Annotated in this window: 93 protein-coding genes and 6 pseudogenes (2 of these 99 cut by a window edge); 44 read left to right on the top strand and 55 right to left on the bottom strand. The window is 63.3% G+C overall.

Features of this window, described 5'->3' with window-relative positions; translation table 11 throughout:
* Positions 1 to 190, bottom strand: the 5' end (the start) of a protein-coding gene (locus K1X80_RS12100) for a CopD family copper resistance protein (protein ID WP_057959857.1). 254 nt of this gene lie to the left of the window's left edge; the window shows 190 of its 444 coding nt (coding positions 1–190); the start codon lies at positions 188 to 190; the stop codon falls past the left edge of the window.
* A 329-nt stretch (positions 191 to 519) separates the two neighbouring features.
* Here K1X80_RS12100 and K1X80_RS12095 point away from each other — a divergent pair, with 329 nt between their 5' ends.
* A complete protein-coding gene (locus tag K1X80_RS12095; RefSeq protein WP_057959858.1) occupies positions 520 to 1,125 on the top strand; it encodes an SCO family protein in 606 nt (201 codons plus the stop codon).
* Entirely contained in the window at positions 1,125 to 1,595 is a 471-nt protein-coding gene (locus K1X80_RS12090; RefSeq protein ID WP_057438666.1) for a copper chaperone PCu(A)C, read from the top strand. Before K1X80_RS12095 ends, K1X80_RS12090 begins: the two co-directional genes overlap by 1 nt.
* Before the next feature lie 995 nt (positions 1,596 to 2,590).
* On the opposite strand, the gene K1X80_RS12085 is transcribed toward K1X80_RS12090, so the two are convergent.
* The gene (locus K1X80_RS12085; RefSeq protein WP_057959859.1) at positions 2,591 to 2,920 is read right to left on the bottom strand and encodes a DHCW motif cupin fold protein; all 330 of its coding nucleotides are present in this window, start codon (positions 2,918 to 2,920) and stop codon (positions 2,591 to 2,593) included.
* A gap of 135 nt (positions 2,921 to 3,055) precedes the next feature.
* On the opposite strand from K1X80_RS12085, the gene K1X80_RS12080 reads away from it, so the two are divergent.
* Positions 3,056 to 3,550, top strand: a complete 495-nt coding sequence (locus K1X80_RS12080) for an HIT family protein (RefSeq protein ID WP_186626133.1) — start codon at positions 3,056 to 3,058, stop codon at positions 3,548 to 3,550.
* Here the strand turns inward: K1X80_RS12080 and K1X80_RS12075 are convergent.
* Entirely contained in the window at positions 3,531 to 4,001 is a 471-nt protein-coding gene (locus tag K1X80_RS12075) for a GNAT family N-acetyltransferase (protein ID WP_128593766.1), read from the bottom strand. The two genes, K1X80_RS12080 and K1X80_RS12075, sit on opposite strands and share 20 nt — an antisense overlap.
* Before the next feature lie 192 nt (positions 4,002 to 4,193).
* Here K1X80_RS12075 and K1X80_RS12070 point away from each other — a divergent pair, with 192 nt between their 5' ends.
* On the top strand, positions 4,194 to 4,526 hold the full coding sequence (locus K1X80_RS12070) for a hypothetical protein (protein WP_057438669.1): 333 nt from the start codon (positions 4,194 to 4,196) through the stop codon (positions 4,524 to 4,526).
* Here K1X80_RS12070 and K1X80_RS12065 read toward each other — a convergent pair.
* Positions 4,519 to 6,132 carry a hybrid sensor histidine kinase/response regulator gene (locus K1X80_RS12065; RefSeq protein ID WP_076964888.1) on the bottom strand — a complete coding sequence of 538 codons (1,614 nt, stop codon included), beginning with the start codon at positions 6,130 to 6,132 and terminating at the stop codon, positions 4,519 to 4,521. The two genes, K1X80_RS12070 and K1X80_RS12065, sit on opposite strands and share 8 nt — an antisense overlap.
* Positions 6,133 to 6,242: 110 nt before the next feature.
* Between K1X80_RS12065 and K1X80_RS12060 the strand changes: the two genes are divergently transcribed.
* From K1X80_RS12060 to K1X80_RS12045, 4 genes and pseudogenes are all read left to right on the top strand, one after another.
* Positions 6,243 to 6,845: a response regulator transcription factor gene (locus K1X80_RS12060; RefSeq protein ID WP_057438671.1), complete on the top strand. Its 603-nt coding sequence runs from the start codon at positions 6,243 to 6,245 to the stop codon at positions 6,843 to 6,845.
* Between the two features lie 28 nt (positions 6,846 to 6,873).
* Positions 6,874 to 7,101: pseudogene (locus K1X80_RS12055) on the top strand (ASCH domain-containing protein); the annotation flags it as partial.
* A 117-nt stretch (positions 7,102 to 7,218) separates the two neighbouring features.
* A complete protein-coding gene (locus K1X80_RS12050; protein WP_076964903.1) occupies positions 7,219 to 7,656 on the top strand; it encodes a GNAT family N-acetyltransferase in 438 nt (145 codons plus the stop codon).
* An 81-nt stretch (positions 7,657 to 7,737) separates the two neighbouring features.
* A complete protein-coding gene (locus tag K1X80_RS12045; protein WP_057438672.1) occupies positions 7,738 to 8,229 on the top strand; it encodes a GNAT family N-acetyltransferase in 492 nt (163 codons plus the stop codon).
* Between the two features lie 14 nt (positions 8,230 to 8,243).
* Here K1X80_RS12045 and K1X80_RS12040 read toward each other — a convergent pair whose 3' ends face one another.
* The 3 genes from K1X80_RS12040 to K1X80_RS12030 all read right to left on the bottom strand — a co-directional run bounded on the left by K1X80_RS12040 (position 8,244) and on the right by K1X80_RS12030 (position 11,663).
* Complete coding sequence (locus K1X80_RS12040) at positions 8,244 to 9,461, bottom strand: YgcG family protein (RefSeq protein WP_220172918.1); 1,218 nt, start codon at positions 9,459 to 9,461, stop codon at positions 8,244 to 8,246.
* 129 nt (positions 9,462 to 9,590) lie between these two features.
* Entirely contained in the window at positions 9,591 to 9,968 is a 378-nt protein-coding gene (locus K1X80_RS12035) for a type 1 fimbrial protein (RefSeq protein WP_057444725.1), read from the bottom strand.
* 129 nt (positions 9,969 to 10,097) lie between these two features.
* Positions 10,098 to 11,663 (bottom strand): murein L,D-transpeptidase, encoded by a 1,566-nt coding sequence (locus K1X80_RS12030; RefSeq protein WP_220172917.1) that lies wholly within the window; start codon positions 11,661 to 11,663, stop codon positions 10,098 to 10,100.
* Between the two features lie 37 nt (positions 11,664 to 11,700).
* On the opposite strand from K1X80_RS12030, the gene K1X80_RS12025 reads away from it, so the two are divergent.
* The 3 genes from K1X80_RS12025 to K1X80_RS12015 are packed head-to-tail and all read left to right on the top strand — an operon-like array spanning position 11,701 to position 13,516.
* Entirely contained in the window at positions 11,701 to 12,399 is a 699-nt protein-coding gene (locus tag K1X80_RS12025) for a murein L,D-transpeptidase catalytic domain family protein (RefSeq protein WP_057438675.1), read from the top strand.
* 44 nt (positions 12,400 to 12,443) lie between these two features.
* Positions 12,444 to 13,193 (top strand): creatininase family protein, encoded by a 750-nt coding sequence (locus K1X80_RS12020; RefSeq protein ID WP_057438676.1) that lies wholly within the window; start codon positions 12,444 to 12,446, stop codon positions 13,191 to 13,193.
* 47 nt (positions 13,194 to 13,240) lie between these two features.
* Positions 13,241 to 13,516: a hypothetical protein gene (locus K1X80_RS12015; RefSeq protein ID WP_057438677.1), complete on the top strand. Its 276-nt coding sequence runs from the start codon at positions 13,241 to 13,243 to the stop codon at positions 13,514 to 13,516.
* Here the strand turns inward: K1X80_RS12015 and yfcF are convergent.
* Positions 13,491 to 14,108 (bottom strand): glutathione transferase, encoded by a 618-nt coding sequence (yfcF, locus tag K1X80_RS12010; RefSeq protein ID WP_233093388.1) that lies wholly within the window; start codon positions 14,106 to 14,108, stop codon positions 13,491 to 13,493. The two genes, K1X80_RS12015 and yfcF, sit on opposite strands and share 26 nt — an antisense overlap.
* A 228-nt stretch (positions 14,109 to 14,336) precedes the next feature.
* On the opposite strand from yfcF, the gene K1X80_RS12005 reads away from it, so the two are divergent.
* Positions 14,337 to 15,659 carry a hypothetical protein gene (locus K1X80_RS12005; RefSeq protein ID WP_076964882.1) on the top strand — a complete coding sequence of 441 codons (1,323 nt, stop codon included), beginning with the start codon at positions 14,337 to 14,339 and terminating at the stop codon, positions 15,657 to 15,659.
* On the opposite strand, the gene K1X80_RS12000 is transcribed toward K1X80_RS12005, so the two are convergent.
* On the bottom strand, positions 15,656 to 16,201 hold the full coding sequence (locus tag K1X80_RS12000; protein ID WP_057438680.1) for a DUF924 family protein: 546 nt from the start codon (positions 16,199 to 16,201) through the stop codon (positions 15,656 to 15,658). The genes K1X80_RS12005 and K1X80_RS12000 overlap by 4 nt on opposite strands.
* Before the next feature lie 134 nt (positions 16,202 to 16,335).
* Between K1X80_RS12000 and K1X80_RS11995 the strand changes: the two genes are divergently transcribed.
* Complete coding sequence (locus K1X80_RS11995; protein WP_057959870.1) at positions 16,336 to 17,499, top strand: DUF1624 domain-containing protein; 1,164 nt, start codon at positions 16,336 to 16,338, stop codon at positions 17,497 to 17,499.
* A 537-nt stretch (positions 17,500 to 18,036) separates the two neighbouring features.
* Here K1X80_RS11995 and metE read toward each other — a convergent pair.
* On the bottom strand, positions 18,037 to 20,325 hold the full coding sequence (metE, locus tag K1X80_RS11990; protein WP_220172916.1) for a 5-methyltetrahydropteroyltriglutamate--homocysteine S-methyltransferase: 2,289 nt from the start codon (positions 20,323 to 20,325) through the stop codon (positions 18,037 to 18,039).
* Positions 20,326 to 20,444: 119 nt separating this feature from the next.
* Complete coding sequence (locus K1X80_RS11985; protein WP_076964783.1) at positions 20,445 to 21,218, bottom strand: M12 family metallopeptidase; 774 nt, start codon at positions 21,216 to 21,218, stop codon at positions 20,445 to 20,447.
* A gap of 285 nt (positions 21,219 to 21,503) precedes the next feature.
* On the opposite strand from K1X80_RS11985, the gene K1X80_RS11980 reads away from it, so the two are divergent.
* From K1X80_RS11980 to K1X80_RS11955, 6 genes are all read left to right on the top strand, one after another.
* Complete coding sequence (locus K1X80_RS11980; protein ID WP_057438683.1) at positions 21,504 to 22,601, top strand: carboxynorspermidine decarboxylase; 1,098 nt, start codon at positions 21,504 to 21,506, stop codon at positions 22,599 to 22,601.
* Positions 22,602 to 22,630: 29 nt separating this feature from the next.
* Positions 22,631 to 23,875, top strand: coding sequence for a saccharopine dehydrogenase family protein (locus K1X80_RS11975; protein WP_057438684.1), 1,245 nt, complete (start codon positions 22,631 to 22,633; stop codon positions 23,873 to 23,875).
* A 1,244-nt stretch (positions 23,876 to 25,119) separates the two neighbouring features.
* Positions 25,120 to 25,470, top strand: coding sequence for a DUF6124 family protein (locus K1X80_RS11970; RefSeq protein ID WP_057959872.1), 351 nt, complete (start codon positions 25,120 to 25,122; stop codon positions 25,468 to 25,470).
* Positions 25,471 to 25,592: 122 nt separating this feature from the next.
* Positions 25,593 to 26,099, top strand: a complete 507-nt coding sequence (locus tag K1X80_RS11965; RefSeq protein ID WP_220172915.1) for a sigma-70 family RNA polymerase sigma factor — start codon at positions 25,593 to 25,595, stop codon at positions 26,097 to 26,099.
* Complete coding sequence (locus tag K1X80_RS11960; protein ID WP_220172914.1) at positions 26,096 to 27,055, top strand: FecR domain-containing protein; 960 nt, start codon at positions 26,096 to 26,098, stop codon at positions 27,053 to 27,055. Before K1X80_RS11965 ends, K1X80_RS11960 begins: the two co-directional genes overlap by 4 nt.
* A 99-nt stretch (positions 27,056 to 27,154) precedes the next feature.
* Complete coding sequence (locus K1X80_RS11955) at positions 27,155 to 29,599, top strand: TonB-dependent receptor (RefSeq protein WP_076964781.1); 2,445 nt, start codon at positions 27,155 to 27,157, stop codon at positions 29,597 to 29,599.
* Between the two features lie 75 nt (positions 29,600 to 29,674).
* Here the strand turns inward: K1X80_RS11955 and K1X80_RS11950 are convergent, their stop codons facing one another.
* On the bottom strand, positions 29,675 to 30,859 hold the full coding sequence (locus K1X80_RS11950; RefSeq protein ID WP_220172913.1) for a sugar transporter: 1,185 nt from the start codon (positions 30,857 to 30,859) through the stop codon (positions 29,675 to 29,677).
* An 87-nt stretch (positions 30,860 to 30,946) separates the two neighbouring features.
* Positions 30,947 to 31,945: a bile acid:sodium symporter family protein gene (locus K1X80_RS11945; RefSeq protein WP_076964780.1), complete on the bottom strand. Its 999-nt coding sequence runs from the start codon at positions 31,943 to 31,945 to the stop codon at positions 30,947 to 30,949.
* Between the two features lie 84 nt (positions 31,946 to 32,029).
* Here K1X80_RS11945 and K1X80_RS11940 point away from each other — a divergent pair, with 84 nt between their 5' ends.
* Positions 32,030 to 32,818 (top strand): helix-turn-helix transcriptional regulator, encoded by a 789-nt coding sequence (locus K1X80_RS11940; protein WP_115127996.1) that lies wholly within the window; start codon positions 32,030 to 32,032, stop codon positions 32,816 to 32,818.
* Between the two features lie 685 nt (positions 32,819 to 33,503).
* Here the strand turns inward: K1X80_RS11940 and K1X80_RS11935 are convergent.
* Positions 33,504 to 34,532 carry a LacI family DNA-binding transcriptional regulator gene (locus K1X80_RS11935; RefSeq protein WP_198818367.1) on the bottom strand — a complete coding sequence of 343 codons (1,029 nt, stop codon included), beginning with the start codon at positions 34,530 to 34,532 and terminating at the stop codon, positions 33,504 to 33,506.
* 213 nt (positions 34,533 to 34,745) lie between these two features.
* Between K1X80_RS11935 and K1X80_RS11930 the strand changes: the two genes are divergently transcribed.
* Entirely contained in the window at positions 34,746 to 36,077 is a 1,332-nt protein-coding gene (locus tag K1X80_RS11930) for an MFS transporter (RefSeq protein ID WP_076964777.1), read from the top strand.
* 13 nt (positions 36,078 to 36,090) lie between these two features.
* Positions 36,091 to 37,446, top strand: a complete 1,356-nt coding sequence (locus tag K1X80_RS11925; RefSeq protein ID WP_220172912.1) for an amidase — start codon at positions 36,091 to 36,093, stop codon at positions 37,444 to 37,446.
* Positions 37,447 to 37,488: 42 nt separating this feature from the next.
* On the opposite strand, the pseudogene K1X80_RS11920 reads toward K1X80_RS11925, so the two are convergent.
* The 7 genes and pseudogenes from K1X80_RS11920 to K1X80_RS11890 all read right to left on the bottom strand — a co-directional run.
* Positions 37,489 to 38,706: pseudogene (locus tag K1X80_RS11920) on the bottom strand (Zn-dependent hydrolase); the annotation flags it as partial.
* A gap of 15 nt (positions 38,707 to 38,721) precedes the next feature.
* A complete protein-coding gene (locus K1X80_RS11915; protein WP_057438692.1) occupies positions 38,722 to 39,213 on the bottom strand; it encodes an L-2-amino-thiazoline-4-carboxylic acid hydrolase in 492 nt (163 codons plus the stop codon).
* 116 nt (positions 39,214 to 39,329) lie between these two features.
* Positions 39,330 to 40,469, bottom strand: coding sequence for a branched-chain amino acid ABC transporter substrate-binding protein (locus K1X80_RS11910; RefSeq protein WP_057959882.1), 1,140 nt, complete (start codon positions 40,467 to 40,469; stop codon positions 39,330 to 39,332).
* Between the two features lie 84 nt (positions 40,470 to 40,553).
* Positions 40,554 to 41,270, bottom strand: coding sequence for an ABC transporter ATP-binding protein (locus K1X80_RS11905; RefSeq protein WP_220172911.1), 717 nt, complete (start codon positions 41,268 to 41,270; stop codon positions 40,554 to 40,556).
* Complete coding sequence (locus K1X80_RS11900; protein ID WP_029292970.1) at positions 41,263 to 42,036, bottom strand: ABC transporter ATP-binding protein; 774 nt, start codon at positions 42,034 to 42,036, stop codon at positions 41,263 to 41,265. The genes K1X80_RS11905 and K1X80_RS11900 overlap by 8 nt, the downstream gene beginning before the upstream one ends.
* Positions 42,033 to 43,133 carry an ABC transporter permease subunit gene (locus tag K1X80_RS11895; RefSeq protein WP_057438695.1) on the bottom strand — a complete coding sequence of 367 codons (1,101 nt, stop codon included), beginning with the start codon at positions 43,131 to 43,133 and terminating at the stop codon, positions 42,033 to 42,035. Before K1X80_RS11895 ends, K1X80_RS11900 begins: the two co-directional genes overlap by 4 nt.
* Positions 43,130 to 44,077 (bottom strand): branched-chain amino acid ABC transporter permease, encoded by a 948-nt coding sequence (locus tag K1X80_RS11890; protein ID WP_057438696.1) that lies wholly within the window; start codon positions 44,075 to 44,077, stop codon positions 43,130 to 43,132. The genes K1X80_RS11895 and K1X80_RS11890 overlap by 4 nt, the downstream gene beginning before the upstream one ends.
* A gap of 198 nt (positions 44,078 to 44,275) precedes the next feature.
* Here K1X80_RS11890 and K1X80_RS11885 point away from each other — a divergent pair, with 198 nt between their 5' ends.
* The 4 genes from K1X80_RS11885 to K1X80_RS11870 all read left to right on the top strand — a co-directional run bounded on the left by K1X80_RS11885 (position 44,276) and on the right by K1X80_RS11870 (position 46,954).
* Positions 44,276 to 45,181, top strand: a complete 906-nt coding sequence (locus K1X80_RS11885) for a LysR substrate-binding domain-containing protein (RefSeq protein WP_057959883.1) — start codon at positions 44,276 to 44,278, stop codon at positions 45,179 to 45,181.
* A 229-nt stretch (positions 45,182 to 45,410) separates the two neighbouring features.
* The gene (locus K1X80_RS11880) at positions 45,411 to 45,863 is read left to right on the top strand and encodes a thiol-disulfide oxidoreductase DCC family protein (RefSeq protein WP_057959884.1); all 453 of its coding nucleotides are present in this window, start codon (positions 45,411 to 45,413) and stop codon (positions 45,861 to 45,863) included.
* Between the two features lie 67 nt (positions 45,864 to 45,930).
* The gene (locus K1X80_RS11875; protein WP_057959888.1) at positions 45,931 to 46,359 is read left to right on the top strand and encodes a hypothetical protein; all 429 of its coding nucleotides are present in this window, start codon (positions 45,931 to 45,933) and stop codon (positions 46,357 to 46,359) included.
* Between the two features lie 151 nt (positions 46,360 to 46,510).
* On the top strand, positions 46,511 to 46,954 hold the full coding sequence (locus tag K1X80_RS11870; RefSeq protein ID WP_057959889.1) for a hypothetical protein: 444 nt from the start codon (positions 46,511 to 46,513) through the stop codon (positions 46,952 to 46,954).
* 103 nt (positions 46,955 to 47,057) lie between these two features.
* Here K1X80_RS11870 and K1X80_RS11865 read toward each other — a convergent pair whose 3' ends face one another.
* The 11 genes and pseudogenes from K1X80_RS11865 to K1X80_RS11815 form a co-directional block, all read right to left on the bottom strand.
* Entirely contained in the window at positions 47,058 to 48,035 is a 978-nt protein-coding gene (locus K1X80_RS11865; RefSeq protein ID WP_057959890.1) for a LysR family transcriptional regulator, read from the bottom strand.
* Between the two features lie 51 nt (positions 48,036 to 48,086).
* Positions 48,087 to 49,015, bottom strand: a pseudogene (locus K1X80_RS11860) (peptidylprolyl isomerase).
* On the bottom strand, positions 49,012 to 49,488 hold the full coding sequence (locus tag K1X80_RS11855) for a YbjN domain-containing protein (protein WP_057959892.1): 477 nt from the start codon (positions 49,486 to 49,488) through the stop codon (positions 49,012 to 49,014). The pseudogene K1X80_RS11860 and the gene K1X80_RS11855 overlap by 4 nt, the downstream one beginning before the upstream one ends.
* A gap of 22 nt (positions 49,489 to 49,510) precedes the next feature.
* The gene (locus K1X80_RS11850; RefSeq protein ID WP_220172910.1) at positions 49,511 to 50,137 is read right to left on the bottom strand and encodes a DNA repair protein; all 627 of its coding nucleotides are present in this window, start codon (positions 50,135 to 50,137) and stop codon (positions 49,511 to 49,513) included.
* A gap of 17 nt (positions 50,138 to 50,154) precedes the next feature.
* Positions 50,155 to 51,846, bottom strand: a complete 1,692-nt coding sequence (locus tag K1X80_RS11845; RefSeq protein ID WP_076964767.1) for a putative porin — start codon at positions 51,844 to 51,846, stop codon at positions 50,155 to 50,157.
* A gap of 40 nt (positions 51,847 to 51,886) precedes the next feature.
* A pseudogene (locus K1X80_RS11840) lies at positions 51,887 to 52,588 on the bottom strand (energy transducer TonB).
* A complete protein-coding gene (locus K1X80_RS11835) occupies positions 52,585 to 53,004 on the bottom strand; it encodes a biopolymer transporter ExbD (protein WP_057438708.1) in 420 nt (139 codons plus the stop codon). The pseudogene K1X80_RS11840 and the gene K1X80_RS11835 overlap by 4 nt, the downstream one beginning before the upstream one ends.
* Before the next feature lie 11 nt (positions 53,005 to 53,015).
* Entirely contained in the window at positions 53,016 to 54,815 is a 1,800-nt protein-coding gene (locus K1X80_RS11830; protein WP_220172909.1) for a DUF2341 domain-containing protein, read from the bottom strand.
* 25 nt (positions 54,816 to 54,840) lie between these two features.
* The gene (locus K1X80_RS11825; RefSeq protein ID WP_057438710.1) at positions 54,841 to 56,430 is read right to left on the bottom strand and encodes a ShlB/FhaC/HecB family hemolysin secretion/activation protein; all 1,590 of its coding nucleotides are present in this window, start codon (positions 56,428 to 56,430) and stop codon (positions 54,841 to 54,843) included.
* A gap of 62 nt (positions 56,431 to 56,492) precedes the next feature.
* Positions 56,493 to 57,095, bottom strand: coding sequence for a transposase (locus K1X80_RS11820; RefSeq protein ID WP_057438711.1), 603 nt, complete (start codon positions 57,093 to 57,095; stop codon positions 56,493 to 56,495).
* A 1,054-nt stretch (positions 57,096 to 58,149) separates the two neighbouring features.
* Entirely contained in the window at positions 58,150 to 58,629 is a 480-nt protein-coding gene (locus K1X80_RS11815; RefSeq protein WP_057959148.1) for an Lrp/AsnC family transcriptional regulator, read from the bottom strand.
* 160 nt (positions 58,630 to 58,789) lie between these two features.
* Between K1X80_RS11815 and K1X80_RS11810 the strand changes: the two genes are divergently transcribed.
* From K1X80_RS11810 to K1X80_RS11795, 4 genes are all read left to right on the top strand, one after another.
* Positions 58,790 to 60,604 carry a tyrosinase family protein gene (locus K1X80_RS11810; RefSeq protein ID WP_220172908.1) on the top strand — a complete coding sequence of 605 codons (1,815 nt, stop codon included), beginning with the start codon at positions 58,790 to 58,792 and terminating at the stop codon, positions 60,602 to 60,604.
* The gene (locus K1X80_RS11805) at positions 60,601 to 62,334 is read left to right on the top strand and encodes a hypothetical protein (RefSeq protein WP_220172907.1); all 1,734 of its coding nucleotides are present in this window, start codon (positions 60,601 to 60,603) and stop codon (positions 62,332 to 62,334) included. Before K1X80_RS11810 ends, K1X80_RS11805 begins: the two co-directional genes overlap by 4 nt.
* A 71-nt stretch (positions 62,335 to 62,405) precedes the next feature.
* Complete coding sequence (locus K1X80_RS11800) at positions 62,406 to 64,004, top strand: hypothetical protein (protein WP_220172906.1); 1,599 nt, start codon at positions 62,406 to 62,408, stop codon at positions 64,002 to 64,004.
* Complete coding sequence (locus K1X80_RS11795; protein WP_220172905.1) at positions 64,001 to 64,822, top strand: hypothetical protein; 822 nt, start codon at positions 64,001 to 64,003, stop codon at positions 64,820 to 64,822. Before K1X80_RS11800 ends, K1X80_RS11795 begins: the two co-directional genes overlap by 4 nt.
* Before the next feature lie 989 nt (positions 64,823 to 65,811).
* On the opposite strand, the gene K1X80_RS11790 is transcribed toward K1X80_RS11795, so the two are convergent.
* The 9 genes from K1X80_RS11790 to gspG all read right to left on the bottom strand — a co-directional run bounded on the left by K1X80_RS11790 (position 65,812) and on the right by gspG (position 88,034).
* Entirely contained in the window at positions 65,812 to 78,123 is a 12,312-nt protein-coding gene (locus K1X80_RS11790) for a filamentous hemagglutinin family protein (RefSeq protein WP_220172904.1), read from the bottom strand.
* A 189-nt stretch (positions 78,124 to 78,312) separates the two neighbouring features.
* Positions 78,313 to 79,503, bottom strand: coding sequence for a substrate-binding domain-containing protein (locus tag K1X80_RS11785; protein ID WP_186626254.1), 1,191 nt, complete (start codon positions 79,501 to 79,503; stop codon positions 78,313 to 78,315).
* A gap of 484 nt (positions 79,504 to 79,987) precedes the next feature.
* Complete coding sequence (gene gspF, locus K1X80_RS11780; RefSeq protein ID WP_057445154.1) at positions 79,988 to 81,196, bottom strand: type II secretion system inner membrane protein GspF; 1,209 nt, start codon at positions 81,194 to 81,196, stop codon at positions 79,988 to 79,990.
* Positions 81,196 to 82,614, bottom strand: coding sequence for a type II secretion system ATPase GspE (gene gspE / locus K1X80_RS11775; protein WP_076964999.1), 1,419 nt, complete (start codon positions 82,612 to 82,614; stop codon positions 81,196 to 81,198). The genes gspF and gspE overlap by 1 nt, the downstream gene beginning before the upstream one ends.
* A gap of 130 nt (positions 82,615 to 82,744) precedes the next feature.
* Positions 82,745 to 85,027: a type II secretion system secretin GspD gene (gene gspD, locus K1X80_RS11770; RefSeq protein WP_057959141.1), complete on the bottom strand. Its 2,283-nt coding sequence runs from the start codon at positions 85,025 to 85,027 to the stop codon at positions 82,745 to 82,747.
* Complete coding sequence (gene gspM / locus K1X80_RS11765; RefSeq protein WP_057959140.1) at positions 85,024 to 85,551, bottom strand: type II secretion system protein GspM; 528 nt, start codon at positions 85,549 to 85,551, stop codon at positions 85,024 to 85,026. The genes gspD and gspM overlap by 4 nt, the downstream gene beginning before the upstream one ends.
* Positions 85,544 to 86,656, bottom strand: a complete 1,113-nt coding sequence (gene gspL, locus K1X80_RS11760) for a type II secretion system protein GspL (protein ID WP_057959139.1) — start codon at positions 86,654 to 86,656, stop codon at positions 85,544 to 85,546. The genes gspM and gspL overlap by 8 nt, the downstream gene beginning before the upstream one ends.
* Positions 86,653 to 87,576, bottom strand: a complete 924-nt coding sequence (gene gspK / locus K1X80_RS11755; RefSeq protein WP_159439761.1) for a type II secretion system minor pseudopilin GspK — start codon at positions 87,574 to 87,576, stop codon at positions 86,653 to 86,655. The genes gspL and gspK overlap by 4 nt, the downstream gene beginning before the upstream one ends.
* An 8-nt stretch (positions 87,577 to 87,584) precedes the next feature.
* Positions 87,585 to 88,034: a type II secretion system major pseudopilin GspG gene (gene gspG, locus K1X80_RS11750; RefSeq protein ID WP_057438719.1), complete on the bottom strand. Its 450-nt coding sequence runs from the start codon at positions 88,032 to 88,034 to the stop codon at positions 87,585 to 87,587.
* Between the two features lie 148 nt (positions 88,035 to 88,182).
* Between gspG and gspI the strand changes: the two genes are divergently transcribed.
* Positions 88,183 to 88,575: a type II secretion system minor pseudopilin GspI gene (gene gspI, locus K1X80_RS11745; RefSeq protein WP_057438720.1), complete on the top strand. Its 393-nt coding sequence runs from the start codon at positions 88,183 to 88,185 to the stop codon at positions 88,573 to 88,575.
* Here gspI and K1X80_RS11740 read toward each other — a convergent pair.
* A complete protein-coding gene (locus tag K1X80_RS11740; RefSeq protein WP_057438721.1) occupies positions 88,562 to 88,993 on the bottom strand; it encodes a type II secretion system protein N in 432 nt (143 codons plus the stop codon). The genes gspI and K1X80_RS11740 overlap by 14 nt on opposite strands.
* 90 nt (positions 88,994 to 89,083) lie before the next feature.
* Between K1X80_RS11740 and gspH the strand changes: the two genes are divergently transcribed.
* Together gspH and K1X80_RS11730 are read left to right on the top strand one after the other, a co-directional pair.
* A complete protein-coding gene (gene gspH / locus K1X80_RS11735; protein ID WP_057959136.1) occupies positions 89,084 to 89,545 on the top strand; it encodes a type II secretion system minor pseudopilin GspH in 462 nt (153 codons plus the stop codon).
* Positions 89,542 to 90,149 (top strand): annotated as a pseudogene (locus K1X80_RS11730) (type II secretion system protein GspJ). The gene gspH and the pseudogene K1X80_RS11730 overlap by 4 nt, the downstream one beginning before the upstream one ends.
* 31 nt (positions 90,150 to 90,180) lie before the next feature.
* Here the strand turns inward: K1X80_RS11730 and K1X80_RS11725 are convergent.
* From K1X80_RS11725 to K1X80_RS11715, 3 genes and pseudogenes are all read right to left on the bottom strand, one after another.
* A pseudogene (locus K1X80_RS11725) lies at positions 90,181 to 91,100 on the bottom strand (FecR family protein).
* A 36-nt stretch (positions 91,101 to 91,136) separates the two neighbouring features.
* The gene (locus K1X80_RS11720) at positions 91,137 to 91,682 is read right to left on the bottom strand and encodes an RNA polymerase sigma factor (protein ID WP_057438724.1); all 546 of its coding nucleotides are present in this window, start codon (positions 91,680 to 91,682) and stop codon (positions 91,137 to 91,139) included.
* Entirely contained in the window at positions 91,679 to 92,317 is a 639-nt protein-coding gene (locus tag K1X80_RS11715; RefSeq protein ID WP_057438740.1) for a secretin and TonB N-terminal domain-containing protein, read from the bottom strand. Before K1X80_RS11715 ends, K1X80_RS11720 begins: the two co-directional genes overlap by 4 nt.
* A 233-nt stretch (positions 92,318 to 92,550) precedes the next feature.
* On the opposite strand from K1X80_RS11715, the gene K1X80_RS11710 reads away from it, so the two are divergent.
* Positions 92,551 to 92,838, top strand: coding sequence for a hypothetical protein (locus K1X80_RS11710; RefSeq protein WP_057959133.1), 288 nt, complete (start codon positions 92,551 to 92,553; stop codon positions 92,836 to 92,838).
* Positions 92,839 to 92,850: 12 nt separating this feature from the next.
* Here the strand turns inward: K1X80_RS11710 and K1X80_RS11705 are convergent, their stop codons facing one another.
* On the bottom strand, positions 92,851 to 93,369 hold the full coding sequence (locus tag K1X80_RS11705; RefSeq protein WP_057959132.1) for a cysteine hydrolase family protein: 519 nt from the start codon (positions 93,367 to 93,369) through the stop codon (positions 92,851 to 92,853).
* Positions 93,370 to 93,718: 349 nt separating this feature from the next.
* Here K1X80_RS11705 and K1X80_RS11700 point away from each other — a divergent pair, with 349 nt between their 5' ends.
* From K1X80_RS11700 to K1X80_RS11680, 5 genes are all read left to right on the top strand, one after another.
* Complete coding sequence (locus K1X80_RS11700) at positions 93,719 to 94,438, top strand: response regulator transcription factor (protein ID WP_057959131.1); 720 nt, start codon at positions 93,719 to 93,721, stop codon at positions 94,436 to 94,438.
* The gene (locus K1X80_RS11695) at positions 94,435 to 95,775 is read left to right on the top strand and encodes a sensor histidine kinase (protein ID WP_169961366.1); all 1,341 of its coding nucleotides are present in this window, start codon (positions 94,435 to 94,437) and stop codon (positions 95,773 to 95,775) included. The genes K1X80_RS11700 and K1X80_RS11695 overlap by 4 nt, the downstream gene beginning before the upstream one ends.
* Positions 95,776 to 95,987: 212 nt before the next feature.
* Positions 95,988 to 96,275 carry a DUF3649 domain-containing protein gene (locus K1X80_RS11690; RefSeq protein WP_076964990.1) on the top strand — a complete coding sequence of 96 codons (288 nt, stop codon included), beginning with the start codon at positions 95,988 to 95,990 and terminating at the stop codon, positions 96,273 to 96,275.
* Positions 96,272 to 97,810, top strand: a complete 1,539-nt coding sequence (locus tag K1X80_RS11685; protein ID WP_216312634.1) for a PepSY domain-containing protein — start codon at positions 96,272 to 96,274, stop codon at positions 97,808 to 97,810. The genes K1X80_RS11690 and K1X80_RS11685 overlap by 4 nt, the downstream gene beginning before the upstream one ends.
* 1 nt (position 97,811) lies before the next feature.
* Complete coding sequence (locus tag K1X80_RS11680; protein ID WP_057438728.1) at positions 97,812 to 98,081, top strand: DUF3325 domain-containing protein; 270 nt, start codon at positions 97,812 to 97,814, stop codon at positions 98,079 to 98,081.
* A gap of 932 nt (positions 98,082 to 99,013) precedes the next feature.
* On the opposite strand, the gene K1X80_RS11675 is transcribed toward K1X80_RS11680, so the two are convergent.
* The 8 genes from K1X80_RS11675 to K1X80_RS11640 form a co-directional block, all read right to left on the bottom strand.
* Positions 99,014 to 100,081 (bottom strand): NAD(P)-dependent alcohol dehydrogenase, encoded by a 1,068-nt coding sequence (locus tag K1X80_RS11675; protein WP_057439040.1) that lies wholly within the window; start codon positions 100,079 to 100,081, stop codon positions 99,014 to 99,016.
* Positions 100,082 to 100,294: 213 nt separating this feature from the next.
* Entirely contained in the window at positions 100,295 to 100,801 is a 507-nt protein-coding gene (locus K1X80_RS11670) for a GNAT family N-acetyltransferase (RefSeq protein ID WP_057439041.1), read from the bottom strand.
* A gap of 59 nt (positions 100,802 to 100,860) precedes the next feature.
* On the bottom strand, positions 100,861 to 101,871 hold the full coding sequence (locus K1X80_RS11665) for a PLP-dependent cysteine synthase family protein (RefSeq protein ID WP_057439042.1): 1,011 nt from the start codon (positions 101,869 to 101,871) through the stop codon (positions 100,861 to 100,863).
* Positions 101,872 to 101,908: 37 nt separating this feature from the next.
* Entirely contained in the window at positions 101,909 to 103,030 is a 1,122-nt protein-coding gene (gene hisC, locus K1X80_RS11660; protein WP_220172903.1) for a histidinol-phosphate transaminase, read from the bottom strand.
* A gap of 14 nt (positions 103,031 to 103,044) precedes the next feature.
* Entirely contained in the window at positions 103,045 to 104,436 is a 1,392-nt protein-coding gene (locus K1X80_RS11655; protein WP_120732556.1) for an MATE family efflux transporter, read from the bottom strand.
* Positions 104,424 to 105,428: a hypothetical protein gene (locus K1X80_RS11650; protein WP_198792323.1), complete on the bottom strand. Its 1,005-nt coding sequence runs from the start codon at positions 105,426 to 105,428 to the stop codon at positions 104,424 to 104,426. The genes K1X80_RS11655 and K1X80_RS11650 overlap by 13 nt, the downstream gene beginning before the upstream one ends.
* Positions 105,429 to 105,457: 29 nt before the next feature.
* Entirely contained in the window at positions 105,458 to 106,804 is a 1,347-nt protein-coding gene (locus K1X80_RS11645; RefSeq protein WP_076965183.1) for an alanine racemase, read from the bottom strand.
* Between the two features lie 4 nt (positions 106,805 to 106,808).
* Positions 106,809 to 108,914, bottom strand: a complete 2,106-nt coding sequence (locus tag K1X80_RS11640) for a TonB-dependent siderophore receptor (RefSeq protein ID WP_159439762.1) — start codon at positions 108,912 to 108,914, stop codon at positions 106,809 to 106,811.
* 236 nt (positions 108,915 to 109,150) lie between these two features.
* Here K1X80_RS11640 and K1X80_RS11635 point away from each other — a divergent pair, with 236 nt between their 5' ends.
* Positions 109,151 to 109,519 carry a cupin domain-containing protein gene (locus K1X80_RS11635; RefSeq protein ID WP_057439047.1) on the top strand — a complete coding sequence of 123 codons (369 nt, stop codon included), beginning with the start codon at positions 109,151 to 109,153 and terminating at the stop codon, positions 109,517 to 109,519.
* On the opposite strand, the gene K1X80_RS11630 is transcribed toward K1X80_RS11635, so the two are convergent.
* Positions 109,516 to 110,079, bottom strand: coding sequence for a helix-turn-helix domain-containing protein (locus K1X80_RS11630; RefSeq protein WP_057959212.1), 564 nt, complete (start codon positions 110,077 to 110,079; stop codon positions 109,516 to 109,518). The genes K1X80_RS11635 and K1X80_RS11630 overlap by 4 nt on opposite strands.
* Before the next feature lie 92 nt (positions 110,080 to 110,171).
* Between K1X80_RS11630 and K1X80_RS11625 the strand changes: the two genes are divergently transcribed.
* From K1X80_RS11625 to K1X80_RS11610, 4 genes are all read left to right on the top strand, one after another.
* Positions 110,172 to 111,071 (top strand): DMT family transporter, encoded by a 900-nt coding sequence (locus tag K1X80_RS11625; protein ID WP_057959211.1) that lies wholly within the window; start codon positions 110,172 to 110,174, stop codon positions 111,069 to 111,071.
* A 130-nt stretch (positions 111,072 to 111,201) separates the two neighbouring features.
* Positions 111,202 to 114,129 carry a monovalent cation/H+ antiporter subunit A gene (locus tag K1X80_RS11620; RefSeq protein ID WP_057959210.1) on the top strand — a complete coding sequence of 976 codons (2,928 nt, stop codon included), beginning with the start codon at positions 111,202 to 111,204 and terminating at the stop codon, positions 114,127 to 114,129.
* A complete protein-coding gene (locus tag K1X80_RS11615; protein WP_005789164.1) occupies positions 114,129 to 114,473 on the top strand; it encodes a Na+/H+ antiporter subunit C in 345 nt (114 codons plus the stop codon). The genes K1X80_RS11620 and K1X80_RS11615 overlap by 1 nt, the downstream gene beginning before the upstream one ends.
* On the top strand, positions 114,470 to 115,343 hold the 5' portion of the coding sequence (locus K1X80_RS11610) for a monovalent cation/H+ antiporter subunit D (RefSeq protein WP_057959209.1). 809 nt of this gene lie beyond the right edge of the window; 874 of the gene's 1,683 nt are visible here — the first part of the coding sequence; the start codon lies at positions 114,470 to 114,472; its stop codon lies off the right edge, out of view. Before K1X80_RS11615 ends, K1X80_RS11610 begins: the two co-directional genes overlap by 4 nt.

Here is a 115,343-nt window from a genome sequence, read left to right as displayed (position 1 = left end):
CGAACAGCACCAGCAGCACCCATGGCATCAAGGCCCTGGCACGGTTGCCGATGCCCTGCTCCACCAGCAGCATGACGCGGGCCGGCAGTTGCTTGTGCACGCTGGCGAGGATCAGTACTTCAAAGAACACCGTGCCGATAAACATCAGCGCCGCGAACAGATGGGCCAGCAGAAACAGGAGATAGAGCATCAGCGCCTCACAGTGGGCCGGTCCGTATGGCGTGACTGTGCCCCAGGCCGGGGGGACGCTGCCTTGATGCGGGTCAAGAGCCCTGATAATCGTTGAAACATTTGCCCAAAGCCTTGTACGCCGGGCGTTTCAAGGCGTCTGCGACAGTGTGCCACAGACGCAATCGCCCCCTCGGCTGGTAAGGTGGCGACCGCCCCTGTGGCAGAACGTCGCAGATTATCAAGCGTGATCAACACCGGTAGACTACCCACCCTGCTTGTTCACCGCTTTTCAAAGCCTGACTGACCTGTTATGCGCAGCCGTCAGGCGCTTCACGGGACGCCCACTTCATGAATACGTTACTCACCCGCCGCAAGGTCCTCACCGGTATGGGCCTGCTGGGCCTGGGCCTGCTGAGCGGCTGTGACACCGGCCCCAAGCTGAATTTCAAGTACGGCAAGGATCTGAGCAACAAGATCATGGGCCGCACGTTCAAGCTCAAGAATACCGCCGGCGAAACCGTGACCCTGACTTCGTTTCGCGGCTTGATGCCGGTGGTGTTCTTCGGGTTCACCCAGTGCCCGGCCGTGTGCCCCACCACCCTGGCGCGCATGGCCCAGGCCAAGAAGCTGATGGGCCGCGACGGCGAAATCATGCAGGTGATCTTTATCACCCTGGACCCGGAACGCGATACGCCCGAAGTGCTCGACGCCTACGTCAAGGCCTTCGACCCCAGCTTCGAAGCGCTCTACGGCACGCCGGAAGAAATCGCCGTGGCCGCCAAGGAGTTCGGGATCTTTTATGAAAAGATCCCCGCAGGCGACACCTACACCCTGTCCCACACCGCCACCAGTTTTGTGTTCGACACCCGCAGCAACCTGCGCCTGGGCCTGTCGGCATCCCTTAACGCCAAAGAGTGCGCAGAAGACCTGCTCACCGTCATGGAGGTCTGCTAATGACTGCTGTCCACACCCTCAAGCGCATCGCCCTCGGCCTCTCCCTGCTGGGCCTCGCCGCCCACGCCAGCGCCCAGGTCCAGGTCAGCGATGCCTGGGCCCGCGCCACCGTACCGGGGCAGCATTCGAGCGGGGCATTCATGACCCTCACCGCCGACAGCGACAGCAAGCTGCTGAGCGTCAAGTCGCCGGTGGCCAAGGAAGTGCAGATTCATGAGATGAGCATGAAAGACGACGTCATGCGCATGGGCCCGGTGGATGCCGTGGCACTGCCGGCCGGCCAGGCGGTGAAGCTTGATCCCGAGGGTTATCACGTGATGCTGATGGGCCTGACGGGCCAGATCAAGGAAGGCGACCAGGTGCCGCTGACCCTGACGGTGGAAGATGCCAAGGGTGACAAGCAGACCCTCGAAATCCAGGCCCCGGCCCGCAGCCTGGGTAGTGCTGGCGGTCATCATATGAACCATTGATTCTGAGGGTGGGAGCTGGCTTGCTCGCGGTGGCCATCGGTATCCTCTTCTGGGTATGTGTACATATCCGTTGCTGCGGTTATGGCGGCTATTGGTTCCGCCCTTACGGCGGCTCACTTTTGGAAAAGAGCCCCAAAAGTAACCAAAAGGGCTCTTGCCCCACCACTCGGCACCTCGCCCAGGCTCGGTGTGCCCGTCATCCGACATTGATTTGGGGGGCCGCCGCGATGGGCCATCCATGGCCCAGCGCGGCTAACCCGGCGTCCTGCCGGGTTACCCCCCAAATCAATATCGGATGACGGCCAGCGTGGTTTAACGGGGCGCCTCAGATCAAAAGCAAAGCGAGGCGGCCTGACAGCCGACCTGATCGTCGAAGCGTGTGCGTACCCCTGTGGGAGCTGGCTTGCCTGCGATGACGGTGCATCAGCCAATAAATGTATTGGCTGATGCACCGCCATCGCAGGCAAGCCAGCTCCCACAGGGGGGGGGGAATGCAGCTTCGCGCTCTGGCATTGCTGTTGCTGTTGCTCTGCTTTTGATCTGGCTTTTGATCTTGATCTTAGGCGCCCCGTTAAACCACGATGGCCGCAGGCAGGTATTGCGCAGTGGGCACCCCGGCATGGATGCCGGGGTAGCCGCGACACGGCCAGGGATGGCCGATCGCGGCGGGCCCACGGAGCAATGCCTGACTGCGGGCATGCCGAGCCTAGGCGAGGCACCGAGTGGTGGGGCAAGAGCGCTTTGCTTACTTTGGCGCTCTTCCAAAGTGACCCGCCGTAAGGGCGGAACCCTAAGTGGCCATAACCGCAGCAACGGATATGTACACATACCCAGAAAAGGATACCGATGGCCACCGCGAACAAGCCAACTCCCACAGGGGATCTTTGCCGAGTGCAGAGCTTTGTGCCACACCGCCCATCAAATACGGGAGTTGTGCCGAGACACCAAACTCTGAAAACCCCACGATGGATCCATCTCAGCCGATGGACGACTAATCAATCCACAATAAACAGCCTGGCCCCGGTGGCTGTGCTCGACCGGTGCCCGTCCCTGTCGTTGCCCACCTGATAACTCATCCCCGCCGTCAGGGTGAACTGGCGGCCATCCTCCAGTTCAGTCTGCAACTCCCCCTCCAGGCACAACAACACATGACCGCGCCAACACCAGTGGTCAGCCAGGTAGCCAGGGCTGTATTCGACCATGCGCACGCGGGTGGTGCCGAAATGGCAGGTGCGCCATAGGGCGCTGCCGGTTTCGCCAGGGTGCAACTCTGGTTCGATGGTCGACCAGTCGGTGGTGCCAAAAGGGGTAGCCAGTAGATCCATGATTGCCTCAGCGTTAAAGCAAAGAGCAGGACAGTACCCACAAGACCCGCCCGTCGAAAGACACAGATCGCGCCCATTTCTGGGATACAGGGGGTTGCCTTTGGTATCCTGCCGGCCCGACCTAGGTGCCCGGCCATGCACATTGCTCCGTCCCATATCCTCCACGAAACCGAACACTGGCTGCTCAACCATCACCTGGCCTCGGCCCTGCCCGGTTATTTGATGCTGGGGGCCAAGACGCCAATCAGCTCGCTGGCTGACCTGCCCGACGCGGCCCTGGCGGAAATGGGTGGCCTACTGGCGAAAACCCAGCGGGTGATGGAAGTACAGCTCCAACCCAAGTGGCTATACATCAGCCGCTTTGGGCATATGCCCGGTTTCCCGCTGCATTTTCATTTGATCCCGGTCTATGACTGGGTCGAAACGCTGTTCTGGGAGGATGAGCGCTACCGGGTGCTGCAAGACTTCGGCACTGGCAGCGACGGGCAAGCGGCGACGGATGGGGCCGAACTCACCCTGTTTATCTGGCGCGAGTTCGGTGAGAACCCGACGCCACCCGCGACGGCCGGGCTCACGGTGCCGGACGTGATCGAGCGGCTGCGGGCGGCGTTCAAACAGTCAGGCGCTTGACCATCGGGATACACGCCAGCTCCAGCCCCGAAGGCGAATGATAGATGGACTGTTCGCAGCCTTCATAACCACGCCTGCGATAGAACTGCGCGGCATTCAACGTCGCGTCCAGCACCACCTCCTCAATCCCCAACTCCAGCGCCACTTGCTCCAGGTGCTCAAGCATCTGCCGGCCAAAACCGCGCCCGATAGAACCGGGCAGCACAAACAGCGCTCCCACTTCCCGGTGCGCCGGGTCAAGCATGCCCGTGGCGACCGGCTCGCCATCGACGCAGCCCAGGTAAAACGGCTTGGCCATTAGCGCGGTATAGCCGTCCTCGGCCGCGCCACGGGTCCAGGTCAGCATCTGTTCGGCGGTGTAGGCGCCGATGCATTGGCCGCGGATCGCCTGACGGCGAATGTCGAAGGCGATGGGGCCATCGTCGTCGGTGGCGCGTCTGATTTGCAGCATGCGAATCTCCCTGAATTCACTCTGTTTGCCGTGACCTCAAGGTGCCATTAGCACACTTGTGCTAATCGACCCCGCAGGCCCCCGGCGCTATATTCCCCGGTACTCCAATGCTCCCCGCCAGCACGTCGAACCCGCCGTGCAAGGGATCGTTGTGCGTTGAAAACACTAAAACAACCCCAAGGAAGACACGCCATGAAACTGCACTCCCCTGTCGCCCGCCTTGCCCTGTTGGGCGCCCTGATGCTCGGTGTTGCCGGTTGCAGCAATATCAAGCCCACCGAAGACCACCTCAAGACCCTCTCGGAAACCAACCTCGGCGAGCCGGTCAAGCGTGTCTCCAATGTCCGCAGCGACTCCATGACCACCTATTACATCGCCAGCACCGCCTCCGGTGACTACAACTGCTCCGTGCCCAGCGGTGCCAGCGGCGGGATGTTTGCAGTGGCCAGCTTTGGCATGATGAAACCCGCCGCCTACTGCCAACCCAAGGGCGCCCGGGGTAACGGGTTGACGCCGTTTAACTAGTAACCGGCCCCTGGCTGAGGTCGCGCAGGGTGCCCCGTAGTTCAGCGGGGCGCACTGGCTTGGACAAAATGGCGATCTGCCGGTCGTGCAGCGCCGCCTGGATCTTCTCCACCTCATGCCCGGTCAGAATCAGCGCCGGCACCGCCACGCCACGCTGTGCACGCAACCGGTCGATGCACTCGATACCGGTGGCGTGATTGCCCAGGTCATAGTCGGCGACGATGATGTCGCAATCGCTGACCAGGTTATGCCCGCTCGACTCCGCCTGCACCTGGCAGCCCCAACGCTCCAGCAATGCCTGGGTGGCCAGCAGCACGTTGTGGTCATCTTCCACCAGGCACACTTTCAAGCCGGTCAACAGCCCCGCCTGGCGTGCATCGTCGCGCACCGGGGGTTGATGGGGCGCGGTCGCCAGGTGCAACCCGCGCAGGCTGACGGACGTGCCATGGCCCACCCGGGAGCGCAGCACCACGTCCATGTCCATCAACTGCCCCAGACGCTTGACGATGGACAAGCCCAGGCCGACCCCTTCGACGTCCTTGTCGCGCAGGTGGCGGACGCGATAGAACTCCTCGAAGACCCGCGGCAGATGCTCCTCGGCAATCCCCCGGCCCTGGTCGTGAATCTCCACCCGCACCTCGCCGCCGCGCTGGCGCACGCCGATCAGTACCGGGCGCTGGCCGCCGTACTTGAAGCAATTGGAGAGCACGTTCTGCACCATCGTTGCCAACAGCGCCGGATCCACCCGCACCCAGTGGGCGCAGGGGCGCAGGCGCAGTTCTACGCCGGCCCAGCGTGCGGCTTCGGCGTTTTGCCGCAGCAGGTCGGCCAGCCACTCACCCAGATGCACCACCTGGTATTTGGGCAGCAGCCGGCCGTTATCCAGGGTGTAGAGATCGAGAATGGAGCGGAACAACTGCGAGACGTTGAGCAGCGAACGGTCGATATTGTCCACCAGCCGCCGCTCCTCATCGCCCAACCGCGCTTCACGCAGGCACGCCGTAAACAGGCCGATGGAGTGGATGGGCTGGCGCAGATCATGGCTGGCCTGGGCGAGGAAGCGCGACTTTTCCAGGTTGGCGGCGGTGGCCTCTTCAGACGCCTTGCGCGTGCGCTCCAGCAGCAGGTGGGCGTAGACCGGGATCACCGTGCTGGTAATCATCAGCATCAGCACCATAAAGGGCTGCGCCTGCCACAACGGGGTCAGCCGATACACAATCAGCAGCGCCAGCAACGCCAGGCCCGTGGCAATCGCCAGGTAGCGCGAGCCATAGCGCATGCCATTGCCCAGGTTGACCCAGACCATCACCGCATACAGCGGCAATGCCGCCTCGCCGCCGACTACCAGGCCGAACGAGGTGCCGGTGTAGTCGTGGATCATCCCGAAAACCCGTCGCGCCGGGTAATGCCCGGGCCAGCGTGCAATCACCTGACGCAGCACAACCGAGACCAGCAGAAACAGGCAAATATAAATAATCACCGGCACATAGCGGTCCATCGACTGCCCCGGCAAAAAGCCCAGCAGGCTGATGTACACAATGGCGCAGACGGCCACCACAATACGCAGGTTGGCTTGGTCCAGTTCGGCGTCTTTCACGAACTTCATGGGCAACGTCCTTGTACGGTCATCGTCTAAACTGTGCCCCCAGCAGGCAGGCGCTGAGCAGAGTGGTAAAGTAGCACGCCACACAACCTGGCCCCAGGGAGGAGCACACCATGACATGCCGGATCATCATCGCCGACGACCATCCCATGTTTCGCGAAGGCATGCTGCGCACCGTGCAACGCCTGCTGCCCGAGGCCCGCGTGGAACAGGCCGGCGATCTGGATACAGTGCTGCACCTGCTCAAGAGCGGCAGCGAAGTCGACACCCTGATCCTCGATTTGCGCTTCCCCGGCCTGACCTGTATCAGCCAGTTGGGCGAGCTGCGCCAGCAACTGCGGCGCACCACGCTAATCGTGGTGTCGATGGTCGATGACCCGGGGTTGATCGAACAGGTGATGGCGCTGGGCGCCGATGGTTTTATCGGCAAGAACATCGCCCCCGAAGAAATCGGCCAGGCCCTGCTCGCCATCCGCCAGGGCGAGGTGCTGGTCAAGTTCGCCCCCTCGGGGCTGTTGCCCCTGGACACCAACACCCTGACCGCGCGCCAGCAGGAGGTGTTGCGACTGATCGCCCAAGGCAAGACCAACAAGGAAATCGCCAAGGCCCTGGATATTTCGCCGTTTACCGTACGCATCCATGTGTCGGGGTTGTTGAGAAGTCTGAACGTGCCATCGCGGGCAGCGGCGGCAGTGAAGTACAACACCCCTCTTTAGGAGCAGCACCATCAAAGCCCTCTCCATCGTGCGCCCCAGCGGCAGCCGCATCGCCGCAGGCGAAAAAACCCTGGAAATACGCCGCTGGCAGCCACAACTGGAGCCGTCCCAGGACCTGCTGATTGTCGAGAACGGGCGCTTCCTGCATACCGATGGCGATGAAGATGAAACCGGCGTGGCCGTCGCCATCGTACGGGTAAAAGCAGTGCGTGCGTTCACCCCCGAGGACGTGCCAGCGGCCTGCGCCAGCTATTTCGAGGAAGGCTGGCTCGCCTGGGAACTGAGTGATGTACGGCCGCTCACCCGCCCCTTCACCGCCCTGGCGGCACGCGGGATCTACGACGTTGAATTCATGGATAACGGCGAGAACTGCATGAACAGCCCTATCAGAGTCGCCACCCCGGCAGATATCGACGCCATCTTCGACATTCGCACCAGCGTCAGGGAAAACCACCTGTCCCACGAGCAGTTGGCAGAAATGGGCATCACCCCCGATGCCATCCAACTAGCCATGCAGCAAGCGCCCTGCGTCTGGGTCGCCGAGGTGCAAGGTGTAGCGGTCGGGTTTGCCATGGCCGATATCGACGACGGCTGTGTATTTGCCGCCTTCATCCGCCCCGAATTCGAAGGCCGCGGGCTGGGCCGCAAACTGATGGAGCAGGCCGAAGCCTTGTTGTTCCAGCACCATCGACAGATCTGGCTGGAAACCGCCCAAGCGAGCCGGGCCAGTGGGTTTTACCAGCGCCTGGGCTGGGTGGAGGTTGAGCAATTGGCGGACGGGGATATTCGGATGGAGAAGCACCGGCAATAAGCCTGCCGCTGGGATTTTCGCCAGCGCACCGACCCCGCTATCATGCAGCCCCTCGTTCAATCGCCCAGCCCAGGAATCCCCATGCCCGCCCTCACCTTGCGCAACGCCACGCCGGCAGACGCCGCCCGCTGCTACGAGATCGAAATCAGCGCCTATGAGGGCGATGAAGCCGCGACCCTGGAGAAGATCGCCACGCGTATCGCCCTGTACCCGCAAGGCTTCCTGATTCTGGAAGCGGACGGTCAGGTAGTGGGCTTTATCAACGGCGGTTGCGCCCATGATGTGGTGATGTCGGATGAGGCCTTCAAGGAGTTGGTGGGGCACTCAGCGGATGCGCCGAATGTAGTGATCATGTCGGTGGTGGTGGACCCGGCGCACCAGGGCAAGGGCTACGCCACGCAATTGATGACAGCCTTTGTGCAGCGCATGCGCGGGATGGGCAAACAGACCATCCACTTGATGTGCAAGGAGCAGCATGTGCCGCTGTACACACGCATGGGTTACCAGTATGTGCAGCCCTCGGCGTCAGACCACGGCGGGATGGCTTGGCATGAAATGGTGATGACGCTCTGAGCCGGCACGGGGCCTCACCAGCTCCCTGAGGCCCCACCGCCGCCGCTGGAACCGCCGCCACCGGAAAACCCGCCACCGGAGCTTGAACTTGAGCTGGAGCTGGAGCTGGAGCTTGAACGGTCACTGGAACCGGAGCTCGACCCGCCCGTGCCCTGACCATAAATGAACAACGCCGCGAACGAGCTGATGGGCCAGGCGAACAACCAGCCATCAAGCCCCATCTCCAGCATGTACCCCGCCGCGCCATAGACCCCCAGCACCATCACCGATTGCACGCAAAAAACCAGCCGACTGTGTTTCCAGGCGGCTTTCATCACCGCGAACAGGATCAGGTACAGGCCCAGCACCGCCAGCGCGGCCAGCGGCCATGCCAGCCAGTTCATAAAGGACACTTCAGTCAGGTAGTGATCCACCAACCCCAGGCCGATGCTGTAGGTCATCAGCCCCACTACGCAATAAAACACCGCCTTGGCCTGCCATAACGCGCCAAACAGGGCCGCGCTGATCGACATACAAAACGGCAGCGCCAGCACATAGATCGGCCAGGCCTTGCCATTGATCGCGGCCAGTGCCGTCAGCAACACGGTCAGCACCAGGCCGGCAATCAGGCCGCGGCGCCAATGCAGCTTGCCCGAGGCCAGCAGCACCCCGCCGACGGCCCCCAGAATCAGCGCCAGCAACACCGCAGTTTCATCCACTGTTTCCCGGGTCTGGTCTACGGCCGGCAAGTCACCCCCCTCGACCAGCACGGTCAGGGCGTCCACGGCGCGCTGCACACCGCCAGCGTAATCGCCCTGGCGAAACGCCGGGTTCAGTTGCTCCTCGATAATCCGGTGGCTCAACAGGTCCGTGACCACCCCCTCCAGGCCGTAACCGACTTCGATCCGCACAGTGCGGTCGTCCTTGACCACCAGCAGCAAAATACCGTCGTCGATGCCCTTGCGCCCCAATTTCCAGGCGCGAAACAGTTGGGTGGTGAATGTTTCGAGGTCAGCGTCGCCCGTACTCGGCAGCAGCATCACGGCGATTTGCGCGCCTTTGCGTTGTTCGAGGTCTGCCAGTTGCTCAGTCAGACGCTGCTGGGTCGAGGTATCCAGGGTATGGGTCAGGTCGATCACCCGCTGGTTCAGCGGCACATTCTCCAATGCCGGCGGCGCCGTTTGCGCCACGGCCAGCGTGGTGAACACCATGACCAGCAGGCCCAAGACCGATTGCCGTATAAACTGCCCCATAGTTTGTTACCTGACGTTTCATCCTGAAGACGCCGACTTTACCTGATCAACCCGCGTTGAATCTCCAGGCTGACGCGAAAAGTTCGTGGCAACACGCCCCTACGAGCAGGACCTTCGACATCACGACAATCAGGGATAACTCAGCGTCACCAAGTAAGCCCCTGAACGCAAAGGTTTGCCTGCCGCATCGCTCAAGTTGTATTGCCGATCGAAGTAACGACCATCGCGCGTTTCAGTCACCATCTTGACCTTGACCACCGAGTGGTCCAAGGCACTGACGGTACGCACCGGCTCGACCCCCTGGGCGCTGACGTTGCTTGCGGGTACAAACTGCGGGCAACCACTCAGGGCCAATGTCGCCCCCGCCCCATCGCCCGTAGTGCATGTTGCCTCGACGATGCTGCCGCGGAAATGGATAACGCCGTGGCTCACGGGCGCCGCCTGGGCAGTGCCACTGACGAGCGCGAAAAACAGGCTGATACCGACTGCCAAATGTTGACTGCTCATATTGAACGCTCCTGGGTATGTACCCATCACGTCGGCAAGCTTGGTCGGTTTCTTGAGTGTTTGAGAAATGCCTGATGGTTAATTTTTCAAGGATGCCAACCGGGTCTCATATTGCGCCTCGCTGCGCACCTACAGGACCGCGCCCAGGGCCTTCAACAGCACGCCATCGCGGCCATAGATATCCGGCGCGTAAAGCAACGCCCCCTGGCTATCCACCTGCACCGTCCAGTACCCCAGCAACACCGGGACCGGCGTGGCCAGACGGAACTCATGGGTCAGCCCGGTCGCCAGCAATTCCTCGGTCCGCGCTTTTTCTGCCGGGTTCACCAGCAGATCGCGCAGCAGCATCGGCTGCTCCACCCGCACACACCCCGAGCTGAACGCCCGTGGCCCCTTGCTGAACAACGGTTGGCTGGGCGTATCGTGCAGGTACACGGAGAATGGATTGGGGAAGCGCATGACGATCTTGCCCAGCGGGTTGCGCGGGCCGGCGTCCTGGCGCAGGAGGATGTTGCCGGGGTGCGACCAGTCCACCTGCTCGGGCGACAGGGCGCGGCCTTCACTGTCGAGCACTTTGAGGTTCTGTTGGCGCAGGTACTCCGGGTTCAGGCGGATGGCCGGCAGTTTGTCCTCGCGCATGATGGTCGGCGGGATGGTCCAGGTAGGGTTGAGGGTCAGGCGTGTGATGCGCGACTTGAGCAGCGGCGTCTGCCGTTCGGCGCGGCCCACCTGCAGGCGGGTCTGCCACACGGGCACACCACCCTGGTAGACACTCAACTGCGCCGCCGCGACGTTGACCAGAATGCCATCCGGCTCCAGGTCCTGGGCCAGCCAGCGAAAACGTTCGAGGTTGACCCGCAGTTGCTCGCGGCGCACCGCCGGGCTGACGTTAAGCTCGGCCACCGTGCCCGGGCCGATCACCCCGTCGGCTTGCAGCGAATGGCTGGCCTGGAAGCGCTTCACCGCCGCCACCAGCTCATTGCCGTATTGATTGCCCTTGGGCACGCTCGCCAACTGGCCGCCACTGACCAGGCGTCGGGCCAGGGCCGGCACCCGTGGGTCTTCGCCACCGGGACGCAGCAATGGGCCGTCGGCAATCACACCCCACTGCGGCAAGGGTTGCAGGCGTTGGGTGGCATAGGCCGCGCGCAGGCTACGATACAGACCGGCTGAGGGCCGGGCCTGGTCGAACGCCGCCGGCATGTCCGCAAGCCCCGCGTTGGCCAGGGCCAGCACCGCAACGGCCGGATCCTCAGTTGGCGGCTGGGAATGCCACAGCGGCTCGTAATGGGCCTGCTGCAAACGGCCATAGTGCAAGTCATGCAGGGCCTGCAGGTAGTGCTGGCTGGTTGCGAAGTCGGTACACAGCACATTGCTGGTGGTTGCCACGTCGGGCAGCCGGTAGTGCGCCGGATCGAGGCCGTCGTCGGCCAGCAACAGCAACTGGCCCTGCAGGGCCGTTCGGCGATCGTCCAGCGACCACAGGGCAGCATTGCCTTGTTGCTGGTAAAAAGCCTGCAGCCGCAGCTCGGCCGGTGTATCCAGTTGGGTCGCCAAATCGGGGCAAACACTCGACAACTGCCCAAGTGCCAGCTGTACTGGGTTTGGCGGCTCGACTGGCAGTTCATCGGCCATGGCGACCAATGGTGCTACGAGCAAGCAAAGGCTCAAGTAACATGCGTGTTTTTTGAACAATGGCTTAGCTCCAATCTACGGCGGAGATGCTTGATAAATGCTGAATATTTACTGCCGACTCGGCCTGATCGCCGCCACCCTGGGCGCGTTCTGTACGGGTGCCTTCGCAGAGAATGCCAAACCTCATACCTTGTATAACAGCCTGGCGCGCTCGGCTCCAGAACTCAATCCCACTGTACTTAAAAGTGCCCTCAGCGCGATGCAGTGTGCTGTCAATAACGGCCAGGAACGCTCTGAACGCCTGGCCGTGATCGACTACTCGCAACCTTCGACCGCCCGTCGCCTGTGGATTTTCGATCTGCGGCAAAAAAAACTGGTGCTACGCGACCTGGTAGCCCACGGGCAAAAATCCGGGGAAAACTTCGCCACCCAGTTCTCCAACAGCGAAGGCAGCCATCAATCCAGCCTCGGGTTGTTCCGCACCCAGGAGAGCTACCAGGGCACCCATGGCTACTCGCTGCGCATGGACGGCCTGGAGCCGGGGTTCAATGACCAGGCCCGCGACCGTGCCATCGTGATCCACGCCGCCGACTACGTCAGCCCCTTGTGGAGCAAGCGTGAAGGCCGCATCGGCCGCAGCCAGGGCTGCCCCGCCGTGCGTCCGCAGGTGGCGCGCCAGGTGGTGGACAAACTCAAGGATGGCCAGTTCATGTTTTCCTGGTACCCCGACCAGCGCTGGCTGAAATCCTCGCCCTACCTCAATTGCAAGCCGCGCCAGATCGCCAGCGCCGGTTGAGGTAGTATCTGGAAGGCCGAGCCTGACCAGAGAGAGAACCTCCAATGCTTTTGCACCAGTCAACGTGGATCGAGATAAGCCAATTTCTCGACCGTAGCCGCACCGTGGTGATTCCTATCGGTTCCAATGAACAACATGGCCCTACCGGCCTGTTGGGCACCGATTGGATGTGCCCGGAAATCATTGCCCATCACGCGCAAAAAGACGCCGATATCCTGGTCGGCCCGACCTTCAATATCGGCATGGCCCAGCATCACCTTGGGTTCCCCGGCACCATCTCCCTGCGCCCGTCGACGTTTATCGCCGCCATCGGTGACTGGACCCGCTCCCTGGCGGCCCACGGCTTTGAGAAAATCCTGTTTCTCAATGGCCACGGCGGCAATATCGCCACCATCGAAGCCGCCTTTTCCGAACTGTACGCCGAGGCCAGCTTCGCCCGTCGCCCTGCCGGCTTTGCCTTGAAGCTGTGCAACTGGTGGGACCTGGAAGGTGTTGGCGAACTGGCGCGCGCGCAGTTCCCGACGGGGCATGGCACCCATGCCACCCCTTCCGAGATTGCGATTACCCAATGGGCTTATCCGGACTTGATCAAGACCGCCGACTATTCACCACAGATCGCGTCTTCCGGCCCGATCCGCGAGGCCCAGGATTTCCGCGCCCGCCACCCGGATGGCCGGATGGGTTCCGACCCGGCCCTGGCAACGCCTGAGAAAGGCGCTGAACTGGTGGTGCTGGCCGCCAAGGGCCTGGTGTCCGCAGTGGAGGCCTTCAGCCGCGAAGCCATGCCAAACTGACGGTTGCGACACCGGCACACAATAAAATCTATAAGAAGGACCTCTCCATGAAACCCCATCAGAAGACCTTTGATCGCATCCGCAACGCCGTTCTGCCAGAGTATCGCGAGCGCGTTGCCGACTATTTGATCGAGTACGAAAACGTCCTGCAGGACCCGACTGCCGATGCCGATCAGGCCAGCGCCGCCGCCCAGCAGTTGCGCGGCTACATACGCGGCCTGAACACCACCCGGGTGCTCGGCATGGAAGACTGGGAAGACCTCGACCGCCGGGTCGCGCAGGAATGGCCGCTGGGCGCTACAACGCCGGACGTGCCTGGTTGACCCAGGCCTGTACCGATGGCCGCTGCCACTGACGCTGGGCATATGCCACCAACCGCGCGGGCACCGGATCGCCATTGAGGATCAGCCGGTTGAGCATCACGGCCAGGTCCACATCGACAATCGACCATTGGCCAAACAGGTAATCGTCGCCCTCGGCCAACCATTGCTGCGCCGCCGCAATCAGCTTGTCGGCCGCCACCTGGGCCTGGGTTGATAACGGGCCATACTGGACCCCGCAAAACACCACCAGTGTGGAGCGTTCCTGGCGGATCGCCAGCAGGTCGCTGCGCAACCATGCCTGAATCTGCCGTGCCCGCGCACGTTGGCGCGGCTCCCTGGGATACACCGGCACCTGCGGGAACACATCCTCCAGGTACTCGGTAATCGCCGACGACTCGGACAAGGCAAACCCAGCCTGCTCCAGGGTCGGCACCCGCTGGGTCACGGACAGCCCGGTAAACACCGGCGACTGCTGCTCCAGCGCGTCAAGGTCGAGGGGGCGCACCTCGAACGGTAGGCCTTTTTCCCGCAGGGTCACAAACACCGACATTGCATACGGGCTGGTGAACAGGGCATCGACATATAAGCGCATCGGCAGGTCAGTCACGGTGGCATCTCCTTGGGTGAGCAGCCACGCTACGAGATGTGCAGCGATAAATACAATGTCGCTTTTTTATGGGGCCATTCCTGAAGGGAATAGCCGCTCAAAATGCAGGAACACCCCGTAAATGTGGGGGCTTTCCAGGGCTGGCGATTTAATGGCAACACCGCCGGCCTTGACTATTCTTCGCTGAGGCGACCGCCCGTCAAGGAGAACCCCATGCACGCTTTGCAACCCGCTTACCTGCTGGCAACCGTAACCCTGCTGAATCTCGGCGGCTGCGCAATCAGCAACCAAGGCGCTGTCGACTATCGCTATCACCGCCCCGGCGCGGTTGACGGTCCGCTAAGCGCCAAAAACATCTACGCCAGCGAGGCGAAACACCTGCTCAAAGCCGGCGACCCTATCGCCATTACCCTCAAGACCGTCTTTATCAAAGACCTGACCGAATGGACCAGCCCCTTGCGCCTGGCCCGCGGCGAGCCCGCCACCGGCGATATTGCGATTGTAGCCAGCACCTGTGAAAGCCCTTGCGACCGTAAACACGGCCCCGAAGGCATCCGTAGCTCCAAAGTCATCTTCTACTCCAATGACGTGCGCGAAAACCAATACCTGAACCTCTCCAACCTCAATAACGTCTACGGCCCGATGACTTACAACGGCAACCCCTTCAAGTTGGATATCTACATCATCGAGCTGGACGAGAGCGGCGCCCAGGTGCGGCAGATGCTCGGCAGCCTGGCCAGCCTGGGCAAGACCTTCTACCCGCCCGCGCATCCGGCAGCAAACGTGTTGTCGGCCCTGGCCGATACGTTTATTAAGGATGACCAGGACGACAATGCGTTTACCTACTCCTTCGACCTAGTGGGTATGAATACCCGTGTAGACCCCAAAAACCCCAAAACCGGCTACCTCGAGACCGGCGACTACGTACTGGTACGCACCGAAGACCGTGGTGCGGCGCCGCCGTGGGAGAGCCTGGTGTACAACAGCGCTCGCGCCCGTCTGGTGAAAAAGGATGGCACCTGCAACGCCAAGGAAGCACCCCGGGATGGCTGTGACTATCGAGACAACTCCTATGTAGTGCTGGAGGTGCGAAAAGCCGAGGGCGCGGTGGCCAACGACTCCCAGCAACTGGTATTTTCGGCCTTGAAAAGTCAGCTGGACGCCGATGCTGGAAGCCGCGAAATCACCGCCGATAAAATCGGCGCAATCAAAGCCAGCCTGGAAAGTGCCGAAACCCGCAGCGACACGAAAAACCACATAGCACTGGTCAAAGACAGCCCCCCAGGCTCCATGCAACGCAGAGCCGCCGCGCTGAACTTTGTCTCCTCCTGGTTCGACCCGGCCACAGTTATCACTGCGGCTGACAAAGCCTCGGTGATCAAGCAGGCCAATGAGCTATTCGGCACGTGCATGAACCTTTCCACCAGCCAAGTCGCCCAGTATCAGGACGAGGTGGCGAAACGCATGCTGAGCAACAAAGCCCAGTTTCTCTCCGCGTTGGAAGCCTGCCGACAACCCATCGCCGTCGCGCCCTAGCCAGAGAACCCACCACCGCTGAGGAACGCCTGCTCCTCCTCGGTCGTCACCCGGCCCAACGCCCCATTGCGATGGGGAAAGCGGCCGAATCTCTGGATGATCTCGGCATGCTCCTTAGCCCAGTGATAGGTGTCGGCATCCAGTTGTTTGTTTAGCGCCAGGGAGCGCTGCTGGTCCTCAGGGCTTTCGGAATGTTCGAAAGGCAAATAGCAAAACGCCCGCAATGCCGGGTCAATCAGCCGATCCATCCCGGCGTCGATCATACGTGCGGCATAAGCCCTGGCCAGTGGATCGGTCGCGAACATATGGGCGGTACCCCGGAAGGTGTTGCGCGGGTATTGATCGAGCAGGATCAGCAGCGCCAGCGCGCCTTCGGGCTCGTCCATCCAGTGTTCCAGTTCGCCCCTGGCTGCCTGGAAGTGCGCCTCGTGGAAGCGGGCGCCAAACTCGGCATCGAACTGTGGATCTTTCTTGAACCAGCGTGATGGGCCCGCCGCCATCCAGAATTGCACGACAGCCTTGATATCAACGGGGACGCTCATAAGTCACTCCAGGGTGGTCAAAGTCTGCGCCCTACCCTAGCACCTGCAGGGCCCGATTCCGACTGAGAAATCCACAGCTGCCGACCAATGTTATAAGATAACCGCCCCTACATTCCCGCCGGCGACCCTGCACCATGACCGACGCTGTTCCCGCTGCCCGTTTACGCCAACGTCTGCTCTCCATCGACGCCCTGCGCGGCCTGGTGATCCTGTTCATGTTGCTCGACCACGTGCGCGAGACGTTCCTGCTGCACCGCCAGGTCAGTGACCCGATGAACATCGACAGCACGGAGCCGGCGCTGTTTATCAGCCGCACCCTGGCCCACTTGTGTGCGCCGGTGTTTGTGTTGCTGACCGGCTTGTCGGCGTATCTGTACGGCGAAAAGTACCAAGGCCGTGGCGATGTTGCGGCGTTTCTGTTCAAGCGCGGGCTGTTCCTGGTGGTGCTGGAATTTACCCTGGTGAACTTCGCCTGGACCTTCCAACTGCCCCCCAGCGTGATCTATATGCAGGTGATCTGGGCCATCGGCGTGAGCATGATCGCCCTCGCCGCGCTGGTGTGGCTGCCCCGCCCGCTGCTGATCGGCCTGGCGCTGGTGATCATTGGCGGGCATAACCTGCTCGATGGCGTGCATTTCGCGGCGGGGTCGGCGTGGCATATTTCCTGGACGATCCTGCATGAGCGCAGCTGGATCGAGGTGAGCGACACCCTGCGCCTGCGCACGACCTACCCGGTGTTGCCGTGGATCGGGGTGATTGCCCTGGGTTACAGCCTCGGCCCGTGGTTTTCCGGGGCGATGCCGGCGGCGCGGCGTCAGCGGTATCTGTTGCTGGCGGGCATTTGCGCGCTGGTGGGCTTTGGGGTGCTGCGCGCGATCAATGGTTACGGTGAGGCGCCGTGGCACAACTATGACAGTCCGGTGCAGACCTGGATGAGCTTCTTCAACATCACCAAGTATCCGCCGTCATTGCTGTTCCTGGCGCTGACCCTGGGCGTGGGGCTGGTGTTGCTGCTGGCCTTTGAACGCGCCGGGCAGCGGCGCTGGATCGACATACTGGCGGTGTTCGGCGCGGCGCCGATGTTCTTCTACCTGCTGCACCTGTATGTGCTGAAGGTGTTGTACGTGATGGGTGTGGCGCTGTTTGGCCTGAATCAGGGGACGCACTTTGGGTTCGACAGCGTGGGGGCGGTGTGGCTGGTGGCGTTGTTACTGCCGCTGGCGTTGTACCTGCCCGTCCGCTGGTTTGCCCGGTTGAAGGCCCGGCGGCGGGATATAGCGTGGCTCAAATACCTCTGAGCACAAAGATCCACATGTGGGAACTGGTTTGCCTGGGATGGCGGTGGGTCAGTTGTCAGAAGTGGTGACTGGGCTGCCGCTATCGCGGGCAAGCCCGCTCCCACAGGGGATCCGCGCGTGGTAGAGAATTTGGGTATCGCCACAAATCAAATGTGGGAGCTGGCTTGCCTGCGATGGCGGTGGGTCAGTTGCCAGAAGTGGTGACTGGGCTGCCGCTATCGCGGGCAAGCCCGCTCCCACAGGGGGGTCTGCGCGTGGCAGAGAGTTTTGGTGCCGCCACAAATCAAATGTGGGAGCTGGCTTGCCTGCGATGGCGGTGGGTCAGTTGTCAGAAGTAGTGACTGGACTGCCGCTATCGCGGGCAAGCCCGCTCCCATAGGGGGGTCTGCGTGTGGTAGAGAATTTGAGTACCGCCACAATTCAAATGTGGGAGCTGGCTTGCCTGCGATGGCGGTGGGTCAGTTGTCAGAAGTAGTGACTGAACTGCCGCTATCGCGGGCAAGCCCGCTCCCACAATGGGATTTGTGTCAGCCGCAGTTACGCCCATTCAGCGCGCAATTGCCGGGCAGCTGTAACCATGTGAATCAACGCCGCTTCCGTCTCCGGCCAGGCGCGGGTCTTCAGGCCGCAGTCGGGGTTGACCCATAGGCGCTCGGCCGGGATGCGCTGGGCGGCTTTGCGCAGCAGGTTGGCCATTTCCGAGGCGTCGGGCACCCGGGGTGAGTGGATGTCGTAGACCCCCGGGCCGATGTCGTTCGGGTAAGCGAAGGCTTCGAACGCGTCCAGCAGTTCCATGTCCGAACGGGAAGTCTCGATGGTGATCACGTCGGCATCCATCGCCGCGATGGACTCGATCACGTCGTTGAATTCGCTGTAGCACATATGGGTATGGATCTGGGTTTCGTCACGCACACCCGAGGCGCACAGGCGGAACACTTCGGTGGCCCAGTCCAGGTAGTGCTGCCACTGGGCCCGGCGCAGGGGAAGGCCTTCACGGAACGCCGCTTCATCAATCTGTACGATCTTGATGCCCGCCGCTTCCAGGTCCACCACTTCGTCACGGATCGCCAGCGCCAGTTGCCGGGCCTGCACTTCGCGGCTCACGTCTTCGCGGGGGAATGACCACATCAGCATGGTCACCGGGCCGGTCAGCATGCCCTTCATGACCTTGTCGGTCAGGCCTTGGGCGTAGCGGATCCACTCCACGGTCATGGCTTTCGGGCGGCTCAGGTCGCCGAAGATCACCGCTGGTTTCACGCAGCGAGAGCCATAGCTCTGCACCCAGCCAAAGCGGGTAAATACATAGCCGTCCAACTGTTCGGCAAAGTACTCGACCATGTCGTTACGTTCGGCTTCACCGTGCACCAGCACGTCCAGGCCAAGGTTTTCCTGCACTTCAACGGCGTGCTTGATCTCGCTGTGCATCGCCTCGACATATTCGGCTTCGCTTAACTTGCCGGCCTTGAACGACTGGCGCGCCAGGCGGATCGACGCGGTCTGCGGGAACGAACCTATGGTGGTGGTCGGGAACAGCGGCAAGTCGAGGCCGGCGCGCTGCTGGGCGATGCGCTGGGCAAACCGCGACTGGCGCTGGCTGTCCTTGGCGGTGATAGCCGCCACGCGGGCCTGGACCGCCGGCTTGTGGATACGCGGCGAGGCACCGCGGGCCGCTTGCACGGCGCGGCTTTGGGCCAAGGCAGCAAGCACGTTCGGCGCTTCGGGCTGGTTGATGGCCTGGGTCAGCACCGCGACTTCTTCACACTTTTGTACGGCGAAGGCCAGCCAGCTTTTCAGCTCGGCGTCGAGCTTGTCTTCACGCCCCAGATCCACCGGGCTGTGCAGCAGCGAACAGGACGGCGCCACCCACAGGCGATCACCCAGGCGTTCATGGGCGTGCTGCAAGGTAGCCAGGGCATTTTCCAGGTCGCAGCGCCAGACGTTCCGCCCGTTGACCACCCCCAAGGACAGCACCTTATAGGCCGGCAGACGGTCGAGAATCGTCGGGTACTGGTCAGGTGCACGCACCAGGTCAATGTGCAGGCCATCGACCGGCAAGTTGGCCGCCAGGCCGAGGTTTTCTTCGAGCCCGCCAAAGTAAGTGGCGACCAGTTTTTTCAGCGGGTCACGCTGGATCAGGTTGTAGGCGCGTTCAAACGCGTTTTTCCAGTCCTGGGGCAGATCCAGCACCAGGATCGGCTCGTCGATCTGCACCCATTCCACGCCCAGGTCCGCCAGGCGCTGGAAGATCTGCCCGTACAGCGGCAGCAGGCGGTCGAGCAGGTCGAGCTTGTCGAAGTCACCGCCCTTGGCCTTGCCCAGCCACAGGTACGTCAGCGGCCCGATCACCACCGGCTTGACGGTGTGCCCCAGGTCGCGGGCCTCCTGGACTTCTTCGAACAATTGGTCCCAGCCCAGGTGGAACTGCTGGTCCGCGCTGAATTCAGGCACCAGGTAGTGGTAGTTGGTGTCGAACCACTTGGTCATTTCCTGGGCGTGGGCACCGCCGCAGCAGCTGTCGCTGACGCCACGGGCCATGGCAAACAGGGTCTTGAGGGTGGCATGCCCGTCAGCCGGGCGGAAACGCTCGGGGATCACACCAAACATCAGCGAGTGGGTCAGCACCTGGTCGTACCAGGCAAAATCCCCAGCCGGCAGCAACTCGATGCCGGCCTGTTTCTGCAAGTCCCAGTGGGTCTTCCGCAATTCACGGCCGACGGCGCGCAGACCGGCTTCGTCCAGCTCACCCTTCCAAAACGCTTCCTGCGCTTTTTTCAGTTCACGATCGCGTCCAATGCGCGGAAATCCAAGGGAATGAGCGACAGCCATGACAAAAACTCCAATGTGTTGGTATGGGAGCTATTGTCGGCAGCGGGTCATAATGAGACAAACTCATTTTACTGTAGATGATCACGAATATCGCTCATGATCGACCTGCCCCAGGCGTTTTATGGAGACGGCTGAACGTGACGGAAGTCCCACCAACTGGCAGAAACTGGTTTTTTCTTGACCTCGGGTGGATAGAGCGAGCGGACAAAGTTGATATCACCCTCGGAGAGCTCATTGTTGTCCCCAATAGCATCTCCACTGTTGAGCCAGGATGAATTGAAACCATAATGCATGATGGATTTACGATCATAGTCAGATGACACAACATCGGAAACCAACGGCCCAAAATTCGCTTTTAGTTCTTTCTCCCCACCTTTATCCATGTAGGTTTTCTTGACTTCGGACCAATTGATATCCAAATCATTGTTTTCGTGCTGATGTTCATGTTGCAACCCCAAAACATGACCGAACTCATGCTGGATCGTACCGGCGTTATAAGCATTCGGCCCACCCTTGAGGCCGATGACCATTGTAGGTTTGTCGGGCGGTACATAGAGCGAGCGGGTACCCAAGTACGAATGCCCACCGGAAATATCGTTGTCTGCGGCAATCCGGATATCCCCGTCGGCGGCGTCAGTGAACTCAAAGTGCAGATTGACGTGAGGCGCCCATTTGTTGATGTTGGCTTTGGTAAACTCTTCTTGCGCTTTACTCATGCCCATCAGGGAAATTCTTATGACTGAGTGTTGTGGCCATAACGCCGAAGCTGACGCCACCCCACGCTTTTGCCTGGAAGACGCAGCAACCTCCCCCTTGGCAGTTTGATCGGCGTTCTCGTTGGGCAGGTAGTCCGGTGGATAGACAGATAAGTGAGCGTTCAGTTGGACAGTCAAAGTCGTAGCTCCAGCAGCGATGTATTTCCCATTACGTCGTAATTCGGCGCTATAGGTTCCACTGGGGCCATGACAAGGGTTTACGCGTGACGATCAAGCGTGCGCCTGGCGACTAAACCACTGCCTGACCGCCTGGCCACAGGGTTATGGACCCATTTGCTGACCAATACCTGAGTGGCCTGTAGGCCCAAGCCTGCAAATTCCGCTGACTAACCTTTCGATCCTGAGCAAGTGCGGGCACAATGCCTGTCCTTTTTTGGCAGGCTCCGCCGCAGGCTCTGAAAAATGATCAAAACCCCGTATTACCTCATCGACAAACAGAAGCTTCTGGTCAACATGCAGAAGATCGCCTACGTGCGCGAGCAGTCCGGCGCCAAGGCGCTGCTGGCGCTCAAGTGCTTTGCCACCTGGTCGGTGTTCGACCTGATGCAGGAATACATGGACGGCACCACGTCCTCGTCGCTGTACGAGCTCAAGCTCGGTCGCCAGAAGTTCGAAGGTGAAGCCCACGCCTATAGCGTGGCCTGGGCCGACGATGAGATCGAGGAGATGCTCGACAACTGCGACAAGATCATCTTCAACTCCATCAGCCAACTGCAGCGCTTTGCCGAGCGCAGCGAGGGCAAGACCCGCGGCCTGCGCGTCAACCCGCAAGTGAGCAGCTCCGACTACCTGCTGGCTGACCCGGCGCGCCCCTTCAGCCGTCTGGGCGAGTGGGATCCGGTGAAGATCGAAGGCGTGATCGAGCAGATCTCCGGCTTCATGTTCCACAACAACTGCGAGAACGGTGACTTCAACCTGTTCGACCAGATGCTGAACACCATCGAAGAACGTTTCGGCGCACTGCTGCACAAGGTCAACTGGGTCAGCCTCGGCGGCGGCATCCACTTTACCGGCGAAGGCTATGCCATCGACGCGTTCTGCCAGCGCCTCAAGGCCTTCTCGCAGAAGTACGACGTGCAGGTGTACCTGGAACCCGGCGAAGCAGCGATCACCAACAGCGCCTCCCTGGAAGTGACCGTGCTCGACACTCTGTACAACGGCAAAAACCTCGCCGTGGTCGACAGCTCCATCGAAGCCCACCTGCTGGACCTGCTGATCTATCGCCTCAACGCCAAACTGGCGCCAAGCGATGGCGAACACACCTACATGGTGTGCGGCAAGTCGTGCCTGGCCGGTGATATCTTCGGCGAATATCAATTTGATCAGCCGCTGGCCATCGGCGATCGACTGTCGTTCATCGACACGGCAGGCTACACCATGGTCAAGAAAAACTGGTTCAACGGCCTGAAAATGCCGTCCATCGTAGTGAAACAACTCGACGGTACAGTCGAAGTGGTTCGTGAATTTGGTTACGACGACTACCTGTCCAGCCTTTCGTAAAGCGGACAGATAAAGGAGAGATAAAGCAATTGAAAAAGAACGTTCTTATCATTGGTGCAGGAGGTGTCGCCAAGGTGGTGGCCCACAAGTGCGCGCAGCACAACGACGAACTCGGTCGTATTGCTATCGCGTCGCGCAACATCTCCAAATGCCAGGCCATCATCGACAGCGTCAAGGCCAAGGGTAGCCTCAAGGTACCCGCGCAGATCCAGGCCTTTGCCCTGAACGCCCTGGACGTGGAAGCGACCAAGGCACTGATCCGCGAAACCGAATCGCAGATCGTCATCAACGTCGGCTCCGCCTTCCTCAACATGTCGGTACTGCGTGCCTGCATCGATACCGGCGTGGCTTACCTCGACACCGCCATCCACGAAGAGCCGGGCAAGGTCTGCGAGACCCCGCCGTGGTACGGCAACTACGAGTGGAACCACCTGGAGGAATGCAAGCAGAAGAACATCACTGCGATCCTCGGTGTGGGTTTTGACCCAGGAGTGGTCAACGCCTATGCGGCGCTGGCGCAACAACAGCATTTTGACCGCATTGATTCGATCGACATTCTCGACGTCAATGCCGGCAGCCACGGCAAATATTTCGCCACCAATTTCGACCCGGAAATCAACTTCCGCGAATTCACCGGGCAGGTGTGGAGCTGGCAGAACAGCCAGTGGACCAGCAACACGATGTTCGAAGTAAAACGTACCGACGACCTGCCGGTAGTGGGTTCACAGAACCTGTACCTGACCGGCCACGATGAAGTGCACTCGTTGTCGAAAAACCTCGACGTGCCCAACGTGCGGTTCTGGATGAGCTTCGGCGAACACTACATCAATGTGTTCACCGTACTGAACAACCTCGGCCTGCTCTCCGAGAAACCGGTCACCACCGCCGAAGGCCTGGAAGTGGTGCCTTTGAAACTGGTCAAGGCCGTGCTGCCTGACCCGTCCTCGCTGGCACCGGGCTACACCGGCAAGACCTGCATCGGCGACCTGGTCAAGGGCACCAAGGATGGCCAGCCACGCGAGCTGTTCATCTACAACGTGGCCGACCACGAAGACGCCTTTGCCGAAACCGAAAGCCAGGGCATCTCCTACACCGCCGGCGTACCACCGGTAGCCGCTGCGCTGCTGGTGGCCCGTGGCGAGTGGGACGTGCAACGCATGGCCAACGTTGAAGAACTGCCAGCCGAGCCGTTCCTCAAGGCACTGGACGTGATGGGTCTGCCGACCCGTATCAAGGACGAAAAAGGCGACCGCGCCTGGGATGCTATCGCCTGATAGCGTCTTGATTGACGGATCGCTCCCACGTCCTGTGGGAGCGATCAAAAACATTGCCCGGATCGTTGCATGGGCGGATATCAATGTTGCCAGTGCCTAAGCTATCGCAGGCAAGCCAGCTCCCACAGGGTTTATCGGTGTTTGCAGGATCTGCGCACATTCACGTGGGCGTCCTACAGCGAACTCGTCATGCCAGCTGGCCCAAATTAATGTGGGAGCTGTCGAGCCCCAGCGAGGCTGCGATGGCGGCAGTATTGCTGGCATTGATGCTGGCTGACCCACCGCTATCGTAGCCTCGCTAAAGCTCGACAACTCCCACAGGGTTTGTCGGTGTTTGCGGGATCTGCGCACCTTAATGCTGGCGTCCTACAGCGAACACGCAATGCCATCTGGCCCAAATCAATGTGGGAGCTGTCGAGCTCCAGCGAGGCTGCGATGGCGGCGGTACTGCTGGCATTGATGCTAGCTGACCCACCGCTATCGTAGCCTCGCTAAAGCTCGACAACTCCCACAGGGTTTATCGGTGTTTGCGAGATCTGCGTCTTTGAACGCTGGGGCTCTGGAGCGAGCACGCTATTAACGCTGCCCCAAAACAATGTGGGAGCTGTCGAGCCCCAGCGAGGCTGCGATGGCGGCGTTACTGCTGGCATTGATATTGGCTGACCCACCGCTATCGTAGCCTCGCTAAAGCTCGACAACTCCCACAGGGTTTATCGGTGTTTGTAGGATCTGCGCACCTTAATGCTGGCGTCCTACCGCGAACACGCAATGCCATCTGGCCCAAATCAATGTGGGAGCTGTCGAGCCCCAGCGAGGCTGCGATGGCGGCGGTACTGCTGGCATTGATGCTGGCTGACCCACCGCTATCGTAGCCTCGCTAAAGCTCGACAACTCCCACAGGGTTTATTGGTGTTTGCGGGATCTGCGCACCTTAACGCTGGCGCACCAGATGCTTCCTACATCCGTTTCAGGTTGTCCCTCGGAAAGGTGCTGACTAACCTTCCCGTTGCCGCTGCCAAATCAGCGGCCGGATTTGACCGTCCGACCAAACCAGTACGCTACAGCACCCCAGACCTATTTCAGGCGTTTTTCTTATGTCTGATGTATCGTGTCGCGGCAGCTGTGCGCGGGATACCTTCGGGTATGCCGGAATCACTGGTTTCCGGTCGGTCAACCCGCGTACAGCTGCCACCCTACTCGTTTGACCGCGAACGGTGGCAGCTCCACCTACCAGGAGCTTCACCATGATCAAACACAGCCCCAACCCCCCACCCAGCTACGATGCCAGTCTTCTGCGCGATGCGGCGGATCGTGCGATCAACCACTATCTGCACCCCGAGCCCCCCACCCCAACCGCTCAACCCAGCGACCCGGCGTCAGCAGCATTATTTACCGTGCGCACCGACCTGGACGCCGAAACCCTGCTGATCAATGCCTCGCAAGACCTGGCGTCGATCAACGTGATCGCCACGCACCTGGCCTTTGAAGTCGACGGTACGCACCGCAGCGTGGCGCTGGGCCTTTGCCGGATGCTCGAAGGCGTGCAGCTAATGGTCGACCAGGCGCTGGATGGCTGCGCACAACCGGCCCTGTAGAGCTGGAATGCCGTTTTATGTAGGAGCGAGCTCGCTCCTACAACTACCGCTTGTTGCACCCCCCCTCGCACAAAAGGTAATATTGAGAACGATTCACAATACCACCCTGAGAAAGTCGACCCGTGCAGTCACCTCCAATCCGCAAGCTGGGCTTCTTTTTCAACGACCATCACCGTTGGCTGCTGCAACATATCCAGCATCGCGTGCGTAACCATGCCGATGCCGAAGACACCGCCGCCGATACCTTCTGCCAGATGCTCGCCGCCCGGGTAGACCCCGACAGCATCGAGCAACCCCGGGCCTATTTCTCGACCATTGCACGCCGGCTGATTTTTGATCGTTACCGCCGCAGCCGTCTGGAAACCGCCTACCTGGAACGCCTGGCCGCTGCCCCCGAAGCCTTGGCGCCCTCCCCCGAAGACCAATTGCAACTGATCCAGGCCCTGGTCGCGATTGACCGTGCCCTCGACGGCTTGCCGCTGATCGTCAAGGCCACGTTCCTTTATAGCCAGCTGGACGGCATGAGCTACGTGGCGATTGCGCGCAAGTTGCAGTTGTCCGAGCGCACCGTCAGCCGCCACATGAAACAGGCCCTGCGCCAGTGCTACCTGGCCGAGCTGGCCCCGTGAGCAAGGCGCGCCTGGACCCGGTCAGCGAGCAGGCCATCGACTGGATGGTGCGCCTGCGCGCCGGCAAAACGGATGCGCGGATGCAGGAACGCTTCAATGCCTGGCTGGCCCTGGACCCGGCTCACGCCCAGGCCTGGGCCCGTTTGCAGGAGCGCCTGGGCGGCTCGTGGAACACCCTGCGCACCCTCGAAAAACGCCTGCCCGGTGAAGCGCGGCAAGTGCTGTTGCAGCACCATGGTTCGCGGCGTGACGTGCTGCGCGCCATCGGCGGCCTGGGACTGCTGGGCGGCGGCCTATGGCTGGCGGCGCGCAGCCCGCTGGGCGACAACCTGTTGGCCGACCTGCACACCGCGCGCGGCCAGCGCCAGACATTCACCCTGGCCGATGGCAGCCGCCTGAGCCTGAATGCGCAGAGCGCGGTGGATGTGCAATTCGACCCACACCAGCGCCTGATCATCCTGCGCCACGGCGAACTGGTGATTCAGGTGGCGGCCGACGCGCAACGGCCGCTGCGCGTGCGCACTGCCCAGGGCAGCATCCAGGCCCTCGGCACGCGCTTCCTGGTGAGCCAGGAACCGCAGGCTACACGGGTGGTGGTGCTGGAACACTCGGTGCAGGCGACCCTGCGCAACGGCGTGCAGCGCACCGTGCTGGAGGGCCAAGCCGTAATGCTGCAGGCCGATCGCATCGAGCCGCTGGCCGGCAACCAAGGCTTCCGGGCCGACTGGCTCGCCGGGCACCTGAGTGTGCTGGACGACTCCCTGGAACAGGTGGTCAACGCCCTGCGCCCGTACAGCCGTGGTTTTGTGCGCGTCGATCCTCAGGTGCGCGACTTGCGCGTGCAGGGGGTGTTCCCCCTCAACGACCCGCACCGCGCCTTCGGCGCCCTGGCCGAAACCCTGCCGATCCGGGTCGATCACTACAGCCCGTGGCTGACCCTGATTCGCGCCAAATAACCCGGCAACATTTTTTATGCAAATAACTCTTATTTGTGTCCGGTTTTCATTTTTCGTCCCACCTATCTCCTGACACGTCCACACCTTCAGGAGAATGCTGTGCTCAACCCTTGGCCCCACGCCCTTTCTGTCGCCGTTGCCCTGGCAACCCTGGCGAGCCCTGCCCTGGTGCAGGCGCAAAGCCTGTCTTTCAACCTGCCGGCCGGCCCGCTGGCGCAAACGCTGAACGCCATTGCCAGCCAGAGCGGGCGCATTGTGTCCCTGGACCCGGTGCTGGTGCAGGGCAAGCAGGCCAATGCCGTGATTGGCCAGATGCCGGCCGAACAGGCCATGGACCGTGCGTTGTCGGGCAGCGGCTTGCAGTTGCGCATCACCGAGCAAGGTAATTTCAGCGTCGAGCCTGCCACCGACACGGGCAGCGCGCTGCAATTGGGCGTGACCTCGATTGTCGAGCACAGCATCGACCCCACCACCACCGAAGGCAGCGGTTCCTACGCCGCACGCGCGGTGACAATCGGCAAGGGCACCCACACCCTCAAGGAAATCCCCCAGTCGATCACGGTGATGACCCGCAAGCAAATGGATGACCAGGACCTGGTCGACCTCAAGGACGCCGTCAACCACACCACCGGCCTGGTGGGCGTGCAAGGCGTGGGCAAAGGCATGATCATCACCTCCCGCGGCTTCCAGATCGACGACTGGCAGTACGACGGCGTGCCGATCCCGCGCAATACCTACGCCCTGGGCAACTGGGCGACCCAGGACATGATTTTCTTCGACCGCCTGGAAGTACTGCGCGGCGCCTCCGGCCTGCTGCAGGGCACCGGCAGCCCCGGTGGCGCAATCAACCTGGTACGCAAGCGCGGGCAGACGGCACCCACCGTGGCCCTTACCGCCAAGGCCGGCAGTTGGGACCACTACGGCCTGCAACTGGACGCCGGCGGCCCGCTGAACCAGAGCGGCACGATCCGTGGGCGGATGGTGGCCGACGAAGACCAGAGCGATTCGTTCATCGACTACGAATGGAGCAAGACCCACTCGCTGTACGGCGCCCTGGACTTCGACCTGCAGGAAGACACCACCCTGGGCCTGGCCGTCAGCCGCACCAATGCCGAATCCCGGCCGATGCTGCGGGGCCTGCCGCGCTACAGCACGGGCAAGTCGATTGACCTGTCACGCTCCACCTTCAGCGGCTCGCGCTGGAACCACTCGCAGATCGACGTCACCACCCTGTATGCCGACCTGGAGCATCGCTTCAACGACGACTGGAAGTTCAAGGTCGGCGCGGTGCGCATGAGCGAAGAAAACACCTCCACCCACCAGCGCGTGCAGAGTACCGGCAACGGCATCAACGCCGACGGCACCGGGTTGACCTATGCCGATTGGTACACCGATTTCGACGGCACCAAGATCGGCCTGGACACCCACCTCACCGGGCGTTTCGAAGCACTGTCCATGGCCCAGGAAATTACGCTGGGCGGCAACTATTCCAAATACACGTCCAACGACATCATTGCCCGGACCTTCAATAAAAGCACCGACAACATCTTCGACATCGACAACAACCGCCCCGAAATCAGCTACGAGGGTCTGATGAACACCCCCGGCGGCAGTGCAACACCGAGCAAATACGACATCCGCCAAAAAGGCCTGTATGGCAGTTGGCGCGTCAAGCCCATCGACCCGTTGACCCTGGTACTCGGCGCCCGTGTCAGTTGGTATGACTACAGCTATACCTCCTCGGGCATCGCGGCGGTGACCCACGCCACCACCGTCAACGACCCCAGCACCACCAACGAAACCGGCGAAGTCACGCCCTACGCCGGGATCGTCTACGACCTGAGCCGCGAGTGGGCGGTGTACGCCAGCTACACCGACGTGTTCGAGCCACAGACCCAGCGTAACCTCAGCGGTGCGGTGGTCAAGCCGGTGATTGGCAGCAACTACGAAGTCGGGCTCAAGGGCGAACTGCTGGACGGGCGGGTCAATACCTCCCTGGCGCTGTTCCGCTACGACCAGGAAAACCGTGCGATCACCGACTACTCCCTGGGTGAAATCTGCGGCGGCACGTACTGCGCCACAGGCTCAGGCAAAGTCCGCAGCCAGGGCCTGGAAGCTGAAATCAGCGGTGAAGTGTTGAGCGGCCTGCAACTGTTTGCCGGCTATACCTACAACACCACCAAGTACCTTGAGGACCGGGATAACAAGGGCAAGGTATTCAGCCAGTGGACGCCCAAGCATATGTTGCGGGTGTGGGGCGACTACCAGTTCAGTGGCGACTGGAGCAAGGTCAGCGCCGGGTTGGGCTTTACCACCCAGAGCCATACCCTGGGGTATGAGTACAACTATGACGTGGCGGGCTACACGGTCTGGAACGCGCGGCTGGCGTATCAGATGACGCCGGAGGTGGGCTTGGCGGTCAATGCCAACAACCTGTTCGACAAGACCTACTACGCCTCAGGGTACAACCAGTTGAATGGCAACAACTTCTACGGCGATCCGCGCAATGTGATGTTCAGTGTGAAGTACACGCCGCAGTTCTGATGGGCTGACACAGCGATGGCGTTCCTGTGGACGCCATCGCTGGCGAGCTGGCCGCTGCTGCGAACGCCGTTCACCTTATTCCCGTGGTCCGCCCTGCCCAAACCGATAAATCGACAGGCAGTACAACCCCAGCGCCGCCACCGCCAGCAAGCCCCCCGCCGCGCCGATCCAGGCAAAGCCAAAATGCCCGCCGACCCAACTGCCCAGCAGCGCGCCGCCGCCGATGCCGATGTTGTAGATCCCGGAAAACATCGCCATCGCCACATCGGTCGCGTCCGGTGCCAGCACCAGGACCTTGGACTGCAGCGCCAAGCCAAAAGCCATGATCGCCATGCCCCAGAACACGCTCAGCACCACCAGGTACGAAACGTCACCACTCAACGGCAACAACAGCCCCAGGCACAGCGCCAGCACCGACACGGCCACCAGCAAAAAGCGGTAAGGGTTGAAACGGTGCAGCAAGCTGAACAGTAACGACCCCATGATCCCCGCCCCGCCAAACACCAGCAGCACCAGGGTCACCGCATTGCCCCCCAGGCCCGCGACGCGTTCGACGAAGGGTTCGATATAGCTATAGGCGGTGAACTGGGCCGTGACCACCATGGCCGTCAACACGTACAGCGCCACCAGCGCCGGGCGCTTGAACAGCATCGGCAGGCTGCGCAGCGAGCCGGAGTTCTGGCTCGGCAACAGCGGCAAGGTGCGCGCCAGCCAGAACACCAGCACAGCGGCGAATCCGGCGATCACAATAAAGGTGGTGCGCCAGCCCATGGCCTCGCCCAGCAGACGGCCCAAAGGAATGCCCAGGACCATCGCCAGTGAGGTGCCCGTGGCCAATAAGCCCAGCGCCTGCACCTGCTTGCCCGGCGGCGCCAGGCGTACCGCCAGGGAGGCGGTGATCGACCAGAACAGCGCATGGGACAAGGCAATGCCGATGCGACTGACCATCAACAAGCCAAAACTGTTGGCCACGCTGGAGAGGATATGGCTGGCGATAAACATGCCGAACAGCACAATCAGCAACTTGCGCCGCTCGACGTTGCGGGTCAGCAACATCACCGGCAGCGACGTCAATGACACCACCCAGGCATAGATGGTGAGTATCAGGCCGACCCGGGCGATCGGCATGTCGAAGCTGGCGCCGATGGCACTGAGCAGGCCGACCGGGACGAACTCAGTGGTGTTGAACACAAAGGCCGCCAGCGCAAGGGCGATGACCGGCTGCCAGTTGGCTTGAGGTGTGGCGGTGGAAGTACTCATCGACAGGTCGTTTTACTCAGTTGCGCGCCGATCCTGACGGCCCGATGCCTGCCCTTGAGCGGCGCCGAAAAATAGTAACACGATGGCTCAGGGATCGACTTGCGCCATGATCTCGGGAATCGACTCCGGGCGCTTGGCATAGCGCTGGGCCAGTACCGCGCAGACCATCAACTGGATCTGGTGGAACAGCATCAGCGGCAGGATCAACACGCCCATGGTGCTGCCGGCAAACAACACCTGGGCCATTGGCACCCCGGTGGCCAGGCTTTTTTTCGAGCCGCAGAACAGGATGGTGATGCGGTCTTCCTGGTTAAAACCGAACGCCTTGCCCAAGAGCGCGGAAGCCATCAGCACCAGCGCCAGCAGGATGCAGCAGGCCACCACCAGGCCGCCCAGCTCCCACAGGGGGATCTGGTGCCAGATGCCTTCGTTGACCGCCTCGCTGAAGGCGCCGTAGACCACCAGCAGGATCGAACCCTGATCGACGAATTTCAGCCAGTTTTTATTGCGCCCCACCCACGCACCGATCCAGCGTCGGGCGATCTGCCCGGCAATAAACGGCAGCAGCAACTGCACGCTGATCTTGAGAATCGCATCCACCGTGGAGCCGCCGTCGCCATGCACATTGAGCAACAAGGCCACCAGCAACGGCGTAAGGAAGATACCGAACAGGCTGGACGCCGCCGCGCTGCAAATCGCCGCCGGGATATTGCCCCGCGCCAGGGAAGTAAAGGCAATCGCCGACTGCACCGTGGCCGGCAACGCGCATAAGTAGAGCATGCCCATGTACAGGTCTTTGCCGATCATCGGCGACAACAGCGGCTTGAGCGCCAGGCCCAGCAGCGGGAACAGCACGAAGGTCAGGCTGAACACCAGCAGATGCAAACGCCAGTGCCCGGCACCGGCGACGATGGCCTGGCGCGACAGCTTGGCGCCATGCAGGAAAAACAGCAGCGCGATGGCCAGGTTAGTCACCCAGCCAAACGCCACGGCGGCCTGGCCGCTGACCGGCAACAAGGAGGCGAGGACCACCGTGGCAATCAGGATCAGGGTGAAGTTATCAGGTAAAAACCGGGGGCGTTTCATTAGCTGTTCTTCCAGGGGTTGCCAGGGCGTCGTGGCGACTCTAACGTAACGGCTGCCTACCGACTAACGCCAATGAGCCAGTAAATGCCGCCTAAAGGACATGAAAAGGCCGTTCGCCGCAGCATCCCCGGGCTCGCCAGCCTGCCGCGCCCGGTGTATGGCCGCACCGAATCCCTGCCCAACCGCGCCCTGACCCGCCGCCATAGCCACCCGTGGGTGCAGTTGTCGTATGCGATCTGCGGGGTGCTGGAAATCCACACCAGTGCCGGGCGCTTTGTCGCCCCGCCGCAGCGCGCGGTGTGGATCCCGGCGGGGGTGCCCCACCGCGTGTTCAGCTCGCCCCACACCGAAATGCGCAGCCTGTACCTGGACTGCAGCGTGACGAGCTGGGCCGTGGAACGTTGCCAGGTCCTGGCGGTAAGCGACTTGCTGCGCGAGTTGATCCGCCGTTTCAGCGAACTGCCGGTGGAGTATGCCGAAGACGGCCCGGACGGGCGCCTGGCCCTGGTGCTGCTGGACCAGTTGGCCGCCGCGCCGCAGGTTGACCTGATGCTGCCCCTGCCTGTGGACAGCCGGCTGCGACAGATCTATCGCAGCTTGAGCCTGCACCCGGAACAGGCAACCACCCTGGGGCAGTGGAGCCAGAAGTTGGGGGTCAGTGAGAAAACCTTGAGCCGGTTGTTCTTGCGCGATACCGGCCTGACCTATCGCGCCTGGCGCCAACGGCTGCGACTGCTCAGCGCCCTGCCCGACCTGGAACGCGGGGAACGGGTGACGGATGTAGCGCTGGGCTGTGGGTATGAATCGGTTTCGGCGTTTATCGCAGCGTTTCGCCAGCAGTTTGATGCGACGCCAGGGGAGTTTTTTCGCTGATTGAATACCGCGGCTTTTGACCGTCCACAATCCCCCTGTGGGAGCGGGCTTGCTCGCGAAGACGGTGTGTCAGTCGATAAATTCAGTGACTGAACCACCGCCTTCGCGGGCAAGCCCGCTCCCACAGGGGATCTTGGCCGGGCACAGCATTTTGGCCACACCACCCATCAAATGTGGGAGCTGGCTTGCCTGCGATGGCGGTGTACCTGTCATCAATGAGAGTGACTGGACCACCGCTATCGCGGGCAAGCCCGCTCCCACAGGGGATCTTGGCCGGGCACAGCGTTTTGGCCACACCACCCATCAAATGTGGGAGCTGGCTTGCCTGCGATGGCGGTGTACCTGTCATCAATGAGAGTGACTGGACCACCGCTGAATCGCGGGCAAGCCCGCTCCCACAGGGGATCTTGGCCGGGCACAGCGTTTTGGCCACACCACCCATCAAATGTGGGAGCTGGCTTGCCTGCGATGGCGGTGTACCTGTCATCAAAGAGAGTGACTGGACCACCGCTGAATCGCGGGCAAGCCCGCTCCCACAGGGGATCTTGGCCGGGCACAGCATTTTGGCCACACCACCCATCAAATGTGGGAGCTGGCTTGCCTGCGATGGCGGTGTACCTGTCATCAAAGAGAGTGACTGGACCACCGCTGAATCGCGGGCAAGCCCGTTCCCACATTTTTGACGTCAGCGCAACAAAGACGAACTCGCCCGCACCTGCAGCTGCGGCGCCACCTTGATCGACTCGACAGCCTCGCCCTCGATGCGCTTGAGCAGCAGTTCAACCGCATGGCGGCCCATCTCTGCCAAGGGCAGGCGCACGCTGGTCAGGGGAACCATCAGTTCATTGGCCAGCGGTATGTCATTGAAGCCCACCACGGCAATGTCCTTGCCCGGCATCAAGCCCTTGTCACGCGCAGCGCCCATCAGGCCGATGGCCAGGAAGTCATTGACTGCAAAAAACGCCTGGGGCCGTGGGTTCAGGCTCAGCAGATACTCGCCCTGGCGATGCCCGGTCAGGCTGTCAAAAGGACCATTGAGCGTCCACTCCGGGCGTAGCGTGATGCCTTGCTCACGAAAGTAGCGGGTAAACCCACGGGTGCGATCCGCCCCGGTCGAGGCGTGCCGCTCACCCGCCAGAATGGCCACATCGCGACAGCCCAATTGGTACAAGTGCTCGGCCGCCAACCAGCCGCCCAACTCATCGTCACTGCACGCCGCCAGATGCCCGGCAATCTGCCGGCTGACCAACACGTAGGGGATGTGCTTGCGCGTCAACAGGTCGAGCAGCGGTTGGCTTTCGCCCACATGGGAGTCGCCGACGATCAGCCCGGCCACCGAGCGGCGCAAGGCGTGCTCGGCACGCGCCATCTGGCGTGGCTGCTGGTCGTCGGTATTGGAAACGAAGGTGAGGTAGCCGGCCTGTTCGGCGGCACTGTCGATGCTGTCATAAATGGTCGCCATCACCAGGTCGGTGAGCCTGGGCATGAGCACACAGATTTCCTGGCTTTTGCGCAACTTCAGGCTCGATGCCTGGGTGTTCGGCCGGTAATCCAGCTCTTTGGCCAATGCACGAATGCGCGCTACCACTTCGGCCGAGGCCGCTCGCTCGACCCCGGCCGGGTCGCCATTGAGTACCCGGGACACCGTGGACACATGCACGCCCAGTGCGGTCGCCATGGATTTCAGGGTGGCAGGGCGAGATGGGCTCGGCATGGTGGAGAGGCTTCCAACTGTCTGATATTTAGCGCGCAGATTCTACCCGAACGGGCGTGTCGCAGCCGCAGGTAAATTTTTACCCAAACGTTTGACTAAAATTTTTACGCGCCTTACATTTCGCCAACCCAAACGTTTGGGCAAACAATAAAAAATACGCCGGACGCGGCCGACTTTTTGACTTCTGCCATCATTTTGAAGAGTCAGATCCCTATGAACAGCCCCGCTATCCCGTCTTTCCGCTACCAGATTTTCTTCCTGATCATGCTGATGGCACTGCTCAACTACATCGACCGCGGCGCGATTGCCTATGCGTCGGCGAGCATTCTGCCCGAGTACGGTTTCGACAAGGCCGACTGGGGCAACGTGCTGGGTTACTTCGGCTACGGCTACATCCTGGGGGCATTGGTCGGTGGCATTCTGGCCGACCGTTTTGGTGCCAAGCGCATCTGGCTGATCGCCGGCGCCACGTGGTCGATCTTTGAAATTGCCACGGCCTTTGCCGGTGACTTCGGGCTGGCGTTCCTCGGCGGCTCGGCCATGGCCGGTTTCGCCACGATCCGCGTGATGTTCGGGTTTGCCGAAGGTCCGGCGTACTCGGTGATCAACAAGAGCGTGGCCAACTGGGCCACGCCCAAGGAGCGCGGTTTTGTGGTTTCGGTCGGCCTGCTCAGCACCCCCTTGGGGGCACTGCTCACCGCACCGGTGGCCGTGGGCCTGCAAACCCTGACCGGCAGCTGGCGCAGTATGTTCGTGGTGCTGGGCGTGGCCAGTCTGGCGCTGCTGATCTATTTCATGACCCGTTTCACCAACACCCCGGATGAAAACCCGCGGGTGTCCAAGGCCGAACTCGACTTCCTGCGTAGAGAGCGCGCCGAAGCCGCCAATGCCTCGACCCCCACCACCAGCGTCGCGCCGGTCTGGCACTTCTTCAAGAACAAGGACCTGCTGCTCAATGCCATCGGTTACTTCTCGTTTGTGTACGTGACGTTCCTGCTGCTGACCTGGACCCCCAAATACCTGCAGGATGAGTTCCACTACAACCTGTCGTCGCTGTGGTACATGGGCATGATCCCGTGGACCGGCGCCTGCTTCACCGTGCTGCTGGGCGGCAAAATATCGGACTGGCTGCTGCGCCGCACCGGCAACCTGAAAGTCGCCCGCAGTTGGCTGGCCGCGACCTGCCTGCTGCTGACAACCCTGTGTTTCATCATGGTGTCCCAGGCCCAGACCGTCTGGGGCGTGATTGCCTTGATGACGTTGGCCAACGCCTTGAACGCCCTGCCCAACTCGGTCTACTGGGCCGTGGTGATCGACACTGCGCCGTCCAATCGGGTTGGCGCCTACAGCGGCATGACGCACTTTATCGCCAACACCGCTTCGTTTATCGCCCCGATGCTCACGGGCTACCTGACCGTGCATTACGGCTATTCGTCGATGTTCGTGGCCGCCGCAGTGGCCACGGCGCTGGGCATGAGCGCGATGCTGATGGTGCGCCCAGGCGGTCGCCAGGTCGCCCCACCCTCTGTACCTGCAGCTGTTTGATGGAGTTGTTTATATGAGCCCGGTGAAGCCTACCCACGCTGGATATTTTTGCGGTCAGTCGATCATCACGCTGGCCGCGCGCCTGCGGGCTGGCAGCGTGACCAGTGTCGAGCTGACGCAAGCCGCCCTGGACAGCATCGAGCGCTTGAATCCGCGGTTAAATGCGTTCGTTCACGTCGATGCCTGCGTCGCCCTGGCCCAGGCGCGCAAGGCTGACGCGCTGTTGGCCCAAGGCCTGGACCTGGGCCCACTGCACGGCATACCGGTCGCGGTCAAAGACAACATCGACACGTTTGACTACATCACCACCTACGGCTCCGCGCATTTCGAGGGTTTCCAGCCGGACCGCGATGCCCTGTGCGTACACCGGGTGCGCGAAGCCGGGGCGGTGATTATCGGCAAGACCCTGACCCACGAATTTGCCTACGGCCCGACCGGCGACCGCTCGTTGCAAGGTGCTGCACGCAACCCGTGGGATGCCCGTTGCATCACTGGCGGCTCCAGCGCCGGCAGTGCCGCGGCGGTGGCCAGCGGCATGGTACCGCTGGCCCTGGGTACCGACACCGGCGGCTCGATCCGGATCCCTTCGGCCTTGTGCGGCACGGTCGGCTTCAAGCCCTCGTTTGCCTGCGTGCCGGTGGACGGGGTGTTCCCGCTGTCATCGAGCCTCGACCACGTAGGCCCCATCGCCAACCATGTCGAAGATGCGCGCCTGTTGTTCGAGGTGTTGGCCGGACGCGCCGGTACGCCTGCAACCAACCCGCAGCCGCTGCGGGTTGGTTGGATGACTTGCCCCAGCTTCGGCCCGGTCGACGCCGACGTGCATCAGCAGGTCTATGGGGCGGCGCAGCAGCTGTTTGGCGACGCACTGCAGGAGACCGACGAACTGCACCACCTGGCGGCGGGCATGAAAGACACCCTGCTGACACTGCAACGTGCCGAGGCCTTCGAGGTGCATGCCGAACGCATGCGGGATGCGCCGCATAAGTTTGAACAGGAGGTACGCGAGCGTCTTGAGGTATCGGAGGAAGTCAGAGGCTGGCAATACATTCGCGCACAGGCCAGCCAGGCGCAGTACAAAGCCGCGATGGCGCGCCTGTTCGAACAGTATGACTTGCTGGTTTCGCCCAGCGTGCCGATTACCGCGACCGAGGTGAATGCGCGCGAGGTGCGGGTGGGCGAACAGGACATTGATGTACGCGCCGCCGTGCTCAGCTATACCAGTGCCTGGAACCTCACCGGCCTCCCCGCGCTCAGCCTGCCGGTGGGGCACGTGAGGGGCATGCCGGTGGGGTTGCAGGTGATTGGCGCCGCTGGCGCGGATGATCGGCTGTTGCAGGTGATGAGCAGGCTGTTTGTGCGGGAGTAAGGGCAAGACCCCACAGGTTGAATGTGGGATCAGGTCTTCAGCCTATTCGCCTGACGAAGCCAGAATCGCCTGCAACAACACATCCGCCCCCGCTGTGGACCAGTGCGGGTGGATCTCTTCCGCCTCGTTATGGCTCAAGCCATCCACACACGGCACAAAAATCATCGCCGTCGGCGCGACCTGGTTCAGGTAGCAGGCATCATGCCCGGCTCCGGAAATCATGCGCCGATGGCTATAGCCCAAGGCCTCGGCCGCAGCCTGCACCACGTCCACGCAGTCTTTGTCGAAGGCAATCGGTGCGTACTGGAAGATCTGCTTGACGCTGGCCTGCAAGCCAATCCCCTCGGCGATGCGCGCCACTGCTGCGTGCAGTTGCTGATCCTGCACGGCCAGCACCGCTTCATCGGGATGGCGGAACTCGACGCTGAAAAACACCCGCCCCGGCACCACGTTGCGCGAGTTGGGGAAGATATTGGCCATGCCCACCGTCGCCCGCCCTTCGGCGCCTTGGGCCAGGCCGATCTGGTTGACCGCCTCCACCACCCGGGCAAAACCCAGCAGTGCATCCAGGCGGTGATCCATGGGCGTGGTGCCGGCATGGGCACTGCGCCCGCTCAGCTCGACTTCATACCAACGCTGGCCCTGGGCGCCGGTGACCACACCGATGGTCAGGTCCTGGGCCTCAAGGATCGGGCCTTGCTCGATATGCAGTTCATACGCCGCATGCACCGCCTGGCCGCCCACGGGGTGCGGGCCGGCGTAGCCGATCTGTTGCAGTGCCTGGCCGATGCTTACACCGGCCTTGTCTTCGCGGGACAAGCCGTACTCCAGGTCGAACACCCCGGCATACACCCCCGAAGCAATCATCGCCGGGGCAAAACGCGAGCCTTCTTCGTTGGTCCAGTTGACCACCTCGATCGGCCGGTCGGTCTCGATGCCCAGGTCGTTCAAGGTGCGCAGCACTTCCAGGCCGGCGAGTACGCCGTAGATGCCATCGAACTTGCCGCCCGCCGGTTGTGAGTCACCGTGGGAGCCGGTCAGCACCGGGGCCAGGTGCTCATGCCGGCCGGCGCGGCGGGCGAAGATATTGCCCATGGCGTCCACACGGATGCTGCACCCGGCCGCCGTGCACCAGGCCACGAACAGGTCGCGGCCGCGCCGGTCTTCGTCGGTCAGGGCCAGGCGCGAGACGCCGCCCTTGGGCGTGCCGCCGATCTGCGCCATTTCCATCAGCGAGTCCCACAGGCGCTCGCCGTTGACCCAGGGCCAGGGCGCTCACGAGCGCGGCTCCCGGGGCTTGGCGTGGTAGCGGAAGTCACAGCTTGGCGCGCCGCCCATGATGGTCTGGGTGCGCGTCAATTCAATATTGGGGTTGTAGCCGACGATAAACAGCTCGTCGCGGTTGCACGACAACAGGTGGCCGATCTCGCCCAGGCCCATCTCATGGTACATCTCGGCATAGCGGCAGCGCTTGACGTCATAGTCGTAATGCTCGGCGTCGCTGGCGATGATCTCGACTTTCAGCGCGTCGTCCTTTTCCCACAGCACTTGCAGCTCAACGAAGCTCTTGAGGTCGGCGCCCTGCTCTTCCTGGGCGGCAAAATGCTTGCCGGCCTGGATCGCGGCGTTGCCCACCGCTTCGCCAATCACCGCTGCGGCAAAGGCCTTGCCCTGCTCGCGCACGAGGATTTCGTAGATCGGCTTGATGATCTCGGCTTCGATGCGCCGGCGGGCCAGGATGCCCAGTTCACCTTCGAGTTTGCTCATTGCGTGCCTCATTCAAATGGCTACGAAGATCCAATGTTGGTGCTCCACATGGGGGAGCTGTCTCGCCGGGTGAGACAGCTCCCACTTGGGACGCTCCTACGCTTAGATCCAGCGCGTTACTTTTTGCCGCCAGCCACGCTTACCGGCTGCCATTGATTGGCCTTGACCTGGTAAACGGTGAACGACGGGTTCTGTAGATTGCCCTGGGCATCGAACGCGAGGGTCCCGGTCACGCCCGGATAGCTGATGGCGCGTAGGACCGGCAGGTACTTCTGCGAGTCGGTGGAGTTGGCCTGTTCGATGGCGGCGATCAGCACGCCGACACCGTCATAGGCAAACGGCGCATGCAGCTCGATATTGCTCTTGAAACGCGCCTTGTAGGCGTCTTCAAAGGCCTTGCCACCCGGCATCTGTGCCACGGCCAGGCCCGGCTCCAGGGCGATTACGCCCTCGCCTTCGTTCTGCGCCAGTTGCAGGAAGGTCTGGCTGACAAAGCCGCCCGCGCCCATCAACGGAGCCTTGATCCCCAACTGCTTGATGCGTCGGGCCAGCGGTGCAGCCTGGGAGTCGACGCCGCCAAAGAAGATCAGGTCGGGGTTTTGCCCACGGATATTGGTCAGCACCGCACTGAAGTCGATGGTCTTGTCGTCCACGTATTCACGGGCAACCACCTTGGCGCCACCGGCCTCGATGGATTTGACGAACTGGTCCGCCAGGCCCTGGCCGAATGCGGTGCGGTCGTCGATCACGGCGATACGCTGCGCCTTGAGGGTCTTGAGCGCGTAGTCGCCGGCGACCTGGCCGCCGTCATCGTCATGGCCCATGATCCGGAAACTGGTGTCGAAACCTTGCTGGGTATAGGCGTGACCGGTGGCCACTGGCGCGACTTGGGCAATCCCGGCGTCATGGTAGACCCGCGCGGCCGGGATGCTGGTGCCGGTGTTCCAGTGACCGACCACGCCGACTACGCCTTCGTCCACCAGGCGCTGGGCCACGGTGACGGCGGTGCGTGGGTCGGACTGGTCGTCTTCGGAGACCAGTTTGTACGTGACCGCTTCGCCGTTGATTTTCGGATGCTTGGCGTTGGCCTGGTCAATGGCCAGTTGCGCACCGTTTTCCAGGTCTTTGCCGATCCGCGCCGACGGGCCGGTCAAGGGCCCGGCCAGGCCGATCAGGACCGTCTGGTCGGCCTGGGCCACACCGCTCAGGGCCAGGCTCAACAACAGTACGCGTTTGAAGGGGGCAGTCTTGTTCATCAGTTTTTCCTGTTTCTCATCAGGCCCTCATGGCCTGTGGGGTGGGCGAAACACGCCGGGCGTCCGGTGGCGTTTGTTATGGGGTTATTCACCGAGGTAGGCACTGCGCACCTCGGGGTGGTCGAGCAATTGCGCGCTGGCGCCACTGAGGCTGATGCGCCCGGTGTCCATCACATAGGCGCGGTCAGTCACTTGCAGCGCAAGGCGCGCATTCTGCTCTACCAGCAGCAGGGTCATGCCCTGGCGGCAGACATCATCAATCACCTGGAACAGCTTTTCGACCATGATCGGCGCCAGGCCCATGGATGGCTCGTCGAGCACCAGCAACCGCGGCTTGGACAGCAGCGCACGGGCCAGGGCGAGCATCTGCTGCTCGCCCCCGGAGAGCAAGCCGGCCGATTGCTGCAAGCGTTCTTCCAGACGCGGGAAGTGCTCGAACAACTGGCGGATTTCCAGGTTCACCTGGTGCGGGTCGCGGCGCAGGAACGCCCCGGCCTGGAGGTTTTCCAGCACGCTCATGCGCGCAAAAATGCCGCGCCCTTCGGGCACCATGGCGATGCCCAGGGTCAGGCGCTCATGGGGCGCCAGGCTGAGGATCGAGCGCCCGGCAAAGCGGATCTGCCCCGCAGCGGCCAGCAGCAACCCGGTCAGGGCCTTGAGGCTGGAGCTTTTGCCGGCGCCATTGGCGCCGATCAGCGTCACCCGTTCGCCTTCATTGATATGCAGGTCCAGGGACTTGACCGCCTCGATGGCGCCGTAGCGCACCTTCAGGCCGTCAATCTGCAACAACGCTTCAGACATGGGCGCCGGCTCCCAGGTAAGCCTGGATCACTTGCGGGTGGCGGCGCACTTCGGCAGGCGCGCCCACGGCGATCACCCGGCCGTAGTCCAGCACGCTGATGCGGTCGCACACGCCCATTACCAGCTTCACGTCATGCTCAATCAGCAGCAGGGTGTGGCCGTCATCGCGGATCTTTTCCAGCAGGCTGCGCAGCTGCACTTTCTCGCTGGCATTCATCCCGGCAGCGGGCTCGTCGAGGGCAAGCAGGCGCGGCTCGGTGGCCAGGGCGCGGGCAATTTCCAGGCGCCGCTGATGGCCGTAGGACAGGCTGTCGGCGCGGTAGTGGGCAAACCCGGCGAGGCCGACATAAGCCAGCAGGCGATGGGCATGGGCGCGGGTCTGCGCCTCTTCCTCGCGCCCACGCGAGTGCCCGCTCAAGGCCGCCCACACGCCGTTATGGGTGCGCACATGGCGCCCGACCATGACGTTTTCCAAGGCGCTCATGGCGTTGAACAGGCGGATATTCTGGAACGTACGCGCAATGCCGGCGCGGGCCACCTGGTGCACCGCCGTGGGCTGGTACTCCTGGCCGTCGAGTTGAAAGCGCCCGGAATCCGGGGTGTACAGCCCCGTCATCACATTAAAGAAGGTGGTCTTGCCGGCGCCATTGGGCCCGATCAGGCCGTAGATTTCCCCGGCCTCGATACTCAGGCTCACGTCATCGAGCGCAGCCACGCCGCCAAACTGTTTATTGACCTTCTCGATCTGCAATAACGGATGATTCAAGGTGCACCTCCTGTGCGGCTCGGCCAGAGGCCGGCGGGTCGATACAGCATCGCCAGAATCAGCGCCAGGCCGTAAAACAGCTGGCGAATAATCTCCGGGTCCACCAGCACCTGGCCAAACAGCGCCTGCTGCAAGGGGCCCATGCTGGCGCGTAACGCTTCGGGCAAGGCTGCGAGCAACACGCAGCCCAGAATCACCCCGGGGATATGCCCCATGCCGCCGAGCACCACCATGGCCAGCACGGCGATGGACTCGTTGAGGGTGAAGGATTCCGGTGAAACAAAGCCCTGGAACGAGGCAAACAGCGCCCCGCTGATACCGCCAAACGCCGCGCCGATGGCAAATGCCAGCAGCTTCAGGCGCAAGGTATTGAGGCCCATGGCCTGGGCCGCCTCTTCATCCTCGCGGATCGCCATCCAGGCGCGGCCGATGCGCGAGCGCTCTAGGCGAATGCAGGCAAACAGGATCAGTACCACCAGCGCGGCGAACAGGTAGTAATAGAGGTAGACCGAGGGCAAGCGCAGGCCGAACAGTTCCTGGGTACGCCCCAGGTTGACCCCCAGTAGCGTCACCGGGTCGACCTGGGCGATGCCCTTGGGGCCATTGGTGAGGTTCACCGGGCGGTCGAGGTTGCGCAGCAGGATGCGGATGATTTCGCCAAACCCCAGGGTGACGATGGCCAGGTAGTCGCCGCGCAGGCGCAGGGTCGGCGCCCCCAGAATCACGCCGAACCCGGCCGCCAGCAGCGCGGCCAGCGGCAAGATCAGCCAGATCGAGGTGTGCATGCCCTCCGGCAGCAGCGCCAGCAAGGCTGGGAACTGTTGCACCAGATGGGGCGATGACAGCAAGGCCGCCAGGTAGGCGCCCACCGCGTAGAAGGCGATAAAGCCCATGTCCAGCAAACCGGCATAGCCCACCACGATATTCAGGCCCAGGGCCAACATGATGTACAGCAGGGCAAAGTCCAGGGTGCGCACCCAGGTATTGCCGCCGGCATGCCCGACAATCCAGGGGGCCAAGACCAGGGCCAGGGCGAACAGCAGCAGCCCCAGGCTGGCGCGTTTGCTCGAAGGGCTCACAGCGGTTGCCAGGCTCATGCGCGGGTCGCCAATCGTTCGCCCAACAACCCCTGGGGCCGCAACACCAGCACCGCGATCAACACGATAAACGCGAACACGTCCTGGTAGTTGCTGCCGAACACACCGTTGGTGGCAGCCCCCAGGTAGCCGGTGCCGAGGGCTTCGATCAGCCCCAGCAGCAGGCCGCCGAGCATCGCGCCCTTGAGGTTGCCGATGCCGCCCAGCACCGCCGCGGTAAACGCTTTGATCCCGGGCAAAAAGCCCATGTAGAAATGCGCGCTGCCATAGTTGCTGGCCATCATGATGCCCGCCAGCGCGGCCAGGGCGCCGCCGATGGCGAAGGTCATGACGATGATGCGGTTCGGGTTGATGCCCATCAGGCTCGCCACTTGCGGGTTCTCGGCCACGGCGCGCATGGCCCGGCCAAAGCGCGTGCGCTCTACCAACAGCAACAACCCGAGCATCAGGCTTAACGCCACGCCAATGGTGGTCAGTGCGGTGGCATTGGTCACGGCGGCGTGGGTGGCATCGCCAGCAAGTACTTCGATAGGCTCCAGGGGCAGCAATTGCGGGAACATCTGCGGGTTACGGGTCCAGACCAGCATCGCCACGGTCTGCAACAACAGCGACACGCCGATACCACTGATCAACGGTGCCAGGCGCGGCGCATTGCGCAAGCGCCGATAGGCAACACGCTCGATCACCACTGCCAGCACTGCACAAAAGGCCATGGCGATCATCGCCGCCGTCAGCAGCAACAGCACCGGCGGCATATCCGGCCAGGCTGCCTGCAGCACGCGGATCACCGACAGGCCCACCAGTGCGCCGATCATCAACACATCGCCATGGGCAAAGTTGATGATGCGCAAAATGCCGTAGACCATGGTGTAACCCAAGGCGACCAGCGCGTAGAGACTGCCCGACAGCAAGCCGTTAAGCAGTTGCTGGATAAACGCATCCATGAGAACCATCAACTCCCTTTACAAAAAACGTCGTGGCCAAGGCGCACCGACTAAAAAGCCCGAGCGCGGAACACTAGTTATTTATTCTGTTTTTATCAAATATCTGAAGGGAATATGGTTATACCAACTACAAAACCCCCTATACACGGGATCTTTTTGCGCTTTATTTATCTTTTTACTTAGTATTTAATTCAATACATGAATAATTTAGAACAGTTAGCCAACGATCCGCCTCTACGGGCCGTGCGTACTTTCGAGGCCTTTGCCCGCCACGGTGGTGTCAATGCCGCCGCCCGCGAGTTGGGGGTGTCGCCCTCGGCTGTCAGCCATCAGTTGCACTTGCTCGAGAGCTTCCTGCAACAGCCGCTGACGATGCGCCAAGGCCGCAACCTGGGCCTGACCGAAGAAGGCCGCGAGTACTACCGGGCGATTCGCTCGGCTTTCGCGGTACTGCGCAGTGCCACCGAACACGTGCGCGAGAAAAGCGCGACACGCCAGGTCACCATCAGCCTGATCCCGATGTTCGCGACCAACCTGTTCATCCCGAGCCTGGCGCAGTTTTTGAGCGCCAACCCGGCGCTGGATATCAACATCACCTACGCCAACCACCGCAGCTACCCCAGCGATGCCGCCGACCTGTCGATCCGCTTCGGCACCGGGCACTGGCCGGGTTATCACAGCGAGCCCCTGATCAGCGGCGCGGTCACGCCGTTCTGCAGCCGCGAATTCCTCCAGCGCCATGGCCCTATCGACAGCCCCCAGGCCCTCAGCGAACTGCCCCTGCTGCACGACGAAGAGCGTGGTACCTGGGGCCAATGGTTCGATGCCGCCGCGATCAGTCACAGCAACACACACAACGGCCTGCTGCTGGAGGACGGCCAGTTGACCCTGGTCGCCACCCGCACCGGCCTGGGCTGCTCGCTGCTGCGCGCGCCGTTGGTGGCGCCACTGGTGGCTACGGGTGAGCTGGTGCAATTGTTTGACCTGCAGGTGGATGACGGTCGCCAGTATTACCTGTGCCGCCGAGCCACCAGCGAGCTGTCGAGCGAGGGCAATAACCTGTATGACTGGATCAAGGACCGCTTGGGCCATAGCCCCGTGTAGGAGCACGTCATGCACGAACGGCATCCCTGTGGCGAGCGGGCTTGCTCGCGCTGGGTCGCGTAGCGGCCCTAAAAATGGGACTGCTGCGCAGTCCAACGCGGGCAAGCCCGCTCGCCACACTTTATTTGTGCGTACCAACTGAACAGCATCGCGTTTTCCGGCCCGTGTATCGTCAGTGCGGGCTCGCCGGTATGATCCGAGGCTCCAGAGCCTCATTGGACCCACCCTTATGCCCGGCGCCTTTACCCGCCCCACTCCCGCCCCCTTGCTCAGCCAGGGCGAGACGGTGGTGCTGTTCGACGGGGTCTGCAAACTGTGCAATGGCTGGGTCAGGTTCCTGATCCGCCATGACCGCCACCGGCGTATTCGCCTGGCGGCCGTCCAGTCGCCCGAAGGCCAGGCACTGCTCGCCTGGGCCGGCTTGCCCCTGGATCAATTCGACACCCTGGCGGTGATTCGCGACCAGCACTACTGGGTCCGCTCCAACGCAGTCCTGCAGATCATCGCCCTGCTGCCCATGGCCTGGCGGCCGCTACAGTTGCTGCGGGTACTGCCACGGGTACTTCGTGACTGGGCCTATGACCGCATCGCACGTAACCGCTATCGGCTTTTTGGCCGGTACGACAGCTGCCTGCTGCCCGATCCTGATCATGCGCAACGCTTCTTGAAAACCCCGCGATGAGTACGGATCGTGCTGGTATGATGCCGCGCTTTGAAAAACCAGCTGTAGACCTGCGAGGAAATGCACCTTGAGTAACGACGCAAAAATGACCGGCGACCTGTTCGAAGTGGACAAGCGCCTGTCGCTCAAACCCGTGGTGGACTTCAATAGCTACCTGCAGGCGGCTTTTGGTGATGGCCCTTGCACCTGCACGCGCTGCGTGGCCAGCGCGGGTGACGAGAAAGGCTACGAGTATCAGCACAGCTTCGACTTCCAGGGCCAGGTAACCCACCGCCGCTTTGCGCTGACCGCTGGCAGCGATGTGTTGCAGATGCTGAAGAAAGCCTGGCTGTCGTACACCAAGGCGGAACTGCCGGGTCACGGCGAGCTGGCGTTGGACACGGTAAAGGAGTTTGTCGAACCGCAGTTGCACAAGCGTCTGCTGCCGTTGTTGCTGGCCAGCGGGTTGGTCAAGGATGTCGAGGGTGGGTTGCACATTCAGCCTGTAGTCGCCTAGGGACCGACCCGGGATACACGCGCCCGGAACGACACCAGACCACTGAAACGATTTACTGTTAATAGTGACAGTAGATCCCTGGTACTCCTCAAGTTATTAATTAACCGTAAAGCCTCTACGAACGGTTTAAATCAACTCTGAGGATTCACTAATGCCAACCCCCCAACCGCACAATACAACCGGCCATTTAACGGCGGACATTGATGGCCGCGCCTACACCGCCGAGTCTGTTTCACTTAACCTTTATAGTTCATCCATTATTGCCGGCGGTCCGATTGAAGGTATCTTGAAAGAGGGGATTTTCTTTACTTTCCCGGACCACATCAAGCCGGGCACATACGAAATGAACAGGGATACCCTTGTAGGTGCCTGGTACAACCCAGGGCAGAATCAGAATAGCTGGTACGCTGACAACAACGATGAGGACAAGATGGAGGTTATCTCTGTTTCATTGGCAGCCGAACCTTCATTAGAAATTTCTTTCAAGTTTTTTGCGGTCAATTCTGCGGACACGCAACAGCGTAAAAAAATTATCGGCGTCGCGAAGTTCGAAGGCGCCTCGCAACAAGGTACGGTGCAATACAAGACTCAATAACACTATGAGCGCCCAAGTCTGTCTATCGCTGGATATCCCATTTGTAAAAAGGGCCGCGCTTATTAGCGCTGGCCCTTTTTATTGTTCGCGCCATTGAGCGGCGTCAGCCAAACCACTCCCGACGCTCCTCAAAGGTGTTGACCACCATTGCCACAATCATCTGCACCTCCTGTGGATGCGCCGCCGCGGCATTGACCGCCATCCACACCTGGCGCTGCATGTCCTGGGCAAACAAGCCCGGCAACGCCATCAAGCCCCGGTCGAAACAACTCATGTAACGCGGCAGCAACCCAATGCACGCGCTGCAGCGGATCATCTCCAGCATCAGCGGATACGCCTGCACCTGCACCACCCCCGCCAAGCGCTGTTGCACCACTCGGTTCCACGGCGCCAATGCCTCAACCAAGCCGTCAGGCTGCCATTGCACCAGCATGTAGTCCGCCAAGTCATCCACACTGTCCGGGCGTGCGGCCAGGCGTGAATAGCGTTTGGCGATATGCGGCAGGTAATCCAGGCAGGCCAGTGCCTGCGGCGGGTGGGTCGCAAAGCCCGGTCCCGGCTGCGGCGAGTCGACGCCCGCCAGCCACAACACCACGTCGGCTTCCACTGTCTGCACGGCCTGCGGACTGTCGATACAGACAATCTCCAGGCGCACACTGGCATTGCGGCGCAGCAGGGAGATCAGGTCGCGCCCGAGGATGTCATGCAGGATGGTCTCGGCCACTGCCAGCCGAATCAACGGTTGTTCCTGCACCGGCACCCGCCGTTCATTGGCCAGGGTCACCAGCCGCGCCTGGAGCTGCAGGCCGTCACGGCTCAGCGCCAGGACATTGCCCTGGTAGCTGAACAGTGAACGGCGCATCTGTGCTTCCAGTAACGCCAGGCGTTTGCGCAGCAATGTGGCCTTGATGTTCAGGCTGCGGGCCGCCTGCATGAAACAGCCGCAGCGGGCGCTGATCAGGAAGTAGCGCGCCACCTCCGGGTCGATGCCCGCAGCCAGGGCCAGCCAGGCTTCCCGGGGTTCGCCGGGCGCGCGGTAAGGCGTCATGCCGTGGGGTGCTGCAGGTTCTAGATAGTCCATGGGGGGAACTCCCTGTCTTATTGGGTCTGTGCATCCATGCGTACAGCCTGTTTATTCCAGTACTTTGTTCAGTTGCGCCCCGTCGATGCTCAAGGTCGCGGTGTTGAGCATGCCCTCCAGATAGGCCTTGGCGATCTGCTCCTGGCGCTGGGCGCGCAGGGCCTCGGTCAGGCGTGGGCGCAGTTCGTCGAGGCTGGCGGTGCGCGCCGGTTGGTGCTCGGTCAACTTGAGCACATGGAACCCCGCCGCGCTGTGCACCGCATCCGATACCGCACCCGGCTTGAGCCGCGCGACCACGTTGCGCACCTCTGGTACCAGTTGCTGCAAGGGTTGCAGGCCCGAATCACCGCCGCGCCCGGCGCTGCCGGCGTCCTGGGAGTGCTGGCTGGCCAGCTCGGCAAACTCCGCCGGGGCCGCCTGGGCCCGGCGGCTCAGTTCCTGGGCCTGGCGCCGCACGGCCTCGGCATTTTGCGGGTTGTCCACGGCGAGGAAGATCTGGCTGACCCGGTACAGCGGCGGTGTCATCCACTGGGCCTTGCCGCTGTCATAGGCCTGCTGCAACTCGGCGGCGCTGGGGTAGTCGGCCGGCACCTGGCTGACCGACAGCAGGTAGTCGCGAAACACGATCTGCTCGGTGGCGGCGCGGGTCTGTTGCTCGACGTCCGGGCGTTGCCGCCAGCCCTGGGCATCGGCCTGTTCGAGCACGGCCTTTGCGCCAGGCGCGAGCGGATCCAGGTTTCCAGGGCACCCCGATTGGCGCGCAACTGCTCGCGCGATTCGGCCGGCAAGGTGGCCAGCAATGCCTGCAGTTCCGTCACGGCCACCTGTTGATTGCCCAGGCGTGCCACCGCCGGGCCCTCTGCGCCGATCACCGGGGCCGGTTGCTGGGCCGCGACCGGGTCGCTGCCCGAGCGCAGGCCCAAGCCCACCGCCACCCCCAACAGGGCCAGCGCAGCTACCACCAGGGTTGGTTTTTTCACAGCGCCGGCGCCTCTTCGCGGGTTTCAACCTCAGGTACACCCTGGGCTTGCAGGTGCGCGGCGGTCTGGCTGTATTCACGCAGGTAGACGATAAATTCCTGCAACAGCCGATCCCACAACTCCAATTGGCTGCGCAGGTACAGGGCACCGACGCCAGCCACCATCACGTCCATCTCCATCAGCAGGAACTCCCCCTGCACGGACAGCCGGGCAAAGCGCCGCGAGGTGTTCCAGACCGGGGCCAGGCCTGCGGGCAACTCGCCCTGGACCCGCAGCGCGCAACTGTAGGTGAAATCCACATAGGCGCCCTGCTCCGCCGCCGGGTTGCCGAAGCGCACGGCAAAACCGATGCCCTGGCTGGCGCTGAGCAGTTGCACGATGCCGTTCTGCTCGCTCTGGTTGACCCGGTAGCCGGCCTCTTGCAGCAACTCGGTCAGGCGCTGGGGGGTCACGCTGCTCATCAATTCGCTCATGGTTAACTTCTTCCTTGGTTGATCAGTGATTAAGCGCCGCCTGGGGCGCATCGAAACGGCTGTTGTACAGGCCATCGCCAAAACCCTGGGCCAGTTCTTCGAACTTGACCCGCGCGCCGCTGGCGAACGGTTGGCGAATGCTCATGACCTCGGCCACGTCGATTTTTTCGTAGGCCGCGAGCAACGCTTGGGCCACGCCATACATCTGTTGATTCTTGGCTGAACATTGCTGCACTTGTGTGTCACGCTCAGCCAGTTGCGCCTGCAGGCGCGCGCGCTCGGTTTCTTTGCCACGGGCCAGCACCAGCAGCTCGTCATAAGCCTTTTTGAACTTGCCAGTCTGCTCGGCACTCGCCGCCACTTGCGCCTGGGCCTGGCTGTGCAGGCTCTGCTGCTGGCCGGCCAGTTGCTCGGCCATGCCTCGGGCCTTGTCCAGCTCCAGGCTCAACTGCTTGATCTGCACCTGGGCCTGCTTGGCCTGGTTTTCGGCGGCAATCCGTGCAGCGGCGGCCTGGGCCTGTTCGCTTTGCAGTGCCTGCAGCTGCGCGGTGGTGCTGCGCAACTGGGTGCGCAGGCGCTCCTCCATGCCTTCGGCCGAGGCGCCGGTGGCGACCAGGGCCAGGACCAGTCCGCAAATTCGCATGTTCATGGGTATCTCCCGGCGCGTCAGAAGCGCGTATTCAGTTCCAGTTGCATCACATCGACTTCAAACGGCGCGCCATACACCTCTGAGGCGCTCAGCCAACGGGCGCTGGCGTAGATGTTCTTGTCGATGCCGTAGTTGCCGCCAATGAAGTAGCCCTTGGCGTTGGTGCCGCCGAGGTGGAAGGACGAGTCGTTGAAGCCGTCCGGCAAGGCATCCGGCTGGATGTACTTGTAGCCAGCCAACAGGTTCCAGTCGCCGGCCTTTTTCATCTCCAGGGCGCTGCCGAGGGTGAACTGAACCATCAGCGCATTGCCGCCACTTTCAAACTGGCCCTTGCTGTTGATGTTGTTGACGATCTCGCCTTCGCTGCGCTTGAGCATTTCGCCCTTGTCGTAGGCCAGGTTGTGAATGAAGTTGGCCTGGCTGCGCAGCTTGAAGTCTTGGGGCAGTTCGCTGTCCCACACCAGGTTCAGGTCCAGCACATCGAACTTGGAGGCCAGGCCCACGTATTGCGGTTGCGGGGTAAGGCCCGGGGTTGCCGGGTTGGCGTTGATATTGCGCAGCAGGAACACGCTGTTGCCCTTTTGCATAAAGGCCACGCGCGAGCCGTCGGTGTCGCAGCCCGGCGCGCCGGCCCATGGCGAGCAAGGGCTGGAGCGCTGGCCTTCGATGTCGTCGAAGCGGTAGTAGGCCAATGCGCCCTTGAGGCTGTTGCTGCGGTTGATCTTCCAGTTGGCGCCGATCTGCCCGCCGAACAGCCATTTGGTGTCGCTGTCTTCCTTGTCGAAACCGTTGCTGCTGGCGGTGTCGGAGGTGTACTCCACCGGGAACGCGCCCAGCGTGCCGAACAGGCCCCATTCGTTGTTGAGGCTGTGGTTGAAGATCGCCGCCACGCCGTCAAAGTTGAGGTCGCTGGAGTACATCATGTCGGTGGAATAGAACGGGTTGGCGATCCGCCCGCCCGTCAGGGTCAGGTCCTGGGTGGCCTTCCAGGTCAGGTAGCCCTGGTCGAGCCAGATATCTTTCTTGCCAAAGCCGCCGCCCAAAGTCTGGGTGGTGGACACCGGGTTGTTGTCGGAGCCGGTGCCGATGCGGATGCCTGCGGTCCATTCCGGCGAAATGATCGCCTTCATCCCCAGGCGTGCGCGCAGGCGGAACAGGTTCTCGCGGTCTTCACGGGTGTTGAGCAATGGCGGCAGGCGGGTGTTGGTGTCTTTGTTAACGTCGTAGGGACCGTTCTCGTTGAGCTTGGCGTAATCGACGATTTCGTTGCTGTTGTTGCCAGAGAAGAACCGCGACTCGTCACGCAGGCGGATATCGCCATCGAAGCTGATACGCGAGACCCAATCCGGGAAGGTGTTGGGCTGGGCCCAGTTTTCCTGCTTGGCAGTGGCCATGACTTCGGCCTTGACCTGGTCGCGGATCTGATCACGCACGGCGGCCGGCACGTACTGCACCCGCACATCCCCAGGGGCCGCCGCAGGCCCGGTGGCGGCCACTGCGGTCTGGCGCGCCTGCACCGCCTCTTTCTCGGCCTGGGCGATCAGCCCCTCGGCCTGTTCCTGCTTGAGCACACCTTGCTGCACCAGCAGGCGGATCAGGTTGATCGTGGCGTTTTCCGAAGGCCCGGCCGGGGCGGCCGTTGCCTGGCCGACCAGGGTCGCGATGACCATGCCGACCGCCAGGGTCACTCGATTCACGTGGGAAATCATCTGCACACAACTCCTGTAGAAAACTGCAAAAAAGGTTGGCTCACTCCGGGCGTCGGCCCTTGAGGGACAGGCGCACCGGCAACGTCAGGGAGGCCGGTGTGCGTTCTTTCAAACGGGGCGTGGCCCGCAGTGCCGCCAGTACCTGGGCGTCGGTGTCGGCATCGCCGCTGGACTGGGCCAGCTCTACACGCGTGACCTCGCCATCGCCGCTCAGCCACAGGTCGGCCTGCACCGCATAGGCCTTCTTGCGCAACTCCGGGTCTTCGCGCAGCAGGCGCTGGAACACCCCGGCCAGGTACTGCTTGAACGTGCCCGTGCCCAGGCCGCCCCCACCGGAGCCGGCCATGCCGCCGCCCTTGCCGGCCCCCACGTTGAAACCGTCGTTACCGGCCTGGGCATCACCGTCGATCTGCATCGGGTTGGCCAGGTCGTCGGCGGGACTCGGGGTGCCTCTTGCTCCGGCTTGACCTCCTCCGGCGCAGGCGTGGGCTCAGGCTCGGGGATCTTTCCTCGACCTGGGGCTCGGGCTCCTTGGGCGGTTCCGGGGCGGCGGCGGTGGTGGCGGCAACGGGATAATCATCGGCACCTTGGGCGCTTCGCGGCGCACGCCGCTCATGTCATTGGCCCACTGCCACAGGAACCACGCGGCCACGGCGCCCACCAGCAGGCCGGCGCCCCACTTCAGCGGGCGCAGCGGCGACTTCTTCACGGGCGTGGGTGGGATCGGCATCTGTGCGGTCATGATGGTTTGCCAGTGACCAGGCCGACCTGGGACAGCTCCAGGCGGCGCAGCAAATCAAGCACCTCGATGACCTTCTGGTACTGCACCGTGGCATCGCCGCGCACAATCACCGGAAACTCCGGGTTCAGGGCTTTCTCGATGCGCAGGCGTTCTTCCAGTTCCCCCAGGGTTACCGGGTAGGCGTCGAGGAATACCTGGCCGCCGTCATTCACCGAAATCGCCTTGGTCTTGGCCTCGGACAACGACACCGAGGCACTGGCCTTGGGCAAGTGGATCTGGATCCCCGAGACCTGGGCCGTGGCGGTGAGGATAAACATCACCAGCACCACCATCAGCACGTCCACCAGGGGCGTGATGTTGATGCTGTCGACGGCGGCGTCTTCGTCATCGTCGTGGGAGGCATTCACAGAAGCCATGCTGATTCTCCTCAGGCCGGTACGTGGGCTGGCTGGGCGCGCCGATGCGCGGCTTCGCTGGACTGGCTCTCGCCGTGCATCTCGGCCAGGCGGGTGATGAACTCATCGACGAACACCCGCATGTCGGCACTGACCTCCTTGTTGCGGGTGATCAGGCGGTTGTAGCCAAACAGTGCGGGGATCGCGACAAACAGGCCCATGGCGGTGGCCAGCAACGCAGCAGCCATGCCCGGGGCGATCGCATTGATGTTCACGTCGCCGGCCATGGCCGTGCCGAGGAACACCACCATGATCCCCAGCACCGTACCGAGCAGGCCGATGTACGGGCCGCCGGCAATGGCGTTGGACAGGGTCGAGAGCTTGGCGCTGAGCTGCTGGTTTTCCCGGGTGCGCACGCCGTCCATGGAGCAGCGGATGGCTTCGATGGTGGCTGCCGAGACCGAGCTGGTGTCGGCGCCCTGGGCGCGGCGGGTGCGGATTTCCTGGACGGCGACGCGGTACAGGCGCCATAACGACGAGTGGCCGATGCGCTCGGCCAGGATCTGGTCGTCGTAGTACATCTCCAGGCGGGTGCCGATCTGCGCGAACTGCTCGCGGAAGATCTCGTTGGCACTGCTGACGCGGCTGACCATGCGGTTCTTGCGGAACATGATGACCCACGACTGGACCATCATCGCCACCAGCACCAGGATGATCACCCAGGCGTCGATAGGCACGGCCTTGAGCAAAAAGCCCAGGCTGCCGAAACCAAAGCCCGACTGTTCTTCATCCACGCCATAGGCCAGCAGTTTCGACTCAGAACCCTGGGCGCTGGCATCGGCCAACAACGCCCCCGCCGGGCGTGCGACTTTGGACAGGCGCAGCTCATCCATCGCCCCGACAAAGGGCAGCAGGCCGCCGGTGGACTCCGGCAGGTCGGCGCCAATGGCCAGCTGGGAATTGAACGCCGGCATCGCCAGCGCCAGGGTCGCGGTTTCGCGGCCGTTGACATACAGGGTCACAGCGTTGCCAGCGGCCGTAAAGGCCAGGTGTTGCCATTGGCCAGGGTTCAGCGGCTGGGTCGATACCGCACGCTGGCCGTCGATCTCGACAAACGGCATGCCCTGGTTCAGGCCCAGCACCAGGCTGCTGCTTCCTTCACGGCGGGCCAGCACCACTTGCTCACCGGCGGCCTGGTCCAGGCGCAGCCAGGCACTGAAAGTAAAGGCGCCGCTGGCGGTGTGTTGCAACGACGGACTGGCCGGCAACAGCAACGGCTGGCCGCTGAACTGCAAGGCCCGCCCGATCACACCGTCGATGCTCGCACCGGTGGCGTTCAGCGCGGTGTTGCCATAGGCCGTGGTGTCACGGGCCGGCGTGCCGTTGGCGCCCTCGAAATGGTAGAGCGCGGTGTAGCTCGGATCGAACGTCAGTTGGCCGTTGCCGGTCGCCGGGGCCTTGTCGTTGCCGTAGTACATCCACAGGTCCTGACGCTGGCCGCCTTCGATCTTGGGCACATCGACCCAGATCAACGCCATGCCCATCAGCGGGTCGAAGCTCTCGATCTGGTGATTGAACACGGTCTTGTCGTCGGCGCTGACAAAACGCAGGTCGGCGCCGTCTTCCTTGACCCCGTCGAAGGTGAAGTTGCCGGTGTGCAAGCGCACCAGCAAGGCAGTACGGCCCAGCGCCTGATTGATCGCGGCGCCTTGGGGGGTGGTGTCCAGCGAGATCTGTTTACGGTAGTGCCAGTCGTCCTGCCACCAGGCTTGGGCGGTGGCCGGGAGCACGAAGCCCAGGCAGATCAACAGGCTCAGAAATAGGCGTTGCATGTGAAGGGTTCTCCGGAAAAAAGGGTCAGAAAGTCGCCTGCACACTGAAGTGCAGTCGCGAGTCCTGTTTCTGGGTGTTCGGTCCATCGAGCAGCGGGTAGCCCCAATCCAGGCTGCCGGACAACCACTTGCTCAAACTGGCACGGGTGCCGAGGCCGACGCTGGCCAGGCTGTATTCGTCTTCCTGCTCGGGCAGCGGGTCATGCAGGCGCAGGCGCGCGCCTTCGGCAAACGCGTAGAAGCGCCACTCCTGCACATAGCTGCCGAGGAACTTGGCCAGGGATGGCGTACGCAATTCCTGGGAGAGCAAGTAGCCCTCATCCCCGGTGCGCTCAGCGGCCAGGTAGCCACGGATCGACGTGGCGCCACCGGCCGAATACTGCTCGTTGGAGACCAGCGGGCCAGACGCCAGTTGGAACGCGGTCTTGGTCGCCGACTGCCAGTCGCCGGTGAAGGTGTAGGTGTAATTCAGGTCGCCCTTGAGCACGGCAAAGCTGGGGCTGGCCTGGTCGCGTTTGTACTGGAATTCTTCGGCGTCGCTGCCGTAGCCAAAAAACGCACGGGTGCCGACCACCAGGTTCAGGCCCAGGCCCAGTTGCGCCTGCTCGGTGTAGCGGTAGCCGTTGTAGCCGAAGGTCAGTGGCGCGTACTTGAGCGGGATCTGGTCGCGGCTGGCGCCGAACTGCATCTGCTCCTCGAAGTCCTTGAAGTCCACCCCCACCGATAACGAGTTGGCCCAGACACCACTGGCCGGCAGGTTGTAGATCGCCGAGACGCCGTAGGAGTGCCCCTTGCCCAGCACGTTGCTGCCGCCGATGGTGGCGATATTGCTGTCGGACTGATAACCGGAGAACTGCACGGTCCAGCGCTCGTTGAGCGGCGCGCTGTAGGCGCCGGACCAGACCTTGGCGTTTTCGCTGTCCTGGGGCGCAGTAAAGAAGGTCAAGGACACGCTGTGGCCCAGTTGCCAGAGGTTGTCGTAGCCCAGGGTCGCGACACTGCGCAGCTTCTCGGTGTCGGCGCTGTAGTCGTTGTTCAGGCCGAGGCTGGCGTGCCAGGGGTTCTGGTCCTCCACTTGCAGGTCCACATCCATGGTGCCGGGGCGCTGGCCCTCGCGCACCAGCGGCGTGACCTGGCGCCCTGCCCCGCGATTGAGGCCGGCGAGCTGGGTCTGCACCGTGGCAAAATCCGGCACCGCCCCCTCCTTCAGCGCCGAAACTTCTTCGCGGATCTCTACCGGCGAATAGTGCTTGGCCCCCACCACCCGCACTCGGCCGACCTTGGTCTCGCTGACTTGCAGGTAGACGATGCCGTCATCGACCTTCTGCTCGGGCAACTCGACAAACACCGACTGATAACCGCGCGCCTGGTAGATCTTCTGCAAGGCATCGCGGGCGCCTTCGATATCGCTCAAGGTCTTTTGCGGGCCCAGGAACGGGTACACCGCCTCTTCGATCGCCCGAGCGTCGAGCACCGTATTGCCGCGCACAAAGTACTCATTGACGTCCACCCGCCGCACCGCGGCCTCGGACGCGCCACCTGGCTCATCGGCTGACACCGGCAGCGCCAGTGTCAGCCAGCACAGCGCCAGCGTTGATTTGAACAGATGCGTCACACCGCCCCCTGGATTACTCGAATGGCTGGCCTTCACGGTTGTTGGCACCGCGTTCGGCCGACTCAATTGCTGGATGTCGAGGTATTGGCATGCCGTGCCAGCCAGGTATGCAGCAGCGCGAAGTTCAAGGAGAACTCCGGCATGTGCAGCAAGGCGCCACAGAACACTTCACCGATGATTTTCTGGATCAACTGCACCGCCCGTGGGTTGCCCAGGAGCGTGGCGATATCGCGCTGCAGAACGTGGATGCCCCACACCCGCTGGGTCAGGTCGAGGCCGACGAACCAGCGGAACAGCAGGTTGTAGTTGAGTTGCTCGTGCAGTTGCTGTTCGCTGGGCACCGAATAGAGCAGTTGCAGCAGCAGAATCTGCAGCACCGTGCGCGGGGCGATAAGCATGCCAGGCTCGGCATTCAGGGCCTGCAGCAAGTCGTGGTGCTGCTCCAGCACCTCGTCGATCTGCGGGCGCAGCAACACCAGGGAGTGACCGGCAGGTATATAGCTGGACACCTCTTTCAAAGCGCCTTGCCAGTCCTCCTGGGACACGATCCAGACCCAGGGCGCGCCATAGCGATAGACCGACACCGGCTTCTTGCGGGCGGCTTCGACGATCTTCGACAGGCGCTGATCGAGTTCCTGCATGCCTACTTTCGAGTAGCGTTCCATAGTTCCCATCCGCCCCACTCCTGGCCTGTTTCGCGTGCTTGAGCGCGTTACATAGGCAAGACGGAGGGACGGGGGGACTACCGAACTTTTGTCATAAAAGCTTCATTCCGCAGGGCTGATTGTCGGGCGTCGTCAGCAACCCAATGTGGGAGAGGGCTTGTTCGCGATGGGCGTAGGTCGCTACACAGCTCTTTGGTGGTTCTTTGGGGTTGTGTACATATCCGTTGCTGCGGTCATGGCGGCTATTGGTTCCGCTCTTACAGCGGGTCACTTTTGGAAAAGAGCCCGGAGTGCCGGCCCAGCCAAAAGTAACCAAAAGGGCTCTTGCCCCACCACTCGGCACCTCGCCCAGGCTCGGTGTGCCCGTCATCCGACATTGATTTGGGGGGCCGCCGCGATGGGCCATCCATGGCCCAGCGCGGCTAACCCGGCGTCCTGCCGGGTTACCCCCCAAATCAATATCGGATGACGGCCAGCGTGGTTTAACGGGGCGCCTAAGATCAAAATCACAAGCAAAGCGAGGCGGCCTGACAGCCGACCTGATCGTCGAGGCGTACGCGTACCTCTGTGGGAGCTGGCTTGCCTGCGATGACGGTGTATCAGTCGATAAATGTATTGGCTGATGAACCGCCATCGCAGCGATGCGGCGACCCGACAAGCCAGCTCCCACAGGGGAATGCAGCTTCGCGCTCTGGCTTTGCTGTTGCTCTGCTTTTGATCTGGCTTTTGATCTTAGGCGCCCCGTTAAACCACGCTGGCCGCAGGCAGGCATTGCGCAGTGGGCACCCCGGCATGGATGCCGGGGTAGCCGCGACACGGCCAGGGATGGCCGATCGCGGCGGGCCCACGGAGCAATGCCTGACTGCGGGCATGCCGAGCCTAGGCGAGGCACCGAGTGGTGGGGCAAGAGCGCTTTGCTTACTTTGGCGCTCTTCCAAAGTGAGCCGCCGTAAGGGCGGAACCCTAAGTGGCCGTGACCGCAGCAACGGATATGTACACAACCCCCAACAACCACGAAAGAGTTGTGTAGATACCTATGCCACAAACCGCGCGTCTACAGATCCGGAGGCAAATGCTGCACACCCTGCAGCGGCAGCTCATAAGACTTCTTCACCGTACGCACCACCAGCGTCGACGAATAAGTGCGAATCGGAATATCGCGGTAAGTGTCGAGAAACCGATAGATATATTCGGTGTACTCCGTGGCATCGCGAAACTTGGCCACCATCACAAAATCGAACTCCCCGGTCATCAGGTAGCAGTCCTGAATCTCCGGGCGGGTGGCCAGGATGTGTTGCATCTTGCGATCAATGTCGTTGCTGTCCTTGTCGAGCTTGATCAAAAAGAACGCCGTGACCTGGATCCCCAGCTTTTTTTCATCCAGCACTGCGACTTTCGCCTTGATGATCCCCGCGCTCTCCAGGCGCCGGATGCGCCGGTAACAACTGGTCGAGGATAGCCCCACGCTGTCGCTGAGCAGGTCCAGGCTCTGGGTACAATCCTTCTGCAATTTGCCGAGAATTTTCAAATCCATGGCGTCTGTCATTATTTCCACTTCTTCCTTGAGAAAACTGCAATGAATCCGCCGTAACGGGCGGCCAATTTGCACAAATCACTGCACAGTGGCCCGTTACTATCAATTCCAGCTTAGCAGCCCCGAAAGATCCAGCATGGGGCGGCGTGAGAGGGATCTTATGATAGTTGCGAAACCGACATGGACCGCTGATATCCAAGGGCTTTTCACCGCGCCTTACTGGATACCGCCCGCCGAGCGCGGCCAGGTCGCAGGCTCGTGGGTGCGTTGCATGAATGCCTACGACGTGTTCCTGGAAGACCCCGATTCGGTCAAGACCTGGTCCGAAACCATCTACCAGCACCTGGCCTCACGCAACATGCCGCTGACCCTGGATGACCGGCAGTTCTGGCCGATCGACGCCCTGGAAACCTTCCGGTTGTGGGTCAACCAGGGCTGGCGCCTGAACAGTTTTTCGCCGTTCGATATCGCCGAGCGCATCCCACCGCCAGACCTGCCGCACCCGGTCAGGCGCGTGCGCCAGGACATCCGTGCGTTGAGCCAGGAACAACTGGACCTGTACCGCGCGCGGCTCGATGACGTGATGCAGATCGGCAACCCGGACAGTGGCTCGCCGTGGCAGCGCTATGCCTATATCCACAGCAACTGGTGCCTGCATTATCAGGAGGCCTTTGCCCTGTGGCATCGCGCTTACCTGCTGTACCTGGAAGCCTTGATTGACTACCCGATTCCGTACTGGGACTGGATGGCCGAAGACGCCAGTGTCGATGGCAGCCCCCAGGCCGGTTTGCCCCAGGCGTTTCTCGATGAAACCTATGTGCACCCCCGCAGCGGCGAAGTGCGGCCCAACCCATTGCGCTATGCGGCGGCCAAGGATGGGCGCTCGAAGGTGTGTGCCTCGGGCAATGTCGAGGGCGTGGATTGCCGCTTTGTGCAACGCAACCCGCTGTTCTACACCCAGGGCGACTCACAACGCCTCAAACGCACCCAGTTGTATGGCATGAGCCGGATTTTCCAGCAGCAGGTGGTGGATGCCTTGACGTTCAAGACCTTCAGCCAGCCCCAGGGCGTGCCGGGGTATCCCTGGGCCAATATCACCGAGTTCGATCCGCCGCAAAAAGACGAGTTGTATCCCAATCGCACACTGAATTTCGATGGTCTGTACGAACAGCCCCACGACAACTACCACGGCTGGATCGGCGGCGATATGGCCGATAACGCCTACACCGCGTTTGACCCACTGTTCTGCTCTTACCACGCCAATATAGACCGCGTGCTGGAGATCTGGATCCGCGCCAACCCGGCGGCGCAGTACACCACCCAGTGCCTGCTCCAGCCGTTTGCCGGCAACCAGGCCGAGACGGTCACGTTCACCAGTGCCGATGCCTGGCGCTACACCACCCTGGGCGATATGGCCCAGGACAGCCGGCACATCGGCTACGACTACGGCACCCCGGTGGCGCCGCCGTTCGGTGCACGACGCGCCAGCGCAAAAGCGTGCTGCCCGCACAGTGCCGCGCCTGCCCAGGAGCAGGCCCAGGCCAGCGGCCCGTGGGTAGTGTTCGACCATGTGCGCTGCACCCACGACACCTACCTGATCGACGTTTTCCTCAACCAGGCCGACGCCACGCCCCAGCAGGTCAGCGCTGAGAACCCGCACTACGTCGGGCGCTTCAGCCGGATCGGCATGGGCCTGGTGGATGACAAGGGGCGCTGCATCCCCCATGGCGTGTGCCGCGCGCTGAATGCCGCGCGCAGTGTCACGGCATTGCACCTTGGCCCCACGGACGCGCTGCAGTTGAGCCTGCTGGTCACCCATCTCGATAGTGGCCGGGTATTGGCGCCGCAAGAGTATGCGCCGCTGCCTGGCTTTATCGCCCAACTGGTGTGGGACGACCCGCGCCAGACCGTTGCCGACCCTCCCCCGAGTGCCGGTTGCTGCTCCGTTTCTACCCCCCATGGAGATCTGACATGAGCACGCCCTTCAAGCAATTCACCTCCCCCGCCGGGCAAGCGCCAAAGGACTACAACAAGCTGGGCCTGGAAGACCAGTTGCCGCAATTTGAAACCGACTGGAACAACGACGTCACCGGCTGGACCGAAGCGGCGATCATCGGCAACCCATGGTCGGGCCTATACGACGCGCCACGCTCGGGCTATTACAACCCGCTGGTCGAGGGCTATGGCGACACCACCCCGCCGGCGATTACCTGGCAACCCTTTCCCAACCGGCTGTGGACGTTTTTTTATAGCAACGGCACGGCGGTGATTCCGCAACTGGGCGGCAAGGCCATGACCCTGCAACAGGTCATGGAGCTGACCGACAATGGCCAGATCACCATCAACAACACCCTGTACACCCTGTACGACCCGGACAAAAAAGGCACCCTGCTGCAACTGCCGGTGACCCGTTGCCCGAGTATCGACTGGTACGGCAAGTACAAGGACTTCTCACCCTCGGGCCCACGGGGCTGGCTGGACGAGTATTGCGAGTGGTCGATTGTCCGCGATGCCAATGGCGACATGCGCAAAATCACCTTCACCAGCGAAAACCCGGCGTACTTCCTGGCCATGTGGCGCATCGACCCGAATGCCGTGCTGGGACTGTATCGCGACTACATCGACCCGAACGTCCAACTCGAAGACCTCTACCTGCGCTACGCCACCAACTGCCCGACCGGCAATGCCGGGGATCCGGTGATTGACCCGACCACGGGCCTGCCCGCCTACGACACTGTCAACAAATGGAACGCCGGCACCGCCTGTACGCCCGGCCAGTTCGGCGGCGCGATGCACCTGACGTCCGGCCCCAACACCCTCAGCGCCGAGGTGTACCTGGCGGCGGCGGCCACGATCATGCGGCCCCTGAAAAGCAGCCAGAACCCTCAGTCGCTGATCTGCTGCGCGCAATATGGGCAGAACTATCGCAACTCCGACCCGCATATCGGTTTTGCGGCCAATGAGGCGGCCATCAGCAACCGTATCTCCCTGACCAATCCCATCGCCCTGTACCTGCAGCAACCGACCAACTTCAGCGCGTGGAAAGGCCCGCAGGGGCAGGATGTGAGTCAGTACTGGCGCATTACCCGCGGCACCGCCAAATCGGCGATCAATGGCTCCGACCAGATCCTCCAGGCGGTGTTCGAGGTGCCGCAAAGCGCGGGGTTCTCGATCAATGACATCACCATCAACGGCCAGGCCGTGGACTATGTGTGGGTGATTGCCCAGCAACTGCTGGTGGGCCTGAGTGTGACCGTCATGCCGAGCACCACGGCGGCGCCGTCTCCTTGCGTACAAGACCGGGTCAATGGCCTGCAACCCTGGCCGGTGCAGTTATTGCCGCTGGACCTGTTCTACGGCCAGTCGCCTACCGACCTGCCGGCCTGGCTGGCCCCTGGCAGCAGCGGGCAGTTTGTCCTGGTGGTGCAAGGCGCCGATCTGCAGACCACCGCCGCCACGGCGAGGATCCAGTTCAGCAATCCCGGGGTGACGGCACAGGTCACGAAGTTCATGCCCGACGCCTCGGCCATTCCCGGCCAGACCAACGCGGGCGGCACCCAGGGTTACATCATGACCATCAGCGTCGCGGCGAACGCGGCGCCGGGGCTGGTGACGGTACGCGCGCTCAACCCGGGCGAGGCGGATAACGTCAGCGCGGCGGACCACCCGTGGGAATCCGGGCTGGCGCTGGTGCCATCCACCTAAGCCCCCCCTGTGGCGAGGGTGCAAGCCCCTCGCCACAACAAGCCCCCCTCATTTCTGCAAGGAGCGCGATGATGTCCAGGTTTCGCTTGAGTCGTCTGCTGCTGGTCAGCACCCTGCTGTCACTGTTTATCCTGCCCTTGGCCCACGCGTCCGATGCCGATAACTGCGTCCAGCAGCAACTGGTGTTCAACCCCAAGAGCGGCGGGTTTATGCCGGTCAACAACTTCAACACCACCGGCCAGAGCTTTATGAATTGCTTTGGCTGGCAATTGTTCATCGCCCTGAACTGGCCGGTGGACCCCGGCTGGCCGGCCAATGCCAGCCTGGCGGGCGAGCCGGACAGAACCATCACCGTCGCGCAATTCGGCGTGCCCACCACCGCCGGACAGCCCATGAGCGTGGCGCCGGTATGGGCCAGCTACAAAGACGCCAATGAGATTTTCCTGCCCGGCGCACCCAAGCCCAGCGGTTGGGGGGTGCAAACCCTGGTGCCGCCCAATTGCAGCAGCCAGGACAGCCTCCAGGCCCTGTCGGTAGGGGCGCGTAAATTCATGAATGCCACCTCGGAAAGCGCGACCAACGCCAGGCATCGCTTCCACTTGTCCAGCGGCACCCTGGCGTCGATTCCCGACCCGATCATGGAAGCCGCCGGTGGCTGGCTCACGGACCAGACCGGCAACCTGGTGTATTTCGAACGCAAGGTGGGCAAGGCCGAGTTCGACTACATCGTCGACAACGGTCTGTACGATGCCGCCAATCAACTGATCGTCGCGCAAAACAGCGATGGCAAACACCCGGCCGGCCTGTCGCTGCCCGCCGGTGAGCTGATGCGCTCGATGCCCACCACCCCGCTGCCCCAGGAGCAACTGGGCGCCCTGGAACTCAAGGCCGCCTGGCGCATCCTCACCGGCCAGCCCCAACTCTACGGGCGCTACCTGACCACTGTGGCCTGGCTCAAGAACCCCGCCACCCTGCAATGCACCCAACAGGTGGTGGGCCTGGTGGGCCTGCATATCATCAACAAGACCCAGAGCTCACCGAACTTTATCTGGACCACCTTCGAGCACGTGGACAACGTACCGGAACCGGGCCAGGTGCCCGCGCAACAACTGCCCCCGGACGGCTACACCTTCAACAACCCCAACTGCACCGGCGGCCCCGATGTGTGTACGCCGAACGTGGCGCGCATCCAGTGCAAACAGCACCACCCGGATCGCGAATGCACCGAACCCTATCCACGGGACCAACCGGTGCAGACCACCCGCGAACACCCACTGTCGTCGGACATGCAGGCGCTCAACGGCGCAGTGCAGGCCAGCTTCGCCCAACAGACCAACGGCCAGTCGGTGTTCCAGTACTACAAGCTGATCAATGTACTGTGGATCACCGCCCCGACGCCGCCCGACCCCGAGCCGGGCCCGAAGGCGAAGGTTCCCCTGTCCTACGGTGCTTTTATCAGCGACAGCAACGTACCCGTGGCCAATACCACCCTGGAGACCTACGTCCAGGGCATGAACTGCAATGACTGCCATCAGCAAGCGACCATTGCCGGCAGCGCCACCCTGGCCTCGGACTTCTCGTTCCTGTTCAACAACGCCGATTCGGCCAGGCAAACGAGCCTGATCAAACGCGTACATGCCTTCGAAACCCTCAAGGACGGCCAACCATGAAACGCTCCCTCGCCACCCTGCTGCTCGCCCTGTCAATGGCCCTCGCCCCCCAGGCCTTTGCCCATTCGGCCCATGAACTGCACGCCCAGAACAACGGCGCCGATGCCGATGCACCGGGCAACCACGGCATGTTCATGGTCGGCTCGCAGACCCTGTTCCTGGTGCACATGCCGATGTTCACCACGGAAAAGCACATGTACCAGATCGTCCTGCAGGCCAGCCTGCCGGCTGACGTAATGGCCAAGTACCAGGCCCTGCGCGCAGCCAACCCGAGCAAGCCGTATAACCTGATCAACGTCGATAACGACACCTTCACCCTGCCCCAACTCAAGGCCGGCGAAGTGACCGCGTTCAAGGCGACGATCTATGACGGCTACTCCAATGATGGCGGCGGCACCCCGGGGCCGGTGCTGTTTGACAACGTGCCGGTGACGGTCGAGGCGGTGGTGATCTACCGGCCGTTCAACCTGGGGATCGAGCGGCCCAAGCAGATGGTGTACACCCTGTTTGGCCGGGGTAATGAGGCGCACCTGACGCACTACATCGCCCAGGATCCGGACTTCCAGGAAATCATCACCCTGTCTGGGCCACCGGCGCCGTTTTCGGCGGCGCAATTGGTGTCTACGGTGGATTTGAATTTCACCACGGTGCAGTCGTTGCCGATTGTGTGTCAGTCGCCGCTCAAACCTGGGGTCTATCCGACCTTGCTGGAGGGGCGTGCGGATGCGCCAGTGGCGCTGGACCTGGGGCCGGCGGCGCAGCGTGTGTGGTATTCGACGGGGAATTTGTTGAACAGGACCGATCCTTGCCAGCCTTGAGTGGGTATAAGGCAGCTTCCACATTTGATGTGTGATGTGGCAGGGGTTTTTCTGCTTCGCCCGCGTCGCGGTGGGAGCGGGCTTGCCCGCGATGGCGGTGGGTCAGCGGCATCGCGGCATAGGTATCTACACAGCTCTTTTCTGGGGTTGTGTACATATCCGTTGCTGCGGTCACGGCCACTTAGGGTTCCGCCCTTACGGCGGCTCACTTTGGAAGAGCGCCAAAGTAAGCAAAGCGCTCTTGCCCCACCACTCGGTGCCTCGCCTAGGCTCGGCATGCCCGCAGTCAGGCATTGCTCCGTGGGCCCGCCGCGATCGGCCATCCATGGCCGTGTCGCGGCTACCCCGGCATCCATGCCGGGGTGCCCACTGCGCAATACCTGCCTGCGGCCAGCGTGGTTTAACGGGGCGCCTGAGATCAAGATCAAAAGCCAGATCAAAAGCAGAGCAACAGCAACAGCAAAGCCGGGGCGCGAAGCTGCATTCCCCCCTGTGGGAGCTGGCTTGCCTGCGATGGCGGTGTATCAGTCGATAAATGTATTGGCTGATGCACCGTCATCGCAGGCAAGCCAGCTCCCACAGGGGTACGCACACGCTTCGACGATCAGGTCGGCTGTCAGGCCGCCTCGCTTTGCTTTTGATCTGAGGCGCCCCGTTAAACCACGCTGGCCGTCATCCGATATTGATTTGGGGGGTAAACCGGCAGGACGCCGGTTTAGCCGCGCTGGGCCATGGATGGCCCATCGCGGCGGCCCCCCAAATCAATGTCGGATGACGGGCACACCGAGCCTGGGCGAGGTGCCGAGTGGTGGGGCAAGAGCCCTTTTGGTTACTTTTGGCTGGGCCGGCACTCCGGGCTCTTTTCCAAAAGTGACCCGCTGTAAGAGCGGAACCAATAGCCGCCGTTACCGCAGCAACGGATATGTACACAAACCTAGAAGGTTGTGTAGCTACCTATGCCCATCGCAGACAAGCCCACCGTGTGAACCTTACAAACTGATCTGCCCCCGCTCCTCATCCGTCAACCGTGCCTTGGCCTGTTCGCTCAACGGCCCCGCCCCCAGCACCTGCACCGGGCTGTCGGGGTTGTAGGTCGGCGCCCGGCGTGCTTCTTCCTCCCGGCGTTGCACCGGCTCGGTGCCAAACCCCAGCACTTCCACCGTGACGATCGACGCCCGGCCCTGGCGCGCTGCAGCCTGTTGGTTGCGGGCCGCGTCTTCGGCGGCCTGGGATGCCGCTGCCCCCGCCGCGCTGGCTGAGCTCATGACCGCGGTGTTGACCGCCGCCGACACCGGCACCCCCGACGATTTACCCTGGGTCTGGATATTCGCCGCGTTGACCACCCGCAGCGCGGCAATGTTGATATTGCCCGACACACGAATCCCCGCTTCACCGGCGTCGATGGTACCCAACGGCGCAATCAGGTCGATATCCCCTGCCGGCACTTCCGGGATCGGGTTTAGCGTGGCGATCCCCGCACCGGTACTCGGCACCGACGGCGACAGGCTGACGTTGCCCCAGTTGTCATACACACGCCGTGGCGGGGTGTAGACCACGGTGGTCTTGGAACCCCGCCCGGCGTTGATATCGCCTGCGGCGGACCAGCCCATGATCGAGCCGCCAAAGGTGGTCATGATCCGGCTCTGGCCCAGCAGGATGCTGTCCAGGGAATACAGCTGGATATCCCCCGCGCCCTGGGTAATGACCCCGGCGGTGGACGGCGGTGCCGCCCCCTCGATGCCGAATGTCTGGCCACCACCCGGGGTGAGCATCTGGATCGAGCCACCGAAATTGGTGTGCACCCCGGCACCGCCGAACAGGGTGATATCGCCCTTGTAGGCGATGGCATTGCCGGCCACGTCCTTGTCCGGGAACAACCCGGCAATCGCCGCCCGCCCCCGCACATAGCTGCCCTCGCGCACGCCGCCAGCCTGGTTGTATTCGCGACCGGCGGCCTTGAGTTCGGCAAAGTACACCTCACGGGCAAACACCCGCTGCTGCTGCGCCGACAGCGCCGCGTAGTAGGCGCGGGCCTGTTCACTGTCACCGACAAACCCGAAGCGCTCGGCCAGCCACCCGGCCAGTTCGCGTTCGTAGGTCTTGGCGACTTTGCCTCCCAGCAGCGTCAAAGGCTCGCCCGTCTGCAGTTGGTTCTCAGGATTCAGGTAAGCCTCGACAAAGCGTCGGTAGTCCGGGCCGTTGGGGCCAACACCCGCCAGCATGACGATGCTCGCGCCGGGACGGCTGTCACCTGCGGCCACGGCGCCAAGGCTGTTGACGCTGACCTTGTCCTCCATAAGGAGGTTGCGCCCTGCCGTCAACTCCAGGGTGCCGGGCCCTGCGACATTGAAGCTGCTGTAGAGCATGTCGCGCCCGGCACTGACAATGGAGATGTCAGTCAGGCCGTTATGCACGAACAGGTTGGCGTCGAAGGCATATTCACCGGTATCCACTTCGCCACCGCTGGCGCCCCCCAGGCGCGTGCCGCTGCTGACGATGTCACGCCCCGCCCGCATCCAGACCGGGCCTGCGCCCTCATAAAACGTTTGCCCCACACGCGGGTCTCCGGCGCTGGTGATGGTCAGGGCACGCCCACTGTTGACGCCCAGCAGGTCACCGCTCAACGCATAAAAACGCGCAGGTTCCAGGGTATCGCCCCACGACGTGCTGGCCGTGTTGGCACCGAAGGTGAACAGCGGGAAAAGCCCCAGGCGCGCAATGTTGCTATCGCCGGAAAGGTTGCCGCTGCCCGCGATGGGCAGGGAGTTGACGAAGCCCAGGAACGCCGGGTTGAGGATCGTCGCCATGCTGTCCGGCGCGGCGCTGGAACGGCTGACGGTGAGGTCGCCGCCATAGATCGAATCCCCAGCCAGCAATTGCAATTGACCGTTGGCCGATGGCGCCAGCACCAGTGCCGCCAGCGGTGACAGCGAGCCAGGGTTGGCGGTCGCGGCACGCCCGTAATACAGGCTGCCGCTGGCGGCCACCGCGCGCAATGTGGCGGGATAGACCGCCGCCATATCCGTCTCCAGCGTTTGTGTCAGCGGCGTAAGGTTGCCACCGGCCGAAAACAGGTCCACTGCCGTGTTGCGGGTCCACAGGCTGAACCAGCTCTGCCCGACGCCGTTGACCCCGTCGTTAACGTAGGCCAAGGCATTTGTCTGCGCGACGCGCCCTGGATCGGCCACATCCTGCAGCACCAGGTCGCCACGGGTGGCCAGGTTGAAGGTGGCATCACCGGGTAACAGGCTCAAGCCACCGGCCGCCGCGGCTGACGTGGCGCGCAGTGGATCATAGGCGCGGACTTCGCCGGGGCTCTGGTCGATCACCCGGCTGCCATAACGCAAGGCCAGGCTGCCCAGGGCGCCGCCGGTCAGTTGCACGTGCCCACGCAGGTTCACCAACGTGCCATTGAGGTGGTCCTGGGTAATCTGACTGCCTGGGTTCACGGCACCGCCGACCCGCAGGTTCAAGTCGCCACCGCCGGTCAGTTGCAGGCTGCCGTCAGCCGCCACGCGCCCGGTGCTGCCCACCGCCAACACCACCCCCTGGCTGTGCAAGTTCACCGCCTGGGGCACATAACCGGCAGCCAATGGCCGGATGATCCCGGCATCGCCGCCCACGTCGACATTCAGGTTGCCACCGCCCAACGTACCGAAGCCGGTGAAGCCCACCATCTGGTCGGCCCCCCCCGCCAGGGCGAGGTTGCTGGCGTAGGTACCAAAATTGATCCACCAGGCCGTCGCTTGTGCCGCCGAACCACTCAAGCCATTACCCTGGCGCCATAACCAGTTGCCGACATTCGCCGAATCCTGGCCAAGATCGTTGCGGACCGGACGCCCCGAGGCACTGAGTGACGGGCTGGTGATGTCACCGGTCAGGTTCCCACCCACTTTCAACGACAGGTTGCCGCCCGCCTCCGGATACCAGGCGCGGTACACACTGTCTGCGCCGCCATTGACCAGTTTCTCGTTGCCACCCACGCTATTGCCCAGCACCTTGGCGTTTTCGCCAAGCGCCCGCGGCAGGTTGTAGGGGTCGTTGGCCGAGGTACCCGTGGAAGAACTGCCAGCGGTGTAGACCCCGTACAGCGACTCCATGCTCAGATTGCCAGCGGCCAACAAGTCCAGGTCAGCGGCCCCGGTGCGCACCACACTGAAACGGCTACTGCCCCCCGCCACCAGGCTGTAGGCATCGCCGCCCGACTCACAGGAACCGGGGTAGTCCGTGCAGGTTCCAAGGTTGCCAGGGCTCACGGGCTTGCCGACCATGCTGGTGTCGCCGTAATTGTCGATGGAGCCCTGCTCGGTCCAGACCAGCACGCCCTGGGCGAACATGCCGTAATGGCTGTCGGCCAGACGCAGGTTGCCGGTCACTGGAGAAACTTGCAGCCTGCTACTGTCGGCCGCCTGGGTGTCGGCCCCGGCCACCAGGCGGATCTCCCACGCCTGGGAGCCTTCCGTCAGCATCGGCGCAACGCCCCAGTTCTTGCCCTGGCGGCCGGCCTCCTCGACCCGCAATTTCACCGACTTCGCATTGCCTGCCAACTTCACATTGGTGCCGGCCGGCAACAAGGCGCCACGGGGCAGTACCTTGCTGCCATTGAGGGTCACGAACGCAGTGCTGCCCAGACGCCCGGGCAATGGCACGCCCTTGGGCCAGATCATCGCCCTGACACTGGTGTTGCTGGTCAACAGGGTACCGGCCCCCAGAACCGTGCCGGCCTCCAGGGTCTGGCTCTGGCTCAGCAGCGTCCCGGCCGCGAACAGCTGCGTGCCCGAGCCGTCGAGTATCGCCGCCGCCAGTACCGTACCGGCAGGCAGTACCAGGGGCTGGCTGAGGGTCACCGGCACCGGCAACCGCGTACCGTTCGCCAGGCTCAGGGCCTTGATCGACACATCGAAGTTGAGGATCGCGCCCGCCGGAAACCTGGTGCCGTCGGCCAGGGTCACGCCCGTGCCTGGCACTACTTGGGTGCCGCCGGTGTAATTGATCCCGGGGAGCAGCACCCAGCCGTTGTCATCGTCGCTCGGCGGTGGCGGGGCAAAGCCGTCGTTGATGCTGCCGTAGATATTCAAGTCGCCGCCGGCGCGCAGGGTCAAGCGGCCGACTTCGCCGGAGCCATACACATCCGGGTTTTTCTGGGTATGTGGGTTGAGGCTGGCGTAGCGATAACCGGACAGGTCCAGGTCGCCCTGCACCACCAGGTCACCCTGGGGCGTCTTGCTGACAATCTCCACCCCCGGCCGCAGATGCAAGGCGTCGGCGTACGTGGCGTTGTTCAGGCCCGCGAGCTTGTTATTCAGTAGGTCGTGGTTGCTGAGGGCAGCGTTGATAAACAGCACGCTCAGCTCATGTTTTTTGTCCAGGTACTTCTGGTCGATCACCTGGTACGGACGCCCACTGGCCGTGGCATCGGTCTTGGTCGGCGCATCGTCGTAGCTGATCATGCCGTTGAGGGCAATCGAGCGCGCGCCCTGGATATCCAGGCGGCCACGGGCATCAATGGCAATGTCATCACTGTTCAAGCGCGGAGCATTGAGCTCCAGGGTGCCACGGCTGCGACCGTCATGGCCCACGCCCCCATCGGTCCCATGGCGCAGGTCGATACGCGCGCCATCGGCCAGGGTCAACTGGCCCTGGCCCGAACCCAGCACCACCATGGCGCGGTTCGGCGCGTCGATGATCTGGCCATGGCTGTCCACCCGCAACTGGCTGCCATGGGCATCGAGCACGGCGCTGCCGTCCAGGGTCAGGCCGGTCTTGGCCGTCAGGTTGATGCTGCCCACCCGCTCGCCACTGGCATCCACCCGCCCGGTGACGCGCAGGCTGCCGTTGTCCAGCGAGACACTGACGCTGTTGGCCTTGACCTCATTGCCGATGCTCAGGTCGCCCTGCTTGAGCTGGAAGCTGCGCGCCCCAAACACCTGGCCCTGGTTGAGCCGTTGGTTGAGGGCGGCAAACTGTTCGTCCAGGATGCCGCTGGTGCCCAGGCGCTGGGCCTGGATCTCCACCGCACCGGCCAGGTACGGCACCCGAGTGCCACCGGCATCGTAATAACCGCTGCTGCCGGCCAGAAGCTTGCCTGCCAGGTCAACCACACCGCCTGTGTCCCCCACGGCCACTGCCCGCAGCGTGCCCGCCTGGTTATGCTGCGCCGACAGGTCGATGGTTGAGCCGGTGGCCTGCAGCACATTGCCTTCGCGGCTTTGCAGCGATACCTCACCCCCCGCGCCATATTTGGTCAGGTCGTTGAAGACGATGGCGCGACCGGCCACATCAATCAGTGAGTCATCGGTCAACACCACGTCGCCACGGGCGTCGAGGGTGACCTTGCCGCTGGGCAGCACCACCGCGCTGGCCAGGCGAATGCTGTCGCCCTGCAGCGACAGCTCGCCGCCCAGGCCCTCGACCTTGCCCCGGGCCCCCGCCGAGGCGCCGATATCCAGGGTGCCGCCGGCGGTGATGCGGTTTACCGAGCCCGCCTCGCCGGTCAGCAGTGGCGTGAGAATGCTCAAGTCGCCGCCGGTATAGGCAAAACCCTTGAGCGGATCATAGGCCCCCTGGCGCTGATAGACCGACAGGCTGCCCTTGTGGTTGGCGGTGATGCGCTCGCTGGCACTGAGGTTGACGTGGGCAAACCCCAGCGCCAGGCGATCGAAGCGCTTGGTCGTGCTCGGCTGGGCAAAGTCGCCATAGCCGAATTCGATGCGTTCGGCCTGGATATCCAGGCGCCCGTTGCCGCTGCCGGCGCCGCCGTCGATGGCGGCAACGGCCGGCGTTTCAGCGCCGAGCCAGATCAGGTTGGCAGTGTGGATGCTCGCCACATCACTGGCGCTGCCGGCGCCGTAGATCGCCGGGGCAGACAGCATCAGGCGGCTGAGCAGCGACTTGCCGGTCACCGCGTCATAGGTGTCGAGGGCACTGGAGCCATAGAAGTTGAAGCTGTCGCGGGCCGAGAGTTGCAGGGTTTCCAGGGCCGGCGCGCCGAACTGCGTGTCACCACGCAACAAGCGGTCCAGCACCTGCTGGGTCAGGGTCATGCCGGCCGGCAGGCGATTGCCGGCCGCCGCTGCAGCCAGGGCTTCAGGGCTGCCGACGTTAATGCTCGCCAGCCCCAGGTTGAGGTGACGGGTGCCGTAGCGCACCTCATCCCCCATCTGCAATGTCTTGTCGGTCAGGGCGACGATACTGCCCTCGGAATACAGGGCAGTCTGGCCGCTACAGGGCGCGCTGTTGCACGCCCCCAGATTGATCCCGCCACTGGCTGCGCCGCCGGCTTGCACGGCGTTGACCACGTTGAGCAAACCGTTGGAGACCGCCAGCATATTCGCCACCTGGTAGACGAAACCGTCTCGTGCGTCATAACTGGCCTTGCCCCGGCCAAGGGTATTGATCGAGGCGCCCTGCTCCATGACGATCTCGCCGGTGGAGCTCACCAGGAACACTTCCGGTGCGGCCAGGCTCGCCCCTTCACGCAAGGTAATAGAGCTACTGTTGGCACCGACCACGTTGATGTAGTTGCCGCTCTGGCCATACGAAACCTGGGTCATCCCGCCAATCATCAGGCGTGCCGCGCCCAGCGCATTGAGGCTGGCCGCCCCCACGCTGACACCCTCGAACCCCTCCGTGGCGGCCTTGCCTGGCGCCATTATTTCGATCCCGCCGGTTCCCATGTTCATCACTGCAACAGTGCCGGCAAAACCGTCGGTGGCCGCCTCAAAGCGGCCGATACCGGCGAACGAAAAGGCGTTCGCCCCACCACCGGGGTGCAACGCCAGTTTCAGGGTCTTGGCATCCACCGGCAGCAACGCCCGTGGCACGCCGAGCTTGGCCGCATCAGCCACGGCGAACTGCGCATAGCCGGTTTCGTTGTACTGGGAGTAGCGGCGCAGGGTGTCGGCCGAGGTCAGGATCAGCTGGCTGGCGACCCGGTTACTGATCCCGGTGTTGACGATGGACAAGCGCCCGGCAGCCGACCAGGAGCCATTGCGCAGCGCCTGTGGCACCTCTTCGGTGCCGCGCCCCGCGAGGCCGTTGATTTCGACACGGAACGCCCCCGGCATCAGCGCATAGGTGGAGGGCATCAGGGTATAGGTGCCTGCGGCCAGCCCCGGGACGCCAGCGTCCAGGGTGATTTGCTGGCCGAGCAACGGATCGACGGCGCCCCCCTCCGGGGCCACCGGGGCATAACCCGGTTGCGCGCCGGGCACGATGGCGTACACCGGGTTACTGCCCAGGCCCGGCAGGACAAAGCCGCCTTGGGTGCCGACCTGCATCAGTGGGTTATAGCGCGCATCGGTGGAGCCACCACGGCCGGAAATAAACCCGGCACCGAGCAGTTCGCCGCCGCCGGACAGGTCCAGCGTGGCCTCTGGCAGCACCGCCACCGATTGCCCACCGAGGATTACCCCCACGCTGAGATCGCCATTGAGGTTGGCAATCGCCCCCTGGCCGAGGAACGACACGGTCTTGCCGTTGTACTGGTAGACCTGGCCATCCACCGTGCCGCCGTAGGGCAGCACCAGGCCCTTGCCGCTCACCGAAGTCAGGCTGCCGGACAGCAGTTCGACCTTGTGGGTGCCCAGGATGCCGACCTCGATCAACCCCAGGGGCGCACGCACCACCCCGCCCTGCCTGATGCTCGGGCCGCCCAGTTGCAGGCGACCGAAGGCCGAGTAAGGCACCGCGCCCGTCTCGTTGCCGGCACGGGCGATGGTCAGGGTGCGCGTCGGGTCGTAGCCGTCAACCCCATCCAGGTAACCGGCCAGCACCCGCGCGCCGACTTCGGTGGCCGGGTACAACTGCGCGGCCTGCAGGGTCATGTCGCCCCGGGTCATGATCTGCGTACTGATCCCCTGGGCGACAGCATCGGCGCTGGCCCCTGCGAGAAAACGCAGGTCGCCCTGGCTGCTCAGCTGCACGTCATCGAAACCACGGCGGTCGACGCTCAACTGGCTGTTGTCGGCCTGGGTCAGGTTGCTCTTGTTGCCGAACAACACATTGCCGCGCACCTCCAGCAGATTGGCACTGGCAGTGAACTGCGCCTGGCTGGCGCGTTGCGACATGGCGCTGGTCAACACCGGATGCAGGTATTGGTCCTTGGCCTCCAAGGGCGCAAGGATGCCCGCCAGCAACAGGTGCGGTGCCGACAGATTGACCCGGGCATTCTGCGCAGCCTGCTCACTCAGCCCCAGAGCGCCACTGTACAGACGCAGGCTCTGGCCCATGTGCAGCGACAGATCACCGTCAACACTCAGCAGGCCATTGCTCAGCAAGGCCAGGTTGTCGAACCCGCCGGCGCTGACCTGGTCCACGCCCAGGCGAGCATGCCCGTACTCCAGTTCCGCGGTCGCGGCCTCGGCAGTGCCCGCCAGCGTGCTGGACTGGTGGGTCTGGCTGAGTAACAGCTCCCGCGCCTTGAGCACGCGGTCGCTGACCGCGCTCTTGAGGTAGTAAGGGCTTTCCAGGGCCACGACCAGGCTACCGCCCGACGCTCCGGCACCACCGGCCCGGGCCACAAAGCGCCCGTCCAGGTACAGGCCATTGTTGGAGGCAAGGCTGATACTGCCGCCATTGCTGGCCACCGGTACCCGGCCCTGGCCCGGCAGGTCCAGGTCCGCCTGGGCCCCGGACGCCTCCAGGCGCGCACCGTCACGCACCACCACAAACACATCACTGGCCTGGGCAATGCCGGTAGCGAGGTTGATCGTGCCACCGAGGCTGATACTGCCGCCATTGCGTACCAGGCCATAGTGGCGGCCACGATTGTCCACGGCGCTTGCCGCCCGCGCCGCCACGTCGATCAGCGCCTGCTCGCCGACCCAGATCGAACGCCCATGACCTGCGGCATTCACCGCCTCGGAACTGACCACGTTCAGCCCGCCCAGGCTGACGCTACCGCCCCAGGCGTTGAGCGTACCGTTGACGGTCAACTGGCCGACGCTGCGCAAATTGATGGCCTGGCCCGGATCGACCGTGATAACCGCGCCCTGGCCGACGCTCAGCGCGGTGCTGGCCAATTGCGCAGCGCTGGAGTCGAGGTGCCCGGCCGTGAGGCTCAAGCTGGCACCGCGCCGCTGGCTCAGCACGCTCTTGAGCGCGTCCTGCTGATACAACTCAGGTGTCCACACCTGCATCAGGCTCGCCGGATCAGTGCCGCTCGGCAGCGTCTGCACCTGCTCGCCAACCCGGTACACCGGCACCTCGACCCCGACCTGGGTGCCGTCAGCAACAATCAACCCTTCGTTGCCGGTGATGTCATACGCCGAGAACCCTTTCTTGAAAAAGTCCCCCGCCAGGTGCAGGGTGCCCGCGTCCAGGCTGCCTGCATCGCCGATCAGTACCTGGCGCGACTGCAACGCCAGAGTGCCGCCACCGCTGACGCCATAACCGCGAATCTCACCGCCCAACACCAGGGCGCCCTGCGCGCCCAACGTCACGCTGCCGCCCTTGCCACCGCTGACCTTGCCATCCTGGCCGACCGTAGCGCCCGAAGACACCTGCACCAGGCTCTGTGCCCCCAGGCTCACATCGCCGGTGCCACGCAGCGCCACCTTGCCGCCATTGGCGTAAGCCACACCCTCGGTGAGCGACGGCTGCAGGGCCAGGTTGTTCCAACGCCCGGACGCATCCAGCACCACCCCGGCGGCCACCGCGACGTGCCCGCTGCCCGCCAGAATCACCTCTTCAACGGCATTCTGCCGATCGAGGTTGACCTGACTGAGCACGTTGCCGGCGTGGAGGCTGCCACCGTGGGCGGTCAGATTGGCGTTGACCGCCACCTGGGGCCCGTACAGGGTGATATCGCCACCGTCGGCCACCGACAACCCACCATTGACCGTAATCTGCTGTTTGGCGCCGACCTTGATCGCCCCCAACTGAAAGCCATTGAGTTGCTCGCTGTCGAGCACCAGCGTGCCCTGGCGCCCGGCCGGCAGCGCGGTGCCCAGGTCGAGGCCGGCGGCGATTTTTTGTGTGCCGCCTTCGATCAGCACCTGCTCCATACCCGGCGTCAGGGCGTAACGCAGGGTGCCGGTGCTTTTGTTGAAGATCGGCGTGTACTGGCCAATGATCAGTTGCGCACGTTGGGCCTGGGCCTTCTGCGACTGTTGGTAACCGTCGAGGTTGATGTTCGGCGCCTGGGTCTGGCGCTCGCCCTGGAACACATCACTGATCAACTGCCCTTTAAGCACCGCATTGCCGGTACCGATCACCAGCTTGCCGGCATCGCGGCCCACGGTATAACCGGCCTCGAAACGTCGCTGGGGGGCGATCAGCGGGTTGTAGTACAGGTCGGTACGGCCCCAGCGTTCGCTGGTGTCTGCAAAGCCTTTGTAAAGCCCGGTGTAGAGAATATCGCCCGGTGCCTTCGACAGCTCATACAAGCGCCCGTCCGGGCCCTTGAGCCAGGTTTGCTGGACATAACCGCCCTGCACATCCACGGTGCCGCCCGACAGATTGATCTGCGTGCCCTGCTGGGTTACCACATCATCCCCCGTGAACGTCACGGTACCGCCCTGGGCCATCCACTCGCCCACCGAGTGCCCTTGCGTGCCCAGATAGCCACCGACTTCCAGCAGGCCGCCGGCGGTGTACCAGCGGTCCGTCGCGTAGCCGTTGGTACCCGCCGGTACAAACACCAACTCGCGCAGATCGACCCACACATCGTTGTTGATCAATTGCCCGCCATCGCGGTTGACCGGCGCATCGCGCTGCTCGTTGCCCTGCACGTTGATCTTGATGTTGTTGGCTTGCATCGCCACCTTGACGCCGATGGCGCCGGACACGTCGATCATCGCCCCCTCGCGCACCAGGCTGCGCTGGCCGGCGCTGACCGCGACCTGGCCACCGGTGGCGAGGGTTATCGAGCCTTTCTGGAAGTCCACGGTGCCGCCGCTGACGATCTCGATGCGCGACTGATCGGTACGGTCGGCCACCCTGCCCAGGTTATTGAACTGCCCGCTGGCCTGGGGGTTCACCAGACCGTCGAGATTGACCAGGCCATTTTCGCGCTGGTTGTTGAGCGCGGTGGTGCCGCTGCTGTCGAGCAGGATCGCAGTGGTGCTGCCTTCGCCCAGGCTGACGCTGCCGGTGGTGTCGCTGGCCGAGTTGAGTAAGTGAAGGGTGCCACGGGTGTCCACCGACGTGCTGGCCAGGGCTACGCCGTTTTGCTGCACGGTGTGCCCGGTCAGGGTGATGTCGCCGGTAGCGGCCATGATCAGCCCGCTGTTGGTCACGCTGCCCGCGCTGCTGCCGGCCTTGAGGCTGCTGGCGACTTCATTGCCGCGTGTGGTGGAACGGGCATTGCCGGCGGTACCCACGCCCTTGCGGATGTAAAAACTGTCGCCGGCGGCCAGGGTCGTCTGGCCTTTGGCGGTGATGAGGGTGCCGGCGTTTTCCACTTCCGTACCCAACAGCAAGGCATAGCCACCGGCATCGGTGGACGTCGCCGCGTCATGGGTCTGGATCAGCGCCCCCCGCTGCACCTGGACCTTGCCCGCGGCATCGGTGAACGTTGGCTGGGTGCCAGTGGCGTCGAAGTAGATCCCGCGCTGGGTGAATTGCTCGTCGGTGATCGCCGCCGCCGCCGCCACCAGGTTGCGCACGTTGACCTGGCTGCTGCCGCTGAACACCACGCCATTGCGGTTGATGATCATCACGGTGCCAGCGCCCTTGATCTGGCCCTGGATTTCACTGGGGCGCGCGTTGGGGTCATTGACGCGGTTGAGCAAGGCCCAGTTGGACTGCTGCTGGAAGTCGACGGTGGTGTTGCGCCCGACGTTAAAGGTTTCCCAGTTGAGGATGGCCTTGTCGGCGGTCTGTTCGATGCTCACCGTGGTCTGGCCACCGGCCTGGCTTTGGGTCGGGCCCTTGGCGTTGATCCAGCCTTGGGTCAGGCTGTTATCGACCTGCAAACCGCCCTTGCCCAAGCCGTCGGGAATCGTCGAGACCTGGCCCAACGCGGCCTGGCGCCCGGCCGCCTGGGCAGCCTGCTGGGCGGCAATCGCCGCTACGCTGTTGTTGAGGGTGCTCAGTGAGCGCTGCATCTGCTGGTTGACCCGCGCCTGCTGGGACAACGGCGGCGGCATCCCCGGCACCTGCGCCCCCGGCCGCGCCGCCGTGGCTGCCTGGGACGCGCCCTTGGCGGCAAACCAGCCGGAACTGAACGCCGTAGCCCCCTGGGCACTGCCCGCCACCAGCAACAAGGCAATGGCATGGGCCAGCGGCTTGAGGCGCAAGACAGTCTGGCCGCTCGGGCCGCGGGCATTCAGGTTTACCGGTGGTTTGCAGCGGACCATCTGGAATCATCCTTCTGTGTGGAGATGCACATCACGTATGGGAGGTAGGCGGTTGGCGAGGGGCAGCACTGAACTTCTGTCATGGAAAATTCATCTGGGCTCGGCAGCGGCTACGGGGTGAGCCAATAAAAAATCAGCAACGGCACAGGCCGTTGCTGATCAGGGGTTGCAGGTCGAGGAACGCGGGCGTTACAGCGGACGACCGATACCGTTGCAGACGTCGGTCTTACCGATGCTCAGCGGGTTGCTGGCGGTCAGGAAGCTGCTGCGGATCGCGCTTTTCCAGGAGTCAGGCAGTGGCACGAAACGGTTGGCGCGGATGGCGTCATCGTTGTTCACGGTCTCGCCGTAGTGCTGGGCAAAGAAGTCACGGACCTGGTTGGACTGGGTGCCGTTGATATAGCACTGGCTGAAGATCAGGTTGGTGAAGCCCAGGATCGGGTAGCCCGACGTTGGGTAAGGCACCACGCCGGCCACGCCGTTTTTACCGAACACAGGTACCCACTTGTCCGGGTTGCCACGGTCAGCCACGGCGGGCACCGAAACGTTATCAATCGCCTCGGAAACGTTATCCGGAGCAGGCGATACACCTTCGGTGTTGCTTGCCACGTCCTTGCCGACGCGAGCGACCTTGGTCGCGTCGTCCAGGCCTTCCAGGGTGGTGGCCGCGTAGTCAGGGCTCATGTAGGTGATACGGCCTTCGGCGACAGTCGTATCGTTCAAGGCATTCATCACTCCCTGGCTGCCGGCAGCCGCAACGGCACCGGCCGGCAGGCCACCGCTGTAGCTGTTGGCAAAGGTGGTGGTAACGGCGAAGCTGCCGGTTTCAGCGCACTTGGCGTTCAGGAAGCGCGTGAACAGTTCGGTGGTGCCGCTGCTTTCGCTGCGGTAAACCACGGTGATTGCACCGCTACGGCCAGCGCCGGTGATCTGGCTCCAGTTGTTGATACGCCCGGAGAACACACCGCACAGCTCGTTGACGCTCAGGTCAACCGCATTGGCACCGCTCTTGCGGAAAGGAATGGCCACCGAAGTGGCCACCGACGGCACCTGGATCAGCTTGCCCCAGCCTGGCTGCTTGGCAGAGGCATAGGTGGACAATTCAGTGGCGCTGAGCTTGGAGTCGCTGCCGGCCCAGTGCACGTTCTTGGTGGTCACGCCGGGTACGAGCTTGTCGTATTTGTTTTCCAGGAACGCGGCCTTGCCGTTGCCGCTGCCGACACCGATGTAGGCGGCGAAACCGGCAGTCAGTACGCCGGGCGTCTGGTACAGCGGCTGTGGCAGGGTTGCGCCACCGCCGTTGACATCAGCGAATGCAGCCTGGGCCGAGCAGAGGGCCGCGAGGGTCATGGATACCGCGAGAACGTTGCGCTTAAACATGAAGAAGCTCCTTTCGTCGTATTCATACGTTGAGGTAGATGGCTCTTGCATGACGCCATGGCACTCGGTTCACACGCCGTGATCCAGCGGGCTTGCGGGGCGAGGCCATGGACACGAAGGTCGCAGTTTCCGATGACAGATAAGGGAAAAAACCTCGGGAGGAACAGCTTGATTTTTAAAAAGATTCTCGGGTGTTTTGGCAATGATTGTGGCTTTTATCGGGGTGGGTGACAGCGAGGTTTCAGGGAGTGTTTCGACGATGGCGGGCGGGCCGTGCGCAGGGGGGCAAAGATGACGCAATGACGAACCCGAGGCGGGGTGATGGGCGGGTCGGGTAATTGACTTGCAGCCAGTCACCACCGATACAAATGTGGGAGCTGGCTTGCCTGCGATAGCGGTGGTTCAGTCACTGTTTCTGCCGGCTGATACGCCGCCATCGCAGGCAAGCCAGCGCCCACATTTGCACCGGCGCAGTCTTCACAGGTCAGGTAACCAATTGGTTGATCTCGATGATCGGCAACAGCACCGCCATCACGATCACCAGCACCACCGCGCCCATCACCACGATCATCAACGGCTCCAGCAATGCAGTCATACCCATGGCCCGCCGTTCGATATCCCGCGACAGGGTCTGCGCCGCCCGTTCCAGCATCGGCGGCAGGGCGCCGGTTTTTTCGCCGCTGGCGATCAGGTGGATCAGTACCGGCGGGAAGACCTTTTCCACCGCCAGGGCCGGCGCCAGGTTAACCCCTTCGCGAACCTTGGCCGTGGCATCGCTGACACACTGGCTCAGGCGGTCGTTGGACAGGGTCTGGCGCGCCGCTTCCAGGGCGCGCAGCAAGGGCACGCCGGCACCGCCGAGGATGGCCAGGGTCGAGGCGAAACGCGCGGTGTTGAGCCCCAGCACAAACCGCCCGAGCAGCGGCAGGCGCAAGACCCGGCTGTGCCAGTTCAAGCGCGCCACGGGGTTGCGCAGGTACAGGCGCCAACTCCAGAAGCCCGCGACCAGCCCGGTAAAACACAGCCAGCCCCAGGCGCGGATAAAGTCACTGGCATTGAGCATTGCCAGGGTCAGCCCCGGCAGGTCCTGGCGCGCCTGGGAAAACGCACTGACCACCTGCGGCACCACGTAGCTCAGGAGGAAAATCACAATGCCGATGGACACCAGCCCCACCACCCCTGGATAGATAAAGGCCGTGAGAATCTTGCCCCGCAGGTTGTTGCGCTCTTCGATGTAGTCGGCCAGGCGCTCCATGACCTGGGCCAGGTCGCCGGACTCCTCCCCCGCCGCAATCAACGCCCGGTAGATCGACGGGAAGTCCCGTGGCCGCGCGGCCAATGCATCGGCCAGGCGCATGCCGCTGCGCACATCGGCGCGCACTGCGCTGAGGGTCTGGGCGATATGCTTTTTTTCCGCCTGCTCCACTGTGGCACTCAGCGCCGCCTCCAGGGGCAGGCTAGCACCGAGCAGGCTGGCCAGTTGGCGGGTGGCCCAGGCCAGGTCGTTGTCCGACAGCTTGGCACTGAACAGGCTGCTGCCTGCCACGTTGGCGTTGCCTTCGAGCTGCACCAGCAACGCGGTCAGACCACGACTGCGCAGGCTGGCAAAGGCCGCGCCCTGGCTCTCGGCCTCGAGGTGCCCGGCTTCCAGTTTGCCGCTGGCATCGGCGGCCTCATAGCGATAGCGATTCATCAGGCGTCCCGTGTTACACGCAAGATTTCTTCCGGCGCAGTGGCACCGCTGCGCACCCAACGCTCGCCGTCTTCACGCATGCTGAACATCCCGGCGTGGCGCGCGGCGACGCGTATCTGCTGCTCGCCGGCCCCCTGGTGGATCAGGCCGCGCACCGCGTCATCGACGCAGAACAATTCATGGATGCCGGTGCGGCCGCTGTACCCGACCTGGTTGCACTGGCCACACCCCACCGGGCGCCAGGTGCCGGGGGCCGCCGGGTCAGGCTGTTTGCAGTACGGGCACAGGCGGCGCACCAGGCGCTGGGCCAATACACCGAGCAGCGACGAGGCCAGCAGGAACGGCTCGACCCCCATGTCGATCAGGCGATTGACCGCCGACACCGCGTCATTGGTGTGCAACGTGGCCAGCACCAGGTGCCCGGTGAGTGAAGCCTGCACGGCGATCTGCGCGGTCTCCAGGTCGCGGATTTCGCCGATCATGATGATGTCCGGGTCCTGGCGCAGGATCGCACGCAGGGCCAGGGCGAAGGTCATGTCGATCTTGGCGTTGACCTGGATCTGGCTGATCCCCGGCAGGTCGTATTCCACCGGGTCTTCCACGGTGAGGATATTGCTCGTGCTGGCATCCAGCCGCGCCAGGGCGGCGTAGAGGCTGGTGGTCTTGCCGCTGCCAGTGGGCCCGGTGACCAGAACGATGCCGTGGGGCTGGCGAATCAGGCCATCGAGACGCGCCAGCAGCTGCGGGTCCATACCCAGGGTTTCCAGTTGCAGGCGCCCGGCCTGTTTGTCGAGCAGGCGCATCACCACCCGTTCGCCATGGCCGGTGGGCACCGTCGACACCCGTATATCAATCGGCCGCCCGGCAACCCGCAGGGCGATGCGTCCATCCTGGGGCAGGCGTTTTTCGGCGATATCGAGCTGGGCCATGATCTTGATCCGCGACACCAGCGCGCCATGCAGGGCTTTGCGCGGCGACACCACATCGCGCAGGGTGCCGTCGACGCGGTAGCGCACCACGGAGTGGGTTTCGAAGGGTTCGATATGGATGTCACTGGCCTCGTCGCGGGCGGCCTGGGTCAGCAAGGCGTTGATCATGCGAATCACCGGGGCGCCGTCCTGGGTGTCGAGCAGGTCGGTGATTTCCGGGATGTCCTGCATCAGGCGGTCGAGGTCGACTTCGTTTTCGGCGGCGCCGACCACGGCGGCGGCGCTGCCGGTATCGGCGTAGGCACTGGCCAGCAGGCCGTCGAGCTCATCGTCGCGCACCTGCTCGATGGCGGCCTCGCCGAATTGCCGGTGGACCTCGCTGATCGACCAGCCGGGGGTCGAGGGGCAGATGGTCAGGCGTGGGCCTTCGGGGGTGGGCTGCAAGAGGATGCGTTGGGATTTGGCCCAGGCGTAGGGGAGCAGGCTCATAGGGACCCGCCCTTGCGGCGGCTCAGCGCACAGTAAGCCAGGGCTGCGCCCATGCTCGGCAGCCCGATTCTCGAGGCGACCGCATCCCCCTGTGGGAGCTGTCGAGCCCCACAGGGGGAATGGGTGCGACTCACGGGCGTGTACTCCCCGGCATCGCCTTCTCCACCGCCGGCAACTGCGGCGCCTGCACATCCGGCAGTGCCCAGCTGTGCTGCGGCTGCAAGCCACCCTGGGCGCGGCGCATAAAGTCGTAGCGATTGCGCGTAATGCTGCGGCCCGCGCCGCTGTCGCGAATGATGTAGGGCCGCAGGAACACCATCAGGTTGGTCTTGTTCACACTGCGCGACTCGTTGCGAAACAGCGCGCCCAATCCCGGGATGTCTGATAGCCACGGCACTGCGTCGTTGCTCTGGGTATAGCCATCCTGCAACAGCCCGCCCAGCACCATGATCTGCCCGTCATCCAGCAAGATGCTGGTATCAATCGCGCGCTTGTTGGTCACCGTGCGCGCATCCCCCGACGCCCGGGTATCGACGCTGCTGACTTCCTGGTAGATATCCAGCTTCACCGTACCGCCCTCGGAAATCTGTGGCCGTACGTTCAACTTGAGCCCCACTTCCTCACGCTGCACGGTCTGGAACGGGTTATTGCTGGTGCCGCCCCCGCCGGTCACGTAGCTGCCGGTGATGAAGGGAATGGTCTGGCCGACGAAGATACTCGCCGCCTCATTGTCCAGGGTCAGCAGGTTCGGCGTGGATAACACATTGGTCCCGCCCTTGCTCTTCAACGCCCGCGCCAGGACTTTGAGGTCCAGCACCCGGCCGATCCCTGGAATATCCACGGTACCGTCCACCAGGCCGATGTTCAGGCCCTTGGGCAGCACGTCAATGCTGGTCTTGCTGGTGGGGGTGCCGTTGATCCCGCTGCCGCCCAGGTTGACCCCGCCAAAACCACCCTTGCCCCCCAGGTTGCCGGCCTGCCACTGCACGCCGAATTCGCTGGCATCGTCTTCGTTGACTTCGACGATCAGGCTTTCGATCACCACCTGGGCGCGGCGCTGGTCGAGCATGTCGATGACTTCGCGCAGGTTGCGGTACAGCGGATCCGGGGCGGATATCAGCAGGGTGTTGGTGGTCGCATCGGCCTGGATCGTCACACCGCCGGCACTGAAGGCAGTGTTCTGCTCACTGCCGGCAGTGCTTGCGCCGGTGCTGTCCTTGGCATAACCGCTGGATGGCGCCGCGCTGGCGGTCGGCGTGCCGCTGCTGTTCTGGGTGCTGCCCTGGCTGGTGCTACCCGCGCCGCCCATCGCACTCAACTTGGAGCGGGCCTCGTCACTGACGCCACTTTCGCTCTCTCCGGTCAGCATGCCGCGCAGGGATTGGGCCAGCTTGCCTGCCTGGGCGTTGCGCAGGTACACCACGTGCATGTTGCTGGGGTTGCTCTGGGCATTGTCGAGTTTGTAGATCAGGTTGCGCGCCAGCTCCGTGCGCTCGGGGCTGCCGGCACGAATGATGATCGAGTTGGAACGCGGGTCGCCGATCACGGCGATTTTCTGGGTCTGGTCGTTGCCCTGGGTTTCCAGCAACTCGGCGACCATTGCCGCGATATCCACGGCGATGCCGTTTTGTACCGGCACCACGTCGGTGTCGATGGCGCTTGGGGTGTCGATGCCGGCGATGATTTGCCCTACCCGTGCGAGGTTTTCCGCGTAGTCGGTGATGACGATGCTGTTGTTGCCGGGGTAGGCGTTGATCGGGTTGTTCGGCGAAACGATGGGGCGCAACACCGGGATCAGGTTCACCGCGTTTTCGTATTGCAGGCGGAAGGTGCGGGTCTGCATGCCATTGCCACTGGGGCTGGCGGCGTTGTAGATCGGCCCGCCCAGCAGTTTGGCGTCGGCTTCCGGGACCACCTGGGCCACGCCCCCCACGTCCACCACACTGAAGCCCTGCATGCGCAGCGCCGCCAGCAGCATGTCGTAGGCCTGGTGCGCCGGGACCTGGCCTTCGCTGACCAGGGTCAGGTTGCCCTTGACCCGGGGGTCTACCAGGAACTGCTGGCCGGTGGCGCGGGACAAGGCGCGTACCACCGCCTGGATCTCGGCGTCGACGAAATTCAATTGCACCGGCTGGTCACCCAGCGGGTTGCGCACCTTGGCCGGCGCGGCGACCGGGCCACGGGCGCGGTTGCTCAGCGGGTGCTGGACCCGCGGCTGGGGGCTGATTTCGCGCTGGCGATCGGGCAACGGCACGCCATTGCGCCGGGTGTCGGCCAGGGGCTGGCCGAGTTCGCTGTCCACCAGCAAGGGCGCAGGTGTAGGCGCCGGGGTGTGGCTGCAGGCACTGAGCGCCAGCAACAGCAGCGGCGCCACCTGGCGAAACGGCGCTGAACGGGGAAGTGACCACTTCATGAAGCTTCCTTAGCGCCAGGCGCCTGATCCATGCGAACGGTCCCGGACACGCTGCCGGCCGGGTTTTCTGGGGTATCGCCCACACGTTGCAAGCGCGCGTGGGACACCTCCAGGGAAAATGCGCGCGGGCTGGTCAGCAGCCAACCAACCAGCGCATCCGCCGGCGCGTCGGTAAAAGTCAGGCGCCAACCGGCGGGCGCCACGCCCTGCAACTGATAGCGGTCTTTAAGTCCGGCAGCGTCGAGCGCCTGGCGCAGCGCGCCTTCCAGGTCTTGCCCGGCGCGCGCACCGGCACTGGCGCCCTGCAGCAGCACCTGCAAGGTGGCGGCCTGGGTGCGCAGCTTGGGGGTTTCGGCCTGCCAGAAATCAATCTGCTGCAAGGGCGGCTCAATCAGCAGCAACCACACCAAAAAGCCCGCCAGTACCGCCCCGCTGCCGCCCAGCAGGCGTTTTTCGCGCAGGGCCAGGCCGCTCCAGAATCCCTGGAGCTGGCCGCGCAGGTGCGGATAGCTGAACTTACTCATCGGCGCCTCCCGTGTTGTCGAGCGGCCCGAGGGTCCAGCCGTGCTCATCGCGGGTGGCGGCGAAACCCGCCTCGGTCAACGCCGCCTGCCACTCCCCTGGGGCGGCCGGGCTGCGACTGTCGGGCAACAGCTCCAGGTGCAACCGGCCTTGATCAAATGCCAACGCCTGGACGCTGCCGACCATAAACGGCAGGTGGTTGCCCGCCAGTTGCAACAGGCTGCTGAAACGCTGGCCGGGATCGGCGTTGGCACCTTGCCCGGCGGCCAGTTGCTGCCGGGCCTGTTGCAGCGGATTGAGGATCACTGGCAAGTGCGGGAAGGCCTGCTTGACCTGGGCAATCATCCGCGCTTTGAGCTGTTGCCCTTCGTCCACCTGGCGCGCGGCATACAGGTTCAGGCCCAGGGTCCAGACCGCCACCGCCAGGGCACTGAGCCCCAGCGCCCGGCCCCAGCCACCGCTGCTGGCGCGCTTGAGGCGGCCATGCAAGCCCCAGGCGGGGACCACACCCTGCCAGCGCGCGGGCGTGTGTTCATCGACCTGATGCAACTGCGCGCCAGCCTGCACCAGTTCCGCCAGGGCCTGTGGCCCCAGGGGGTGCAAGGCGCTCTGGTGCAGGCTCTGGCGCAGCAGCAGATGCCCGTCGACGCAGGCCACGCTCAAATGCCCCGCCGGCGGTACAGGCAAGGCATAGGGCGCCGGGTACAGGCCGCGCAAACTGATGGGCACCTGGGCCAGGACCCGCTGCAACTGTTCCAGGCCAGCCGTCGGCAGCCAGCCCACTTGCACCTGGCCGTTGCTCTGCCGTGGGCTGTGGACCACCTGCATTTGCGCGACCGGGCCGAGGATCAGCGCCTGGGCCGCGCAGGCCACGGCTGCCGCCACTTTAGCGGGCGGCAATTGCGGCAGTTCCAGGCTGCTCAGCAAACTGTCCCGAGGATGCAGGAAACACTCGGCCGCCAGGCTCTTGCGCGGTTGCGCCAACTGCCCAAGGCTGGCCTGACCTTGCCGGCTGACCTGCCCGGCGCGGTCCAACCAGGCGTAGTGCACCAGGCTTTCGGCGCTCAGTTGGGCCAGCGGCGGCAAGGCAATGCGCAAGCGCGTCATGCGCCCACCCGCCACCAGATCACTTGGGGTTGCCGGTCTTCAGGGCGATACAACAGCGCTTCGACCGCCACCCGCCGCTGCTCGCGCCGCGCGCGGCCGTGCCAGCGGAACCACTCACTGGTGATTCCCACCTGCACCGAGTCCACCAACAACTGCGGCATGCGCAGGCGGTTGACGAAATCCCCGCGGTTGATAAACCAGCGCCCGCTGTCCCGCTCGGCCACCAGCCCCTGGGCCTGGGACAGGCTGAGCCCCGGCACCACCGCACTGAGCACTTCGGCGCTGGCCGTATTGCCATTGACCCAGGTGTTGTCGGGCAACACGCTGACATAGGCCGCCAGGCGTTGCTGCACACCCGGCTCAAGGGCAAGGTCGTCAAGGCTGCGCAACATCGGCGCCCTGGCCGGCAGCAAGGTCTGCGCGGCCTCGGGCGAGGTGCTGCGCAGGCTGCTCACGTCACTGCCACCCGCGCGCTGCGCATAGGAGGCAAGCACCCGTTGGCTGATGCGCTGGCTGGTGTTGGGGTCGATGCCGAGCAACTGGCACAGACGTTGGAAACTCTGCAACTGCGCCACATCCGGCTGCTGCTGGCTGACCAGATTGCGCAGGTTGAACTTGCCCTGCTCGTCATCCAGGCGCCCTTCGACCACCCCGGCAAAGGGGCGCGCCCAGGGCTGGTCGAGACGGGTCAGCACCTCTTTGCGCCGCGCGTCCCACAACTGTTGCCGGCTGGCCTGCAGCGCGCCCTGCAACAACCAACTGCCCTGGACCCGCAGTTGTTCGGCCTCAAGGCTGCGGGTGAACACGCTCTGGCGGGTGAGCATGGCCCCGGCAAGCACCGCCACCACGGCGGCGATCAGCAACGCGCTGATAATCGCCATGCCGCGCTGCTTCGCCGCTCTGGGCAAATGGCTGTTCATGGCGCGCCTTACAACTGCCAGGAGCCGATATCGGCATTCACGCCCTCACCGTCCGGTTGGCCGTCGGCGCCCAGGGAGAACACATCGACTTCACCGTTGGCGCCAGGGTTGAGGTACTGATACGGGCGGCCCCAGGGGTCGTTGGGCAAGCGTTCGAGGTAGGCGCGCCAATTGCTGTTCTTCCCATCGGCCGGGCGCTCGACCAGGACCTTGAGACCCTGGGTCAGGTTCGGATAGCTGCCGTGGTCCAGGCGGTAGAGTTTCAGCGCCTGCATCAGGCCACCGATGTCTTGCCGGGCAGCCGTGGCCCGCGCCTGGTCGGGGCGGTCGAGCACCTTGGGCACCACCATGGCGGCGAGGATCCCGAGAATGACCACCACCACCATGATCTCGATCAGGGTAAAGCCACGCTGGCCACGAGCGCCTCGCGGGGTGGATGTGAAGTGCGCGATATCCATCTCGACATTCCTTGGCTTGAGTGCTTTTCGTCGCGCAGTGTTGCAAGACAACATGTCAGGCGTATTGAAAATCCTCGGGAGCTTTGGTCGCCAATCGGTCAAGTGCAGGGGCTAGTCTGCGGGCCTGTTTCCCGGCATTGAGCAAGCCATGCGCGCCCGCAATAGGAACCAAGGTTTCACCCTGATCGAGGTGCTGGTGGCCCTGGCGATTATCGCCGTGGCCATGGCGGCGGCTGTGCGGGTGGCGGGGTTGATGACCCAGAGCAATGGCCTGTTGCGCGACAAATCCATCGCCATGCTGGCGGCCCAGAGTCGCCTGGCGCAACTGCGTCTGGAGGGCCGCGCCAGCCCCGGGCGCAAGACGTACGAGTGCGACCAGGGCCGCTTGAAACTGCGCTGTGAACAGGTGGTGGCAGGCGCTGGCGACCTCTGGAGAGTCAGCGTGCAAGTGCTGGACGCCACACTCGAGGCGCCGCCCCTGGCGCGCCTTGAGACCCTGGTGGCCCGCGCGCCGGCGTTAAAGCAGGTTACGGCCGAGTGAGCCGGGGCAAGGCCGGGGCATCGGGCAACTTGTCGAGGTTGACCCGGACCTTTTCAGCGCCGCGCTCGATCACCACCCCGTCGCCCTCGATGGCCGCCAGGCGCACGCCGGGACTGAGGCGTTCACCCGCTAGAAAGCTGCGCGGCGGCCCGTCGTTGAGGCTGAGAATCGCCACCGCGCCCTGGGCGCCGGCCAGCACCCCGGAGACCTTGATCTGCAGGGCCGCCGGCATGTCGGCAAACCATTGCAGCGCCGGGTTATCACTGCGCGCCGCCAATGCCTGGGGGGCAAGCGCCGGGGTATGGGACTCGGCAGACGTCAGCAACAACGGTGTCCATGTAGCGACCCCGGCCAGCGTCGCCAGCACGGCCAGGGCCTGGATGCCGTGGGCGGCAGATACGCGATGGATGAATGCCATGGGCGGGACCTCCTGTTTGTCCGTGCAGACAGCTTACAGGGCAATTCTCACGGTTTTATTTCAGTGGCAGATCCCGTTGAGGGCACACCCATGACGAATCGCCGGCAACAGGGGTTCACCTTGATCGAGTTGATGGTGGTGCTGGTGATCATCGGCATTGCCAGCGCGGCCATCAGCCTGAGCATCAAGCCCGACCCCTTGCACCGCTTGCGCAAGGACGCCGAGCGCCTGAGCCAGGTGCTGCAGATCGCCCAGGCCGAAGCCCGTGCCGATGGCCGCACGATCACTTGGCGCGCCGATGCCAAGGGCTACCGTTTGAGCCGCCGCCGCGACGATGGCCGGGGGCTGGAGGACTTCAAGGATGACCCACAACTGCGGCCACGGGCCTGGGATACCACGCCGATGCTGGTGCGGATCGAATCCCGGCAGACCCTGGTGCTGAATGCCGAATGGATCAATCCGCCGCTGCAGGTGTGGCTCTCGGACGGGCAACACGGCCTCAGCCTGCAACGTGATGCAGCCGGCACCTTGCGCGTGGTGAGCCAGCCATGAACCGCGAGCAGCAAGGCTTTACCCTGATCGAAGTGATGGTGGCGATCATGCTGATGGCGGTGGTCAGCCTGATTGCCTGGCGCGGCTTGGACAGCGTGACCCGCGCCGACGCCCACTTGCAGGCCAGCACCGAACAGACCCAGGGCCTGCTGCGCGCCCTGAACCAGCTGCAACTGGACGTCAGCCTGCGCGCCGGGGTGGAACTGGCTGCGCCACCCACCGAGGACCAGCCTCCCGCCGCCGACGCCTTGCCGGCGGTGACCGTGCGCAGCTCCGACAGCCAGGGCTTTCGTCTGGAGCTGATCCGCAGCGCGCCAACCCCGGCGACGGCTTGCAACGGGTGCGGTGGTGGCTCAAGGGCGACACCTTGTACCGCGCTGCCGCACCGGCGCGGGATCGCTATCCGCTGCCGGCGCCCAAGGAGGCGGTGGCGGTGTTGAGCCAGGTCAGCGACCTGCAAGTGCGGGTGTGGGACAACGAGAAAGGCTGGCGGCAGTTGAGTGGCAATCGCCAGGACAATCCATCGGGGATGGAAATCACCCTGGTGCGCCAGACGCCCCAGGGGGTGGAGCGCTATCGCCAGGTGCTGGGGCCGTTGGACTAAACCTGTGGCGAGCGCGTCCCCGTCTCCAGGGCTAGCTGAGCAACACCACCCCACCCGGCAGTTCCGTGCATTTGGCCCCATAGGCATCGCGGATCAGCAACGCCACACCTGGCAGTTGTTCGAGACTGAAGCGCGCCTGGACCCGGCGCTTGCCCAGTTCGCGGTTGAGCAATACCAACATCCCTGGGCGGTAGCGGTTGATCTCGTCGATCACCGTATCCAGTGTGGCGTTATTGAATACCAGCACCTGTTCCCGCCAGGCGATCACGGCTTCGGTGTCCACCGTCACCACGGGGCCCAGCCCGGCCGCGTCGTAGGTCAACTGGCGCCCGCTGTCCAGGCGCACGCTGCGCCCCTGCACTTCAACCGCCAGCCAGCCTTCAATGCAGGTCACGCACACACTGTGGTCGGTGTTGCGCACATTGAAGCGCGCCTGGCTCGCGCTCAGCCAGCCCGCCCCTGCCTGTACGGTCAGCGGCTGTGCCACCTGCACCTCGACCTCGCCTTCAAGCAGTTCGATGCCCTGCTCGCGCCGGCTGATGCGGGTCTGGGTGTTGAGCTCCAGGCTGATGCCCTCGCGCAAGTCCACCCGCCGCTGCTCGCCCACTGCGGTGTGGTAGTCGGCGCTCAAGCCGGCAAAACCACCGGGCACGCTGATGTGCACCATCACCAGGGCCGCCGAGGCAGCAAGCGCCCCGCCGAGGAACGCCCGCCGGCCAAAGTGCCGGGGGCCTGGGCCTCGGTCAGCGCCGGGGCCAATTGTTGCCACAGTCGCTTGGCCTGTTCGAAGGCCTGGGCATGCTCGGGGCTCTGGGCGCACCACTGGCGCAGGGCCTTGGCATCGGCCACGGTTGCCTGGCCCGAGGTCAGGAGGACCAGCCAGTCGCGCGCTTCACCGTGCAATCGGCTGTCGGGCGTGTCCCGGGCAGTGGGAAAGCTAAAAATATTCAAGCGCGCAGGTACTCACGGATTATCAGGGACTCAACACTAAGACGGTTTTCCGGCGCCGGGACCGAACCGCTGGATGACTTTTCTTTCCAGACGCTGGGCGCAATGCCCCAGGGCGGCCTTGATTTCCTTCTCGACCATGCGTGTGGAAATGCCGAAACGCTGGGAGATTTCCAGGTGTGGCGCTTCCTCCAGGCGCGCGGCGATAAGGATCTTGCGCCGCCGGGCAGGCAGTTCGTAGAGGGCTTTGAGCAGGGACTGGATTTCTTTCTGGCCACCCACCACCCGCGAGGGGTCCAGGGCTTCATCGCTGATATTGAGCAACTCCTCGACTTCGCTGCCGGTCAGCAGGCGGGCATCGGCCTGGCGCCGGTCGGCCGCAATGTTCAGGGCCATGCGGTACAGATAGGCATTGGGTTGTTGCAGGTTCGCCGGCATGTCCATGCGGTCGACCCGCAGGTAGGTTTCATGCAGGACGTCATTGGCCAGATCCTCCGACCCCAGGCGCTTGCGCAAACGCACCTTGAAGTCCTCGTAGGAGGCCAGGAACAACCTGACCATTGGCGTGTGCCCGGTATCCTTCATGCCCCGGAAGCTCCTTGCCGTGCTGTGCATTCCATGCGTTTTCCTGTGGTATCGGGCATTAAAAGCAGGGTCAACGGCAACCGCATCGAGCTGGGTGCCGGGCGCTCTATCCATGTGCTGCCGAGGCTGCGCACCAGCGCTTCATCACGCAGTACATCGCCAGTGGAGCTGACCAGGCGGCTGTGTTCAATCAATCCGTCACGGTTGACCCAGACCTGCACCAGCGCCCGAAAACTGCCGGGGCGAGTCAAGGGTGAACGGCACAGGCTGGCTTCGACGGCCTGCTGCACGGCGCTGGCATAACTGCGGTTGAGCCGTGCGGCGTTACGTGGCGACACCCCGCGACTGGCCAGCGGTTGGCTGACTTCAGGCACCTGCAGGGTGAATGCATCACTGCGTGCGTAACGTGCCATCAGGCCACTCCCTGTCAGTAACAGGCCCAGGGCCTGCTGGGCGCTGTAGTGCCCGTGCACACCCATCGAACGTCGTCCATCGCTCAACTCGCGGTCCACCAGCACCGCCATCCCGGTGGCCCGGCTGAAAGCTTCCAGGGCGGGCGCCAGGTCTTGCGCAGGCAGATCCAGGCGCAACAACGGCGGCTCCCCCGCTTGCACCCTGGGCAGTGGCAGCCACATCCAGGCCAACAGCAAGACCAGGCAGCAGTGCGTGCGCCTCCAAGCCCACCGTTCGACCCCTGCTCTGCCTTGTTGCACGGCTGCCGTGTCCTGGGAAAAGCGTCATCCTGAGGCCAATTTATGAACCTGATGTTACGGTGATGGCAAAAAAAACATCACGGTTTCGCCAGCGCCACCGGGCTAGACTGGCAGGCACTAGCGGCCCACTCCCCAGGGCCTGCCAGGAGGCTCTGATGAAGCGGTTGCTGATGCTGTTGTTATGCGCGGGCCTGGCGTCGACCGTGCACGCCGAGGAAACGCCAGGCGGTTGTGTCGAGGCCAGGGTGGATGGATACAAAGCGCCTGACTATGGATGCCTGAGCCAGCAGATGGGCGCTAAGGCAGCGCAGAAAAACCGCGAGGCGCGGGAAAAACCGGTGCACCAGCGGCCGCCGAACCAGATTGGCTTGTCGACGCCGGCGGCGACCAGTGTGCGGATGGGCAATACGTTCGGTACGGGGGTAAAGCCGCAGCGGCCGTGATCTGAGGGCCTGCTAGAAGCGCCACTCCTCGGCCCTAACCAGTTGGCAGAACGGCCCATCCAGCGTGGCATTGTGATGAGCGACGATATGCTCGGCTTTCATCACGGGAGTGTCCGAACAGGTATGGCCATCGGCGATAAGTACCGCATCGAAGCCAAGGTCACGGGCAGCGCGGCAGGTGCTGTCGACGCAGTATTGCGTTTTCATCCCGGTGACCACTACACCGCTAGCGCCGCATGTGCGCAACTGGTCAGCCAGGTCAGTCGACTCAAAAGCGTTGGGCCGACGCTTTTCGAACACCCTTTCGCCACCGAGCAACTTCAGTTGCGGTACCACCTTCGTCAGCGGGCTGCCGGGCTCGATGGGCGAGCCCACGGGCCCGATATGGCGCGCCAGAAAAATCGGCGCACCGGCGTGGCGGGCCTTATCCATCAGGCTATTGAGTGTTTCCAACAACGCTTCGCAGCGCCATGGTTTTTCCGGGCCGTGAACTAGCCCGACTTGCATATCGAGAATCAACAGGGCGTACATGGGTGCATCTCCTTGCGTTTGAGCCAGCGACACAAGGACAAGAAAAAAGGCCCTGTCCATCGCTGGCGGGCCTTTGAAGTTCGTCTGCTATTGGCTCACGAAACCTCGCACGCTCCGCTTGCAGCGGTCGTGGTGGTGGTCGTCGAGGTGAGGCAATAGGCAGTCATGCGTCGACACTAGCAATACCGCAACGCCCTGACAAGCCAGGATCCTGGAGCTCCCCCCCGAGCTGCAAACGTGTTCAGTGCTTAAACCGAAAATGCGGCAATAAAGCGCAGTGGATAGGAATATGTCGGGACTTTTGCCAGAATGCGCAACTTAGAAACATTCGCATTCGCAGGAAATTCCCATGCACGCCCCCCACCCGCTCCCCGCTGCGCGCCGCATCCTTGCCGTCGAGGATGACCCGTTGCTCGCCGCCCACCTGCACAGCCACCTGGGCCAGCGTGGCTTCGAGGTCACGTTGCGCCAGGATGGTGGAGGGATTGTCGAGTTGGCGCGTACCCAGGATTTCGACCTGATCCTGATGGACATCATGCTGCCCGGCAGCAGCGGCCTGGAGGTGCTCGCGCAACTGCGGCGGCATCAACGGGTACCGGTGATCCTGATGTCGGCCCTCGGTGCCGAGCAGGACCGCATCACCGGTTTCAGCCAGGGCGCCGACGATTACCTGCCCAAGCCGTTCAGCATGTTGGAGATGGATGTGCGCATCGACGCGATCCTGCGCCGGGTGGCCTATGAACATGAGGTGCCTGGCACGGCGCGCAATGAAGATCCGCAACTGACGTTCGACGAACAGCGCACGGATGTGCACCTGGATGAACAGTGGGCCGACCTGACTACCACCGAATACCGCGTCCTGGAAACCCTGGTGGCCCATGCCGACGAGGTGCTGACCAAGGCATTCCTGTATCAGCAGGTCATGCACCGCGCCTATTCGCGGCATGATCGCAGCCTGGACATGCATGTCAGCCGTATCCGCCGCAAGTTGCAGGCCATCGGCTACACCGCCGGGCGCGTGGAAACGGTCAGGAGCACAGGCTATATGCTGACCCGGCTGGAGCCATGAGGCTGCCCAACCGCCACTCGCTGTTGTGGAAATTGATCGGCTTGCTGGCGGTGTTGTGCCTGCTGGTGGTCAGCCTGCAAGTGGATGTGAGCCGGCGCATCTACGAAGCCACCGCGCGCTTGCCCGCCCCCACCCGTTACATCCTCAGCGAGTACTCACGCCAGGCCGAAATTGCCTGGCGCGAACGCGGTGCAGTGGGGGTCGATGAGTTCCTCAAGAATCTGCGTGCCCAGGAGCAGGTATGGGCGGTGATAGTGGACGACCACCAGTCGCTGTCCTCCCAGGCTTTGACCACGATCGAGCGGCGCAAGCTGGATTTTGTACGCCAGATCGACTGGCCAGTGGGCCGCCCCGGCGGGCGGCCGACTTTCTATATTCCGTTCAGCGACGGTGCAGCACGCCTGGTCATGGAGTTGCCACTGCACCTGGACCCCCGCCAGGGCCGTGGCCTGTGGGACATTTTGCTGCGCCAGGTACTGCCGACGTGCCTGGCGCTATTGTTTGGTGTGCTGTTGTACCGGGTGCTGATTTCGCCGCTGGTGATCTTGCGGCGCCAGGCCAATGCCCTGAGCGCCGGCGACCTGGCGGCGCGGGTCGGGCCCCAGGTGACGCACCGCCGTGACGAACTCGGTGAATTGGCCCGGGCCTTCGACCACATGGCCGAGCGCCTGGAAAATACCGTGGTCCTGCAACGGCGCCTGCTGCGGGACTTGTCCCACGAACTGCGCACGCCCTTGAGCCGGCTGCGGGTGGCCGGGGAGCGCGAGCCCGATCCAAATGCCCTGCGCCAGCGCCTGGAGCGCGAAGTGCAAGGCATGGAACGCTTGATCGGCAGCACCCTGGAGCTGGTCTGGCTGGATACCGAACGCCCGGCGATGCCCGTGGAAGCGGTCGAGATGGAACCGTTGTGGGACTTGCTGCGCGAAGACGCCTGCTTTGAAAGCGGCTGGCCGCGGGAGCGCCTGCCCTGCGAACTGCCCGCCGACTGTTGGGTGCTGGGCAACCTCAATGGCCTGGCCCAGGCCCTGGAAAATATCCTGCGCAATGCCATCCGCCATTCCCCCGAACACGGTGTGGTGCGCTTGACCGGAGCATTGGAGGGCGATTTCTGGCACTTGTGCATTCAGGACCAGGGCCCAGGGATCGAGCCGGACAAGCTGGAGCAGATCTTCCTGCCCTTCACCCGCCTCAACGCCGCCCGCCCCGGCGGTGACGGCTATGGCCTGGGGTTGTCGATTGCGCGCAGCATCGTGCAGTTGCAAGGCGGCCAGTTGTGGGCACAGAACACCACGCCCGGGCTGTGCCTGCACCTGCGGCTCAAAGTGTATAAGTTGTAAATTGCGTTTACTCCCATATGAGAATCACTAGCATTCGAGCCATACGTTTCTTGTGACCCACTCGGTCTATGTGGGAGCTGGCTTGCCTGCGATGCAGACGCCTCGGTCTAGCAGGTCATTCCGAGGAGATGCCATCGCAGGCAAGCCAGCTCCCACACAAGCCTGCCCCCCAGGGCAATGGTGTTGCCTAGTCTGATGCTGATGAGCCCTCCATGAAAAGCAAATCCCCTGCCTGGCCGACCCTCTCGCGGATGGTCGCCGCGCTGATCGGCGGTTACCTGTTTACCTATGCGTTTACCGCCGCCCTGGCGCGCCTGTTGCCCATGGACAAGGTGGATGCCCTGGTGGTCGCCAGCCTGCCGTCCTTCTTGATCTACACCCTGGCGATCCTCTGGGCCTTTGCCTGTCGCAACGCCTGGCGTGCGTGGGCCGGGATGGCCCTGGCGCTGCCCCTGGCTGCCGTCGGTTTCTGGCCACACTGGCGCGAGGTGCTGGGATGAAACACAAGACCCTGACCCAGGCCATGGCCTGGCTGCATACCTGGAGCGGGCTGGTGTTCGGCTGGCTGCTGTTTGCAATCTTCCTGACCGGCACCCTGGCGGTGTTCGACAAGGAAATCGACGGCTGGATGCGCCCGGAAATCCCCACCGCGCCCCTGTCGCAAAGCGCCGCCGCGCAGCAGGCCCTCGACTACCTGGCGCGCCAGCACCCCGAGGCGAAGACCTGGAACATCGGCCTGCCCGGCGAACGCTCCGACACCCTGACGGTATCGGCCGGCGAACAACGACGTGGCGGCGGCACCGCACTCGACCCACACACCGGCGAGCCCCTGGCCGTGCGCGAAACTGCCGGGGGCGGGTTTTTCTTCCGCTTCCACTTCACCCTCAACCTGCCGCGCGACCTGGGGATCTGGACGGTCGGCCTGGCCGCCATGGCGATGCTGGTCGCGTTGGTCAGCGGGATCGTGATCCATAAGAAATTCTTCAAGGAGTTCTTCACCTTCCGCCCCGCCAAGGGCCAGCGCTCATGGCTGGACGCGCACAACGCGACAGCGGTGCTGGTGCTGCCCTTTCACCTGATGATCACCTATACCGGGCTGGTGATCTTCTATTTGATCTACATGCCGGCGGCGGTGGACGCGCTGTTTGACGGCGACCGCGACAACCTCTTCCGCGCCCTGCGTGGCGCGCCCGCCGAACAACAAGTGCGCGGCGAACGCCCCAAACACAGCGAAGCGGCCGAGCTGACGGCACTGGAACCGCTGCTGGCCGAGGCCGAGCGGGCCATGGGGCCGGTGTCCAGCTTGTCGATCCACAACCCCGGCCGCAGCGACGCACGCATCGAGGTACGGCCGGTACTGGGCAACCGCATCGAGCTGACCAAGGGCCAGAGCATGCTGTTTGACGGGGTCAGCGGTGCCGTCCTGCGCCAGCCTGCGGTCAGTCGGCCCAGCCTGTTGACCCAGAAGGTCATGGCCGGCCTGCACTTTGCGCAGTTCGGCGGCTACTCCATGCGCTGGTTGTACTTTGTCTGCGGCCTGGCCAGTTGCGCAATGCTGGCAACCGGCGTGGTGCTGTTTACCGTCAAACGCCGCCGGCGCCACGATGGCGAAGGCGCTCTAGGCGCCCTGCTCTACCACATCGCCGAACGCCTGAATGTGGCGGTGGTGGCCGGGCTGACGGTGGCGTGCGTGGCCTTGTTGTGGGCCAACCGCTTGCTCCCAGTGGAACTGGCCCAGCGCGGTGGCTGGGAAGTGCGGGTGTTTTTCCTGGTGTGGCTGTTGAGCCTGGGCCATGCGATTGTCCGCCCCTGGCGCAGTGCCTGGCGCGAGCAACTGGGCCTGGCGGCAGTGCTGTGTATCGGCCTGCCGGCCCTGAATCTGCTGGGGGAAAGCCTGGGTGATTACGTCTACCTGGAATTGACCAGCGTCGCCCTCGGCCTGCTGCTGGCCTGGCCGTGCTGGAAGCTGTACCAGGCGCCCAAGGAACGCAGCACCCGGCGCGTGGCCAAGCACGCTGTGGCAGAGGTCAATTGAGATGGCGTTGATAGTCGCGTTGTTGCTGGCCTGCGCAGGGATGGCGGGGTTATGCCTGGGCTTGGAGCGCCATTACAAACAACTTATGCAGCGCCTGCCCTCGCCGGTGCTACGACGTGGCCTGCGAGTGCTGGGCTGGGGGATGCTGGCGGCGAGTTTTGCCGTCAGCGTACTGGGGTGGGGCTGGGCCATGGGGCCGGTGGCGTGGTTCGGCTTGATTTCGCTGGCTGGGCTTGGCGTGGTGTTTCTGTTGCCCTACACCACCCGCTGATGGGCCAAAAAACCTTGTAGGGGCTGGTTTACCGGCGATTGCGCCGGGTTATCCGATACATGCGGCGACTGATACACCGCCATCGCAGCATAGGTATCTACACAACTCTTTTCTGGGGTTTTGTACATATCCGTTGCTGCGGTTACGGCCACTTAGGGTTCCGCCCTTACGGCGGCTCACTTTGGAGAAGCGCCAAAGTAAGCAAAACGCTCTTGCCCCACCACTCGGTGCCTCGCCTAGGCTCGGCATGCCCGCAGTCAGGCATTGCTCCGTGGGCCCGCCGCGATCGGCCATCCATGGCCGTGTCGCGGCTACCCCGGCATCCATGCCGGGGTGCCCACTGCGCAATACCTGCCTGCGGCCAGCGTGGTTTAACGGGGCGCCTCAGATCAAAAGCAGAGCAACAGCAGAGCCAGAGCGCGAAGCTGCATTCCCTGTGGGAGCTGGCTTGCCTGCGATGGCGGTGTATCAGTCGATAAATGTATTGGCTGATGCACCGCCATCGCAGGCAAGCCAGCTCCCACAGGTATATGCGCACGCTTCGACGATCAGGTCGGCTGTCAGGCCGCCTCGCTTTGCTTTTGATCTGAGGCGCCCCGTTAAACCACGCTGGCCGTCATCCGATTTTGATTTGGGGGGTAACCCGGCAGGACGCCGGGTTAGCCGCGCTGGGCCATGGATGGCCCATCGCGGCGGCCCCCAAATCAATGTCGGATGACGGGCACACCGAGCCTAGGCGAGGTGCCGAGTGGTGGGGCAAGAGCGCTTTGCTTACTTTCGCGCTCTTCGAAAGTGACCCGCCGTAAGGGCGGAACCAATAGCCGCCATAACCGCAACAACGGATATGTACACAACCCCAACAACCCAAAAAGAGCGCTGCGTAAAGACTCATGACCATCACAAACAACCCAGCGCCCACCGCCAGATTAAGGTCAGGCCGCCTGGATCTCGCGCTTGAGGCTGTCCATGTCGATCACAAAACGGTACTTCACATCGCCCTTGAGCATGCGCTCGTAGGATTCGTTGATGCCCTGGATATCAATCATCTCGATCTCCGAGACGATCCCGTGCCGGGCGCAGAAGTCCAGCATGTCCTGGGTCTCCTGGATGCCACCAATCAATGACCCCGCCAGGCTGCGGCGTTTGAAGATCAGGTTGAACACCGAAGGCGACGGGTGCGGGCTGTCTGGCGCGCCCACCAGGGTCATGGTGCCGTCGCGCTTGAGCAGGTTGAGGAACGCGTCCAGGTCATGGGGCGCGGCCACGGTGTTGAGGATGAAATCCAGGCTATTGGCGACCTTGGCCATTTCGTCCGGGTTCTTCGACACCACCACCTCGTCAGCCCCCAGGCGCAGGCCGTCTTCGCGTTTGTTCGGCGAGGTGGTGAACAACACCACATGGGCGCCCATGGCATGGGCGATTTTCACCGCCATATGGCCCAGGCCGCCGAGGCCGACCACGCCGACCTTCTGTCCAGGGCCGACCTTCCAATGGTGCAGCGGCGAGTAGGTGGTGATCCCGGCACACAGCAGCGGCGCCACGGCCGCCAATTGCGCCTCATCGTGGGAAATGCGCAGGACGAACTTCTCCTTGACCACGATATTGTCGGAATAGCCGCCAAAGGTGTTTTCACCGCCAAACACCGGGCCGTTGTAAGTGCCGGTAAAGCCGTTCTCGCAGTACTGCTCCTCGCCCTCGGCGCAGGATGCGCAGTGCTGGCAGCTGTCGACCATGCAGCCGACGCCGGCCAGGTCACCGACCTTGAAGCGGCTGACATTGGCCCCCACCGCCGTCACCCGGCCGACGATTTCATGGCCCGGCACCGATGGGTAGAGGGTGTTGTTCCACTCATTGCGCGCCGTGTGCAGGTCGGAGTGGCACACTCCGCAGTAGAGGATGTCGATTTGAACATCGTCGGCCCCGGGGGCGCGGCGCTCGAAGGTAAAGGGTTTGAGGGCGTCCTTGGCGTCACGGGCGGCGTAGCTGTAAGTCTTGGCCATTGCGGTCACCTCTTTGCGTCGACATTGAAGGTCAGTTGACCAGCATAGCCGCCCAACCGTTCAACCCACGTAAATCAGCGGTAATTCAAACAAACACATACCCTCTGTGGGAGCGGGCTTGCCCGCGATAGCGGTGGGTCAGTACCGAACACATCCACTGATACACCGCTATCGCGGGCAAGCCCGCTCCCACACGAGTCCGCACGGACTGCGTCAGTGAACAACCGCCCGGGTCACCAAAAAGCTCAGCAACTGCGGCTCATCATCCAGCTCGATGGCCTGCACCGGGCGCGGCAGGTTGTCCAATACGCTGCGCCAGAACGCCTGGGACGCCTCGTCCTGGTCATAGAACCGCACCAGCCAGTCCGTCTCGCCGCTGGTCAACACCTGGGTGGCCAGGGCGCGGCCTATGCCCTTGCGCCGATAGCGTTTCAAGATAAACAGGTCAGCCAGTTCCAGGGCATTGATCCCCGGCAGCTCGCTGCGCTCGATCAGCAGGAAACCGGCGATGTAACCGTCCACCAGCAGCAGATTGGCGCTCCATTGCGGCTCTTGCCAGTAGCGCGCCAGGTGTTCCTCGTGGATATAGAAACGGCCGTCCTGCTCGACGTCTTCCTGCTCCCAATCGGAGGATTCATAGGCATAAAACTGGTAGAGGTTGCAGATCAGTTCGGCCTGTTCAGGGCCGGTCTGGATCAGTTCGACAGTGGTGTCACTCATGGCGGGGCTCACGCAGGCGGGGCGCCACAGTAGCGAAGGCCGGCGCCCCAGGCAAGCCGCTAGGCTTGCTGTTTGACCTGGGGCAGCGCGCTCAACCATTGCTCAAGCTCACGATGAACCTGGGGCGCCAGCAGTTGCCGATCCGCCATCCATTGGTCGTTGAACACCGTGTCGAGGTATTTTTCGCCGCCATCGCACACCAGTGCCACGATCACGCTGTGGGCCGGGGCATGCCAGGCCTCGCGCAGGGCCTGGTAGATCACCCCGCCGGCCGAGCCGCCGAGCAGCAGACCGTAATGCCGCGCCAGGTAGCGCGCGGTTTCGAAGGCCTGGGCGTCGCTGACAGTCAGGCCTTTGTCGATCAACGCGTAGTCGACCACGGCGCCGATTTCTGCGCCCTCCGGGGTGCCGGTTCCGGACTGATGATACGGCGCACCGGGGCCGCCAAAGATCACCGAGCCGCAGGGTTCGACGCCGATCACCTGCAGGCCATGGGCATGGCGTTTCAAGGCACGCGCAGTGCCGCACAACGAGCCGCCGGTGCCCACGGCGCCCACCAGGTAGTGGATTTCATCGCCCAGCACTGCGCGCAATTCCGCTGCCAGCTGCGTGTAGCCATTGGCATTGGCCGGGTTGTGGTGCTGGCGGGTCCAGTAGGCGCCCTGCTCCGTGGCAATACGCTCGGCGGTAGCATCGCGGTCGGCGGTGGACAGCCCTCCACCGGGGTCGCCGACCCGCACCAACTGCGCACCAAAGGCCTGCATCGCCCGCAGTTTGTCGGGGCTCGCGTGTTCGTCGACCACGGCAGTGAAGCGGTAGCCGCGCTCGGCGGCCAGCAGCGCCAGGCCCAATCCGGTGTTGCCCGAGGTCGATTCGACAATCCGCCCACCCGGCTTGAGCTGCCCCGAGGCCTGCGCCTCGTCGAGCATCTGCCGGGCCATGCGGATCTTGGCGGTGCCGGTGGGGTTGAATTGTTCCAGCTTGAGCAGCACGCAGCTGCCGTTTTCAGTGACGCACAATTTGAGCAGCGGTGTATCGCCGATCAGTTCGGACAGGCAAGTCTTGATCATGACAACCTCTGGGCAGTATGAAAAACCGGCGCGGCGCTTACCCGCCCAGGGTCGCGACGGCGCGTTGCAGGCTGGCGAGAAACGCCTGGTTTTGCTGGGCCAGGCCCAGGGACACGCGGATAAAACTGGTGTATCCCGGCTCGCGCCAGGCCTTGACGATGATCCCGTCCTTGAGCAATTCGTCGACCACCTCCAGGGCGTTGCAAGCGGTGTCGATAAACAGGAAATTGGCCTGGGACGGCGCCACGCGAAAACCCGCGGCCTGCAACCCCTGGGTCAGGCGTTGGCGCTCGATGGCGACGAATTCGCGGCTGCGAATCACGTGTTGCGGGTCCAGCCAGGCGGCCTTGGCGGCCTCCTGGGCCGGTTGATTGACGTTGTACGGCGTGCGCACCCGGTGCAGCGCATCAATCAGGCTGCGGTGCGAAGCGATGCCATAGCCGATCCGCAGCCCCGCCAACCCATACGCCTTGGAGAACGTGCGCAGGATGATCCAAGGCCGCGATTGCGCGTCGAGGATCGCCAGGGCGTCGGCCGCGTCCTCGACGAATTCGAAATACGCCTCGTCGATCACCAACAAGGTGTCGGGGTGAGCGGCGGCGACCAGCGCCGTCAGTTCAGCGCTGGACAGCGCCGTGCCCACCGGATTGCAGGGGGTGCTCAGCATCAACAGCTTCGCCGGTTGCTCGAGGGCCGTGGCCCAGGCCTGCAGGTTAACGCTGAAATCCGGGTTGAGCGGCACCTTGTCCACCGTCGCGCCCATCATCAATGGCAGGCTTTCATGCAGGCTGAAACAGGGCTGCTGGGTCACCACCCGGTCCTCGGGATCGAGCAGCGCCAGGCACAACAGTTCGAGGATATTTTCCGAGCCGTTGCCGAGGATGACCCGCGCCGGGTCCACATCCAACTGGCCGCCGATCAGGTGCCGCAGGGCCCGGCCACTGGGGTCGGGGTAGCGTTCCAGCCCTGCCCCGCCATGATGCGCCAGCATCGCCGCAGCAGCCGGCGACATGCCCAGCGGGTTTTCGCAGTTGGACAGCTTGATCACCGTCGGCGTACCGAGCTGATGTGGATCGGCGCCCGGGTCGTACAGGGGCAAACGTCGCACGCTGGGGCGCACCAACGCCTCGACGCGGTGTGCAGGGTCGTCTTGATGCATGGAACACCTCCTTGTTATGACAGTGCGACGGCGCCCGCGCGGTCCAGCGCCTTGAGTTGCCGTTCAAACGAGACAATCAGCAGCAACGCGGTAGCCGCCAGGCCTATCGCCAATCCGGCCCACACGCCGAAGATCCCGTAAGGACTGACGATGCCCAGCAGCCAGGCAGCGGGCAGCCCCACCAGCCAGTAGCCGAACAGGGAAATGCGCAGCGGTCCCGCCGTATCGCCGATGCCGCGCAGGATGCCGTTGCCGATGTTCTGGCTGGCGTCGAACACCTGCAGGACGATGGCAATCAACAAACCGGTGGTGGCCAGGCGCACCGCATCCAGGTTGTTGGCGTGCTCGGTGCTGATAAACAGGCCGATGACCTGTTCGGGTAGCAACGCGTAAGGAATGGCAAACAGCAACATGACCAGCACCCCAAGGCCCAGGCCCAGGCGTCCCAGTTGCCGCGCGCGCTGATACTGCCCGGTGCCGCAGGCCTCGCTGATATGGATCGAGGCGGCATGGGAGATGCCCGCAGAGAACATGAACACGATGTAGATGATCTGGTTAAGCACGGTCTGCGCCGCCAGCGCCTCCATACCCAGGGTGCCGATCAGCAGGGTCAGTACGCTGAAGAACCCGGCCTCGCTGGCATAGGTCCCGGCAATCGGCAGCCCGAGCTTCCACACGGCCTTGATCGCCGCCGGCGAAAAGCGCAAGTGCGCCAGTTTGAAGTAACCGGCCAGGCGCCGATGGGTCAGTACCACCGCGAAGAACATCAGGAACGACAGCAGGAACACCACGGCGCTGGTGATCGCCACCCCCGCCAGCCCGTAGGCCGGGACGCCGAACTTGCCGAACACCAGCACGTAGTTGAGCGCCGCCGTGAGGAAGATCGACACCAGGGTGATCGCCAGCAACGGCCCGGGGAATTTCAGGCCCACGGTGAAGTGGCGCAGCGCCTGGAACCACAGGCAAGGCAGCAGGCCGGGAGCAATGATCAGCAGGAAGTCCATGGCATTGGCCACCACGCTGGCATCCTGGCCCAGCCAGGTCAGCGGCTGGCGCAACCCCAGCAACACTGCCATAAACACCAGGCCGCTGACGGTCGCCCAGAACAGCCCCGCCACCAGCAACGCCCGCACCTGGGCGTCATCGCCCCGGGCATTGGCCTGGGCCACCAGGTTGCTGACGCCGGTGACCAGCCCGGTGCCGGTGGTGCGCAACTGGTTGAACAGCGCGATGGCCAGGCCACCGGCTGCCAGCTCCTTGGCACCCAGCATGCCGAGCACCACGATGTCGATGGTGGTCAGGGCCACGTAGGCCAGGTTGGTGAGGATCAGGGGCAGCGCCAGCAACAGCAGAGCCCGGCTGTCGGCGCGCCAGGCGCCGGGTTGTGCGGCAGTCAGGCCGACCATAGTTGGACCCTCTGCCCACGGTTCTGCGTCAGGGCGCGGTCGGCCATCAGGCGCCCGAGGGCGACGTCGGTCACCACCATGCCGCTGTTGTAGGCGAACACCACATCGTCGGGATGGCGGCGTGCGGGTGCCAGGCCCAGGAGGATGTCCGGCAGCTCGGCGTCCACCGCGGGCAGGCTGCCGTCGGCGGCCGCCAGGTCGGCGCTGGTGACTTGCATCTGCGCGGTGTCGGTAGCAATGCGGTAGTCGGCGCCATGCAACACGTCGGCATCAATCCCATAGCCCACCAGCACCGCCACGGCGCCGGGCTTGAGCCAGGCACGCTGCACTTGCTGGCGCGCCGAAAGCCCGGCGACGCCAAGGATGATATCGGCCTCGCCAGCCGCCGCCGGCAGGTCATCGACCACCACCACATCGCGCAGCGGGTAGTGTTTGTGCAGGGTGTCTTGCACCGCGCGCAGGCCTTCAGCGTAGTGCCCGTAGACATACAAACGTTCCAGGTCCGGCATGGCCGCGAGCAACATGGGCAACGCCACCTGCCCCTGCACGCCGGTACCGACGACCAGGGCACTGCGGGCATTCGGGCAGGCGGCCCTGGCCATCAACGCCGAGGTGGCCGAGGTGCGCAACGGGCCGAGCTTGACCACGTCCATCAAGGCAATCGGGCGGCCGGTGCGGTCATCACACAGAAAGATAAACGAGTGGAATTGATAGGCATCGCGGGTGCGCTGCGGGTCATGCTCGTACACCACCTTGAAGCCCACGGTGTGGCTGGCGCCATCCCGGCCAACCATCGAGTAGCTGATGGAATGGCGGTCCATCGGTTCGACAATGGTCTTGAGCGGGTTCTGCGAGTCGCCGTTGCGCAAGGCCTTGTACGCCTGCTCGACTACCTGCAGCACTTCACGGTAGCTCACCCCCAGGTCTTCGAGCGCCGCCTGGGGCAGCACCCATAGGTCGGCGGGGGCAGCGGGTTTATTCAAACTGTTCACTCGAGGCTCCTTGTTGAGTGGCTTTACGATTAAGCCAGGCTGTCCAGCTTCCAGCGCAGGTGTGGGTTACGCAGCTCCAGCACCACTTTGTGTGGCAAGGGCGCTTCGTGAAAAGGCGACTCGTTGGAGTCCATCTGATAGCCGGCGGTATTGAGGTAGATAAGTAAGTCACCCGCCTGGATCGGGTAATCAAAGGCGACTTTGCGCCAGGTCAGCATGTCCGACTCCAGGCAGGTGGCCCCGCCAATACACGCGACAAACGGCGACCGCGGCCGTGGCGAGGCCGGCAACAGCAGCGGGTCGGGTAGAAATTCGCTGTTGAACCACTGTTCGGAGAGGTTGAAGCTGCTGCCCTGCACAGTGACCTGGGCATAACCATCACTGGCCGTGCGGTCCTTGACGCCCTGCACGCGGAACACGCTGATACCGGCCTGGTCGAGCAAGGCGCGGCCGGGTTCGATAATCAGCCGCACGCCGTGCTCGATGACCTTTTGCGCCAGGCTCAGGCCGGGGCTGACGGGCGTGGCGAGGATATCGTCAAGGGCCTCGGCCCCCGCGCGCAGCGCGCCGTAGGGATAGAAGCCGGCGAAGCCCTTGTCGTTGTGATAGCGCTCGGCGCAGTCCTCGGCCAGAAAGGCCTGCCACTGCTCCGGGTCGACATAGCGCACGGCAAAGCCACCGCCCAGGTTGACCGTGCGGCAGTTGTCCAGCTCGCTGGCCCGGCACAGGTCGACCAAGTGGCTGGCGACGTGTGCACGCTGGGCGGTGTCGTAGCCGCCCAGATGAAACGAGAAGCCTTGCAAGTCCAGATTCGCCGCGTGCTGGCGGCAGAACACCAGGGCCTGGTCGCACTCCCGTGGGTTGAGGCCGAAACGACTATGGGCCTGGCTGCTGGGGCAATAGCGCAACAACAGACGCGCACGTTGGCGCAGGGATAGCGCCAATTGCTGGATACGCAGCAGCTCCTCCAACGAGTCCACCGCCAGCAGGCATTGATGACTCAGGCCCAGCCCAAGCAGCTGATCGCTCTTACGTGGCCCGGACACGCCGATATCAGTGCCAGCCACCCCACCCGCCAAGGCCTTTTGCAACTCACCGACGCTGGCCACATCCACGCCAATCGCACACTGCGCGCAGGCCTGGATAAAACAGTTGGCCTTGTTGGCCTTTTTCGCAAACAACACGCTGCCGCGCACCTGGGCCTGGGTAAAGCTGTGCTGGAAGGCTTCGACATTGGCGTGAAAAACCTGTGGGCACACCAGATGCAGCGGCGAGCCGAGGCCATCGACCAACTCGGTCAACGTGCCCGCGTGCCGCTCAAGCAGGCGCTCGACCCACAGGTGGCGCAGGCCGGGCAATGAACTGGAATACGTCATGGTTCTAGAACTCGAACTTGGCCGACAGGAACACTTCGCGCTCGCGCCCCACATCCAGCCCGCCCAGGTAATAGGCGCTGGCGTAGTAGTACTTGTTGGTCAGGTTCTTGCCGTGCAGGCGGTAGGTCACCGGGGTGTCCGCCAGTTTCGAGCGGTAGCTGATACCGGCGTCGAGCAAGGTGTAGCTTGGGATGTAGCCGCTGTTCTGCGCATCCACCGGGCGGCTGCCGACATAGCTGAGGGTGCTGTCCAACGATAGGCCAGGCACAGCGGCCACGGTGTACAGGGCACCGACCGCGCCTTTCCACTTGGGCACGTTCTCAGTGCGCTTGCCGTCCACGGTGACGTCATCCACATCTTCCATGCGCGTGGTCAGGTAGGCGGCGTTGGCGGTGAGGGTCAGGGCGTCGGTGACGCGATCGGACAGGGTCAGCTCGGCGCCACGGTGGTGGTATTCGCCGTTGCTCACATAGGTATTGCTGGTGTTCAGGTAACTGGCCTTGCGCCGGATATCGAATACCGCCAGGCCCAGGTTCAGGCGATCGTTAAGGTCCAGCTTCAGGCCCACCTCGTATTGCTGGGACTCGATGGCGTCGGTGGGCTGGTTGGCGTTGGTCGCGTGTTGGGGGGCGTAGTCGCCTTTTTCAAAGCCTTTGGAGTAGCTGACGTAAGTCATCACGCTGTCCCAGGGCCGGTAGATCAGCGCAGCGCTGGGCACGAACACGTCGTGGCTCTGCGAAGGTGCGGTGGCTGAGAGTTTATCCGCGCGGTACCAGATGTAACGCCCGCCCACCATCACCTGGAACTGTTCGGTGAGGGAAATCAGGTCGCTGGCGAAAACCGAGGTTTCCTTGATGGAGGACACAAAGTCCGTGGGCTGTTCCGAGCCGAAGTGCCACTTGGGCGGGTTGACCGGGTGACGGATATTACCCACCGAGACATCGCCAATGCCGATGCCTGGAGTGCCACTGTCGACCAAATCCCAGAACGGGCTGACGTCCTTGAACTGCTTGTAGCCGGTGCCGAAGAACACGTCGTGATAGATGTTGCCGGTGGCGAACTTGCCGGCCAGGTACGACTGCAGCGACCAGGTGCTGAACACTTCACCACGGGACACGTAAAAGTCGGCCGAGCCGATATCGCCGTTGGGCTTGATCCCGAACAGGTCGTTATAGCCGCCGTGGCGCTCGACCCGCGAGTAGTTGCCCTGGGTCACGGAGGTCCAGTTGTCATCCAGCTCGTATTCGAACTTGGCGTCGAGGTTGGCGCCTTCGGTCTGGTGACGGAACCAGGAGCCGGTCAATAGATCGCGGCGATTGACCTTGGGTGGCAGCACGTAGCTGGACGGGTCCAGAGGGTTGGCGCGGCCGCTCTGGTCGGCACGCAGCAATGGGTCGGCGACCGTGGACTTGCGCGACCAGTCGGCGTTCAACTGCAACAGGGCGCGGTCGCTCAGACGGAAGTCGGTGGCCAGGCCGATAAACTTGCGTTCCATGTCGCGGGCGTGGTCGAAGTCGCCGTTTTTCTCGTAGCCGGCATTCAGGCGATAACCAAAGGCGCCGTCGTTGAATGAATCGCTGGTATCAATCGCCACGTAGCGGCCGAGCAACGACGAGCCTTGCACGCTGACATTGAGCAGCGGCTCCAGGGTCGGGCGCTTGAGGATGTAGTTGATGGTGCCGCCCGGCGAGTTGAAACCGTAGAGGAAACCCGATGGGCCCTTGAGCACGTCGATGCGCTCGACGTTTTCCAGGGGTACGTCGTGGTGCGGGGCCAGGGTCAGGCCATCGCGGCGGATGGTGTTGAAGTTGTCCATGGCAAAGCCGCGCAGGCGGAAGTTGTCAAAGCCGCTGCCGCCCGACGAACTGAGCACCGAGGGGTCGAGGCTCAGCACATCCACGGCGGTGCGCGCGGAGCTGTCGGCGATGGTCTTGTTGGAATAACTCTGGATGGCCAGGGGGATTTCCATGGCGTCCTTGGCGCCGAAGCCACCGGCATTTACTTCCAGGGCCTTGTTCAGCGGCGCGCTGACTCGTATGGCTTCAAGCTCGGTGACCGATTCTTCGCGATCTTGCGCTGCAGCAGCAGGTAGGCCGGTGAGCGACGACACCAAGCCCACCGCCAAAAATGTGGGAAACCGCGGAGCTATCCCGTGCAACTGGTTCATCTGCAATCCCTTGAGCCGAAAATAAGCGGGGCGATCTCAAGCGCGACAACGCCTGAGAATCGTTATCAAGAGATACAATATAACGTTTCTTTTAAACTCACAATCGCACGATCATTCAATACTTGCTGCCGCGCTGCATTTAAGGTCTGGCCTTTCCCGGATCAACAGAGATAACGGACATGCCCTCCTATACCGCCATCAACTTTGCGCACAAATACAGCCTGTTCAGCGAGCAATGGACACCCAAGGTCGTCGCGCAGATGAACGACTACCAATTCAAGGTGGTGAAGATCGAAGGGGATTTTGTCTGGCACAGCCACGCGGACACCGACGAGACCTTTATCGTCCTTGAGGGCGCGCTGCGCATTGATTTTCGCGATGGCGCGGTACAGCTCGGGGCTGGCGAGATGTTCGTGGTGCCCAAGGGCATCGAGCACAAACCGTATGCCGAGGGCGAGGTAAAGCTGCTGCTGGTCGAACCCTGCGGCGTGTTGAACACTGGCGATCAGGGCGGCGAACGGACCCAGCGCAATGATGTGTGGATCTAGATCACCACGTTGCGGATAAAGCGCACCGCCACTGGCCCGTCATTGCGATAGGCATGGGGCTGATGGCTGGGGAACATAAAGAACTCGCCAGCGGCGATGGTGGTTTCGACGTCACCCACCACCAGGGTCAGGCTGCCCTCGAACACGAACAACTGTTCGCTCCAGCCTTCCAGGTCGGGATCCGGGCAATAGTGGTCGCCCGGCTCCAGGCGCCACTCCCACAGTTCCACCTCCCGCCGGGCGCTGGCCTTGGCCAGTAACACGGCCTTGCTGCCATCTATTTCACCGGCCCAGGCCAGTTCGTTGATGCGGCTGTGGTCACGGGCATCAGGGGCCTGGATCAGGTCGCTGAAGGCCACGTCCAGGGCTTCGGCCACGCGGTCCAGGGTGGACAGGCTGACGTTCTTTTCACCGGCCTCGATGGCCACCAGCATACGCCGGCTGACTCCGGACTTTTCCGCCAGGGCTGTCTGGCTCAGTTCGGCCGCATGGCGCAGGCGTCGAACGTTCTGGCTGACGTGCTGCAGGACCGAGGCCCGTTGCGGATTTTCTTTGTGCACTATATTGCTCACTCGGTGGGGTTGCGCAGTATACTGCCCAGCTGCGGCGCATTGTGCGTTCCGCGCCCTTCCTGTGCAAGACCAGAGCCGCCATGACCACCTCGACCGCCTCCCCGCTGTTTTCCCGCTTCAGCAAAGCCGAATGCGTGCTGGTGCTGATCACCATGATCTGGGGCGGTACGTTTATCCTGGTGCAACACGCCATGACCGTCAGCGGGCCGATGTTCTTCGTCGGCTTGCGTTTTGCCGCAGCGGCGCTGGTGGTCGGCCTGTTTTCCTGGCGCAACCTGCGCAGCCTGACCCTGTTCGAGCTTAAGGCGGGCGCCTTTATCGGCACGGCGATCATGTTTGGCTACGGTCTGCAAACCATTGGTCTGCAGACCATCCTCAGCAGCCAGTCGGCGTTTATCACCGCGCTCTACGTGCCGTTTGTGCCGCTGCTGCAGTGGCTGGTGCTGGGGCGACGCCCGGGGTTGATGCCAAGCATCGGCATTATGCTGGCCTTCGCCGGCCTGATGCTGCTGACCGGCCCGGCCGGCGCATCACTGAATTTCAGCCCCGGGGAAATCGCCACGTTGATCGGCGCGATTGCGATTGCCGCCGAAATCATCCTGATCAGCGCTTATGCGGGCCAGGTGGATGTACGCCGGGTGACCGTGGTGCAACTGGCCACCGCCTCGCTGCTGTCGTTCCTGCTGGTAGTGCCCACCGGCGAGGCATTGCCGGGCTTTTCCTGGGTGTTGCTGTTCAGCGCCGTCGGCCTGGGCTTGACCAGTGCGGTGATCCAATTGGCGATGAACTGGGCGCAGAAAAGCGTCTCGCCGACCCGTGCCACCCTGATTTATGCCGGCGAGCCGGTGTGGGCCGGGGTGATCGGACGGATTGCCGGTGAGCGCTTCCCGCCGATGGCCATGGTGGGGGCGGTGTTGATTGTGGCGGCGGTGATTGTCAGTGAGATCAAGGCGCGAGAGCGCAAGCCCGTCTCCCTGTAGGAGCCCGCACCTACACCACGACAGATAGGCATTTACGGTCCATCTTGTAGGATCCTGCCACAGGTTGCCGTTTGGTAATCCGGTTTCCGGCACGTATGATGCATCCCAAACCACCGCAGATTAGAAGCCTATGTCCCTGATAGTTCTACTGCTTCTGCCTTTTATCGGCAGCTGTCTGGCGGCCTTGCTGCCGCACAACGCACGTAATACTGAATCCCTGCTGGCCGGCCTTGTGGCCCTGGTCGGTACTGTACAAGTCGCCCTGCTCTACCCCCAGATCGCCGACGGTGGCGTGATCCGCGAAGAATTCTCCTGGGTGCCCGGCCTGGGCCTGGACTTCGTGTTGCGCATGGATGGCTTTGCCTGGTTGTTCTCGATGCTGGTGTTGGGCATCGGTAGCCTGGTGTCTTTGTACGCCCGTTATTACATGTCGCCGAATGACCCGGTGCCGCGTTTCTTTGCGTTTTTCCTGGCGTTCATGGGCGCGATGCTCGGGTTGGTGATCTCCGGCAACCTGATCCAGATTGTGTTTTTCTGGGAACTGACCAGCCTGTTCTCGTTCCTGCTGATCGGCTATTGGCACCACCGTTCCGATGCGCGCCGGGGTGCCTACATGGCGCTGATGGTCACCGGTGCGGGTGGTTTGTGCCTGCTGGCGGGGGTCATGCTGCTCGGCCATGTCGTCGGCAGTTACGATCTGGACCAGGTGCTCGCCGCCGGTGACCAGATCCGTGCCCACTCCCTCTACCCCGTCCTGTTGACGCTGATCCTGATCGGCGCCCTGAGCAAAAGCGCGCAATTCCCCTTCCACTTCTGGCTCCCCCACGCCATGGCTGCACCGACCCCCGTGTCGGCCTACCTGCATTCGGCCACGATGGTGAAAGCCGGCGTGTTCCTGCTGGCCCGCCTGTGGCCCTCGCTGTCGGGTAGCGAAGAGTGGTTCTGGATGGTCGGCGGTGCCGGCGCCCTGACCCTGTTGCTCGGCGCGTATTGCGCGATGTTCCAGAACGACCTCAAGGGCCTGTTGGCCTACTCCACCATCAGCCACCTGGGCCTGATCACCCTGCTACTGGGCCTCAACAGCCCGTTGGCCGCCGTCGCGGCCGTGTTCCATATCCTTAACCACGCCACGTTCAAGGCCTCGCTGTTCATGGCCGCCGGCATCATCGACCACGAAAGCGGCACCCGTGATATCCGCAAGCTCAGCGGCCTGGTGCGCCTGATCCCGTTTACCGCGACCCTGGCCATGGTTGCCAGCGCCTCCATGGCCGGGGTGCCGTTGCTCAACGGTTTCCTGTCCAAAGAGATGTTCTTCGCCGAAACCGTGTTTATCTCCTCGACCCAGTGGGTAGAAATCGCCCTGCCGGTGATTGCGACCATCGCCGGCACCTTCAGCGTGGCCTATGCCTTGCGCTTCACCGTGGATGTATTCTTCGGCCCGGCCGCCACCGACCTGCCGCACACGCCCCACGAACCGCCACGCTGGATGCGTGCGCCGGTCGAGCTGCTGGTGTTTACCTGCCTGCTGGTGGGGATCTTCCCGGCCCAGGTGGTGGGCTCGATCCTCGCCGCCGCTGCCCTGCCGGTGGTCGGCGGCGTGTTGCCCGAGTACAGCCTGGCGATCTGGCACGGCTGGAACGCGCCGATGATCATGAGCCTGGTGGCCATGACCGGCGGTGTGGTCCTGTACCTGCTGCTGCGCAAGCAACTCAAGCGCGGGCGCTTCAAGTACCCGCCGATCATCAGCTACTTCAACGGCAAGCGCATGTTCGAGCGCTGCCTGGTGGTGATGATGCGTGGCGTGCGCAAGATCGAGAAACACATCAGCACCAAGCGCCTGCAGACCCAGTTGTTCCTACTGGTGCTGGTGGCGGTGATTGCCGGGATGATCCCCATGCTGGGCAGCAGCCTGAGCTGGGGCGACCGGCCGAAAATCCCGGGTTCCATCGTGTTCGTCACCCTGTGGCTGTTGGCGATCGCCTGCGCCCTGGGCGCCGCCTGGCAAGCCAAGTACCACCGGCTGGCAGCCCTGACCATGGTCAGCGTGTGCGGCCTGATGACCTGCGTGACTTTTGTCTGGTTCTCCGCACCGGACCTGGCATTGACGCAACTGGTGGTCGAGGTGGTGACGACGGTCCTGATCCTCCTGGGCCTGCGCTGGCTGCCACGGCGGATCGAAGAAGTCTCGCCACTCCCGAGTTCGTTGCGCAAGGCGCGCATCCGACGCTTGCGCGACTTGCTGCTGTCGACCGTGGTCGGTGGCGGCATGGCGCTGCTGTCTTACGCGATGCTGACGCGCCAGACCCCCAACGATATTTCCTCGTTCTACCTCAGCCGCGCCCTGCCTGAAGGCGGCGGCAGCAATGTGGTGAATGTGATGCTCGTCGACTTCCGGGGCTTCGATACCCTGGGCGAGATCACTGTGCTGGGCGCCGTAGCCCTGACCGTCTATGCGCTGCTACGCCGCTTCCGTCCGCCCAAGGAAAGCGAGCAACTGCCCGCGCAACAGCGGCTGTTGGCGCCGGACGTGGACACCGATCTGGTCAACCCACGCCAGGCCAGCGACACCGCCCTGGGCTTTATGATGGTGCCCGCGGTGCTGGTGCGCCTGCTGCTGCCGATTGCCCTGGTGGTGTCGTTCTACCTGTTTATGCGCGGCCACAACCAGCCGGGCGGCGGCTTTGTCGCCGGGCTGGTGATGTCGGTGGCGTTTATCCTGCAATACATGGTCGCCGGTACCCAGTGGGTCGAGGCGCAGATGAACCTGCGGCCGATGCGCTGGATGGGCTTTGGCTTGCTGTCGGCGACACTGACCGGACTGGGGGCGCTGTTCTTCGGCTACCCGTTCCTCACCACCCACACCCTGCACTTGAGCTTGCCGGTGCTGGGCGACATCCATATCGCCAGCGCGCTGTTCTTCGACGTCGGCGTGTACGCCATGGTGGTCGGCTCGACCCTGCTGATGCTCACCGCCCTCGGCCACCAATCGGTACGGGCCCATAAACCCGGCAACCAGGCGAAAGCCGCCGCCACGCCACCACAAGGAGCTGCTGCCTGATGGAAGAAGTCATCGCAATTGCCATTGGGGTCCTGGCGGCCTCCGGCGTCTGGCTGGTGCTGCGGCCACGGACGTTCCAGGTGGTGATGGGCCTGTGCCTGTTGTCCTATGGGGTCAACCTGTTCATCTTCAGCATGGGCAGCCTGTTTATCGGCAAGGAGCCGATCATCAAGGACGGTGTGCCCCAGGACCTGCTCAATTACACCGATCCCCTGCCCCAGGCCCTGGTGCTGACGGCGATTGTGATCAGCTTCGCCATGACCGCGCTGTTCCTGGTGGTGCTGCTGGCGTCCCGAGGCCTGACCGGCACTGACCATGTGGACGGCCGGGAGCCCAAGGAATGAGCTGGATGAACCAACTGATCATCGCGCCGATCCTGCTGCCGCTGCTGACCGCTGCGCTGATGATGATGCTGGGCGAGAAACACCGCCCGCTCAAGGCCAAGATCAACCTGCTGTCGAGCATGACCGGCCTGGGCATCGCGATGTTGATGCTGTACTGGACGCAAAAAGGCGGCCCTGCCTCCATTGGCGTGTACCTGCCGGGCAACTGGCAGGTGCCGTTTGGCATCGTGCTGGTGGTGGACCAGTTGTCGGCCCTGATGCTGGTGCTCACCGGGATCATCGGCGTCAGCGCCCTGCTGTTCGCCATGGCCCGTTGGGACCGCGCCGGCACCAGCTTCCATGCGTTGTTCCAGATCCAGTTGATGGGCCTCTACGGGGCCTTCCTCACCGCCGACCTGTTCAACCTGTTCGTGTTCTTCGAGGTGCTGCTGGCTGCGTCCTACGGCCTGATGCTGCACGGTTCGGGCCGGGCGCGGGTGTCGTCGGGGCTGCATTACGTCTCGATCAACCTGCTGGCTTCATCGCTGTTCCTGATTGGCGCGGCGCTGATCTACGGGGTCACCGGCACCCTGAATTTCGCTGACCTGGCGCTGAAGATCCCGCTGGTGCCAGAAGCCGATCGCGGTCTGCTGCATGCCGGCGCGGCGATCCTCGCCACGGCGTTCCTGGCCAAGGCCGGGATGTGGCCGCTGAATTTCTGGCTGGCGCCGGCTTACTCCTCGGCCAGTGCGCCGGTGGCGGCGATGTTTGCGATCATGACCAAGGTCGGCGTGTACACCGTGTTGCGCCTGTGGACCCTGCTGTTTTCCGGGCAGGCCGGCGCCTCGGCGCTGTTTGGCGGTGACTGGCTGGTGTACGGCGGCATGGCCA

Origin of the sequence: Pseudomonas sp. So3.2b (genome assembly GCF_019464415.1) — a bacterium.
In the GTDB taxonomy this organism is placed as follows: Bacteria; Pseudomonadota; Gammaproteobacteria; order Pseudomonadales; family Pseudomonadaceae; genus Aquipseudomonas; species Aquipseudomonas shahriarae.
This window is presented reverse-complemented; position numbering and strand designations above follow the sequence as displayed.

Excerpts from the sequence above, each read along its gene's own strand:
- K1X80_RS12095 (WP_057959858.1), top strand. The coding sequence starts at position 520 with ATGAATACGTTACTCACCCGCCGCAAGGTCCTCACCGGTATGGGCCTG.
- K1X80_RS12090 (WP_057438666.1), top strand. The coding sequence starts at position 1,125 with ATGACTGCTGTCCACACCCTCAAGCGCATCGCCCTCGGCCTCTCCCTG.
- K1X80_RS12085 (WP_057959859.1), bottom strand. The coding sequence starts at position 2,920 with ATGGATCTACTGGCTACCCCTTTTGGCACCACCGACTGGTCGACCATC.
- K1X80_RS12080 (WP_186626133.1), top strand. The coding sequence starts at position 3,056 with ATGCACATTGCTCCGTCCCATATCCTCCACGAAACCGAACACTGGCTG.
- K1X80_RS12075 (WP_128593766.1), bottom strand. The coding sequence starts at position 4,001 with ATGCTGCAAATCAGACGCGCCACCGACGACGATGGCCCCATCGCCTTC.
- K1X80_RS12070 (WP_057438669.1), top strand. The coding sequence starts at position 4,194 with ATGAAACTGCACTCCCCTGTCGCCCGCCTTGCCCTGTTGGGCGCCCTG.
- K1X80_RS12065 (WP_076964888.1), bottom strand. The coding sequence starts at position 6,132 with ATGAAGTTCGTGAAAGACGCCGAACTGGACCAAGCCAACCTGCGTATT.
- K1X80_RS12060 (WP_057438671.1), top strand. The coding sequence starts at position 6,243 with ATGACATGCCGGATCATCATCGCCGACGACCATCCCATGTTTCGCGAA.
- K1X80_RS12050 (WP_076964903.1), top strand. The coding sequence starts at position 7,219 with ATGAACAGCCCTATCAGAGTCGCCACCCCGGCAGATATCGACGCCATC.
- K1X80_RS12045 (WP_057438672.1), top strand. The coding sequence starts at position 7,738 with ATGCCCGCCCTCACCTTGCGCAACGCCACGCCGGCAGACGCCGCCCGC.
- K1X80_RS12040 (WP_220172918.1), bottom strand. The coding sequence starts at position 9,461 with ATGGGGCAGTTTATACGGCAATCGGTCTTGGGCCTGCTGGTCATGGTG.
- K1X80_RS12035 (WP_057444725.1), bottom strand. The coding sequence starts at position 9,968 with ATGAGCAGTCAACATTTGGCAGTCGGTATCAGCCTGTTTTTCGCGCTC.
- K1X80_RS12025 (WP_057438675.1), top strand. The coding sequence starts at position 11,701 with ATGCTGAATATTTACTGCCGACTCGGCCTGATCGCCGCCACCCTGGGC.
- K1X80_RS12020 (WP_057438676.1), top strand. The coding sequence starts at position 12,444 with ATGCTTTTGCACCAGTCAACGTGGATCGAGATAAGCCAATTTCTCGAC.
- K1X80_RS12015 (WP_057438677.1), top strand. The coding sequence starts at position 13,241 with ATGAAACCCCATCAGAAGACCTTTGATCGCATCCGCAACGCCGTTCTG.
- yfcF (WP_233093388.1), bottom strand. The coding sequence starts at position 14,108 with ATGCGCTTATATGTCGATGCCCTGTTCACCAGCCCGTATGCAATGTCG.
- K1X80_RS12005 (WP_076964882.1), top strand. The coding sequence starts at position 14,337 with ATGCACGCTTTGCAACCCGCTTACCTGCTGGCAACCGTAACCCTGCTG.
- K1X80_RS12000 (WP_057438680.1), bottom strand. The coding sequence starts at position 16,201 with ATGAGCGTCCCCGTTGATATCAAGGCTGTCGTGCAATTCTGGATGGCG.
- K1X80_RS11995 (WP_057959870.1), top strand. The coding sequence starts at position 16,336 with ATGACCGACGCTGTTCCCGCTGCCCGTTTACGCCAACGTCTGCTCTCC.
- metE (WP_220172916.1), bottom strand. The coding sequence starts at position 20,325 with ATGGCTGTCGCTCATTCCCTTGGATTTCCGCGCATTGGACGCGATCGT.
- K1X80_RS11980 (WP_057438683.1), top strand. The coding sequence starts at position 21,504 with ATGATCAAAACCCCGTATTACCTCATCGACAAACAGAAGCTTCTGGTC.
- K1X80_RS11970 (WP_057959872.1), top strand. The coding sequence starts at position 25,120 with ATGATCAAACACAGCCCCAACCCCCCACCCAGCTACGATGCCAGTCTT.
- K1X80_RS11950 (WP_220172913.1), bottom strand. The coding sequence starts at position 30,859 with ATGAGTACTTCCACCGCCACACCTCAAGCCAACTGGCAGCCGGTCATC.
- K1X80_RS11945 (WP_076964780.1), bottom strand. The coding sequence starts at position 31,945 with ATGAAACGCCCCCGGTTTTTACCTGATAACTTCACCCTGATCCTGATT.
- K1X80_RS11940 (WP_115127996.1), top strand. The coding sequence starts at position 32,030 with ATGCCGCCTAAAGGACATGAAAAGGCCGTTCGCCGCAGCATCCCCGGG.
- K1X80_RS11935 (WP_198818367.1), bottom strand. The coding sequence starts at position 34,532 with ATGCCGAGCCCATCTCGCCCTGCCACCCTGAAATCCATGGCGACCGCA.
- K1X80_RS11930 (WP_076964777.1), top strand. The coding sequence starts at position 34,746 with ATGAACAGCCCCGCTATCCCGTCTTTCCGCTACCAGATTTTCTTCCTG.
- K1X80_RS11925 (WP_220172912.1), top strand. The coding sequence starts at position 36,091 with ATGAGCCCGGTGAAGCCTACCCACGCTGGATATTTTTGCGGTCAGTCG.
- K1X80_RS11915 (WP_057438692.1), bottom strand. The coding sequence starts at position 39,213 with ATGAGCAAACTCGAAGGTGAACTGGGCATCCTGGCCCGCCGGCGCATC.
- K1X80_RS11910 (WP_057959882.1), bottom strand. The coding sequence starts at position 40,469 with ATGAACAAGACTGCCCCCTTCAAACGCGTACTGTTGTTGAGCCTGGCC.
- K1X80_RS11905 (WP_220172911.1), bottom strand. The coding sequence starts at position 41,270 with ATGTCTGAAGCGTTGTTGCAGATTGACGGCCTGAAGGTGCGCTACGGC.
- K1X80_RS11895 (WP_057438695.1), bottom strand. The coding sequence starts at position 43,133 with ATGAGCCTGGCAACCGCTGTGAGCCCTTCGAGCAAACGCGCCAGCCTG.
- K1X80_RS11890 (WP_057438696.1), bottom strand. The coding sequence starts at position 44,077 with ATGGATGCGTTTATCCAGCAACTGCTTAACGGCTTGCTGTCGGGCAGT.
- K1X80_RS11885 (WP_057959883.1), top strand. The coding sequence starts at position 44,276 with ATGAATAATTTAGAACAGTTAGCCAACGATCCGCCTCTACGGGCCGTG.
- K1X80_RS11880 (WP_057959884.1), top strand. The coding sequence starts at position 45,411 with ATGCCCGGCGCCTTTACCCGCCCCACTCCCGCCCCCTTGCTCAGCCAG.
- K1X80_RS11870 (WP_057959889.1), top strand. The coding sequence starts at position 46,511 with ATGCCAACCCCCCAACCGCACAATACAACCGGCCATTTAACGGCGGAC.
- K1X80_RS11865 (WP_057959890.1), bottom strand. The coding sequence starts at position 48,035 with ATGGACTATCTAGAACCTGCAGCACCCCACGGCATGACGCCTTACCGC.
- K1X80_RS11855 (WP_057959892.1), bottom strand. The coding sequence starts at position 49,488 with ATGAGCGAATTGATGAGCAGCGTGACCCCCCAGCGCCTGACCGAGTTG.
- K1X80_RS11850 (WP_220172910.1), bottom strand. The coding sequence starts at position 50,137 with ATGAACATGCGAATTTGCGGACTGGTCCTGGCCCTGGTCGCCACCGGC.
- K1X80_RS11845 (WP_076964767.1), bottom strand. The coding sequence starts at position 51,846 with ATGATTTCCCACGTGAATCGAGTGACCCTGGCGGTCGGCATGGTCATC.
- K1X80_RS11835 (WP_057438708.1), bottom strand. The coding sequence starts at position 53,004 with ATGGCTTCTGTGAATGCCTCCCACGACGATGACGAAGACGCCGCCGTC.
- K1X80_RS11830 (WP_220172909.1), bottom strand. The coding sequence starts at position 54,815 with ATGCAACGCCTATTTCTGAGCCTGTTGATCTGCCTGGGCTTCGTGCTC.
- K1X80_RS11820 (WP_057438711.1), bottom strand. The coding sequence starts at position 57,095 with ATGGAACGCTACTCGAAAGTAGGCATGCAGGAACTCGATCAGCGCCTG.
- K1X80_RS11815 (WP_057959148.1), bottom strand. The coding sequence starts at position 58,629 with ATGGATTTGAAAATTCTCGGCAAATTGCAGAAGGATTGTACCCAGAGC.
- K1X80_RS11810 (WP_220172908.1), top strand. The coding sequence starts at position 58,790 with ATGATAGTTGCGAAACCGACATGGACCGCTGATATCCAAGGGCTTTTC.
- K1X80_RS11805 (WP_220172907.1), top strand. The coding sequence starts at position 60,601 with ATGAGCACGCCCTTCAAGCAATTCACCTCCCCCGCCGGGCAAGCGCCA.
- K1X80_RS11800 (WP_220172906.1), top strand. The coding sequence starts at position 62,406 with ATGTCCAGGTTTCGCTTGAGTCGTCTGCTGCTGGTCAGCACCCTGCTG.
- K1X80_RS11795 (WP_220172905.1), top strand. The coding sequence starts at position 64,001 with ATGAAACGCTCCCTCGCCACCCTGCTGCTCGCCCTGTCAATGGCCCTC.
- K1X80_RS11790 (WP_220172904.1), bottom strand. The coding sequence starts at position 78,123 with ATGGTCCGCTGCAAACCACCGGTAAACCTGAATGCCCGCGGCCCGAGC.
- K1X80_RS11785 (WP_186626254.1), bottom strand. The coding sequence starts at position 79,503 with ATGTTTAAGCGCAACGTTCTCGCGGTATCCATGACCCTCGCGGCCCTC.
- gspF (WP_057445154.1), bottom strand. The coding sequence starts at position 81,196 with ATGAATCGCTATCGCTATGAGGCCGCCGATGCCAGCGGCAAACTGGAA.
- gspE (WP_076964999.1), bottom strand. The coding sequence starts at position 82,614 with ATGAGCCTGCTCCCCTACGCCTGGGCCAAATCCCAACGCATCCTCTTG.
- gspD (WP_057959141.1), bottom strand. The coding sequence starts at position 85,027 with ATGAAGTGGTCACTTCCCCGTTCAGCGCCGTTTCGCCAGGTGGCGCCG.
- gspM (WP_057959140.1), bottom strand. The coding sequence starts at position 85,551 with ATGAGTAAGTTCAGCTATCCGCACCTGCGCGGCCAGCTCCAGGGATTC.
- gspL (WP_057959139.1), bottom strand. The coding sequence starts at position 86,656 with ATGACGCGCTTGCGCATTGCCTTGCCGCCGCTGGCCCAACTGAGCGCC.
- gspK (WP_159439761.1), bottom strand. The coding sequence starts at position 87,576 with ATGAACAGCCATTTGCCCAGAGCGGCGAAGCAGCGCGGCATGGCGATT.
- gspG (WP_057438719.1), bottom strand. The coding sequence starts at position 88,034 with ATGGATATCGCGCACTTCACATCCACCCCGCGAGGCGCTCGTGGCCAG.
- gspI (WP_057438720.1), top strand. The coding sequence starts at position 88,183 with ATGCGCGCCCGCAATAGGAACCAAGGTTTCACCCTGATCGAGGTGCTG.
- K1X80_RS11740 (WP_057438721.1), bottom strand. The coding sequence starts at position 88,993 with ATGGCATTCATCCATCGCGTATCTGCCGCCCACGGCATCCAGGCCCTG.
- gspH (WP_057959136.1), top strand. The coding sequence starts at position 89,084 with ATGACGAATCGCCGGCAACAGGGGTTCACCTTGATCGAGTTGATGGTG.
- K1X80_RS11720 (WP_057438724.1), bottom strand. The coding sequence starts at position 91,682 with ATGAAGGATACCGGGCACACGCCAATGGTCAGGTTGTTCCTGGCCTCC.
- K1X80_RS11715 (WP_057438740.1), bottom strand. The coding sequence starts at position 92,317 with ATGTGGCTGCCACTGCCCAGGGTGCAAGCGGGGGAGCCGCCGTTGTTG.
- K1X80_RS11710 (WP_057959133.1), top strand. The coding sequence starts at position 92,551 with ATGAAGCGGTTGCTGATGCTGTTGTTATGCGCGGGCCTGGCGTCGACC.
- K1X80_RS11705 (WP_057959132.1), bottom strand. The coding sequence starts at position 93,369 with ATGTACGCCCTGTTGATTCTCGATATGCAAGTCGGGCTAGTTCACGGC.
- K1X80_RS11700 (WP_057959131.1), top strand. The coding sequence starts at position 93,719 with ATGCACGCCCCCCACCCGCTCCCCGCTGCGCGCCGCATCCTTGCCGTC.
- K1X80_RS11695 (WP_169961366.1), top strand. The coding sequence starts at position 94,435 with ATGAGGCTGCCCAACCGCCACTCGCTGTTGTGGAAATTGATCGGCTTG.
- K1X80_RS11690 (WP_076964990.1), top strand. The coding sequence starts at position 95,988 with ATGAAAAGCAAATCCCCTGCCTGGCCGACCCTCTCGCGGATGGTCGCC.
- K1X80_RS11685 (WP_216312634.1), top strand. The coding sequence starts at position 96,272 with ATGAAACACAAGACCCTGACCCAGGCCATGGCCTGGCTGCATACCTGG.
- K1X80_RS11680 (WP_057438728.1), top strand. The coding sequence starts at position 97,812 with ATGGCGTTGATAGTCGCGTTGTTGCTGGCCTGCGCAGGGATGGCGGGG.
- K1X80_RS11675 (WP_057439040.1), bottom strand. The coding sequence starts at position 100,081 with ATGGCCAAGACTTACAGCTACGCCGCCCGTGACGCCAAGGACGCCCTC.
- K1X80_RS11670 (WP_057439041.1), bottom strand. The coding sequence starts at position 100,801 with ATGAGTGACACCACTGTCGAACTGATCCAGACCGGCCCTGAACAGGCC.
- K1X80_RS11665 (WP_057439042.1), bottom strand. The coding sequence starts at position 101,871 with ATGATCAAGACTTGCCTGTCCGAACTGATCGGCGATACACCGCTGCTC.
- hisC (WP_220172903.1), bottom strand. The coding sequence starts at position 103,030 with ATGCATCAAGACGACCCTGCACACCGCGTCGAGGCGTTGGTGCGCCCC.
- K1X80_RS11655 (WP_120732556.1), bottom strand. The coding sequence starts at position 104,436 with ATGGTCGGCCTGACTGCCGCACAACCCGGCGCCTGGCGCGCCGACAGC.
- K1X80_RS11645 (WP_076965183.1), bottom strand. The coding sequence starts at position 106,804 with ATGACGTATTCCAGTTCATTGCCCGGCCTGCGCCACCTGTGGGTCGAG.
- K1X80_RS11635 (WP_057439047.1), top strand. The coding sequence starts at position 109,151 with ATGCCCTCCTATACCGCCATCAACTTTGCGCACAAATACAGCCTGTTC.
- K1X80_RS11625 (WP_057959211.1), top strand. The coding sequence starts at position 110,172 with ATGACCACCTCGACCGCCTCCCCGCTGTTTTCCCGCTTCAGCAAAGCC.
- K1X80_RS11620 (WP_057959210.1), top strand. The coding sequence starts at position 111,202 with ATGTCCCTGATAGTTCTACTGCTTCTGCCTTTTATCGGCAGCTGTCTG.
- K1X80_RS11615 (WP_005789164.1), top strand. The coding sequence starts at position 114,129 with ATGGAAGAAGTCATCGCAATTGCCATTGGGGTCCTGGCGGCCTCCGGC.